At 62.5% G+C, this 109,517-nt stretch carries 124 protein-coding genes and 2 tRNA genes (1 of these 126 running past the window's edge); 78 read left to right on the top strand and 48 right to left on the bottom strand.

Annotation, left to right across the window (positions count from 1 at the left end; genetic code table 11):
- From mltG to gmk, 3 genes are all read left to right on the top strand, one after another.
- Positions 1-411 carry the 3' end of an endolytic transglycosylase MltG gene (gene mltG, locus AC1DZU_RS19085; RefSeq protein WP_477287275.1) on the top strand. Its footprint begins 849 nt before the window's first position, so 411 of the gene's 1,260 nt are visible here — the last part of the coding sequence; the start codon falls outside the window, past its left edge; it ends in the stop codon at positions 409-411.
- Between the two features lie 158 nt (positions 412-569).
- Positions 570-1,460, top strand: coding sequence for a YicC/YloC family endoribonuclease (locus tag AC1DZU_RS19080; protein WP_477287273.1), 891 nt, complete (start codon positions 570-572; stop codon positions 1,458-1,460).
- 3 nt (positions 1,461-1,463) lie between these two features.
- Positions 1,464-2,120: a guanylate kinase gene (gene gmk, locus AC1DZU_RS19075; protein WP_095086392.1), complete on the top strand. Its 657-nt coding sequence runs from the start codon at positions 1,464-1,466 to the stop codon at positions 2,118-2,120.
- Positions 2,121-2,157: 37 nt separating this feature from the next.
- Here the strand turns inward: gmk and rsmA are convergent, their stop codons facing one another.
- The 6 genes from rsmA to lptF form a co-directional block, all read right to left on the bottom strand.
- On the bottom strand, positions 2,158-2,991 hold the full coding sequence (rsmA, locus tag AC1DZU_RS19070) for a 16S rRNA (adenine(1518)-N(6)/adenine(1519)-N(6))-dimethyltransferase RsmA (protein WP_477287271.1): 834 nt from the start codon (positions 2,989-2,991) through the stop codon (positions 2,158-2,160).
- Between the two features lie 25 nt (positions 2,992-3,016).
- The gene (pdxA, locus tag AC1DZU_RS19065) at positions 3,017-4,045 is read right to left on the bottom strand and encodes a 4-hydroxythreonine-4-phosphate dehydrogenase PdxA (protein WP_477287269.1); all 1,029 of its coding nucleotides are present in this window, start codon (positions 4,043-4,045) and stop codon (positions 3,017-3,019) included.
- Between the two features lies 1 nt (position 4,046).
- A complete protein-coding gene (locus tag AC1DZU_RS19060) occupies positions 4,047-4,985 on the bottom strand; it encodes a SurA N-terminal domain-containing protein (RefSeq protein ID WP_477287267.1) in 939 nt (312 codons plus the stop codon).
- 90 nt (positions 4,986-5,075) lie between these two features.
- Entirely contained in the window at positions 5,076-7,511 is a 2,436-nt protein-coding gene (locus tag AC1DZU_RS19055; protein WP_477287265.1) for an LPS-assembly protein LptD, read from the bottom strand.
- Positions 7,511-8,596 (bottom strand): LPS export ABC transporter permease LptG, encoded by a 1,086-nt coding sequence (gene lptG, locus AC1DZU_RS19050; RefSeq protein ID WP_477287417.1) that lies wholly within the window; start codon positions 8,594-8,596, stop codon positions 7,511-7,513. The genes AC1DZU_RS19055 and lptG overlap by 1 nt, the downstream gene beginning before the upstream one ends.
- A complete protein-coding gene (gene lptF, locus AC1DZU_RS19045; protein WP_477287263.1) occupies positions 8,593-9,795 on the bottom strand; it encodes an LPS export ABC transporter permease LptF in 1,203 nt (400 codons plus the stop codon). Before lptF ends, lptG begins: the two co-directional genes overlap by 4 nt.
- Between lptF and AC1DZU_RS19040 the strand changes: the two genes are divergently transcribed.
- Genes AC1DZU_RS19040 through AC1DZU_RS19030 form a run of 3 tightly spaced genes read left to right on the top strand, consistent with a single transcriptional unit; the run spans position 9,785 to position 12,115 of the window.
- Complete coding sequence (locus AC1DZU_RS19040; RefSeq protein ID WP_477287261.1) at positions 9,785-10,147, top strand: hypothetical protein; 363 nt, start codon at positions 9,785-9,787, stop codon at positions 10,145-10,147. The genes lptF and AC1DZU_RS19040 overlap by 11 nt on opposite strands.
- Positions 10,147-11,637 (top strand): leucyl aminopeptidase, encoded by a 1,491-nt coding sequence (locus tag AC1DZU_RS19035; protein WP_477287259.1) that lies wholly within the window; start codon positions 10,147-10,149, stop codon positions 11,635-11,637. The genes AC1DZU_RS19040 and AC1DZU_RS19035 overlap by 1 nt, the downstream gene beginning before the upstream one ends.
- 28 nt (positions 11,638-11,665) lie before the next feature.
- Positions 11,666-12,115: a DNA polymerase III subunit chi gene (locus tag AC1DZU_RS19030; protein WP_477287257.1), complete on the top strand. Its 450-nt coding sequence runs from the start codon at positions 11,666-11,668 to the stop codon at positions 12,113-12,115.
- A 28-nt stretch (positions 12,116-12,143) separates the two neighbouring features.
- Here the strand turns inward: AC1DZU_RS19030 and AC1DZU_RS19025 are convergent, their stop codons facing one another.
- Positions 12,144-12,662: a DUF995 domain-containing protein gene (locus AC1DZU_RS19025; protein ID WP_477287255.1), complete on the bottom strand. Its 519-nt coding sequence runs from the start codon at positions 12,660-12,662 to the stop codon at positions 12,144-12,146.
- Positions 12,663-12,722: 60 nt separating this feature from the next.
- Complete coding sequence (locus AC1DZU_RS19020) at positions 12,723-13,646, bottom strand: glycoside hydrolase family 26 protein (protein WP_477287253.1); 924 nt, start codon at positions 13,644-13,646, stop codon at positions 12,723-12,725.
- A 626-nt stretch (positions 13,647-14,272) separates the two neighbouring features.
- Here AC1DZU_RS19020 and AC1DZU_RS19015 point away from each other — a divergent pair.
- From AC1DZU_RS19015 to AC1DZU_RS19005, 3 genes are all read left to right on the top strand, one after another.
- A complete protein-coding gene (locus tag AC1DZU_RS19015; protein WP_477287251.1) occupies positions 14,273-16,150 on the top strand; it encodes a glycosyltransferase family 2 protein in 1,878 nt (625 codons plus the stop codon).
- Between the two features lie 75 nt (positions 16,151-16,225).
- Positions 16,226-16,777, top strand: coding sequence for a DUF995 domain-containing protein (locus tag AC1DZU_RS19010; protein ID WP_477287249.1), 552 nt, complete (start codon positions 16,226-16,228; stop codon positions 16,775-16,777).
- Positions 16,778-17,170: 393 nt separating this feature from the next.
- A complete protein-coding gene (locus AC1DZU_RS19005; RefSeq protein ID WP_477287247.1) occupies positions 17,171-17,581 on the top strand; it encodes a hypothetical protein in 411 nt (136 codons plus the stop codon).
- Here AC1DZU_RS19005 and galE read toward each other — a convergent pair.
- The 4 genes from galE to AC1DZU_RS18985 form a co-directional block, all read right to left on the bottom strand.
- Complete coding sequence (galE, locus tag AC1DZU_RS19000) at positions 17,535-18,614, bottom strand: UDP-glucose 4-epimerase GalE (RefSeq protein ID WP_477287245.1); 1,080 nt, start codon at positions 18,612-18,614, stop codon at positions 17,535-17,537. The genes AC1DZU_RS19005 and galE overlap by 47 nt on opposite strands.
- Positions 18,611-19,651 (bottom strand): UDP-glucuronic acid decarboxylase family protein, encoded by a 1,041-nt coding sequence (locus AC1DZU_RS18995; RefSeq protein WP_477287243.1) that lies wholly within the window; start codon positions 19,649-19,651, stop codon positions 18,611-18,613. The genes galE and AC1DZU_RS18995 overlap by 4 nt, the downstream gene beginning before the upstream one ends.
- Before the next feature lie 562 nt (positions 19,652-20,213).
- A complete protein-coding gene (locus AC1DZU_RS18990) occupies positions 20,214-20,498 on the bottom strand; it encodes a hypothetical protein (protein WP_477287241.1) in 285 nt (94 codons plus the stop codon).
- 246 nt (positions 20,499-20,744) lie between these two features.
- A complete protein-coding gene (locus AC1DZU_RS18985; RefSeq protein WP_477287239.1) occupies positions 20,745-21,215 on the bottom strand; it encodes a carboxymuconolactone decarboxylase family protein in 471 nt (156 codons plus the stop codon).
- Positions 21,216-21,300: 85 nt separating this feature from the next.
- Between AC1DZU_RS18985 and AC1DZU_RS18980 the strand changes: the two genes are divergently transcribed.
- The 7 genes from AC1DZU_RS18980 to AC1DZU_RS18950 all read left to right on the top strand — a co-directional run bounded on the left by AC1DZU_RS18980 (position 21,301) and on the right by AC1DZU_RS18950 (position 26,486).
- Positions 21,301-21,960: a TetR/AcrR family transcriptional regulator gene (locus tag AC1DZU_RS18980; RefSeq protein ID WP_477287237.1), complete on the top strand. Its 660-nt coding sequence runs from the start codon at positions 21,301-21,303 to the stop codon at positions 21,958-21,960.
- A 37-nt stretch (positions 21,961-21,997) separates the two neighbouring features.
- Positions 21,998-22,609, top strand: a complete 612-nt coding sequence (locus AC1DZU_RS18975) for a hypothetical protein (RefSeq protein ID WP_477287235.1) — start codon at positions 21,998-22,000, stop codon at positions 22,607-22,609.
- Positions 22,606-23,454 carry a 23S rRNA (adenine(2030)-N(6))-methyltransferase RlmJ gene (locus tag AC1DZU_RS18970; RefSeq protein WP_477287233.1) on the top strand — a complete coding sequence of 283 codons (849 nt, stop codon included), beginning with the start codon at positions 22,606-22,608 and terminating at the stop codon, positions 23,452-23,454. Before AC1DZU_RS18975 ends, AC1DZU_RS18970 begins: the two co-directional genes overlap by 4 nt.
- Positions 23,455-23,641: 187 nt before the next feature.
- Positions 23,642-24,094 (top strand): hypothetical protein, encoded by a 453-nt coding sequence (locus tag AC1DZU_RS18965; RefSeq protein WP_184871133.1) that lies wholly within the window; start codon positions 23,642-23,644, stop codon positions 24,092-24,094.
- 262 nt (positions 24,095-24,356) lie between these two features.
- A complete protein-coding gene (locus AC1DZU_RS18960) occupies positions 24,357-24,938 on the top strand; it encodes a TetR/AcrR family transcriptional regulator (protein WP_477287231.1) in 582 nt (193 codons plus the stop codon).
- The gene (locus AC1DZU_RS18955; RefSeq protein ID WP_477287229.1) at positions 24,935-25,768 is read left to right on the top strand and encodes an EamA family transporter; all 834 of its coding nucleotides are present in this window, start codon (positions 24,935-24,937) and stop codon (positions 25,766-25,768) included. The genes AC1DZU_RS18960 and AC1DZU_RS18955 overlap by 4 nt, the downstream gene beginning before the upstream one ends.
- Positions 25,769-25,871: 103 nt before the next feature.
- Positions 25,872-26,486, top strand: coding sequence for a LysE family translocator (locus AC1DZU_RS18950; RefSeq protein WP_477287227.1), 615 nt, complete (start codon positions 25,872-25,874; stop codon positions 26,484-26,486).
- 85 nt (positions 26,487-26,571) lie between these two features.
- On the opposite strand, the gene AC1DZU_RS18945 is transcribed toward AC1DZU_RS18950, so the two are convergent.
- Positions 26,572-26,883, bottom strand: coding sequence for a transcriptional regulator (locus tag AC1DZU_RS18945; RefSeq protein ID WP_477287225.1), 312 nt, complete (start codon positions 26,881-26,883; stop codon positions 26,572-26,574).
- A 636-nt stretch (positions 26,884-27,519) separates the two neighbouring features.
- Here AC1DZU_RS18945 and AC1DZU_RS18940 point away from each other — a divergent pair.
- Together AC1DZU_RS18940 and AC1DZU_RS18935 are read left to right on the top strand one after the other, a co-directional pair.
- Positions 27,520-27,915 carry a hypothetical protein gene (locus AC1DZU_RS18940; RefSeq protein ID WP_477287223.1) on the top strand — a complete coding sequence of 132 codons (396 nt, stop codon included), beginning with the start codon at positions 27,520-27,522 and terminating at the stop codon, positions 27,913-27,915.
- Between the two features lie 446 nt (positions 27,916-28,361).
- A complete protein-coding gene (locus AC1DZU_RS18935) occupies positions 28,362-28,958 on the top strand; it encodes a glutathione S-transferase family protein (protein WP_477226297.1) in 597 nt (198 codons plus the stop codon).
- 94 nt (positions 28,959-29,052) lie between these two features.
- Here the strand turns inward: AC1DZU_RS18935 and AC1DZU_RS18930 are convergent, their stop codons facing one another.
- Entirely contained in the window at positions 29,053-29,709 is a 657-nt protein-coding gene (locus tag AC1DZU_RS18930) for an outer membrane protein (RefSeq protein ID WP_477287221.1), read from the bottom strand.
- Between the two features lie 412 nt (positions 29,710-30,121).
- Here AC1DZU_RS18930 and AC1DZU_RS18925 point away from each other — a divergent pair, with 412 nt between their 5' ends.
- From AC1DZU_RS18925 to AC1DZU_RS18900, 6 genes are all read left to right on the top strand, one after another.
- Positions 30,122-30,886 (top strand): SDR family oxidoreductase, encoded by a 765-nt coding sequence (locus AC1DZU_RS18925; protein WP_477287219.1) that lies wholly within the window; start codon positions 30,122-30,124, stop codon positions 30,884-30,886.
- Positions 30,883-32,961, top strand: a complete 2,079-nt coding sequence (gene uvrC / locus AC1DZU_RS18920; RefSeq protein ID WP_477287217.1) for an excinuclease ABC subunit UvrC — start codon at positions 30,883-30,885, stop codon at positions 32,959-32,961. Before AC1DZU_RS18925 ends, uvrC begins: the two co-directional genes overlap by 4 nt.
- Positions 32,962-33,062: 101 nt before the next feature.
- The gene (pgsA, locus tag AC1DZU_RS18915; protein WP_354459578.1) at positions 33,063-33,659 is read left to right on the top strand and encodes a CDP-diacylglycerol--glycerol-3-phosphate 3-phosphatidyltransferase; all 597 of its coding nucleotides are present in this window, start codon (positions 33,063-33,065) and stop codon (positions 33,657-33,659) included.
- A 1-nt stretch (position 33,660) separates the two neighbouring features.
- On the top strand, positions 33,661-33,918 hold the full coding sequence (gene moaD, locus AC1DZU_RS18910) for a molybdopterin converting factor subunit 1 (protein WP_095086303.1): 258 nt from the start codon (positions 33,661-33,663) through the stop codon (positions 33,916-33,918).
- A gap of 3 nt (positions 33,919-33,921) precedes the next feature.
- Complete coding sequence (locus tag AC1DZU_RS18905; protein WP_477287215.1) at positions 33,922-34,398, top strand: molybdenum cofactor biosynthesis protein MoaE; 477 nt, start codon at positions 33,922-33,924, stop codon at positions 34,396-34,398.
- An 81-nt stretch (positions 34,399-34,479) separates the two neighbouring features.
- Entirely contained in the window at positions 34,480-35,244 is a 765-nt protein-coding gene (locus AC1DZU_RS18900; RefSeq protein ID WP_477287213.1) for a YbaY family lipoprotein, read from the top strand.
- Positions 35,245-35,350: 106 nt separating this feature from the next.
- On the opposite strand, the gene ndk is transcribed toward AC1DZU_RS18900, so the two are convergent.
- Positions 35,351-35,773 (bottom strand): nucleoside-diphosphate kinase, encoded by a 423-nt coding sequence (gene ndk, locus AC1DZU_RS18895; protein WP_027048827.1) that lies wholly within the window; start codon positions 35,771-35,773, stop codon positions 35,351-35,353.
- 313 nt (positions 35,774-36,086) lie between these two features.
- Between ndk and AC1DZU_RS18890 the strand changes: the two genes are divergently transcribed.
- A complete protein-coding gene (locus AC1DZU_RS18890) occupies positions 36,087-36,347 on the top strand; it encodes a DUF2934 domain-containing protein (protein ID WP_477287211.1) in 261 nt (86 codons plus the stop codon).
- A gap of 83 nt (positions 36,348-36,430) precedes the next feature.
- Here AC1DZU_RS18890 and AC1DZU_RS18885 read toward each other — a convergent pair whose 3' ends face one another.
- Complete coding sequence (locus AC1DZU_RS18885) at positions 36,431-37,120, bottom strand: glutathione S-transferase family protein (protein WP_477287209.1); 690 nt, start codon at positions 37,118-37,120, stop codon at positions 36,431-36,433.
- Between the two features lie 59 nt (positions 37,121-37,179).
- On the opposite strand from AC1DZU_RS18885, the gene AC1DZU_RS18880 reads away from it, so the two are divergent.
- A complete protein-coding gene (locus AC1DZU_RS18880; RefSeq protein ID WP_477287207.1) occupies positions 37,180-37,692 on the top strand; it encodes a DinB family protein in 513 nt (170 codons plus the stop codon).
- A 25-nt stretch (positions 37,693-37,717) separates the two neighbouring features.
- Here AC1DZU_RS18880 and AC1DZU_RS18875 read toward each other — a convergent pair whose 3' ends face one another.
- Positions 37,718-38,659 (bottom strand): LysR substrate-binding domain-containing protein, encoded by a 942-nt coding sequence (locus AC1DZU_RS18875; protein ID WP_477287205.1) that lies wholly within the window; start codon positions 38,657-38,659, stop codon positions 37,718-37,720.
- Between the two features lie 110 nt (positions 38,660-38,769).
- On the opposite strand from AC1DZU_RS18875, the gene AC1DZU_RS18870 reads away from it, so the two are divergent.
- The 6 genes from AC1DZU_RS18870 (at position 38,770) to AC1DZU_RS18845 (ending at position 45,746) form a co-directional block, all read left to right on the top strand.
- Positions 38,770-39,603: a hypothetical protein gene (locus tag AC1DZU_RS18870; protein WP_477287203.1), complete on the top strand. Its 834-nt coding sequence runs from the start codon at positions 38,770-38,772 to the stop codon at positions 39,601-39,603.
- Between the two features lie 45 nt (positions 39,604-39,648).
- The gene (locus AC1DZU_RS18865) at positions 39,649-40,575 is read left to right on the top strand and encodes a DMT family transporter (RefSeq protein ID WP_477287201.1); all 927 of its coding nucleotides are present in this window, start codon (positions 39,649-39,651) and stop codon (positions 40,573-40,575) included.
- A complete protein-coding gene (locus tag AC1DZU_RS18860; protein WP_095086282.1) occupies positions 40,568-40,771 on the top strand; it encodes a hypothetical protein in 204 nt (67 codons plus the stop codon). The genes AC1DZU_RS18865 and AC1DZU_RS18860 overlap by 8 nt, the downstream gene beginning before the upstream one ends.
- 161 nt (positions 40,772-40,932) lie before the next feature.
- The gene (locus tag AC1DZU_RS18855) at positions 40,933-41,382 is read left to right on the top strand and encodes a Ros/MucR family transcriptional regulator (RefSeq protein ID WP_477287198.1); all 450 of its coding nucleotides are present in this window, start codon (positions 40,933-40,935) and stop codon (positions 41,380-41,382) included.
- Positions 41,383-41,516: 134 nt separating this feature from the next.
- Positions 41,517-43,394 (top strand): ABC-F family ATP-binding cassette domain-containing protein, encoded by a 1,878-nt coding sequence (locus AC1DZU_RS18850; protein WP_477287196.1) that lies wholly within the window; start codon positions 41,517-41,519, stop codon positions 43,392-43,394.
- A gap of 243 nt (positions 43,395-43,637) precedes the next feature.
- A complete protein-coding gene (locus AC1DZU_RS18845; RefSeq protein ID WP_477287194.1) occupies positions 43,638-45,746 on the top strand; it encodes a molybdopterin-containing oxidoreductase family protein in 2,109 nt (702 codons plus the stop codon).
- Positions 45,747-45,779: 33 nt separating this feature from the next.
- Here the strand turns inward: AC1DZU_RS18845 and AC1DZU_RS18840 are convergent, their stop codons facing one another.
- A complete protein-coding gene (locus tag AC1DZU_RS18840; RefSeq protein ID WP_477287192.1) occupies positions 45,780-46,922 on the bottom strand; it encodes a flavin-containing monooxygenase in 1,143 nt (380 codons plus the stop codon).
- 75 nt (positions 46,923-46,997) lie between these two features.
- Positions 46,998-47,477, bottom strand: coding sequence for an Lrp/AsnC family transcriptional regulator (locus AC1DZU_RS18835; protein ID WP_477287190.1), 480 nt, complete (start codon positions 47,475-47,477; stop codon positions 46,998-47,000).
- Positions 47,478-47,580: 103 nt separating this feature from the next.
- Between AC1DZU_RS18835 and AC1DZU_RS18830 the strand changes: the two genes are divergently transcribed.
- The 10 genes from AC1DZU_RS18830 to AC1DZU_RS18785 all read left to right on the top strand — a co-directional run bounded on the left by AC1DZU_RS18830 (position 47,581) and on the right by AC1DZU_RS18785 (position 58,607).
- Positions 47,581-48,789 carry a diaminopropionate ammonia-lyase gene (locus AC1DZU_RS18830; RefSeq protein ID WP_477287188.1) on the top strand — a complete coding sequence of 403 codons (1,209 nt, stop codon included), beginning with the start codon at positions 47,581-47,583 and terminating at the stop codon, positions 48,787-48,789.
- Positions 48,786-50,012 carry an allantoate amidohydrolase gene (locus AC1DZU_RS18825; protein WP_477287186.1) on the top strand — a complete coding sequence of 409 codons (1,227 nt, stop codon included), beginning with the start codon at positions 48,786-48,788 and terminating at the stop codon, positions 50,010-50,012. The genes AC1DZU_RS18830 and AC1DZU_RS18825 overlap by 4 nt, the downstream gene beginning before the upstream one ends.
- 18 nt (positions 50,013-50,030) lie before the next feature.
- Positions 50,031-51,203 (top strand): M20 aminoacylase family protein, encoded by a 1,173-nt coding sequence (locus AC1DZU_RS18820; RefSeq protein ID WP_477287184.1) that lies wholly within the window; start codon positions 50,031-50,033, stop codon positions 51,201-51,203.
- A 108-nt stretch (positions 51,204-51,311) separates the two neighbouring features.
- Positions 51,312-52,109 (top strand): agmatinase family protein, encoded by a 798-nt coding sequence (locus AC1DZU_RS18815; RefSeq protein WP_477287182.1) that lies wholly within the window; start codon positions 51,312-51,314, stop codon positions 52,107-52,109.
- A gap of 273 nt (positions 52,110-52,382) precedes the next feature.
- Complete coding sequence (locus AC1DZU_RS18810; protein WP_477287180.1) at positions 52,383-52,556, top strand: hypothetical protein; 174 nt, start codon at positions 52,383-52,385, stop codon at positions 52,554-52,556.
- An 86-nt stretch (positions 52,557-52,642) separates the two neighbouring features.
- Positions 52,643-54,736 carry an ATP-dependent helicase gene (locus tag AC1DZU_RS18805; RefSeq protein WP_477287178.1) on the top strand — a complete coding sequence of 698 codons (2,094 nt, stop codon included), beginning with the start codon at positions 52,643-52,645 and terminating at the stop codon, positions 54,734-54,736.
- Between the two features lie 15 nt (positions 54,737-54,751).
- Positions 54,752-55,561, top strand: a complete 810-nt coding sequence (gene dapB, locus AC1DZU_RS18800) for a 4-hydroxy-tetrahydrodipicolinate reductase (protein ID WP_477287176.1) — start codon at positions 54,752-54,754, stop codon at positions 55,559-55,561.
- Between the two features lie 283 nt (positions 55,562-55,844).
- Positions 55,845-56,801, top strand: a complete 957-nt coding sequence (locus AC1DZU_RS18795; RefSeq protein WP_425492188.1) for an ABC transporter substrate-binding protein — start codon at positions 55,845-55,847, stop codon at positions 56,799-56,801.
- A 106-nt stretch (positions 56,802-56,907) separates the two neighbouring features.
- Positions 56,908-57,717, top strand: a complete 810-nt coding sequence (locus tag AC1DZU_RS18790; RefSeq protein ID WP_477287174.1) for an ABC transporter ATP-binding protein — start codon at positions 56,908-56,910, stop codon at positions 57,715-57,717.
- 11 nt (positions 57,718-57,728) lie between these two features.
- Complete coding sequence (locus tag AC1DZU_RS18785; RefSeq protein WP_477287172.1) at positions 57,729-58,607, top strand: ABC transporter permease; 879 nt, start codon at positions 57,729-57,731, stop codon at positions 58,605-58,607.
- A 13-nt stretch (positions 58,608-58,620) separates the two neighbouring features.
- Here the strand turns inward: AC1DZU_RS18785 and AC1DZU_RS18780 are convergent, their stop codons facing one another.
- Complete coding sequence (locus tag AC1DZU_RS18780; RefSeq protein ID WP_477287170.1) at positions 58,621-59,979, bottom strand: sensor histidine kinase; 1,359 nt, start codon at positions 59,977-59,979, stop codon at positions 58,621-58,623.
- Positions 59,969-60,637, bottom strand: coding sequence for a response regulator (locus tag AC1DZU_RS18775; RefSeq protein ID WP_184871099.1), 669 nt, complete (start codon positions 60,635-60,637; stop codon positions 59,969-59,971). The genes AC1DZU_RS18780 and AC1DZU_RS18775 overlap by 11 nt, the downstream gene beginning before the upstream one ends.
- Positions 60,638-61,175: 538 nt before the next feature.
- Here AC1DZU_RS18775 and AC1DZU_RS18770 point away from each other — a divergent pair.
- The 3 genes from AC1DZU_RS18770 (at position 61,176) to AC1DZU_RS18760 (ending at position 62,257) form a co-directional block, all read left to right on the top strand.
- Positions 61,176-61,409 carry a DUF680 domain-containing protein gene (locus AC1DZU_RS18770; protein WP_477287167.1) on the top strand — a complete coding sequence of 78 codons (234 nt, stop codon included), beginning with the start codon at positions 61,176-61,178 and terminating at the stop codon, positions 61,407-61,409.
- Between the two features lie 53 nt (positions 61,410-61,462).
- On the top strand, positions 61,463-61,690 hold the full coding sequence (locus AC1DZU_RS18765; RefSeq protein ID WP_477287165.1) for a DUF680 domain-containing protein: 228 nt from the start codon (positions 61,463-61,465) through the stop codon (positions 61,688-61,690).
- A gap of 327 nt (positions 61,691-62,017) precedes the next feature.
- Positions 62,018-62,257 carry a DUF680 domain-containing protein gene (locus AC1DZU_RS18760; protein WP_477287163.1) on the top strand — a complete coding sequence of 80 codons (240 nt, stop codon included), beginning with the start codon at positions 62,018-62,020 and terminating at the stop codon, positions 62,255-62,257.
- A gap of 49 nt (positions 62,258-62,306) precedes the next feature.
- On the opposite strand, the gene AC1DZU_RS18755 is transcribed toward AC1DZU_RS18760, so the two are convergent.
- The 6 genes from AC1DZU_RS18755 to purM are packed head-to-tail and all read right to left on the bottom strand — an operon-like array spanning position 62,307 to position 65,617.
- Positions 62,307-62,816 (bottom strand): SixA phosphatase family protein, encoded by a 510-nt coding sequence (locus AC1DZU_RS18755; RefSeq protein WP_477287161.1) that lies wholly within the window; start codon positions 62,814-62,816, stop codon positions 62,307-62,309.
- Between the two features lie 9 nt (positions 62,817-62,825).
- Positions 62,826-63,158 carry a hypothetical protein gene (locus AC1DZU_RS18750; protein ID WP_477287159.1) on the bottom strand — a complete coding sequence of 111 codons (333 nt, stop codon included), beginning with the start codon at positions 63,156-63,158 and terminating at the stop codon, positions 62,826-62,828.
- Between the two features lie 12 nt (positions 63,159-63,170).
- A complete protein-coding gene (locus AC1DZU_RS18745) occupies positions 63,171-63,464 on the bottom strand; it encodes a type II toxin-antitoxin system RelE/ParE family toxin (protein WP_477287157.1) in 294 nt (97 codons plus the stop codon).
- 4 nt (positions 63,465-63,468) lie between these two features.
- Entirely contained in the window at positions 63,469-63,744 is a 276-nt protein-coding gene (locus tag AC1DZU_RS18740) for a type II toxin-antitoxin system ParD family antitoxin (RefSeq protein WP_477287155.1), read from the bottom strand.
- 53 nt (positions 63,745-63,797) lie between these two features.
- Positions 63,798-64,511 carry a phosphoribosylglycinamide formyltransferase gene (gene purN / locus AC1DZU_RS18735; protein ID WP_477287153.1) on the bottom strand — a complete coding sequence of 238 codons (714 nt, stop codon included), beginning with the start codon at positions 64,509-64,511 and terminating at the stop codon, positions 63,798-63,800.
- The gene (purM, locus tag AC1DZU_RS18730) at positions 64,508-65,617 is read right to left on the bottom strand and encodes a phosphoribosylformylglycinamidine cyclo-ligase (RefSeq protein WP_477287151.1); all 1,110 of its coding nucleotides are present in this window, start codon (positions 65,615-65,617) and stop codon (positions 64,508-64,510) included. The genes purN and purM overlap by 4 nt, the downstream gene beginning before the upstream one ends.
- A 214-nt stretch (positions 65,618-65,831) precedes the next feature.
- Between purM and AC1DZU_RS18725 the strand changes: the two genes are divergently transcribed.
- Genes AC1DZU_RS18725 through hdaA form a run of 3 tightly spaced genes read left to right on the top strand, consistent with a single transcriptional unit; the run spans position 65,832 to position 68,318 of the window.
- A complete protein-coding gene (locus tag AC1DZU_RS18725; RefSeq protein ID WP_477287149.1) occupies positions 65,832-66,389 on the top strand; it encodes a CDP-alcohol phosphatidyltransferase family protein in 558 nt (185 codons plus the stop codon).
- On the top strand, positions 66,361-67,566 hold the full coding sequence (locus tag AC1DZU_RS18720; RefSeq protein ID WP_477287147.1) for an AI-2E family transporter: 1,206 nt from the start codon (positions 66,361-66,363) through the stop codon (positions 67,564-67,566). Before AC1DZU_RS18725 ends, AC1DZU_RS18720 begins: the two co-directional genes overlap by 29 nt.
- 47 nt (positions 67,567-67,613) lie before the next feature.
- A complete protein-coding gene (hdaA, locus tag AC1DZU_RS18715; protein WP_477287145.1) occupies positions 67,614-68,318 on the top strand; it encodes a DnaA regulatory inactivator HdaA in 705 nt (234 codons plus the stop codon).
- 91 nt (positions 68,319-68,409) lie between these two features.
- On the opposite strand, the gene AC1DZU_RS18710 is transcribed toward hdaA, so the two are convergent.
- A tRNA-Pro gene (locus AC1DZU_RS18710) sits at positions 68,410-68,486 on the bottom strand.
- Positions 68,487-68,609: 123 nt separating this feature from the next.
- Here AC1DZU_RS18710 and AC1DZU_RS18705 point away from each other — a divergent pair.
- From AC1DZU_RS18705 to AC1DZU_RS18680, 6 genes are all read left to right on the top strand, one after another.
- The gene (locus tag AC1DZU_RS18705) at positions 68,610-68,915 is read left to right on the top strand and encodes an ETC complex I subunit (RefSeq protein WP_095086744.1); all 306 of its coding nucleotides are present in this window, start codon (positions 68,610-68,612) and stop codon (positions 68,913-68,915) included.
- Between the two features lie 46 nt (positions 68,916-68,961).
- A tRNA-Arg gene (locus AC1DZU_RS18700) sits at positions 68,962-69,038 on the top strand.
- Between the two features lie 272 nt (positions 69,039-69,310).
- Entirely contained in the window at positions 69,311-69,535 is a 225-nt protein-coding gene (locus AC1DZU_RS18695) for a hypothetical protein (RefSeq protein ID WP_095086203.1), read from the top strand.
- 178 nt (positions 69,536-69,713) lie between these two features.
- Positions 69,714-70,496 carry a GGDEF domain-containing protein gene (locus tag AC1DZU_RS18690; RefSeq protein ID WP_477287142.1) on the top strand — a complete coding sequence of 261 codons (783 nt, stop codon included), beginning with the start codon at positions 69,714-69,716 and terminating at the stop codon, positions 70,494-70,496.
- Positions 70,497-70,689: 193 nt separating this feature from the next.
- Positions 70,690-71,703, top strand: coding sequence for a glycosyltransferase family 4 protein (locus AC1DZU_RS18685; protein WP_477287140.1), 1,014 nt, complete (start codon positions 70,690-70,692; stop codon positions 71,701-71,703).
- Between the two features lie 119 nt (positions 71,704-71,822).
- Positions 71,823-73,049 carry an anion transporter gene (locus AC1DZU_RS18680; protein ID WP_477287138.1) on the top strand — a complete coding sequence of 409 codons (1,227 nt, stop codon included), beginning with the start codon at positions 71,823-71,825 and terminating at the stop codon, positions 73,047-73,049.
- A 95-nt stretch (positions 73,050-73,144) separates the two neighbouring features.
- Here the strand turns inward: AC1DZU_RS18680 and AC1DZU_RS18675 are convergent, their stop codons facing one another.
- Positions 73,145-73,732, bottom strand: a complete 588-nt coding sequence (locus AC1DZU_RS18675; protein WP_477287136.1) for a TetR/AcrR family transcriptional regulator — start codon at positions 73,730-73,732, stop codon at positions 73,145-73,147.
- A gap of 87 nt (positions 73,733-73,819) precedes the next feature.
- On the opposite strand from AC1DZU_RS18675, the gene AC1DZU_RS18670 reads away from it, so the two are divergent.
- Positions 73,820-74,716 (top strand): crotonase/enoyl-CoA hydratase family protein, encoded by an 897-nt coding sequence (locus tag AC1DZU_RS18670; protein ID WP_477287135.1) that lies wholly within the window; start codon positions 73,820-73,822, stop codon positions 74,714-74,716.
- Here the strand turns inward: AC1DZU_RS18670 and AC1DZU_RS18665 are convergent.
- The 5 genes from AC1DZU_RS18665 to AC1DZU_RS18645 form a co-directional block, all read right to left on the bottom strand.
- Positions 74,662-74,970, bottom strand: a complete 309-nt coding sequence (locus tag AC1DZU_RS18665; protein WP_477287133.1) for a cupredoxin domain-containing protein — start codon at positions 74,968-74,970, stop codon at positions 74,662-74,664. The genes AC1DZU_RS18670 and AC1DZU_RS18665 overlap by 55 nt on opposite strands.
- 11 nt (positions 74,971-74,981) lie before the next feature.
- The gene (locus tag AC1DZU_RS18660; protein WP_477287131.1) at positions 74,982-75,506 is read right to left on the bottom strand and encodes a DUF4142 domain-containing protein; all 525 of its coding nucleotides are present in this window, start codon (positions 75,504-75,506) and stop codon (positions 74,982-74,984) included.
- A gap of 103 nt (positions 75,507-75,609) precedes the next feature.
- A complete protein-coding gene (locus AC1DZU_RS18655) occupies positions 75,610-76,284 on the bottom strand; it encodes an RNA polymerase sigma factor (RefSeq protein WP_477287129.1) in 675 nt (224 codons plus the stop codon).
- Between the two features lie 100 nt (positions 76,285-76,384).
- A complete protein-coding gene (locus AC1DZU_RS18650) occupies positions 76,385-77,470 on the bottom strand; it encodes an HPP family protein (protein WP_477287127.1) in 1,086 nt (361 codons plus the stop codon).
- A gap of 169 nt (positions 77,471-77,639) precedes the next feature.
- Positions 77,640-78,809 (bottom strand): cystathionine beta-lyase, encoded by a 1,170-nt coding sequence (locus AC1DZU_RS18645; RefSeq protein ID WP_477287125.1) that lies wholly within the window; start codon positions 78,807-78,809, stop codon positions 77,640-77,642.
- Positions 78,810-79,138: 329 nt separating this feature from the next.
- On the opposite strand from AC1DZU_RS18645, the gene AC1DZU_RS18640 reads away from it, so the two are divergent.
- The 7 genes from AC1DZU_RS18640 (at position 79,139) to AC1DZU_RS18610 (ending at position 86,174) form a co-directional block, all read left to right on the top strand.
- Positions 79,139-79,774 carry a DUF1326 domain-containing protein gene (locus tag AC1DZU_RS18640; protein WP_477287123.1) on the top strand — a complete coding sequence of 212 codons (636 nt, stop codon included), beginning with the start codon at positions 79,139-79,141 and terminating at the stop codon, positions 79,772-79,774.
- A gap of 9 nt (positions 79,775-79,783) precedes the next feature.
- Positions 79,784-80,689, top strand: coding sequence for a DUF2182 domain-containing protein (locus AC1DZU_RS18635; protein ID WP_477287121.1), 906 nt, complete (start codon positions 79,784-79,786; stop codon positions 80,687-80,689).
- A gap of 428 nt (positions 80,690-81,117) precedes the next feature.
- Positions 81,118-82,146 (top strand): amino acid ABC transporter substrate-binding protein, encoded by a 1,029-nt coding sequence (locus AC1DZU_RS18630; RefSeq protein ID WP_095086162.1) that lies wholly within the window; start codon positions 81,118-81,120, stop codon positions 82,144-82,146.
- 62 nt (positions 82,147-82,208) lie between these two features.
- The gene (locus tag AC1DZU_RS18625) at positions 82,209-83,396 is read left to right on the top strand and encodes an amino acid ABC transporter permease (protein WP_477287119.1); all 1,188 of its coding nucleotides are present in this window, start codon (positions 82,209-82,211) and stop codon (positions 83,394-83,396) included.
- Positions 83,397-83,400: 4 nt separating this feature from the next.
- On the top strand, positions 83,401-84,558 hold the full coding sequence (locus AC1DZU_RS18620; RefSeq protein ID WP_477287117.1) for an amino acid ABC transporter permease: 1,158 nt from the start codon (positions 83,401-83,403) through the stop codon (positions 84,556-84,558).
- 78 nt (positions 84,559-84,636) lie between these two features.
- Complete coding sequence (locus AC1DZU_RS18615; protein ID WP_184872215.1) at positions 84,637-85,386, top strand: amino acid ABC transporter ATP-binding protein; 750 nt, start codon at positions 84,637-84,639, stop codon at positions 85,384-85,386.
- A gap of 116 nt (positions 85,387-85,502) precedes the next feature.
- Complete coding sequence (locus tag AC1DZU_RS18610; RefSeq protein ID WP_477287115.1) at positions 85,503-86,174, top strand: TIGR02117 family protein; 672 nt, start codon at positions 85,503-85,505, stop codon at positions 86,172-86,174.
- A gap of 38 nt (positions 86,175-86,212) precedes the next feature.
- Here AC1DZU_RS18610 and AC1DZU_RS18605 read toward each other — a convergent pair whose 3' ends face one another.
- Both AC1DZU_RS18605 and AC1DZU_RS18600 read right to left on the bottom strand, forming a co-directional pair.
- Complete coding sequence (locus tag AC1DZU_RS18605) at positions 86,213-87,451, bottom strand: FAD-dependent monooxygenase (protein WP_477287112.1); 1,239 nt, start codon at positions 87,449-87,451, stop codon at positions 86,213-86,215.
- Positions 87,452-87,470: 19 nt separating this feature from the next.
- Positions 87,471-87,716: a zinc-finger domain-containing protein gene (locus tag AC1DZU_RS18600; protein WP_095086137.1), complete on the bottom strand. Its 246-nt coding sequence runs from the start codon at positions 87,714-87,716 to the stop codon at positions 87,471-87,473.
- 236 nt (positions 87,717-87,952) lie between these two features.
- On the opposite strand from AC1DZU_RS18600, the gene AC1DZU_RS18595 reads away from it, so the two are divergent.
- Together AC1DZU_RS18595 and ppx are read left to right on the top strand one after the other, a co-directional pair.
- Entirely contained in the window at positions 87,953-90,154 is a 2,202-nt protein-coding gene (locus AC1DZU_RS18595) for an RNA degradosome polyphosphate kinase (RefSeq protein ID WP_477287110.1), read from the top strand.
- Positions 90,154-91,689, top strand: coding sequence for an exopolyphosphatase (gene ppx, locus AC1DZU_RS18590; protein WP_477287108.1), 1,536 nt, complete (start codon positions 90,154-90,156; stop codon positions 91,687-91,689). Before AC1DZU_RS18595 ends, ppx begins: the two co-directional genes overlap by 1 nt.
- Positions 91,690-91,710: 21 nt before the next feature.
- On the opposite strand, the gene AC1DZU_RS18585 is transcribed toward ppx, so the two are convergent.
- The 5 genes from AC1DZU_RS18585 to betI all read right to left on the bottom strand — a co-directional run bounded on the left by AC1DZU_RS18585 (position 91,711) and on the right by betI (position 95,901).
- Positions 91,711-92,115: a DoxX family protein gene (locus AC1DZU_RS18585; protein WP_477287106.1), complete on the bottom strand. Its 405-nt coding sequence runs from the start codon at positions 92,113-92,115 to the stop codon at positions 91,711-91,713.
- A 176-nt stretch (positions 92,116-92,291) separates the two neighbouring features.
- Positions 92,292-92,711: a DoxX family protein gene (locus AC1DZU_RS18580; protein ID WP_184871071.1), complete on the bottom strand. Its 420-nt coding sequence runs from the start codon at positions 92,709-92,711 to the stop codon at positions 92,292-92,294.
- 180 nt (positions 92,712-92,891) lie between these two features.
- Positions 92,892-94,289 (bottom strand): class II fumarate hydratase, encoded by a 1,398-nt coding sequence (fumC, locus tag AC1DZU_RS18575; protein WP_477287103.1) that lies wholly within the window; start codon positions 94,287-94,289, stop codon positions 92,892-92,894.
- 126 nt (positions 94,290-94,415) lie between these two features.
- Positions 94,416-95,174, bottom strand: a complete 759-nt coding sequence (locus AC1DZU_RS18570) for an SDR family NAD(P)-dependent oxidoreductase (RefSeq protein WP_477287101.1) — start codon at positions 95,172-95,174, stop codon at positions 94,416-94,418.
- Positions 95,175-95,241: 67 nt separating this feature from the next.
- The gene (betI, locus tag AC1DZU_RS18565) at positions 95,242-95,901 is read right to left on the bottom strand and encodes a choline-binding transcriptional repressor BetI (RefSeq protein ID WP_477287099.1); all 660 of its coding nucleotides are present in this window, start codon (positions 95,899-95,901) and stop codon (positions 95,242-95,244) included.
- Positions 95,902-95,983: 82 nt separating this feature from the next.
- On the opposite strand from betI, the gene choX reads away from it, so the two are divergent.
- Together choX and AC1DZU_RS18555 are read left to right on the top strand one after the other, a co-directional pair.
- The gene (gene choX, locus AC1DZU_RS18560; protein ID WP_477287097.1) at positions 95,984-96,922 is read left to right on the top strand and encodes a choline ABC transporter substrate-binding protein; all 939 of its coding nucleotides are present in this window, start codon (positions 95,984-95,986) and stop codon (positions 96,920-96,922) included.
- Positions 96,919-97,758, top strand: coding sequence for an alpha/beta fold hydrolase (locus AC1DZU_RS18555; RefSeq protein WP_477287095.1), 840 nt, complete (start codon positions 96,919-96,921; stop codon positions 97,756-97,758). Before choX ends, AC1DZU_RS18555 begins: the two co-directional genes overlap by 4 nt.
- Before the next feature lie 63 nt (positions 97,759-97,821).
- Here the strand turns inward: AC1DZU_RS18555 and AC1DZU_RS18550 are convergent, their stop codons facing one another.
- Entirely contained in the window at positions 97,822-98,613 is a 792-nt protein-coding gene (locus AC1DZU_RS18550) for an NIPSNAP family protein (RefSeq protein ID WP_477287093.1), read from the bottom strand.
- A gap of 149 nt (positions 98,614-98,762) precedes the next feature.
- Here AC1DZU_RS18550 and AC1DZU_RS18545 point away from each other — a divergent pair, with 149 nt between their 5' ends.
- On the top strand, positions 98,763-99,323 hold the full coding sequence (locus AC1DZU_RS18545) for a TetR/AcrR family transcriptional regulator (RefSeq protein ID WP_477287091.1): 561 nt from the start codon (positions 98,763-98,765) through the stop codon (positions 99,321-99,323).
- Positions 99,324-99,418: 95 nt separating this feature from the next.
- Positions 99,419-100,552 carry a metallophosphoesterase gene (locus tag AC1DZU_RS18540; protein WP_477287089.1) on the top strand — a complete coding sequence of 378 codons (1,134 nt, stop codon included), beginning with the start codon at positions 99,419-99,421 and terminating at the stop codon, positions 100,550-100,552.
- A 54-nt stretch (positions 100,553-100,606) separates the two neighbouring features.
- On the opposite strand, the gene AC1DZU_RS18535 is transcribed toward AC1DZU_RS18540, so the two are convergent.
- Positions 100,607-100,795 (bottom strand): CsbD family protein, encoded by a 189-nt coding sequence (locus tag AC1DZU_RS18535; protein WP_477287088.1) that lies wholly within the window; start codon positions 100,793-100,795, stop codon positions 100,607-100,609.
- Between the two features lie 186 nt (positions 100,796-100,981).
- On the opposite strand from AC1DZU_RS18535, the gene AC1DZU_RS18530 reads away from it, so the two are divergent.
- Positions 100,982-101,641 carry a glutathione S-transferase family protein gene (locus tag AC1DZU_RS18530; RefSeq protein ID WP_477287086.1) on the top strand — a complete coding sequence of 220 codons (660 nt, stop codon included), beginning with the start codon at positions 100,982-100,984 and terminating at the stop codon, positions 101,639-101,641.
- A 41-nt stretch (positions 101,642-101,682) separates the two neighbouring features.
- Here the strand turns inward: AC1DZU_RS18530 and AC1DZU_RS18525 are convergent, their stop codons facing one another.
- Entirely contained in the window at positions 101,683-101,859 is a 177-nt protein-coding gene (locus AC1DZU_RS18525; protein WP_477287084.1) for a hypothetical protein, read from the bottom strand.
- A 77-nt stretch (positions 101,860-101,936) separates the two neighbouring features.
- Here AC1DZU_RS18525 and AC1DZU_RS18520 point away from each other — a divergent pair, with 77 nt between their 5' ends.
- From AC1DZU_RS18520 to AC1DZU_RS18485, 8 genes are all read left to right on the top strand, one after another.
- A complete protein-coding gene (locus AC1DZU_RS18520; RefSeq protein WP_095086102.1) occupies positions 101,937-102,257 on the top strand; it encodes an ArsR/SmtB family transcription factor in 321 nt (106 codons plus the stop codon).
- Positions 102,257-103,036, top strand: a complete 780-nt coding sequence (locus AC1DZU_RS18515) for an SRPBCC domain-containing protein (protein ID WP_477287081.1) — start codon at positions 102,257-102,259, stop codon at positions 103,034-103,036. Before AC1DZU_RS18520 ends, AC1DZU_RS18515 begins: the two co-directional genes overlap by 1 nt.
- A 395-nt stretch (positions 103,037-103,431) precedes the next feature.
- On the top strand, positions 103,432-103,641 hold the full coding sequence (locus tag AC1DZU_RS18510) for a cold-shock protein (RefSeq protein ID WP_010915421.1): 210 nt from the start codon (positions 103,432-103,434) through the stop codon (positions 103,639-103,641).
- A gap of 338 nt (positions 103,642-103,979) precedes the next feature.
- The gene (locus AC1DZU_RS18505; RefSeq protein ID WP_095086096.1) at positions 103,980-104,207 is read left to right on the top strand and encodes a hypothetical protein; all 228 of its coding nucleotides are present in this window, start codon (positions 103,980-103,982) and stop codon (positions 104,205-104,207) included.
- Entirely contained in the window at positions 104,207-104,614 is a 408-nt protein-coding gene (locus tag AC1DZU_RS18500; RefSeq protein WP_477287079.1) for a hypothetical protein, read from the top strand. Before AC1DZU_RS18505 ends, AC1DZU_RS18500 begins: the two co-directional genes overlap by 1 nt.
- Position 104,615: 1 nt before the next feature.
- Complete coding sequence (locus AC1DZU_RS18495; RefSeq protein WP_457150660.1) at positions 104,616-104,771, top strand: hypothetical protein; 156 nt, start codon at positions 104,616-104,618, stop codon at positions 104,769-104,771.
- Positions 104,772-104,775: 4 nt separating this feature from the next.
- Complete coding sequence (locus tag AC1DZU_RS18490; RefSeq protein WP_477287077.1) at positions 104,776-105,159, top strand: YkgJ family cysteine cluster protein; 384 nt, start codon at positions 104,776-104,778, stop codon at positions 105,157-105,159.
- Between the two features lie 138 nt (positions 105,160-105,297).
- The gene (locus tag AC1DZU_RS18485) at positions 105,298-105,909 is read left to right on the top strand and encodes a LysE family translocator (RefSeq protein ID WP_477287075.1); all 612 of its coding nucleotides are present in this window, start codon (positions 105,298-105,300) and stop codon (positions 105,907-105,909) included.
- Between the two features lie 19 nt (positions 105,910-105,928).
- On the opposite strand, the gene AC1DZU_RS18480 is transcribed toward AC1DZU_RS18485, so the two are convergent.
- From AC1DZU_RS18480 to AC1DZU_RS18470, 3 genes are read right to left on the bottom strand one after another with little or no spacing between them, the layout of a single operon-like run.
- On the bottom strand, positions 105,929-106,315 hold the full coding sequence (locus tag AC1DZU_RS18480) for a nuclear transport factor 2 family protein (protein WP_477287073.1): 387 nt from the start codon (positions 106,313-106,315) through the stop codon (positions 105,929-105,931).
- 15 nt (positions 106,316-106,330) lie between these two features.
- Positions 106,331-106,780, bottom strand: a complete 450-nt coding sequence (locus AC1DZU_RS18475; protein ID WP_477287072.1) for an OsmC family protein — start codon at positions 106,778-106,780, stop codon at positions 106,331-106,333.
- 35 nt (positions 106,781-106,815) lie between these two features.
- Positions 106,816-107,826: a zinc-dependent alcohol dehydrogenase family protein gene (locus AC1DZU_RS18470; protein WP_477287070.1), complete on the bottom strand. Its 1,011-nt coding sequence runs from the start codon at positions 107,824-107,826 to the stop codon at positions 106,816-106,818.
- 101 nt (positions 107,827-107,927) lie between these two features.
- Here AC1DZU_RS18470 and AC1DZU_RS18465 point away from each other — a divergent pair, with 101 nt between their 5' ends.
- Positions 107,928-108,536 (top strand): TetR/AcrR family transcriptional regulator, encoded by a 609-nt coding sequence (locus tag AC1DZU_RS18465; protein WP_477287068.1) that lies wholly within the window; start codon positions 107,928-107,930, stop codon positions 108,534-108,536.
- A 91-nt stretch (positions 108,537-108,627) separates the two neighbouring features.
- On the opposite strand, the gene groEL is transcribed toward AC1DZU_RS18465, so the two are convergent.
- Positions 108,628-109,517: chaperonin GroEL (groEL, locus tag AC1DZU_RS18460; RefSeq protein ID WP_477287066.1), on the bottom strand; the 890-nt coding region annotated here is incomplete at its 5' end.

Genomic DNA, 109,517 nt, shown 5'->3' with positions numbered 1-109,517 from the left:
GGTCTGTTCGGCGGCAAGGGCAAGCCGGCGGACCGGCCGATCTACCAGTCGGACATCCAGAAGCAGACGCCCTACAACACCTATGTGATCAACGGCCTGCCACCGACGCCGATCGCCAATCCGGGTCGGGCGGCGCTGGAGGCGGTGGCCAATCCGTCGAAGACCGACGATCTTTACTTCGTCGCCGATGGTACCGGCGGGCATGTCTTTGCCGCGACGCTGGAAGAGCACAATGAGAATGTCGCCCGCTATCGCGCGTTGCAGAAAAAGCAGGCCGACGACGCCGCCAAAGGCGACAACACCACCGGCGCCGGCGACAGCAATGCCGACAAGCCGGCTGACAGCAATGCTGACAAGCCGGCTGACGGAGGCGACGACAGCGGCGGCGGCGATGCGGGCGCTGCCCAGTAGGACGAAGAAGGGCGTTGCCACAAGGCGGCGCCCCTGACATTTGGAGCAGCGCCGCGCGTCCGATTTCGGCGTGCCTGCGGCGCAGTCATTTTTAAGCCGCACGTGCTCCCCTCCGGAAAACCGGTTTCGGAGCGATGTGCCAGGGACTTGTGGGCGATATGAATTTGCAGAGCATGACCGGTTTTGCACGTGCCGTCGCCGAGCATGAAGGCACCGCGATCGCCTGGGAGGTCAAGTCCGTCAACGGCAAGAGCGTCGAGGTGCGGCTGCGATTGCCGCAAGGCTTCGAACGGCTGGAACCGGCTGTCAGGCAGACGCTTCAGAAGCGCTTTGCGCGGGGTAATTTCCAGGCGACGCTGACCATTGGCCGTGCCGCCGGCGCGCAGGCGCAGCCCGTCGTCAACGAAGACTTTCTGAAGGACCTTGCGGGACTCGCCAAGCGGTTGCAGGAGCAGTTCGGTGTCGCCCCCGCGACATCAGACGGATTGCTTTCGCTGCGCGGCGTGCTCGATATTCCCGAGACTGTCGAAACCGAAGAGGTGCGCGCCGCGCTCGACATCGCGATCACGGCTGCGCTCGAGGTGGCCCTCAAAGGGCTGGAACAGGCGCGACAGGGTGAAGGTGCCGCACTGGCTCTGCTGCTGGCGGGCCACATCGACGCAATCGAGGCGCTGACGTTGCGGGCAGAGGCGGATCCGTCGCGCGAGACGGCGGCGATCCGCGAACGCCTCGCCGAGCAGGTCAGGCTGCTGATGGACGCGTCCGCCAATCTGGACGCCAGCCGGTTGCACATGGAGGCGGCTTTCCTGGCCACCAAAGCCGATATTCGCGAAGAGATCGACCGCCTGAAAACGCATGTCGCATCTGGTCGGGCACTGCTCGAGGGTGGCGGCGCGGTCGGCCGCAAGCTCGATTTTCTGGCACAGGAATTTAACCGCGAATCGAATACGCTGTGCTCGAAGTCGAACGCCGCTACGGTCACCGCGATCGGGCTGGAACTGAAGGCCGTGGTCGACCAGTTTCGTGAACAGATCCAGAATCTGGAGTAGCCGATGGTTGCCAAGGATTTAGGGTCCCGCATTCGCCGCCGGGGCCTGATGCTCGTCCTGTCGTCGCCATCCGGCGCCGGCAAGTCGACGATCGCGCGCAACCTTCTGGAAAGCGATTCCAGCCTCGAACTGTCGGTCTCGGTCACCACCAGACCGCGCCGCGGCAGCGAGATCGAAGGTGTTCACTACCATTTCCGGACAATGCGCGATTTCGAGCGGCTGCGCGATTCCGACGCCCTGCTGGAATGGGCCGAAGTGCACGGCAATTGCTACGCGACACCGCGCGAGCCGGCCGAACTGGCGCTGGCTGAAGGGCGCGACATGCTGTTCGACATCGACTGGCAAGGCGCACAGCAGCTCAAGGAGAAGATGCGCGCCGACATCGTCTCGATCTTCATCCTGCCGCCGTCGATGAAGGAATTGAAGGCGCGCCTGAAGCGTCGCGCCGAAGACCAGGAGGCGGTGATCGAGACGCGGCTGAAGAACGCCCGCAACGAGATCGAGCACTGGAAGGAATATGATTTCGTCATCGTCAATGACGACCTCGATCGCGCCTTCGCCGAAGTGCGCGGCATCGTCGTCGCCGAGCGGCTAAGGCGCGATCGCCGGCCCGGCCTATTCGATTTCGTCTCGGGACTGTTGGACGAGAAGACGGGCTGATGCTTCTTCCTTCTCCCTGTGAACGGGGAGAAGAAAGCTACACCGTGTTGGTCAGACGTACGAATTCCTCGACGCTGAGTGTTTCGGCGCGGCGTGTCGGATCGATGCCGGCGCGTTCGAGCAAGGCTTCACCGCCGAGGCTTTTCACGCTCTGCCGCAGCATCTTGCGGCGTTGGCCGAAGGCGGCTTCGGTGACGCGGCCGAGTTTTTTCACATCGGCGGGCAGGGGCGTCGCGCGCGGCTCCAGATGCACCACAGAAGAGGTGACCTTGGGCGGCGGCGTGAATGCCTGGGGCGGCACGTCGAAGGCGATCCTGGCCTGCGTGCGCCAGCCGGCCAGCACGCCAAGCCTGCCATAGGCATCGCTGCCGGGTGTGGCGACGATGCGCTGGGCCACCTCGCGCTGGAACATCAGGGTCATAGATGCATAGAAGGGCGGCCATTCGCCGACCGTCAACCAGCGCAGCAGCAGCTCCGTGCCGATATTGTACGGCAGGTTGGCGATGATCTTGACTGGGCCGCCGGCTCCCCTATCGGCAAGGGCTGCGAAGTCCGTCTTCAGCGCATCGCCGGATACAATCTCCAGCCGGCCGGGATAATGATCCGATATTTCGGCGAGCGCCGCCAGGCAGCGTTCGTCGCGCTCGATGGCAATGACGTGACGCGCCCCGTTGGCGAGCAATGCGCGGGTCAGCCCGCCGGGGCCGGGACCGACCTCGATCACGGTTGCATTGGACAAGTCGCCGGCGGTGCGGGCGATCTTGCCGGTGAGGTTGAGGTCGAACAGGAAATTCTGGCCGAGCGCCTTCTTTGCCTGCAGCCCATGACGCTCGATCACCTCGCGCAGCGGCGGCAGCCCATCGATGCTCATGCGCGCAGGCTCAGGCAGGAAGCGCTCATACTGCGGCGGCCCTCGTGCCGCTGTCGGCCAATCGCCTGGCGAGCTTCAGCGCCGCCATCAGGCTGTCAGGCCGCGCCACGCCCTTGCCGGCGATATCGAAGGCGGTACCGTGGTCGGGCGAGGTGCGAATAAAGGGCAGGCCGAGCGTGACATTGACCGCCTCGTCGAAGGCCAGTGCCTTGGCCGGAATCAGCGCCTGGTCGTGATACATGCACAGGGCCGCGTCGTAGCCGGCCCGGGCCCGGGCGTGGAACAATGTGTCGGCGGGCAGGGGGCCGAAAGCGTCGATGCCTTCGGCTCGCAGGATGTCGACCGCCGGGCGCACGATGCGCTCGTCCTCGATGCCCATGGCACCGCCTTCACCCGCATGCGGATTGAGCCCGGCAACGGCCAGCCGCGGCCTGGCGATGCCGAAGCGGCCGATGAGGTCGGCAGCGGTGATGCGCGCGGTCGCGACGATCAATTCGGTGGTCAGCGCCTTGGGCACCTCCGCCAGCGCGATGTGGATGGTGACGGGGACGGTGCGCAGCTCGGGGCCGACGAGCATCATCACCGGCATCGCCTCGACGCCGGTGTGTCGGGCCGACAGATGCGCCAGATATTCGGTGTGGCCGGGAAAGCCAAAGCCGGCATCGTAGAGCGGCTTCTTGGCGATCGGGCACGTGACGACGGCGGCGGCGTCGCCGGCAAGGCAATTGGCGACGGCGCGGTCGATGGCTTCGATGGTGGCGGCCGCATTGGCTGGGTCCGGCCGGCCGGGGCTGTCGATGCAGCCAGCAGCCAGCGGCACGATCGGCAGGGCGCGGCCAAACTCTTGCGCCGCTTGCGCGGGTGTCGTTTCAACGATCGGCAACGAAATGCCGAGGAGGCAGGCCCGGGAGGCGATCAGCGCCGGATCGGCGAGCAGATAGAAGGGAGGCAAGGCAGCGGCCTCGCGCGCCATGAACGCGGCAATCGCGATCTCCGGCCCGATGCCGGACGGATCGCCGGCGCTCAAGGCGAGCGCAATCACTGTGCTGCCCACGTCAGCGCTTGACGATGCGGGCTTTCGCCTTCAACTCGTCGACATATTTCTTGCTGAGCTCATCGGCGTTCTTGTCACCACCCGAGCCTTCGCTCTGGAACACCATCTGGGCAACCTTGTCGTCGGACACTTCGCGCGACGAGCAGATGCCGATGAATTCGACGCCGCGTTCGGTCTCGCGCGTGACGGTTGCGCCACCGACCTTGGTAGCCTTGATCTGTTCGGCCCAGTCCGACGGCAGTTGCGGCGCCAGCACTCGGCCCAGGTCACGAACGGTGACGTCGATCAGGCCCTTGGCGAACTCGTGCGTCGTGCCGCAGCCGTTGAAGCGGGCGCGCATGGCGTCGGCCTCACGCTTGCGTTTGGCCAGCGTCGCGCTGCGCTCCGCTGCCGGCACCACGAAGATGACCTGCTGAAGCATGTACTCGGTAGCGCTCGGCTTGGAGCCGCCTTTTTCGAGCATCTTCCTGACAAGGTCTTGCTCGCTGACGGCGCCGGTGCCATCGCCGGAACGGTAACGCGCGCTCAAGGCCTGGTTCCAGGCCATCTGGGCGCGGATGAATTCCTTGAAGTGGCCCTTGGTGACGCCTGATTTCTCCATGACGCCGTCGAGTTGGCTGAGCTGCATCTTGTTGTTCGAGGCAAAGCGCTGGTAGGCAGCCTCGACCTGCGCATCGCTGATGCGGATACCAAGCCGCTTGGCCTCGGCCAGTCGCAGCGTCTGGTCGATCATTTCCTGGGCGGCATCGCCCTTCTTGCGCTGCAGCTTCAAGAAGGCGGCGCGATGCGCGATGTCACCGGAGGTGACCGGAACGTCGTTGACGACGTATTTGATCTCGCTGGCGAAAGCCGGCGGCGTCATCACGGTGACCGACACGGACGTCACCGCCAAAAGCAGCGCGAACCCTGCTGAAAACAGATATTTCCTCATCGTTGGCATCCCAATTCTATCCCGGTTCCGCCCAATTCATGCGTTCCGGGTGCACGAAATCCGTGCCAGCCCTATGCGGCGAAACGATGTCGCCGACTGTTATTGGATCGAGTCGATGGCGCTGCTCGACGAGCCGAAATCGCCGAGGGTACGGAACGACAGGTTGAAGCCGATGGTCTGCGACACCTCCCTGGTGTTCAGGTCGCGCGACTGCGAGTACGTCATCAGATAGGTGAAGCAGGAGTCGTTGTAGGCGAAGCCGACGCCGTCCCTGACCAGCAGGCTTTCCTGCAAATCGTAGGTTCCGGTCCCGAAGACGCGCCAGTTCTCGGCGAGATGCGTCGATGCACCAAGCGTGACTTCGTGGCGGTCGGTCGTGAAACCGTAAAGCGGCTGTGCCTGGATGAAGGCGTATTTGGCCGTCAGCGATACCGGCAGGCCGGTATAGGCGGCCTTTAGCTCGCCGCGGCGCATTTCAAAAGTCTGTTCGTCGAACCGGCCGCTAACCGAGGCAGCAAAGCCATTGGGGCTGTTGACGCCAAACAGGCCGACATAGTCCGACTTGGTGTTGTCGAGGCCCGAAAAGGCGCCGACATTGACCAGATCCGGCGCGGCGAAGGAATTCTCGCCACCAATCTGATAGGATTGGCCAAAAATGGCATTGGTGCCCCAGCCATTGTTGTAGGAGCCGGAATAGCGCAGGCCGACATTGGCGCGCGAACCGCCTTCGGCACGGTCGTAGCCGGAGAACTTGTCGCGTTCGAACAACGTGGTCGCGTCGAAGACCATGCTTTGCGCGTCTTCATTGGGAACCGCAAGCCCGCCGACATATTGCTCGTTCGGGCGCATGAAGACCTGTGCCATCGGCTCGACCAGATGGCTCGAATTGGCAGCCGAAAACAGCACCGGCCAGCGCATTTCGAGCCCGGCGGTCGCCATGAAACGAGCAAACGAGGAACGCATATCGTCCTGCTGGCCCAAATTCGTTGCCATCTGGTTGACTGCGGCAAGCGAAGCCGATGACGCGTTGACGTAGTCGACATCGCCCTGCAGCGCGAGCAATGGCGTCAGCACCAGCCCATTATCGGTGACGAAGGACCGCTTCCACTCGGCCTCGGTGGTGAGACGTCCGGATTCGCCTTCGATGCCGCGGACACGCTGGACACCCGACGCCGGTGTGTAGGGGGTGAAGTAGGTCTGATCGAGATCGTCGCGGCGGATGACGCGCGCGTTGGCATTGAGTGACAACTGACCGCCGGCCGGCGACATGTCGGGAATATAGGCGTAGTCGAGCGTCGGCAGCACCCAGGGCTGTTGATTGCTGCGTGCGGAGATATTGCTGTTGGGCGTATCTTCCTGCACCTCGAAGTGCATGGCGCGCAGGTCGAAATAGTTGCGGCCGTTGAGACCCGTCAGGTAGACCGACGACTGGTGGACGCTGCTGCCGTACTTGTCGATGCCGTAGGTGTTCGAGAAGTTCTTGTCGGTCTGCAGCAGCACATCCCAGCCGAAATTCCAGCGCGGATTGATGGCGAACTGCCCCTGGGTGCCCATCATGCCGCGGAATTTGTTCGGATCGCCAACTTCACCCGAATTGATGTTGTGGCCAGCAGTGGCTGGGAATGCATCCGTGTCCAGGAAGGCATCAGGATCCCGCTGCTGAATTCCGGCAATCTTCAAACTGTACTGACCATTGTTGAAGCGCTGGCGCCACTCGGCCTCACCGAGGAAGCCTTGCTTGGTGTAGCCGGTGCCGGTGACGGTCAGGTCGTAGGTCGGTGACAAGGCGAAATAATAGGGAACCTTTACGCCGACGCCGAGATCGCTCTTGTAGACGATGCTGGGGATCAGGAAGCCGCTCTTGCGCTTCACTGTCGGGTCGGCAATCTCAAACGCGGGCAGGTAGGCAAGCGGGAAGCCGAAGAACTCGAAATTCGCATTCTCGAAGCGAACCGTCTTCTTCTCGCCGTTCCAGATGATTTTCCTGGCCTTGACGCGCCATGTCGGCGCCTTGTTGGGCTTGTCCTCGCACGGTTCGCAGGCGGTGTAGACGCCATTGTGGAACGTGGTCAGCACACCGCCCATGCGCTCGGCGCTTTCGGCGGCAAAATAGGCCTTATCGATCGTTTCGACGCGCAAAGCGTTGACGAAGCCGTCGGCAAAATCATCGGTGATGTCGATATGTTCCGAATTGATCTTGGTGCCGTCGCTGTTGACGACCTCGACATTGCCGCTGGCGACCATCCGCTTGGTGTTGCGGTTGTATTCGACCCGCTGGGCGACAAGGCGATTGCCGCCGTAGTCAATCTGCACGCCACCGACGGCGGTCACCGTCTGGTTGTCGTTGTTGTAGACCAGCGTGTCGGCCGCCAGCAGCATCTGCGAGCCGGACGGAACCGTGGCCGCCATGTCGCTGACGTCCTGCGCAAGCGCGGTCATCGGCACGGCGCAGGCAAGCAGGCACGCCAAGGCGCTAGCCGCATAGAGGCGCGCCAAACCGGCCTGCCTGTTGCTGGGCAAAAACGCCTCCCTCACTAGCCGTCTTCCTTGTATAGCAGGAAAGTTACCCCGAAGAACATAGCCACCACGACCGGGACCCAGGCGGCTACGACAGTCGGCACAAATCCCGCCACGCCGAATGCCTTCACCAGAACCGAAACGACATAAAGCAGAAAGCCGGCGACGATGCCACCCAGAATCATCGTCGCTGACTGTCCCATCCTAGCAAATCGCATTGAAACCGTTGCCGCAATCAGCGTCATGGCGACGAGAAGGAACGGCAACGCCACCAGCGAATCAAACTGCATGGCAAAGGCATTTGCCTTGAGGCCGAAGGAGCGGGCAACCTCGATCTTTCCGGGCAGATCATAAAAAGGAATGGTTTCGGGGCGCGCCAGCCGCTCCTGCACGAATTCGGGCTTCAGATTGGTCGGCACGCGATCGTTTGTCGCTGCCTGGATCGTGCCGTTCTGGAACGTCCTGACGTCCTGCAATTCCCAATAGCCGTCGCGCAGGAAGGCGCGCGCGGCATCCTTGCGCTCGACAATGTTGCCTTGCGGGTCGAGAATGAAAAAGACGACATCGGCCATCTCGAGGCCTTGGTTGAGGATCGCTCGCGCGCCGATGATGGTGTCCCCGGAGCTGGTTTTCTGCCGGATCCAGGGTGCGGCATCGGCCGAAACCGTGTTCGATTTGCCGGAGCGGAGCTCGGTTTCGATCTGCTCTGACCAGGAAAAGGCGTGCGCGGCGAGTGGATTGATGACGCCGACCGACAGGACGCCGAACAGCAACGCTCCGATGCAGCACGGCAACAGGAATTGCCAGGCCGAAACGCCGGCGGAACGCGCGATGACCAGTTCGTAGCGCCGGTTGAGCGACACCAGTGTCGCCATCGCCGAGAAGAGGCCGACAAACGGGACCGTCTGCAGCATGATCATCGGCATCCGCAGCCCGGAAATGGCCACCGCCGTCCCGTAGGTGAAGCCGGGCAGGCCGGTGGTGCGGCCGGAAAGCTCGGTGAAATCGATCAGGAACACCAGCGCCAGGAGGCCGATGAAGAACCAGACGGTGATCGTCACGTAACGGAAGAAGAAATATCGGCCCAGCGTCCAGCCCATCAGCTGACCCCTTGCCCTGAAGTGCCGCGCCCGGACATGCGCAGTTTCAGCGCGTTCCAGCTGTCACCGATGCGGGTGGCGAAGTTGGTCATCCAGTCCGCCCAGGCTATCGGCAGTTCCAAGGTCCGATTTGAGACGATGAACCAGATCGCCACCGCCGAAGCCACGATGGGCACGCCGTAGACCATGTAGGCATATTGCGGAACCTCATCGGCCTTGCTGGCGGCAAAGAAGCCCAGCCAGCGCACGAACAGCGATACTGAAATCGCCGTGATCAGTGGATTGACGCGTGCCTCGCGGTGCGAGCGCGCGTCCCCGGCGACCGCGAGCGCGATCAGTGCGAAGACGATGGAATAGGTCCATTCCGAAAACCGCTGGTTGAGCTCGGCCCGGTATTCAAGCGGGATTTGCTGGTAGTTCTTGTCGTTGGGGTTTGGATTGAGCAGGTACTGCGTCGTCTGGTCCTTCGGCAGCAGCGTCACCTCCGAGGCGGCCGCCATGAAGGCCGACATGTCGAAGGCGTAGGATGTGAAGCGGATGACCGAAAGGTCGCCGGTCAGTGTTTTGCGATGGATGACGCCATCATTCATCATCAGCACCTTTTCGCCGCCGCGTTCGATGATGCTGCCGGTCTTGGCGTAGTAGACGAGGTTGACCCCTTCTTCGCGCGAATCCGCGACGAAGATGCCGCCCAGACGATTGTCGGGAAGCCGCTCGCCGATCTGCAGGAACAGCCCATCCTCGATCTTGCGGAAGGTGCCTTCCTGGATGATCAGCGACAACAGATCCGCGTGCGACGCCGCCACCAAGGCCCGGTTCTTCTGCCGTGCATAAGGGTCGATGCCATTGTCGACGGCAAAGGAAAAGACGCTGGCCGCGAGTGCCAGAAGCATGATCGGCCGCACGATCGTCCAGCGCGAGGCGCCCGCGGCGTTGACGACGGCGAGCTCGGAATCCGAATTCATGACGCTGAGTGTCTGTGCCACCGCCACCACCACGGCAAAGGGCACGACGATCGGGATGATGGAGGGGAGGATGAGAGCGGCCACCTCGAAGAAGGTCAGCGACGACTGGCCGCTGTCGGTGACCAGGTCGATCTTGGCCAGCACCTGCGTCGTCCAAACGATGGCCAGCGTCCACACCAGCGCAGCCAGGAAGACCACGAGAGCGCGGCGCATGATGTAGCGTTCAATGACCTTCATGAAGGCTTTTCTCGATTTTCTCGAACGGCATCATGCCACCGCACAAGGTAGCTGTCCGGCGGCGCCTGCACAACTGGCTCCATGGATGGTCGATCCGGTTCCGTCCCACATTGCGCGCGCCCCGGCGGTCGGAGTGTCGGCGGCAATGGATAAGAAAGGGAAAACATCGATGGTTAACAACAAGTTGCGGCAAAAAGCGGGGCCGTGCCGCGAAGAATCACCATCGATTCCGTTGGTCATATGGGGTGCGAATTTGGCAAAGTCTTGCCAAATGCGGGAAAACGACCAAATGTCGCGCATCGCTTCGAACCACTTCCCCAAAAGCTACGCATTTTTCGAAAGCAGGACATGATGAGCCAAAGACCGTCGATCGCCTTCGCCAAATTTTCCGCGCCCAAGAATGGCACGGTCTTCGTGCTGTCGGCGGATGAGGGCGGCCTGAGCGATGCCGCCAAGGCTTGCGATCCGGGCAAGACATTGGAGCGGGCCTTTCCGGTCGCCGAATTCACGGGCAAGTACGCCAGCACCGTCGAAGTTCTGGCGCCCGAAGGAGCGTCGCTCGACAGGCTGGTGGCGATCGGCGCCGGCAAGGTGTCGGGGCTCGACGAATATGCGTGGCTGAAGCTTGGCGGCACCATTGTCGGGTCGCTGCGCAAGGCGACCGACGTGGCCGTGGTGCTTGAAATGGTCGGCGCCTCGCCGAGCGGCAAGGAGGCGGCAAGCCTCGCTGCAGGCATTCTTCTGCGCAGCTATGCCTTCGACAAGTACAAGACCAGGAAGGACAAGGACGAGACCGAGCCGAAAAGGCCGGTCAAGGTCACCATCCACACCGCCGCTCCGGCCGCTGCGAAGAAGGCCTTCGCTGACGCCGAGGCAGTGATGGACGGCGTGCTTCTGGCGCGTGACCTAGTCAACGAACCGGCAAACGTGCTTGGGCCCGTCGAGTTCGCCGCCCGCGCCAAGGAACTCGAGGCGCTCGGCGTCAAGGTGGAGATCCTGACCGAGAAGGAGATGAAGAAGCTCGGCATGGGCTCGCTGCTCGGTGTCGCGCAGGGCTCGCCGCGCGGCGCCCGCATGGCGATCATGCAGTGGAACGGCGGCAAGCCAAAGGACAGCCCGGTTGCGTTCGTCGGCAAGGGCGTCACGTTCGACACCGGCGGCAATTCAATGAAGCCGGCCTCCGGCATGGAGGACATGAAGGGCGACATGGGCGGTGCCGCCGCCGTCACCGGCCTGATGCATGCGCTGGCCGCGCGCAAGGCGAAGGCCAATGTCGTCGGCGTCATCGGCCTTGTCGAGAACGCCGTCGACGGCCATGCCCAGCGCCCCGGCGACATCGTCACTTCGATGTCAGGGCAAACCATCGAGGTGCTCAACACTGACGCCGAAGGCCGCCTCGTGCTGGCCGACGCGCTGTGGTACTGCAACGACCGGTTCCAGCCGAAATTCATGGTCAATCTGGCGACGCTGACCGGCGCCATCATGGTGGCGCTCGGCCAGCACTATGCCGGGCTGTTTTCCAACAATGACGAATTGGCGCAAAGGCTGACGGCAGCGGGGCAGGCGACGCAGGAGCGGCTGTGGCGCATGCCGCTCGGCGCCGAATACGACAAGCTGATCGATTCCAAGAATGCCGACATGAAGAACATTGGCGGCCGCTATGGCGGTGCCATCATCGCCGCGCAATTCCTGCAGCGTTTCGTCAAGGAGACCCCCTGGGCGCATCTCGACATCGCCGGCACGGCGATGGGCTCGCCATCGAACGAGATCAACCAGTCCTGGGGTTCCGGTTTCGGCGTCAGGCTGCTCGATCGGCTGGTGCGAGACAATTATGAGCAGTAAGCGGGTTCATCCGGTATAGGCTGAGGCGATGGCCGACGTCCTGTTCTACCACCTGACCGAATCGACGCTGGAGGATGCGCTGCCTGGCCTCCTGGAGCGCAGCATCGACCGTGGCTGGCGCGCCGTGGTCCAGACCGGCACCGAGGAACGCCGCGATGCGCTTGACCAGCATCTTTGGACTTTTCGCGACGATTCGTTCCTCGCCCATGCAACCGATCGTGAGGCCTATCCCGGTGAACAGCCGATCCTGTTGACCACCGGCGACGGCAATCCCAACGAGGCAAAAATCCGCTTCCTGGTCGACGGCGCCATGCCGCCCGAACTCGGCGGCTACGAGCGTGCGGTGTTCCTGTTCGACGGCCACGATGCCGCCCAGGTCGAGGCGGCCCGGGGGCACTGGAAGACGATGAAGGACGCCGGCCACGCCGTCACCTACTGGCAGCAGACGCCGGACCGGCGCTGGGAGCGCAAGGCGTAGGCCAGCGGCTTGTCGCGCGTGACCCTGTCTACGGCTTTGCCTTGATCCGGTTTTGTTTCCAGGTGGCGTAGTCGCCGTATTTTACTTTCATGAACTCGTCCGCCATGTTGCGATCGGAGCTCCTGAAAACGTACCAGTCGCCATCCGGAATCTTGCGCTGGTAAACCACCCTGCCGGCCTGGCGATGCTCGAAACAGGTGAGGGCATCGGAGTCACCTCCTGCTCCGTGCCATTTTGCGCGGAAGCAGAGCTTGCCTCCTCCAGGGAGGAACCAGATGCCGTCGCCGTAGCCCAGTTTGCCTTTGTCCGAGGTCCAGGCGCTGAATTGACGGCGCTGCACGGCAAAAAATCCAGCGCCGTTTTGACCCCAGAGCCACGAACGGTTCTGGTACATCCGGTAGATACCCTCATCGGGCACCGCCTCCGCTTGGCTGGCCAGTTCGGCGACTTGCGCTGCTGTCGCCGCTGCCGCGGGAAGCTGGAAAGCAAAAACACCAATGGAACAGGCAAGCGCCGTTCCGATACAATTCCCCAACACACGTTTCACGACCCTACCCCACTATTTTACGCCACGCCCAGTTTTGCACCACACCCGGTACAGCACCCCCTAGGGCAAGATATGCTGGGTAACCCTCCAATCGGGCAGTCCATAGTCCCCCAGCCACGGCCACACTTCCTTCTGGTTGAAGTAGACGACCGAGGTCAGGGCTGGAAATTCCGAATAGGACTTGCGGGAATCGATTTCCCATTTCGAGACATATTCCTGCTTCCCGACATAGCCGAGCTCCGCCACCACGACCGGCTTGTTGAAGCCCGCGACGCGGTCGTAGCCGGGCTTGAGCGCCTCGGCGAACGTCCGGTCGTGGCCGGTCTCGTTGTTGTCCTTCTTCTGCAGGCCGAACACCGACAGGCCGATCACGTCGACGTAGTCGTCGCCGGGATAGTATTTTTCCAGACCCTCTTCGCCCTTGGGTGACCACATGTATTTGGCGGCGGGGGCAGCCTTGCGGCAGATATCGACCTCGCGCTTGTAAGCGGCGATCCAGTCCTTGGGAGCCCAGTTGGCCCAGGTAAAGCGGCCGTTCTTGTCCTCCATTTCCTGCGCCCAGCGAATGGTTACCGGGCTCTTCATGGCGCCCACCAGGTTGCAGATCGCCTGCATGTTGGCGTCATATTTTCCGCTCAATATGCCGTTGCGCAGTTCGGGCGGGGTGATGCGCCAGTCCTTCGACCAGGTCCACGGCTCGATGGTGATCAACAGCGACCGGTTTCGCTGAAGGGCATAGGCGTCGGCCAGGGGAAGGCTCGCCAGGTCGACGTCTTCCCAGGGCAAGAACAACTCTTCGATGCTGGCGCTCTTGTCGGCGCTGAAGTCACCGTAGGGATCATAGGATCCGAACGCCGATGCGGCGCTGCTCGTCTGAACGGGGTCCGTCGTGGCTGCTGAGCCGGCGCCTCCCGCAGTGGGGAACGCGGCGCTTGCACCCAATACAAGCGCGATCGCAAGTGCATTTGCTGTTGTGTGTTTCATGTTTGATACTCCCATAGCTTCAACATCCTGCGGAAGTTGAAGCCTCGCCCGTGCGCGCCGATGCTTGATCGACACGACTACCCAACCGATCGGCAATACTGGTGGAATCCGCGGGATTTCTGAGCGACCATAGGCGGGCGTGCGAACCTTCGCAGAGAGCCCACCAAACGATTATCTATCTCTCAAGGCGCCGACATCGACGAGTTACTGAGAGAAGGTTCGCCGCGATACTCACAAATTCGCGCCAATATCCCGATATATCATCCCTGGCTAAATTAAGAGCCGCTCGCGACCGAGAGTCAAGCGCAATTAACGGTTGCTTAACCCTGTCTTTCACAACATGGTTAACGCTGCTCTCGAGCCTGATCGCGACCGAAAAGCCTCGACCTCGTCAGCGAATTTCCGACACAAGAAAACTTTGCCGGCTCGACATCTCGGGGGCTGCGTCGGTTGCGGTTATTCCCTTCCCGATTCAAGGTGTTAGGTTAACCAGATCGCAAGAATCATGGTTAACGAACGCTTAATTTAGTTGACTCTAACAAAGCGCGGACTGATTCTGTCGCCGGGATTTGAGAGCTTTCAGCCATTCTGTCGGCGGAGAGCCCAAAGTGGCGGCGGGTAAGTGTATGAGTGCTTCCGTTCAGGCAGGCATTGTCGACCATGCAAGCAGGCGGGCACGGCGACCTAAGACGGCTCTCGCCACTGCGCGGAAGGGCCCTTTTCTGGTGCCCGTGCTGTCGGCCATCCAGCAATGGATCTTGAGACTGGCCCTGGCCTTCTGGTTCGTCACGCTCGGATTCTTCTGGTTCTGGTGGCTGAAGCCCGAGCACGTCGAGCATGTCGGGCCATACGCATTCGCGACGCTCATTCTGGTATGGCTCACGCTCATGCCGTTGTACTTCCTCCTGAATGTGCATGCGTCGAAAAAGCCGTCGAAGCTTCACGCAATCCCTGAGCATTCGCGGGTCGCGATGGTGGTCACCAAGGCGCCGTCCGAGCCTTTTGCCGTGGTCGCACGCACGCTCGAAGCGATGCTGGTGCAGGATTATCCGCACGATACCTGGCTGGCAGACGAGGACCCATCCGAGGAGACGATCGCCTGGTGCGAGGCCCACAATGTCATGATTTCGACCCGACGTGGTCGGGAAGAATATCATCGCAAGGTGTGGCCGCGCCGGACGCGCTGCAAAGAGGGGAACCTGGCATTTTTCTACGATCATTATGGCTACGAGCGCTATGATTTCGTCGCTCAGTTGGATGCGGACCACGTGCCGACGCCAACCTATCTGAGGGAAATCCTGTTTCCCTTCGCAGATCCCGCGGTTGGCTATGTCTCGGCGCCGAGCATTTGCGACAACAATGCCGCCGAGAGCTGGTCGGCGCGCGGCAGGCTGTTTCCGGAAGGGATGTTTCACGGTCCCTTGCAGTCCGGCCATACGGGCGGCGGGGCTCCGCTCTGCATCGGCTCGCACTATGCCGTGCGAACTGTCGCGCTGAGGCAAGCGGGTGGTCTCGGCCCGGAACTGGCCGAGGACCATTCGACGTCGATGCTGATCAATGCGGCCGGATGGCGCGGCGTGCATGCCATCGACGCGATCGCGCATGGCGATGGCCCGCAGACCTTTGCCGATCTTGTCACGCAGGAATTCCAGTGGTCGCGGAGCCTGATGACGATCTTGCTCGAATACTCGCCCAGCTACCTTCCCAAGCTGCCGCCGCGCTTGAAATTTCAGTTCCTGTTTTGCCAGCTGTGGTATCCGCTGTTCGCCACATTTGCGCTTCTGATGTACGTCATGCCCATATACGCGCTCTGTTCGGGCCAGAACTTCGCCAACGTGATGTATGTCGACTTCCTGTTCTACTATGCGCCGAACTCGATTGCCCTCATCGTCCTCGTGATGATGTTGAAGGCGTTCGGGCTTTCGCGCCCGATCACCGCCAAGACACTCAGCTGGGAAGGGACGCTGTTCCTGTTCTTCGCTCGTTGGCCATGGGTGCTCGCCGGAACGCTGTCGTCGATCCGCGACTATCTGACCAAATCCTTCGTCGATTTCCGCGTTACTCCCAAGGGCAGCGGCCCCAAGGACCTTCTGCCGGCGCGCGTCATCGTTCCTTATGTGGTGCTTGCGATTGGTGCGTCCTTGCCGGTTCTTCTGGTGGATCATCCTTCGAATTCCACCGGCTTCTACTGGTTCGCAGCATTCAATGCGCTGATCTACGGGCTGCTTGTGGTTGTGATCGTCACCAGGCACCTCGTCGAGAACAGGATTTCGCTGCGCGCCAATGGTGTGAAACTCGCCTGGCAGGCATCGCTCGCCTGTGTTGCGCTCTCGGTTCCGGCGGCGGGATTTTACGACCGCGGACTGGAAGGCATCTATGGGCTGCAGCAAGGCGCCGGCAGCGTTCGCATCGTCAGGATCGCCTACGTGGTTTCAGGCGCTGGCCGCGGCGAGACCGGCGACCGCAACTTCTACTTCGATCCTGGCTGGAACGAGAAGCGGTGACAGACAGAAGCGACAGATGGTACGCTGGCGCGCCCTGTCTCACCCTCAGCCGTTGTCATTTGGAGGATCACTTCTGTGGTTGGTATCCTGTCGATCCGCTGCTTCCTGTTGGCGATGATTGTTGCGCCGCCGCTGTTGGTCAGCGGCCTAAACGCCGCGTCGGCCGAAGAGGTTGATTTGTCGGCGGTCGCCGCGGCTGAGCCGCTCACCCCGGCGGAACTGTTTCCCCTCTATGCCGACCGCACATGGGTCTGGGAAAACGGTGCTGCCTATTTTGCCAAGGATGGGCGCCAACTTCGCGCCTGGACCGGCGGCGCGAACGCGTCGATCGGCCAGGGCAGGTGGCTGGTCACCAAGAATGGCAAAATATGCATGGATGCAAAATGGAAGACGCTTGCTGGTAGCTCGCAGGGGCGAACCTGCTTCAGCCATCACCGATTGGGCGGCACGATATACCAGATGAAGGATCCCAGCGGTTCCTGGTATGTTTTCCAGGCGTCGCCGGCGCAGCCCGGGCAGGAGTACGACAAGTTCAAATCCGGCGACACGACCGCTGCGACTTTCGACAAGATGCGTCAGATGATCAGCCCTGATCAGAAGCCAGCGCCGGTCAAAAGCGGCGGTTGAGCGGAACTGCCACCTGGCACGAGCCATGACACACCCAGTGATTTTCGCAACCCCGCGCCGGCACTCATCCTGACCGGTCGAGAAAACAATCCAGATCCGTCTCTGTGTCGAGAGCACGATGCTCCGGTCAGTGCCTGTCAAGGCGTTGCCGAATCGCTTATCGTGGAGCTTCAAGCAGTACGGCCAGTGCCGTTGGCGGGCCGACTGCCGATTGATCGCATTTTAATAAAATCCGACAGAACGACCAGACGGTAAGCTCACCATTCGGTTTTCATGAATTTTAATAAGTGAAGTCTAATGTTCCTGCGTATGTGGTAGCGAGCAGTCGCTTACGCGGCGTGAAAGCGACGAAAGCAAAGTATGTCGCAACGCGCCTTTGGCAGGGGACACCTAATGAAAAATTCCGCAATGGGCGCGTTTCGCTCGGGCAAGAACAGTGCATTTATGATTGTGGCTGCGGTGGCGATCGCGATGGTTTCGGGTTGCCAGAGCGTCGATGCAACCAAGACCAATTCGGTCCTCGTCAAGCCTATGGTCCACTCGCTTAGCAGTAAACCCGCGGTCCAGCCGTTCATCGCTCATTCGTCCAGAAGCGAGCCTCTCGTCTATATGACGAGCGCGGTGCGGACCATTGAAAGAGCCTACGCTTTTGCATCGCCGCAGCGGATCAAGGTCCGCACGCCGGCCCCGGTGAAGGCCTCTTACAATCCGGGCAACGGTGGCACGTTCCTGGGGAATTCGCCGTATATCTGCAGCCCTAGCGGATTTGGCCAGCGCGCGAGCTGCCGCCCCCGCTATTCCTGAGCCAGCGAGCGGCGACAGGCGCTGCCGTCTTGGTTGGCGGCAGTCTCGTCCGTTTCGCCTTCAGGCCAAAGAATGGGGCGGCCGTCCTGACGATCGTGTCGATGTCGGAAAGCTCCGGCACAAAGCCGAGATGTTCGCGTGCGCTTCCCGGATCGGCGTAGAGCTCCGCCGGGTCTCCCGGGCGCCGGGTCCTGAAGACGGCCGGAACCGATCTTGCCGTCACTCGGCTGACCGCCTGGACAATCTCCTTGATGGACACGCCCCGGCCAGTGCCGAGGTTGACCGCCAGGCTTTGTCCGCCGCCCTCGAGATGCATGAGAGCTTTCAGATGGGCGCGGGCCAGATCGCTGACGTGAATATAGTCCCTTACGCACGTGCCGTCCGACGTGTCGTAGTCCGTGCCGAAAACCTCGATCTCGTCGATGATGCCTGATGCGGCCATGAGCACTCTGGGAATCAGGTGCGTCTCGGGCGAATGCCACTCACCAAGCTCACCGTCGGGGTCGGCGCCGCAAGCGTTGAAATAGCGCAGGATGGCAAATTTCATTCCGTATGCGGACGCATAGTCGCCGATGATCTGTTCGCCCATCAGCTTGGTGCGCCCGTAAGGGCTGATCGGATTTTGCGAGGACGTTTCGCGAACAGGCAACGCTTCCGGCACGCCGTAGGTTGCGCAGCTGCTGGAGAAGATGATGTTGTCGATGGCGTTTGCGCGCGCCGCATCGAGCACGGCGATGGTGCCAGTCACATTGGTCGAATAGTAATCAGCCGGCTCGTGAACGGACTCGCCGACATAGGCCAGCGCCGCAAAGTGGATGACCGCTGTCGGCCGGTACGTCGTCATCGCCCGCTGCAACGCATCCCGGTCCCGGATATCGCCGACGACAAGCGGGCCCCAGGCGACGGATTTCTCGTTGCCGCGGCTCAGATTGTCGAAAACCACCGGCAAATAGCCGGCGCCGGCCAACTGTTTGCAGGTGTGGCTGCCGATGAACCCGGCACCACCCGTCACCAGGATTGGCCGGCGAGTCATGACGCCGCGGCTCCTTTGACCAGTTTGCTTCCGTAGAGCAGGGTGTCAAAATAGTCGACGGTCTGCGCGAGCCCTTGGCTCAGGCTGATTTTCGGCTCCCAACCGAGATTGGCCCTGGCAAAGGAAATGTCCGGCTTGCGCTGTCTGGGATCGTCGACCGGCAGAGGCCGATGCACGATCTTCGATCGGGAGTTGGTATAGCTGATGACCAGCGTCGCCAGTTCCATGATGGTGAACTCGCCGGGGTTGCCAAGGTTGACCGGATGCGCGGGCGCAATCGGCGCATTCATCAGCCGGACAAAGCCCTCGATCAGGTCGTCGGCATAGCAGAAGGAACGCGTCTGCATGCCGCTGCCATAGACGGTCAGGTCTTGGCCGCGCAGCGCCTGGACGATGAAGTTCGAAACCACGCGCCCGTCATCGGGCTGCATTCGGCGGCCATAGGTGTTGAAAATGCGGGCGACGCGGATATCGAGGCCGTATGTTCTCGAATAGTCGAAGAACAGGGTTTCGGCCGAGCGCTTGCCCTCGTCATAGCAGGACCGCGGTCCGTGCGTATTGACGTTGCCGAAGTAGCTCTCGGGCTGTGGGTGAACGAAAGGGTCGCCATAGACTTCGGACGTCGAGGCCTGGAATATCTTGGCGTTGTTCTGTCGCGCCAGTTCCAGAAGGTTCAGTGAACCAAGCACGCTCGTCTTGAAGGTATGGATCGGGTCTTCCTGGTAATGCGGCGGAGAGGCTGGGCAGGCGAGATTGTAGATCTCATCGAACTGAAGACCCAAGGGCAGCGCATTGACGATGTCGTGCTCGATGCAGGTGAATCTCGGATTACGCAGAAGGGCATTGAGATTGTATCTCTTGCCGGTGTGGAAATTGTCCAGCGCGACAACGTCATATCCGTCCCGCAAAAGACGTTCACACAGATGCGATCCTAAAAATCCCGCACCTCCGGCGACCAGGGCGCGGCTTCGGTTTTGATTGGCGCTCCTTTGACTGCTCCCGGACTCCAGTTTCAGAACCTTTATGAGCTTACTCATGCTTTCCTCTCACGCACCGACGCACGCTACCGGCCGGGCCGGGACAAAAGCATTGCCCGGCCACGTCCTTCAGAACGTGGCAAACCTCCGCATCTGCGGAACCGCCATCATTGATGTGCGCTAATGTTCTTGGGCTCGCGGAGCTTGTGCTGCTACACGATCTGTATGCTGCCGTTCAGCATTTCTCTGCGCCCCGAAATCGCGATCACACGCCCAGTGTCATCATCGTCGATTGCTCGCCCAAATTGCACATCCCAACGCATTGAAAATATACCTGTGGAAATCCTAGTCAACTAAATTAGAGAATCCTTAACCATCTCTGTTCGCGAATGGTTAATCATGAGCCGGTCGGACCCGCGCTATTCCGGAAGCGGATCCTCGTTGTGAATCAATGTATTGGTTCGCTGCCGAAAAACCCGTCGACAGGCCTGGCAAGCCGTTTTCAGGTGATGTCGAAGCCCTGACGGCGAGGAAATGCCGGGATCGGCACCCATGGTCCAATTCAGCGTATAGTCCAGGAAACATACAAATGAAAATAGACTTAAGCGATCTGGAGCGATCGTCAGACCTTCAGCGTACAATGGGATTGTTGCCCAAAACCGCTCGGGCTACAAATATAAAGATTTTGATGTCCATATTTCATCAATGCAGCTTGATAAAAAGATGACGCGTCACAGCCTGCTATTACAGAAAGAAAACAAAAAGCCAAAAAGCGATAAAAAAATTGCTGAGCGGCGGTGAAGTTGGCTCTCGCGCTTTTTCCAGGTTTTGCTTGTAATCCTCGTGCATCAGGCCACCTCTTCGCCAAGGCCGTGTCAATGGTCTCATTTTGTGGCGATGCGCGCATAGGTATACATTTCACAGGGGAGTATCGGTCATTTTAGCATGGCTTTTGAGCGCACAGGAAGAGTGTCGTATCCACGGTTTGCTCGACCGGGCACTGGGCGGAACGACACCCGGGCGCGACTGGGTGCCTGAGACAGTGATGGCCGCATCCCGCGGGCCATCACCGTCAGGAATTAGCGACGGAACAAGGCGACCAGCTATCCCGGATCGGTCCGGAATCGCTGCCCGTTTCGAGGGTCGGGATATGCTACTGCCCGCCCATTTCCTTCTTGAACGTGTCGAAATCGACCTGCATTCCGTTGAAGATGGTGCTCCAGTGGCGGGTCAGCGCAGCCATTGTCACGGCTTCCTGGATCTCTTCGTCGGTGGCGCCGGCGCGCTTGGCGTCCTGGGTGTCCGACCAGATGCAGTAGTTGCAAGGTATCTGCGCCGCCACCGCCAGCGAGATCAGCGACTTGATCTTTGGTGGCAGCGCTGTCTTGTCGCTGAGTTGGATGGCCTTGACCTCGGCCCAGGCCCCAGGCAGGCCGGCTTTGGGGAACTGCTTCACAAAGCTGGGAACACCGCCCATGGTCGACTGGATGTCCTTGATGGTTGCATCGTATTCATCGGAATGGGCCGGAGCCGCGCCGAGCGACAGGACGCAGGCTGCGGCGGTGAGCAGGAACGCACGGCGGATGGACGACTGCACGGATTTGGAAATGCGACGCTTCGACATGGTTTTCTCCTCTGGTCTTTATTAGCCTTACTGTGTAAGGTGATGTCGAAAATGAACCTTACAGTGTAAGTTGTCAAGCGACGCCATGGACTCATCGATCAAGAAAAAGAGAGTGCGCGGTCGGCTGTCTCGCGAGATGATCGAGGACGCGGCCTTCCAGGTGATCGAGCGTGAGGGGCTTGCCGGCTTTTCGATGCGCAAGCTGGCGGCCGCGCTCGGCTGCGAGGCGATGAGCATCTATCATCACTTCCCCTCGCAGGCGCATCTCTACGAGGCGCTGGTCGATCGGCAGATCAGCGCGATAGTTATCCCCGACGCCGGCGTGCCCTGGCGCGAAAGGATCCGCATCGGCATGCAGGAATACCGTCGCGTCGCGACCGAGTATCCGGCCTTCGCGCCGTTTGTTGTCGTCTACCGCATGAATTCGCCGCCATGTCTTGCCAAGCTGGAAAGTGTCATCGGCCTGTTCGAAGCAGGCGGCTTCGGTCCGGAACTGAGCGCACGGCTGTTCCGCGCCGCGAGCTACTACCTTATGGGTGCGATCCTCGACGAGACCGCGGGTTACGCCAAGGGTCCTTCGGCGGTGACCACGGTCAGCGACGAACAGCTAGCGCGGGATTTTCCCAGCGTGATGACAGCCGGGACCTATTTTGGTAGGGCCGGTTTCGACAAGACGTTCGAACTCGGCCTTGAGATGCTGCTGGATGAAATGGAACGCCTTCGCGACCGCACCAATGCGAGCTAGTTGTCCGGCAAGGTACGATTACAAGGTGGCTGTTTGAATGCGCTTTCTGTTTGTCCTGATCTTGCTCGCCGGCATCGGCAGCGGTTTCATCTATCCCTGGGCGATGAGCAATTTCTCCGGCCACGAGATCGGCACCTGGCGCGTCTACGAGCAGGGCCGCTTCAAGCCGCTGACGGTGCCGCTCAGCAGCCGCGACGCACCGGTGCGGGTGCTGGTCGACCTGACCGCGAGGGCCGAGCGCATCGTCTCGCAGCAGCGCACGGTGTTGACGCTGACATCGGCCACCAATGGCCGAACGGTGCTTGCCTCGACGCTGCAGTTCAACCATTCGGACAACCCACGCCAGGCCAGCCCGCAACTGCCCGACAAAATTTTTCGCGATGAGGCCGGCGTTATCGCGAGCGTCAGCCCGGGTCCGTACGTCTTCACCGTCGGTCCGGGCGATGCCGATGACATTCCGATGCGCGCGGTCGATCTGATCCTTCGCTCCGGTGCCGGCGAGATCGACAGCCGCGCGCGGCCGGTCGGCTACGCGCTGATGGCGGTCGGCCTGATCGGGTTTTTGTTCTCCCTGCGCAGTCGTGGCGGCCGGCGGGAAAATCCGAATTCGCAGCCGCCACCGCCACGCTGGGGCAGGGGCTCCAAGTGAACTACCGCCACGCCTACCACGCCGGAAATTTCGCCGATGTCGTCAAGCATGTCGTGCTGACGCGGTTGCTCGACTATCTGAAGCAGAAGGACAAGGCGTTTCGTGTCATCGACACCCATGCCGGCATCGGCCGCTACGATCTGTCCTCGGTCGAAGCGCAGAAGACCGGAGAGTGGCAAGGCGGCATCGGCCGGCTGATCGATGCCTCGTTCGCCGCGCCGGTGACGGCACTGCTCGCGCCCTATCTGGAGACCGTGCGGTCGCTCAATCCCGAGGGCGGCATCCAGAAATATCCGGGCTCGCCGCTGATCGCGCGTCATCTCCTGCGCAAGCAGGATCGGCTGTCGGCGATCGAGCTGCATCCCAAGGATGTCGCCAAGCTGAGAACCCTCTTTGCCGGCGATTTCCAGACCCGTGTCATCGAGCTCGATGGCTGGCTGGCGCTCGGCGCGCATCTGCCGCCGAAGGAAAAGCGTGGCCTGGTGCTCATCGATCCGCCGTTCGAGGAAGCGGGTGAGTTCGAGCGCCTCGTCGACGGGCTCATAAGGGCGCACAAGCGCTGGCCTGGCGGCATCTACGCGCTGTGGTATCCGATCAAGGACCGCAAGGCGATCATCGCTTTCCGCAAGGCGCTGAAGCAATCCGGCATTCCGAAGCTGCTTGACATAGAATTCGAGATCAGGCCCGCCTCTTCGCAACCCAGTCTCGACGGCAGCGGCCTGCTGGTGGTCAACCCGCCGTTCACGCTGGGGGGCGAACTGCGGACACTGCTGCCGGCTTTGCACAGGGTGCTCGCCGTGGAAAAGCCGGCGCACTGGTCGCTGGAATGGCTGGCCGGCGAGTAGAGAGGCGCGGGGGGCCTCGAGCTCTCTTTTGCGTCCGGGTCTCCACGTGCCGGAGCTATTCCGGTTTCCATGCAAGGTCCGGCTTTGGCCAATGCCGTTCCGAACTGGGAAACCATTGTTTCCGCAACCGCTTGACCGCCGCCAAGCGAATCCGCAGAGTGTGCGCAATCGACCTTGAGAGGCTGCCATGACTCGCTTCGCCAAATCCGCACTTGCTGCCCTGATTTCGCTCTGCACTCCGCTTGCCGTGCCTCTCGGCGTTACCCAGGCCGTGCAGGCGGCCGACCTTGGCGTCTATTCCGACGACGATGGCGGCGTCTGCGGCGAAGCCTGGGTGTTGAACAAGATCACCAGCCGCTTTTCCCATCAGGTGCATCACGTGCCGCATCTGCCCAACGTGCAGATCACCGATTTCCGGCGCATCCACCAGCATCGTTATCTGGCGGCCAACGAGACCTGGCCGATCGGCCGCCGCTATTGCGGCGCCACCGTCAGCCTGTCCGACGGCCGCGATCGCACCATCTGGTACCTGATCGAGGAAGGCCAGGGCTTCGCCTCGATCGGCGACAATGTCGAATTCTGCGTCTCGGGCTTCGACCGCTGGATGGTCTACAACGGCCGCTGCCGCATCCTGCGCTAGAGCAATTCCAGGAAAAGTGTGAAACGGTTTTCCTGGGAAAAGCGCATAGCGCTTTCCCTTGGGAATTGCGTCAAAACAAAGAGGTAGGGAGGTTCGGCGTTTCCGTGAAACGGTGAACCTCTAGAGCGCGGATCTTCCGTTCCGATTCCTTTTCGCGCCTGCGGCTCTACCCGCTGCAGGCGCTCTTTTTGTGCTGTGTTGACAGAAGAGGCGATCCGTCGCATAAATATGAGACAGACCTGTCTCATCACTGGTAAACACCATGACATCGTCGCCTGCTTCCGACAAACGCCAGCACGTCGTCGAAACGGCCTACGGGCTGTTCAAGCGCGCCGGTTTCCATGCCACCGGCATCGACCGGATCATCGCCGAGGCCGATGTGGCCAAGATGACGATGTACCGTCACTTTCCCAGCAAGGACGAACTGATCGTCGAGGTGCTCGACTATCGCGCCCTGCGTTTTGCACGCCAGTTGGACCGCCTCGCCGAGGAGGTCGCGACGCCCGGGAAGAAAATTGCAAAGATCTTCGACTGGCACGATCGCTGGTTCCGCAGCCCGGATTTCCATGGCTGCCTGTTCGCGCATGCGCTGGCCGAGTTCGGCGATCCGGAACATCCGGTGTTCAAGGCTGTCGCCAGGCAGAAGAACGGCCTCAAGAAGCGCATGCAGTTGATCCTCGAAGAAGAGATGCCGCGCGGTCGCGCCGAAAGCGTGGCTGCGGTCCTGCTGATGCTGATCGAAGGTGCGACCCTGCTGGCGCAGATGGGGCAGGCGGACGCCGCCATTCGCGCCGCCCGCAAGACGGCCCTGGACATCATCGCCGCTTCGCGCAGGCCGCGATGAGCCCGCTTGTCATCGGGCTCGCGCTGTTTGCCGCGATCTTGCACGCCACCTGGAACGCCTTCCTGCGAACCGGGGGCGACAGGTTGTGGACCGTCACCGTCATGAGTTTTTCCAGTACGGCGCTCGCCATCCCCTTCGCCGTCTTCCTTACTCTTCCGGCCGCGCCGGCCTGGCCCTATGTCGTGCTCTCGGCCTGCCTTCAGGTCGGCTACAGCGTGTTCCTGGTGGCCGCCTACCGATATGGCGAACTGGGACAGGTCTATCCGATTGTTCGCGGCAGCGTGCCGCTGCTTGTCGCGCTCGGCGGCTTCTTCCTGGCCAACCAGCAGCTCACCCAACCGCAGACCGTCGGCGTCGCGTTGGTCGCCGGCGGCATCATGGGCCTTTCGCTCGGGAGAGGCAGAGCCGCCACGACATCGATACTCTATGCCTTGGCAACGGGAGCGATCATCGCCGCCTATGCGACGATCGACGCGATCGGTGTTCGCGCGGCGGGAAATGCCGGCGCCTACACCGCGTGGGTTCTCGTGATCTACGGCGCATTGCTGCCGGCGACCTTCCTTGCCTGTCGTGGCCGGCTCATCGTCGACCTGCGGGCGCCGGAAACCTGGAAGGCGCTGGGCGGCGGCCTGTTCGCGCTTTTGGCCTATGGTGTCGTGGTCGCGGCCTTCGCGCTCGGACCGGCCGCTCCTATCACCGCGATCCGCGAAACCAGCGTCGTCTTCGCCGCTTTCATCGGACGTCTGTTTCTCGGCGAGTTACTGACGCCGCGGCGGATCGGCGCCTGCGCCATCGTCGCCCTCGGCGCCATCTGCCTCGGCTATCAATGACGAAAATGCGCGTCGTGCGGAGCCCGATAATTCCTGATGTTGCCGACAGGCAAATCGGCTAGTCTGAACGCCCGAGAGCAACAGATCACTTTCGGGAGTCCACATGGACCTTGCCATCATCCTTGCCTTCACGGCTGCCTTCTTCGTGTTCGCTGCCAGTCCCGGTCCGGACAACATGACGATCGTCGCCCGCACGATCTCCAGCGGTGCCGCGTCGGGCATTGCCTATGGCGCAGGCACGGTGGTCGGCATTCTCATCTTCCTGGTCCTCGCCGTCGTCGGTCTGTCTTTCATCGCCGTCAAGATGGCGATCGCCATGACGGTGCTTCGTTATGGCGGAGCGATCTATCTGATTTGGATGGGCATCAGGTTGTGGACCGCCGTGCCCGTGGTGCCGGACCTGCAACCCATCTCTGGACGGCGCGGGCTGCTGGCGATCTTCGCCACGGGTATTGCGCTCAACCTCGGCAATCCGAAAATGCCGCTGTTCTACGTGGCACTGCTGCCGAACGTGGTTGGCGCGTCGCTCGACGCTGGTCATCTTGGTGTGTTGACGATGGTGATCCTGGCTATCGAGGTCGTGGTGATCGGCGGCCATGTCATCCTGGCCGGCCGCGCCCGCAGCCTGTTGCGCACGCCGAAGATCGTGCGCCGGGTCAACCGCGCGGCGGGCGGTGCGATGATCGGCGCCGGCTTCGCCGTGGTCGCCACGCGTTAGAGCAATTCCAGGAAAAGTGTGAAACGGTTTTCCGTCCGGAATTGCGTCAAAACAAGAGATACAGAGATGTCATGCAATCGCGGCGCTATTTTCTGCGCTGCGCCGCCTCGGCCCGATCAAGCATTTTGCGCAGGTAGGCGACGTGACCGCGGAACGCGCGCCGCCCGCTCGTCGTTGCCTTGACGCGTGTCTGCGGCCGGCGGCCGACGAACAGCTTTTCGATATCGACATAACCGGCCCTGGCCAGCGTATCGAGATGCGCGCCGAGATTGCCGTCGGTGGCGCCAACGATGGCCTTCAGCCGGGTGAACTCCAGCATTTCCCGCCTTTCCAGCGTGTTCAGGGTGGCCATGATCCTGAGCCGCGTGCTCTGGTGGATGATTTCGTCGGCGCTCATCGAGCGGCTCCGGTGCGGCCAAGCCAGACACTGCGATCGACGCGGCCAATGCCATGGCGCGCCGTCTCGACGATTCCGGAAAGCGCCGCCTGCTCTTGTGCGATCGACATCGAAGCAATCCTGCATCTCATGTAGAATACTCTGCGGTCTAGAGTTATCTGTCAACTCACTTACAAGCGCGGCGCGATCATGCTTGACAAGGTGATGCAGCTGTCGGTCGTGGCATTGCTCGCGTGATCCGTGTAGATCGCACGCGTGCACGAGATGATCGCACCGATCAAGCAGCAGGTGAGGATGTTCGCGGCCGAAGATCAATGCACAGAACAGCTCGCTCACCTTCGGAGCTTCGCGGCGCGATCGGTCTAGCAGGGTGCGGAGAATGTCGGCGGTGAACTGCTGGCAATGATTGAAGATCAGCAGCGGATTTTTGTGATGATCCGCATGGTCGTGTGCCATCGGTAACCAAAATTTAAGCTGCGAAATTCAGTCTATTGCTTCGCTGGCTAGAGAGCCGCGAGTCAGATATGCATTGCCCGTCGAGGTCATTCACGGCCGTCGGCGTAACGCAAGGGGCATGACATGGCGAAGCAGTCGTCTAAGGCGCCGGCATCCAAGACACCGGCAAAGAAAGCACCTGTGAAAGCAGTAACGGCCAAGGTCGCGGCAGCAGTGAAGAAAGCAGCACCCGCGGCCAAGCCGAAGGCAGCACCGGCAAAGGCAAAAGCAGCACCGGCCAAGAAGCCGGCAGCGGCCAAGGCCGTGGCAAAACCGGCAGTGAAGAAGGCAGCGCCTGCGAAGGCCGCGGCAAAGCCGGCCGCCAAGGCAGCACCGGCCAAGAAGCCGGCAGCCAAGGCGGCGGCGAAACCCGCAGCCAAGAAGGCAGCGCCCGCGAAGGCCGCGGCCAAGCCCGCCGCCAAGGCAGCACCGGCCAAGAAAGCGGCAGCGGCAGCGACAAAGCCCGCTGTGAAGAAAGCCGCGGCTCCCAAGGCCAAGGCAGCGCCGGCAAAGGCGAAGGCGCCGGCCAAGAAGTAGACCAGGTCTGGTTGGAGCACTGCGTGTCCTGCTGGATGCGCGGAGAACGCTCTGACACTTGCGATCGGCGCATGATCATTCCGGAAACCGCAACTGGTTTTCGGGCCGTGCGCAAGACCGTCGGCGAAGGGGGCCAGGGCAGCAAAGCGAAGCGCCGGACAGGCTGCTTCGCTTGCTCGCGCGGTTTGGTCTTCTTTCACACCTGGCCATGAAACGAATGCCCCGCCGCGAAACCGGGGTTGCGGAGGATTGAAAAGCAGATCGGATCTTCCGCTCTGCTGTGGTCTTCTTGCTCGATGTGGATCGCGTATCCGTCTGTAGCCATGTCACGATGGTCATGGCAGGAAACCATCACCGGTTTTCTGGCAGTTGGTTTTTTGTTGCCTGGCCATTGCCGGGCAGCCGCTCCCGGTCAAAAGTGCCGGTCGGCAAACAGGAACCCGATCATGCCCAGACTGCTCTACGCTTCCACTTCTCCCTACAGTTCCAAGGTGCGTATGGCCGCGGCCTATGCAGGCATCGCCATCGATGCGGTGCCGGTCAAGACTGAGGACAAACCGGCGGTCCTGATCGAGGCCAACCCGCTCGGCAAGATCCCGGTGTTGGTGCTCGACGACGGCCGCTCGATCCATGACAGTCGCGCCATTACCCAGCACCTCAACCGTGTTTCGAAGAACGCACTGTTTCCGCGAAATCCCGACAAGCGTCTCGAGGCCGAGGTGCTGGAGGCGTTGGCAGACGGCATTTGCGACTGCGCGCTGTCAATGGTCTATGAACGACGCACGCGACCTGAAGAGATGGTCTATCAGCCCTGGCTCGACCGGCAGTGGGCGAAGATCACGGCAGCGCTCGATCTGCTCAACGCCAACCCGCCAAAGCTGCCGAAGAAGATCACCGCCGGGCAGATCGCGTTGCGCGCCTGCCTTGGCTATCTCGCACTGCGCTTTGCCGGAAAGTGGGAAAAGGGCCGCGCCCGGCTGACGCGCTGGGCAGCGCGCTTCGACGAGAAGTTTCCGGAGCTGAAAGGCTGCATTCCCGGGTGATCATGATCACCCCGGGTGATCACCAAAGTGACCCATTGGACACAAAAAAAGCCGGGCGCGAGGCCCGGCTTTTTCGTGTCGTGGCTTGAACGACTTAGAACTTCATACCGACGCCGAAGGTGACGCGGTTGTCGGTGGCCTTGACCTTCCCGATACCATCGAAGTCCTTGCTGCCGAAGTCGGTGTAGCGGTACTCGACGCGGCCGAAGACATTGTCGGTCAGCTTGATGTCGGTGCCGAGACCGGCGGTCCAGCCGATCATGGTGGCGGTATCGCTTGCGCCCAGGACACTGTCTTCCACCTTCAGGCTTCTGCCGGCGAGACCGCCGGTGCCATAGAGCAGGATTTCCGGGGTCACGGCGTAACCAAGACGGGCACGCAGCGATCCTTCGAAGCCGGCCTTGGAGTCGATGCCGTTATCGTCACCCTTGACGCCGTTGTAGCCGAGCTCGGCTTCACCGCCGTACACAAAGTTCTCCTGCTGCCACTGATAGCCGCCGAAGACGCTGCCGATGAAACCCTTGGTATCGGTTTCAACGTCGAAGTCCTTTTCCTTGGTACGGCCGCTGAAGCCATAGCCGAGATTGATACCGGCATAGGGGCCGGCCCAGGACGCGACAGGCAATTCAGCAACCGGGGCAGGTGCCGGCGGCTCTTCCTGAACGACGTCCGCGGCATAGGCAGTTCCGCTGAGGGCGAAGAGCCCGAGTGCCACGGCCAGCGGCCGTGCGAATTTGAGATTGGCTTGCATTGTTCTTTACTCCTTAAGCCACAGGACACAGGCTTGTTTCTCACGATCGCCATCGACCCGTCCGGGGGGTGAAACGGGTCTGGCGTTCGTCGGTTCCAAATGTCGTGTCAAAATGCGGCTGAAGCGAACCTGAACTTGGGTCATTCCCCGGCGCGAATGAGGCTGAACCTTGACGTTGCATCTTCGCAACAGCGAAATGGCAGGAGCAGTGTCATGCTGCGCTGCACACCGCTTGGTGCAAGGAGTCCAGCGTCCTATATTGCGGTCGGGCTGCTCCAATCCAGGACGAGTCGGAATGCCCGATCGGTGGGTTCGCCACAATGCTGCCCAAGGTGCGAACGCCATTTAACGCATGCGGGGCCATATTTCGCCGGCATCGTGTTTTCGGGCCGAAATTGAGGATTGACACCATATGAGCAAAGCCACTGCCACGGCGCTGGTGACGGGCGGGGCGAAACGGATCGGCAGGGCGATCGTCGAGGATCTCGCCGCCCATGGTTTTGCCGTCGCCATACACTGCAATCGTTCGCGCGACGAAGCCGATGCAATGGCCGGGCTGATCAACCGGAGCGGTGGCCGCGCCGCAGTGGTCGCCGCCGATTTGACCGACATGGACGCCGCCGGTGACCTCGTAGGCCAGGCGGAAGCGGCGCTCGGACCGCTCTCACTGCTGGTCAACAATGCGTCGCTGTTCGAGGACGATTCGGTTCTGGACTTCGACTGGCGGGCCTGGGATCGGCATTTTGCCGTGCATGTGAAGACGCCGGCGCTGCTGGCGCAGACCTTCGCCCGGGCGTTGCCGCAGGGACAAGAGGGCCTGATCGTCAACATCATCGATCAGCGCGTCTGGAGGCCGACGCCGCGCTATTTCTCCTACGCACTGTCCAAGTCGACGCTGTGGACGGCCACGCAGATGATGGCGCAAGCGCTCGGTCCCCGCATCCGCGTCAATGCCATTGGCCCAGGGCCGACCCTGAAGAACGCCAGCCAGGACGACAGCGATTTTGCCGCGCAGGTCGAAGGTTTGATTCTCAAGCGCGGCCCGGAATTGCCGGAATTCGGGGCCACCATCCGCTATCTCTGGGAAGCGCGCTCAGTCACCGGCCAGATGATCGCGCTCGATGGCGGCCAGCATCTTGCATGGCAGACGCCCGATGTGACAGGCATGGCGGAATGAGTCCCGTAGATCAGAAAAGCAAGCCACGCAGTGGCGCCGCCGCCGACATGCCTCCCGAAGTCGAACTCGACCTTGAGGACGAGGCGGTGGAGGAGATCGTCGAACCTGCCGGGCCCGATATAGCCTTCACCGCCATCGACTGGACGCCGCATGCCGGCGACGCCGAAGGCATGGTGGGCGCCGAGGTGATCCAGACGCTGGTCAAGCGGCTGCCCAACGCGCCTGGCGTCTACCGCATGATGAACGCCGCCGGCGATGTGCTTTATGTCGGCAAGGCGCGCAGCCTGAAGAAGCGCGTCACCAACTACGCACAGGGCAGGTTCCACACCAGCCGCATCGGCCGCATGGTTCGCGAGACGTCGACGATGGAGTTCGTCGTCACCCGCACCGAGATCGAAGCGCTGCTGCTCGAAGCCAATCTTATCAAGCGCTTGCGGCCGCGATTCAATGTGCTGATGCGCGACGACAAGTCGTTTCCCTATATCCTCCTGACCGGCGATCACGTCTCGCCCGGCATCTACAAGCATCGCGGCGCGCGATCGCGCAAAGGTGACTATTTCGGCCCTTTCGCCTCCGCCGGGGCGGTCGGCCGCACCATCAATTCGCTGCAGCGCGCCTTCCTGCTGCGCAGTTGCACCAACTCCTTTTACGAGAACCGGACACGGCCGTGCCTGCTCTACCAGATCAAGCGTTGCGCCGGCCCCTGCACGGGAGAGGTTTCGCACGAGGACTATGCCGAGCTGGTCGGCGAGGCGAAGGACTTCTTGTCCGGCCGCAGCCAGAAGGTGAAGACGGAAATCTCGGCCGCCATGCAGCAGGCCTCGGAAGACCTCGATTTCGAGCGCGCCGCCATCTATCGCGACCGGCTGGCGGCGCTGTCGCATGTGCAGAGCCACCAGGGCATCAACCCGGCGACCGTCGACGAAGCCGATGTCTTCGCCATCCATCAGGAAGGCGGCCAGGTCTGCATCCAGGTGTTCTTCTTCCGCACCGGCCAGAACTGGGGCAACCGCGCCTATTTCCCCAAGGCCGACCCGGCGCTGGAGGGATCGGAAGTGCTGGGCTCGTTCCTGGCGCAATTCTATGATGACAAGCCGACGCCGCGCACCATTCTTCTGTCGCGCCCCGTCGAGGACCAGGAGCTGCTGGCCGAAGCGCTCTCCACTCGCGCCGGCCGCAAGGTCGCGATCTCGGTGCCGCAGCGCGGCGAGAAGAAGGACCTGACCGACAACGCCCTGCAGAACGCCCGCGAGGCGCTCGGCCGCAGGCTGGCCGAAACCTCGACGCAAGGCCGGTTGCTCGCCGGTTTTGCCGAGACCTTCGGCTTGCCGAAGCCTCCGGTGCGCATCGAGGTCTACGACAACTCGCACATCATGGGCACCAATGCCGTCGGCGCCATGGTCGTCGCCGGGCCGGAAGGCTTCGTCAAGAACCAGTATCGAAAGTTCAACATCCGCTCGACCGAGATCACGCCGGGCGACGATTTCGGCATGATGCGCGAGGTGATGGAGCGGCGTTTCTCGCGGCTGCTCAAGGAGCATGGCGATGTCGTCGTGACCGACGATGCCGCAGCAGGCGAGGCGGCCGATGATATCGAGGACGACATCTCTGGCAGTTTCCCGGCCTGGCCCGACGTCATCCTGATCGACGGCGGCCAGGGTCAGATGACGGCGGTGCGCAAGATCCTCTCGGATCTCGGCATCGAGGACCGCGTCGTGGCCATCGGCATCGCCAAGGGCCAGGACCGAGATGCCGGCCGCGAGCGCTTCTTCGTCAGGGGCAGGGACTCGTTTTCGCTGCCGGTTCGCGATCCCGTCCTCTACTTTGTCCAGCGGCTGCGCGACGAGGTCCACCGTTTCGCCATCGGCTCGCACCGTGCGCGCCGCAAGAAGGAGATGGTCAAGAGCCCGCTCGACGAGATCAACGGCATCGGCCCCGGCCGCAAGCGCGCCCTGCTCATGCATTTCGGCACCGCCAAGGCTGTCAGCCGTGCCGCCATCGAGGATTTGAGGAAAGTCGATGGCATTTCCGAACAGGTGGCGAAACTGGTCTACAATCATTTTCATGAGAGCTAGGGGATTTGGTACTTTTTCGGCTGGCTAATCGATTTTGGCCTGTTGACCCCCTACAACAGCTTCTGATTTGAGTAGGCAGGCAGAAAGAGTTCCCCAAAGATATGGCCAAGCGCGCGTTCAACCTGCCCAACATGCTCACCTACGCCCGCATCATCGCGGTGCCGCTGGTGGTGCTGTGTTTTTTTCTCGAGGGACATCTGAAGTCGAGCGACTTCGCCCGCTGGTCGGCGCTGGTCATCTTCCTACTCGCAAGCGTCACCGATTACCTGGACGGCTATCTGGCGCGCGCCTGGCAGCAGACCTCCAACATCGGCAAGATGCTCGACCCGATCGCCGACAAACTGCTGGTCGCCACCTGCCTGCTGCTGCTGGCGGCTGATACCGATCGCCATGCCGGCATCGCCGGCTGGTCGTTGTGGGCGGCGATCATCATCTTGTGCCGCGAAATCCTCGTTTCGGGCCTGCGCGAATATCTGGCGGCGCTCAAGGTCTCGGTGCCGGTGACGCAGCTGGCAAAATGGAAGACCGCGATCCAGATGGTCGCCATCGCCTTCCTGCTGGCTGGGCCTGCAGGCGACAAGATCTTCCCGCTGACCACCCAGACCGGGCTGGTGCTGCTGTGGATCGCAGCGCTGGTCACGCTCTACACCGGCTACGACTATTTCCGCGCCGGCCTCAAGCACATCATGGACGAGTGAGATGACGACCCGGCTCATCTATTTTGCCTGGGTGCGCGAGCGGATCGGCCTGCCTGAGGAAGACGTCGACTTGCCTGCCGGCATCGAGACGGTCGCCGACCTCCTGCGCTGGCTGAAATCGCGTGGCGAGGGCTACGAGCACGCGCTGCAATATCCCGACGTGATCCGCGTCGCCATCAATCAGGAACATGTCGAGCACCGCGAGAAGATATCAGGGGCTCGCGAGATTGCGCTGTTCCCGCCGATGACCGGGGGCTGATCCATGTCGGCCGCCTTGGTGCCGACGGTGCGGATCCAGCGCGAAGATTTCGACGTCGCTGCAGAGATCGCCAAGCTGACGCAAGGGCGCGCAGATATCGGCGCCGTGGTGACCTTCTCCGGCCTTTGCCGCGACGAGCAGGGTGCGCTGTCTGCACTCGAACTCGAGCATTATCCCGGCATGGCGGAAGCCGAGATCAGCCGCATCGCGGTTGAAGCGGCTCAGCGCTGGCCGCTGCAAGGCCTGACCGCCATCCACCGCCACGGCAAGATCGCGCCCGGCGACAACATCGTGCTGGTGGTGGCGGCATCGGCGCATCGCCAGGCAGCGTTCGAGGCAGCGAACTTTCTTATGGACTACCTGAAATCGCACGCGCCGTTCTGGAAGAAGGAGCATCGCGCTGACGGCTCCGAGGGCGGCTGGGTCGAGGCCAAGGAAGCCGACGCCAAGGCCGCACAGCGCTGGAAACCGTCCGAATAAAATCCTGTCGCAGCCATGCATTGACCGCAATCCTTTGGCCAATTGGTCACGGTTGGTCAGCTTGGGCGAGGGAAGATGGTCATGCTGGACAGGATCGCGGAGTTCTTCGTCTTCGGTTTCGTGCCTCTGGTCGTCGGCATATTGGCCGTGCCGGAATTGTCTGTTGCCGCCGAAAATACCGTGCGAGGCGAGGTGATCTATCGCGAGCGCATCGCCTTGCCGCCAAGTGCCGTGCTCTCCGTCCAGCTTGCCGATGTCTCGCTCGCCGACGCGCCGGCCACGATCATCGGCGAGCAGAACGTGAAGCCGGCCGGCCAGGTGCCGATCAGCTTCGAGATCAAATTCGATCCGTCCGTCATCCGGTCGCAGATGACCTACGCCTTGCAAGCCCGCATTACCGTCGACGGCAAGCTCCTGTTCATCTCCGATATGCGCCATCAGGTCGATCCTCTGACCGACGTGCCGCAGAGCATCATGCTGAAGATGGTCACGCCGAGCGCCGAGCAGACGGCTTCTGTCATTGGTCAGATCTGGCTGGTCGACTATGTCGACGGCATTGGCGCAATCGCCGCGCCGCAAGCCACGTTCAGGATCAGCGAGGCCGGCAAGGCGGGCGGCAGCGGTCCCTGCAACACCTATTTCGCCACCGCCAAGGTCGAAGGCCAGGCGATCGCGATCAGCGACATCGGCTCGACCTACAAGGCCTGCGCGCCCGAGGTTATGGCTGAGGAAAAGGCGCTGTTCGATGCGCTGGCCAAGGCGGCGTCATACAGCGTCGGCGACGGCAAGCTCGTCATATCAGACAAGGATGGCCGCGAGATCCTGCGCTTCAGCGCCGCAAGCTGATGCCCGGTCCGGCGTCACCCCGGCGCGGCGAGAGCCGATCGTTGCACCAATGAAAAAGGCCGGCGACGCCGGCCTTCTTACAGGGTCGAAGGTCTGGACTGTCGTGTCAGCCGACGATCTCGGTGTCCGAGAACCAGTACTTGATCTCTTCTGCTGCCGTCTCCGGCGCATCGGAGCCGTGCACCGAGTTCTCGCCGATCGACAGCGCATGCACCTTGCGGATGGTGCCTTCGGCGGCATTGGCCGGGTTGGTGGCGCCCATCACTTCACGGTTCCTGGCAATGGCGTTCTCGCCTTCCAGCACCTGCACGATGGTCGGTGCCGACGACATGAACTCGACCAGCTCGCCGAAGAACGGACGGTCCTTGTGGACGGCATAGAAGCCTTCCGCCTCACGACGGCTCATCCAGACCCGGCGCGAGGCGATGACGCGCAAGCCGGCCTCTTCCAGCATCCTGGTGATGGCGCCGGTGAGGTTGCGCCGGGTCGCGTCCGGCTTGATCATGGAAAAGGTGCGTTCGAGCGCCATGGGTTGTCCTTGTGATGAGATGGAATTGAGAGTGGCGGGCTCTATACAAGCCGCCCGTGCCATTGCCAAGGGGTGAGATCAAAGGGGCGAGGGACGGTCCGCGAAGCGGACGGAAAGCCAATTGACTGGCTTTCCGAGTAACCGACGCCCGCAGCGATGCGAAGGGCCGGAGCAGCTGTGCGTTTCTGTGTCAGGCCGGCGCCGATGAGGCCGACCAGCAGGCGAGATCGGATGGCTGTCATGCGATGCTTTGCTTGCTATAGTTGCGTGTCGGCGCCGCGCTGAAGTCGGCCCGAATGGAGACCACATGATCATGGCAGACGATCGTCAGGAACGCATTCGCAACCGCGCGCATCAGATCTGGCTGGAAGAGGGACAACCGGCTGGCCATCATGATCGCCATTGGCATCAGGCGGTAGCCGACATCGACCAGGAGGATGCCGGGGGCAAGTCGGCAGCCAAAAAGGCAACTGGTGCCGGCAAGGCAAAAGCCGCTCCCAAGGCCAAAGCCGCCCCTAGGGAGGCGAAGGCTGCCACAAAGACCAGCAAGCCAAAAAAGGCGGCAGCCAAGTAGGCTTGGCTATATCGCTGCTGGCCCTTCTCGCAGGGATTGACGGCCCTCGTGCCTGCTCAGCACCAAGGTGAGGCGCTGCGGCGTCACGCCGCCGCCACCTTTCGCGCCAGCCCGCCGTGCAGGTCGAGGCAGCGGGCGAACCATTGCGCCACCACGTCGCTGTCTTCGAGCAGCCGGTAGGGCGAGGCTATGCGCGCCCATTGCAGGGCGCCGAAGACGATGTAGTCGGCGAACAGCGGCGACGCGCCGCCAATGTAGAGCTGGTAGCCGAGCATTGAGCGCAGCGGCTCCAATGCAGTGCGGAATGTTGCCAGTCCGGCGTCGCGCGCGGTGACTATATCCTCCAGCTTCCTGCCAAGGCGTTGCTCGCGGCTCTGGCGGAAATAAGCGGCGTTCTCCTCGTCCTGCATGGCGTGAAGGTCGATGATCGCCGCGGTGGTGACATAGGGATGGATGGTCAGTTGCGACCAGCGTTCGATGAAGCGCGCCATCGCCTTGCCGCCTTCGCCGCCAAACAGCGTCGGCCGATCCGGATAGGCTTCGTCGAGATAGAGCGCGATGGCGAAGGAATCGGCGACGACTGTCTCGCCGTCGCGGATCACCGGAACGGTTTTCGAAACGCCGCCCTCGACAGCGGGCACCTCGAGAAAGCGCGTCGGTGCGGTCGAAATGTCGAGCCCCTTGTGCGCAAGCGCCATCGCCACCTTCCAGCAATGCGGGCTAAACGGACGGCCAGCGTCGCGTCCGACGAGGTCATAGAGCAGAATGGTCATTGGCGTTGGGCCCCTCGCGGGTTAGGTAGGCCCCGCATCGATGCGAGCCGAGGGAAGCCATGAGACAGCATTTCATGATGTTTGCGGCCTATAATCAATGGGCCAACAACCGCATCTATGATGCCGCGGCCGAACTCGACGACGAGGAATTCAACCGCAATGTCGGCGCCTTCTTCGGCTCGATGATGGGGACGCTCAACCACCTGCTGACAGCCGACCGCATCTGGATGAAGCGCTTCACCGGCGAGGGCGACGCTCCGACGACGCTGGATGCCGTCCTGCACCGGGGCTTGCCCGGCCTGCGGATGGCGCGTGAAGCCGAGGACAGGAGGATCATCGACTGGGTCGGCGGCCTCAGCGACAAGGCTTTGACTGGCCGCTTCACCTATATGACGGTCTCGGATATGCGCACGGTCTCGCAGAGGCTGGCGCCGGCGCTGGATCATGTCTTCAACCACCAGACACATCACCGCGGCCAGGGGCACACGATCCTGACCATCCTGGGACGGCCAAGCCTGGGTCTGGACCTGATGCTCTTCCAGCGCACCGAGGAGGGCAGGGCTTTCGCCTGATCCCCGGTTGGGGGCTGATCGAAGTTCAGCCGGCGGTCTCGCTGTCCAACTGGTTCTGCGTCAGTGCGGCTTCGGCTGCGATCCACTGCTTGAACAGCGATACCTTGCGAGCGTGTAGCGCCTTGTCGGGGCAGACGAAATACCACCCCGCGGTATTCGGGTGGTGCACCTTGAATGGAGCCACCAGCCTTTCGGCCCGGATATCGCTGGCCATATAGGCTCGATTGGCCACGGCAAATCCCAATCCGGCGTTGGCTGCCTCGTAGGACATCATGCAGGAATCGAAATAGATGCTCTTGGTCTCCCGGAGCACGAAGCCGGCGCCGGCGAAGTCGAGCCATGATTGCCAGTTCTGGGTGCATGTGTCGGAATGCAGCAGCGTGAAGTGGCGCAGATCTTCGGGCTTCACCTTCGACAGTGGCTTTTCGCCCAGGATTTCGTGGAAGAGTTTCCTGCTGCACACCGGCGTCAGGTCTTCCCGGAACAGCAGATCGGATTGGAGCCCATGAAAGTGGCCGTCGCCATAGCGGATTTCGAGATCGAACTCGGAAGTCGTCAATTCATGCGTCGCGTAGGATGTCGAGACCCGCATCACAATATCGGGATGTTGCCGCTGGAACAGCGGCAGGCGCGGAAACAGCCAGCGTGCCGCAAAGGTCGGCAGCACCGATATCTTCAACACATGTTCCTGCGATTGCCCGGTCGCCTCCATGCTGGCGGCGACGATCCTCTCCAGCGCCTCGCGAACGCGCGAGACATAAGTCTCGCCCTCCGGCGTCAGCGACACTGCATTGCCGCCGCGCTGGAAAATCTTGAAACGCAGTTGATCCTCAAGGCTTTTGACGCGCTGGCTGACCGCTGACGCGGTGATAAACTGTTCTTCGCCGGCGCGCGTGAAATTCCCGTGCCTCGCAGCACTCTCCACGATTTTCAGCGAATTGAGGTTGACCTGACTGAGCAGACGCACGGTTTCGACCTTAAGCTGGGCTTACACTAGCACCAGCATTCCTAATTTTACAGGGGTGGGTGATCTAATCGACTGTTTCCCAAGTGTTGCCCCCGCCCCGGAGAAGTACAATGAACGCCCATACCATCCCCGAACTGCGTTATGCGATGAGCCGCGAAGCCATTATCGGTCACGAAACCGCCTGGAAGGTGTCGAGTTTCGGCGTCGCGCAATATCTGCACGGCTATGACCCGGCCCTGCTTGCAGCAGTTGAGGAAGCTGCTCTGAAGCTCAAGGCCAGCCATGCCGTGCACAAGCACCTTGACTTGACCTTCATCACCGGCGCCGACCGTTTCATCCCCGAGATCAAGGAGTTGCTGCATGACAAGCTGCGCCTGGAGCGGCTGTCCGACATGATGGGCACCAAGCTGGAGCCCTATCCGCTGTCGATCGTCGGCTCGACGGTGACCTTCATGAATCCCAAGGACGGCGCCGTTGAATGGCATTGCGATGGCGTTCCGGTCACCGAGCTCATTCCGCTGTCGATCAGCAATCCGCTGGTCGGCGGCCACCTCGAAATCTACTGCGACGACTCCGAAACCGGCCGCGCCATCCTCGAATCCGGCCGCGAGATTCCGCGCAACCGTGTCATGCGCATCGATCACAAGATGAACTACGCCACGCTTGGGCAGTTTCTCGGTGTCCTGCATCGCACCGCGCCGATCCGGTTCGGCGAACGCGTCACGCTGGTGCTCAACCAACGCTCGGTGGCCAAGCCCTATGTCGACGACAACCGCATGTTCTATCTCGCCGCCGACAACGACCATGACCGCGAATGGGTCAACGAGCTGGCCGAAGACGTCTGGAACAACCAGTTGCCGGCCTATCGCCGGTTCGAGCAAGAGCATCCCGTCCCGGCGTCGTCCGAGGCACCGGTTCCGGGCGGAGCCAGGGAATCATGGTAATCAGCCATGATCCCGGAACGTGGGAACCGGTTTTCGGACAGGATCATGGTCGAACACAGAGATAGAGGCCCACGCCAGTTCTTTCGGCATGGATCCGGCCCGGTAACCGCGCTGGTCTTTGCTGCCGGGGCGGTGGCGTTGTGGTCGACCAATGCGCTGGTCGGCAAATCGCTGCTGGCCAGCCATCCGGTGTCGCAGGTGCAATTCCTGCAGTTTACAGGAGCTGTACTCATCTTCGCCGCCATCCGGTTGATGAGCCGGGAAAGGGTCGCGCCAGTTTCGGCAGGGCCGGCGCTCGTCTCTCTCGCGGTCGGCTTCATCGGTCTGGTCGGCACCATGGTGCTGCAATACATCGCTTTCGCTTCGATGCCGGTGATCGAGGCCAATCTGGTGGCCTACACATGGCCGTTGATGGTCGCGGCGGCGGTCATCGCTCTGCAGAATCCGCGGCGCCCGGTGCTGCTGGGCCTCGCCGCGGTCGTGGGCTTCATCGGCGTTGCACTGGTGATTTCGGGAGGGCGTAACCAATCCTGGCTCCAGGGCGATCTCGTCGGCTATGTCGCCGCATTCGGGTCCGCACTGTGCATGGCCTTCTATTCGATCATGGTGGGACGGGTCGCCACCTCGCCGGATCGCCTGTTGCTGCCCTCGTCGCTGATCGGTGTCGCCTTGACGTTCTTGTGGTGCGCTCGCGACGGTTTCGCCTGGCCCGTCGGCACGGACCTGGCTCTCGGCCTCTATCTCGGCGCCGGTCCTATGGGGTTGGGTTACTACTTCTGGTCACGCGCCTTGAAGCTCGAAGGCAGCGGCAAGGTCGCGGTCGTCGCCTATCTCACGCCGATCGCCTCGACGCTGCTGCTGACGCTATCAGGCGAAAGGCTGACGATGACGGCCATTGTCGGAGCCGTCCTCGTCATCGGCAGTTGCGTCGCGGTCGGCGTGGAACGTTCGGAGGCCGAGAACCATGTTTGACGAAAACGAACGTCTGGCCAGGCAGGAAGCGCATTGGCTGATCAAGGAATTTGGCGCCGAGGCACCGCTATATGCCGCCATGAAGGCCGAAAAGGCTATAGAGCAAAAGGACTTCAGCCGTTGCGCCCGTTGGAAGCGTATTCTAGAGATATTGGCCGACGGTCATGCTGCTAAGTCTGCTAGTCCCAAGTATTAGATTTTCTAATTTGCGCGACGTCGATTTCCCATGAAAAGTATTTTTGCGAGTCTTGATTCCTTGTTGAGACTTGGCGGTCCGTTGGGGGGCGCGGCTAAAGAGATACAAAGACACAAGTCTTCACTGGGGTGGATGACTTTGTCGGAAATAGGGTGATAGAATTGTCAAATATCGATGATAAGACCGTTATCGAACTGACGGCCGATATTGTCTCGGCCTATATAGGCAACAATCCGCTTCCGGCTTCCGGTCTGCCTGAGTTGATTGCCAGCGTCAGCGCTTCGGTGCGCAAGCTGGCTGGTGCACCTGTCGTGGAAAGCCCAAGCCTGGTTCCGGCCGTGAACCCGAAGAAGTCGGTGTTTCCCGACTACATCATCTGTCTTGAGGACGGAAAGAAGTTCAAGTCGCTCAAGCGACACCTCAGGACCGATTATGGCCTGAGCCCGGACGACTACCGGGCCAAATGGAGCTTGCCGCCGGACTATCCGATGGTTGCGCCAAACTATTCGGCGACACGGTCGGCGCTGGCAAAGTCGACAGGACTTGGCCGCAAGCCGGCAGCAGCGCCGGCCGTCGCAGCCAAGGCGACGAAGCGCAAGGGGACTGCCTGAGCGCTGCCTGGCCGGGTAGGTAGGCAGATCGGCTGCCTTGACGACGCCTTTGCGGGCGTCGTTTTCAGGCCTTGTGCGGCCAACTGGCCCGCAAGGTCTTGCGAAGCGTTGATGTCCGGTGCAAAAGCGCGGCCATGCTGATCATCAACGACCTTTCGCTCCGCATGGCCGGACGCCTGCTTCTCGACCACGCCTCGCTGACCTTGCCGGCCGGCACCAAGGCCGGTCTTGTCGGTCGCAACGGCACCGGTAAGACGACGCTGTTCAAGGCCATCACCGGCGACCTCGCCTCCGAGACGGGCTCGATCAGCCTGCCCAAGAACACGCGCATCGGCCAGGTGGCGCAGGAAGCGCCCGGCACCGAGGACCCGCTGATCGAGATCGTGCTCAAGGCCGATCTCGAGCGAACGGCACTCCTTGAAGAGGAAAAGACCGCCTCCGATCCGCACCGCATCGCCGACATCCACATGCGGCTGGCCGACATCGACGCGCACTCAGCCGAGTCGCGCGCGGCCACCATTCTTGCCGGTCTCGGCTTCGATGATGCTGCGCAGCGCCGCCCGGCCTCGTCCTTCTCCGGCGGCTGGCGCATGCGCGTGGCGCTTGCGGCCGTACTGTTTGCCGAGCCCGACCTTTTGCTGCTTGACGAGCCGACCAACTATCTCGACCTCGAAGGCACGCTGTGGCTGGAAAACTATGTGTCGAAGTATCCGCACACCGTTCTTCTGATCTCGCATGATCGCGACCTGCTCAACCGCGCCGTCAATTCCATCGTTCATCTTGACCAGAAGAAGCTGACCTTCTGGCGTGGCGGCTACGATCAGTTCGAGCGTCAGTATACCGAGCAGAAGGAACTGCAGGAGAAGGGCAGGGTCAAGCAGGAAGCCGCCCGCAAGCATATGGAATCCTTCGTCGAGCGCTTCCGCGCCAAGGCCTCGAAGGCGAGACAGGCGCAGTCGCGCATCAAGGCGCTGGAGAGGATGAAGCCGATCGCCGCGATCGTCAACGATACGGTGCGGCCGTTCTCCTTCCCCGAGCCGGTGAAGACGGTGGCCTCGCCGATCGTGGCGCTGAACAACGTCAATGTCGGCTACACCGAGGGGCAGCCGATCCTCAAGAAGATGACCCTGCGCATCGATGCCGACGACCGCATCGCGCTGCTCGGCGCCAACGGCAACGGCAAGTCGACCTTCGCCAAATTGCTGTCCGGCCGGCTGAAGCAGGAGGCCGGCACCATGACGGTGGCGCCCGGGCTGAAGGTGGCGATCTTTGCCCAGCACCAGCTCGACGATCTCCGGCCTGAGGAAAACGCCTATGAGCATGTTCGCCGGCTGATGCCGGAGGCGCCGGAATCGAAGGTGCGCGGACGCGTCGCCCAGTTCGGCCTCACCACCGAGAAGATGAACACCGCCGCCAAGGACCTATCTGGCGGCGAGAAGGCGCGGCTGTTGATGGGTCTGTCGGCCTTCGAGGGCCCGAACCTGTTCATCCTTGACGAGCCGACCAACCATCTCGACATCGACAGCCGTGAATCGCTGATCCATGCGCTGAACGAATTTCCCGGTGCGGTGATCCTGATCTCGCATGATCGCCATCTGCTGGAGGCGACCGCCGACCGGCTCTGGCTGGTCAAGGACGGCGCGGTCAATCCGTATGACGGCGACCTCGAAGACTACAAGACGCTGGTCACCGGTGTGTCGGGCGACCGCCGTGGCAAGCGCGAGGCAGACAAGGCGTCAAAGGCCGACCGCCGCCGCGATGCGGCAGCGCGTCGCGCCGCCTTTGAGCCGCTGGCCAAGGAAATCCGCGCCACCGAAGCGCTGATGGACCGCATCCGCAAGCGCATCGACGGCATCGAGGACGAACTGTCCAATCCGGCCGTCTACGAGAAGGATCCCTCGACGGCGACCCGGCTGGCCAAGGAGCGCTCGCAGCTGGCCCAGACACTGGCCGGCCACGAGGAAAAATGGCTGACCATGTCGGCCGAGTACGAGGAAGGCACGGCGGAATAGGGCATGTCGAAGGAATCTTGGATTGGGGCTGCGAAGGTTTTGGCGATCAATCCAGGGGCTGTCGTAAAATGCCCTGAATGCGGAGAAGGCAATCTGGTTGTCGTCGACGCCGGGGCAGGAGCCGCGCATGTCGAGCGCCATATGCATTGCCCAAAATGCGGCGCCTACAATGCGCTCTTTAAGCGAACCGACGGCGTGTAACTGGCCCTACACGCCGCGCCCGAAAGCCGTTAGACAAGTGCCATGAACCAGCACGCCAAGCTCAGAATCGGCCATTCGGCCTGTCCACATGATTGCCCCTCGACCTGCGCGCTCGAGGTCGAGTTGCTTGATGGCAACCGCATCGGCCGCGTCCATGGCGCCAAGGCCAACAGCTATACGGCAGGCGTCATCTGCGCCAAGGTCGCGCGCTATGCCGACCGCGTCCATCATCCCGACCGTTTGCTGAAACCGCTGGTGCGGGCCGGCGCCAAGGGCGACGGCGCGTGGAAGGAGGCGAGCTGGGAGGCTGCGCTCGACCTCGTCGCCGAAAAATTCATCGCGGCCGAGGAGAAATACGGCTCGGAGACGGTCTGGCCCTATTACTATGCCGGCACGATGGGACTGGTGCAGCGCGACGGTATCGACCGGCTGCGCCACGCCAAGAAGTACTCCGGCTTTTTCGGCTCGATCTGCACCAATCTGGCCTGGACCGGCTGGATGATGGGGGCCGGCGCCTTGCGCGGACCCGATCCGCGCGAGATGGCGAAATCCGATTGCGTGGTGATCTGGGGCACCAATGCCGTGGTCACGCAGGTCAACGTCATGACCCACGCCATCAAGGCGCGCAAGGAGCGCGGCGCCAGGATCGTCGTCATCGACGTCTATGAGAACGCGACGATGAAGCAGGCCGACCTCGGCCTGGTGCTGAAGCCCGGCACCGATGGCGCGCTAGCCTGCGCGGTCATGCATGTGCTGTTCAGGGAAGGCATGGCCGACCGCGCCTATCTCGAAAAATACACCGACGACCCAAAGGGACTGGAAGAGCATCTGCGGACGCGCACACCGGAGTGGGCAGCGGGCATTACCGGTCTGACGGTCGCCGAGATCGAGGCTTTCGCTCGGCTCGTCGGCACGACGAAGAAAACCTATTTCCGTCTCGGCTATGGTTTTGCGCGCCAGCGCAACGGCTCGGTCAACATGCACGCGGCCGCCTCCATCGCCGCTGTCACCGGCTGCTGGCAATATGAGGGCGGCGGCGCCTTCCATTCCAATTCCGGCATCTTCAAGCTCAACCAGGATGTGCTGGAAGGTACGAAGATGCGCGATCCCTCGATCCGCTATCTCGATCATTCGCGCATCGGCCCGGTGCTGACCGGGGCGAAGGATGCGCTCTATGGCGGCCCGCCGGTGACGGCCATGCTGATCCAGAACACCAACCCGGTGAATGTCGCGCCCGAACAGCGGCTGGTGAAGCAGGGTTTTCTGCGCGACGACCTGTTCACCTGCGTCCACGAGCAGTTCATGACCGACACGGCCAAGCTTGCCGATGTCGTGCTGCCGGCGACGATGTTCCTCGAGCACGACGACGTCTATAAGGGCGGTGGCAACCAGCACATCACCCTCGGCCCCAAGCTGATCGACCCGCCGGAAGGGCCACGCACCAACCATTTCGTCATCGAGGAACTGGCTGAGCGCCTCGGCGTCGCCGACCGTCCGGGCTTCGGCCTGACCGAACAGCAGCATATCGACATCATCCTGGGCAAGCGCGGGCTGGGCAGCTTCGACAGCTTGAAGGAAGACAAGTGGGTCGACCTGCAGCCGGATTTCGACACCGCGCATTTCATCAAGGGTTTCGGCCACGCGGATGGGAAATTCCGCTTCCGCGCCGACTGGACCGGGCAGGCGGCGCCCAACCGGCCGCCGAAGAGCATGGGTCTGTTCGGACCGGTGGAGCGGCTGCCGGAATTCCCCGACCATGTCGACCTGATCGAGGTCGCCGATGAGGCGCATCCGTTCCGGCTGGCGACATCGCCGGCACGCAATTTCCTCAACTCGACATTTTCGGAGACACCGGTGTCGAAGGCCAAGGAAGTGCGGCCGGAACTGCTTCTGCATCCCGACGATGCGGCGGCCCATGGGCTTGCCGACGGCGACCGCGTCGAGGTCGGCAACGAGCGCGGCGAAGTGGTGCTGCACGCAAGACTGTTCGGCGGCATCAAGCGCGGCGTCGTCATCGCCGAAGGCATCTGGCCAAACAGCGCGCATGAGCGCGGCGAGGGCATCAACGTGCTGACCGGCGCCGATGCGCCGGCACCCTATGGTGGCGCTGCCTTCCACGACAACAAGGTGTGGCTACGCGCGGCAGGCTGAGGCCGAAGAGAGCTCCGCTTCTCTCGCGCCAAATCATACCGGCAGGAATTCAGCCGCCTTCTTTCGGTCTCGCCGCAGCCGGATGTCGTCGGCGATCTGCCCTGCCTCGATCGAGATTTCGCGTAGCAATCCGGTGACCGGGTTGTGAAAGCCAATGAGATAGAGGCCGAGCTCCGAAGCGCGTGCGTTGACGCCGCTGCGGCCCGGTTGGATGCCAGGCTGCAGCAACCTGGCGTAGCCCGGCCGGAAGCCGGTGGCGAAGATGATCGCATCGAACTCGCCATGCTTGCCGTCGGCAAAATGGGCGCCTTGCTCGGTGATCTCGGCAATGTCGGGTGCGACCTTGATCGCGCCTTCGCGGATCTTGCCGACCGTGCCGACATCGATCACCGGGATGCGCGCCGCCACCGCGATCTGCTGCAACATCCCTTGGCTCGGTCGCTTGAGCCCGTATTTCTCCAGCCTGCCCAGTGCCAGATCGAGGATGACAGGGAACAAGGCATCATTGATGCGTTGCGGCATCAGGCGAGCCGCCATGCCGACCATCTGGATGGGCACACCAAGCAACTCGCGCGGCACGATATGAACGCCGCCGCGCACCGAAATCGTCGGCCACGCACCGCCTTCCACCAGATCGAGCGCGATCTCGGCGCCGGTGTTGCCCATACCGACGATCAGCACCGACTGGCCGGCGAAAGGCGTGGCGTTGCGGTAGTCGGCGCTATGCAGCCTTTGACCCCTGAAGGCTTCGGCGCCGGCAAATCCGGGCATCAGCGGCTCGGCGTTGTAGCCCGACGCGATCACCACGTGGGAGGCATGCAGGGCGCCGGATGTCGCTTCGACATGCCAGCCTCTGCCTTGCCGGGTGATCATCCGCACTGTCTGTCCAAAGCGGGGCCGCAGGTCGAAGCGTTGCGCGTAGGCATCGAGATAGTCGGCGAAGAGATCGCGCGGCACATAGCGCGGATAATCCTTGGGAAAGGGCACGAAAGGCAGCGAGGAATAGCGTTTGGTTGTGTGCAGGTGGACGCGCTCATAGTGGCGTCGCCACGCGGGTGCGGCCTGCGCCTCTTTTTCGAGAAGAACGAAGTCGACCCCGGCCTGCCGCAGGCATGCGGCAACGGCCAGACCCGCTGGCCCGGCACCGATGATTGCAACTGGGGTGGTGTCGTCCAAGCGCGCCTCCGCCAATAAATTCGCGTTCGGAGAATGTCAAAAGCATGGCAGCCGGGTCTGGCTGCCAGCAAATTCTCAACCGGGCAAGGGCACCGTCAGCCCGACCTTGACGCGGTCCATGGCGACGAAAGTGCGGAACTTCCGCACATTGTTGCTGTCGAAGAACAGTTTTCGCGTCAGCGCCTCATAGGCGCCCATGTCGGCCACGGTGATGACCAGGATGAAATCGGCCTCGCCGGTGACGTAGTAGCATTGCTGCACTTCCGGCGCGGCCGAGAATTGCCGCTTGGCCGCGTCGATGAGTTCGGTGCGTTCGCTCTCGAGTTCCACCTCGACGAAGATGGTGATGGGCTGGCCGACCGCCGCCGGCTCGACCAGGGCAACATTGGCGGCAATGACGCCGGTCTGTTCCATGCGCTTGATGCGGCGTTGCACTGCGGGCGCCGAAAGGTTGACGGCTTCGCCGATCAGCCGCTGCGGCGTCGTGTTGTCGCGCTGCAGGATCGCAAGGATGGCGAGATCGAAACTGTCGAGTGGAGGTGGCAATGCAGGCAATGGAGATCCTGACGAAACAAACTTGCATTTCGAGGGTCGTATTACAGCGCTCTTTGCGCCGGTCCTGCAATATGTTCTCGCTGAACTGCCAAGGAGGCCGCCAGTGTTCCTGCCCAACCGCAATGCCTTGCACCGCCAGCCGCTCGACCCGGCCGATACCGAAACGCTCGGGGTCGCCGGGGCCGACACAGTCGAGCGTTTTCTTGCCCATCGCGACAATCACCGGATAACGCCGCTGCAAGCGTTGCCCGCGCTGGCGACTGAACTCGGCCTCGGGTCGTTGCATGTCAAGGATGAAGGCTTTCGCCTCGGCCTTGGCAGCTTCAAGGCGCTGGGCGGCGCCTATGCTGTCTTCAGCCTGGTGCTGGAAGAGGCAAGTCGGTCGCTTGGTCGACCCGTCGATGTGGCCGATCTTAGTCAGCCGGATGTTCGGGCGGTTGCCGCGACGATGACGGTTGCCTGCGCCACCGATGGCAATCACGGCCGGTCGGTCGCGCAAGGTGCGCAACTCGTCGGGGCGCGTGCGGCGATCTTCGTCCACGCCGGTGTCAGCGAAGAGCGTATCGCCGCCATCGCGCGCTATGACGCAGAGATGATCCGCGTCGACGGCAATTATGACGACTCGGTCAGGCAAGCTGCCCAAGTTTCGGCCGAAAAGGGCTGGACCGTTGTCTCCGACACCTCGTGGCCGGGTTATGAGCGCATTCCCGGCCTCGTCATGCAGGGCTATACGGCGATCGTGCGCGAAGCATTGCGCCAACTCCGGGAGCCACCGACCCATGTCTTTGTGCAGGCCGGTGTCGGCGGCATTGCCGCCGCGGTCGCCGGCTATCTTGCCATTGTGCTCGGCGATGCGAGGCCGACCTTCATCGTGGTCGAACCCGCGCGTGCCGCGTGCGTTGTCGCGGCCGCCCAGGCGGGGCGCGTGGTGAAGGTTGCGCATGGCCAGCCGACGGTCATGGCGATGCTGGAATGCTACGAGGCCTCTCCGGTCGCCTGGCGGGTGTTGGCGCGTGCCGCCGACGCCTTCATGACGGTGGATGAGGACGAGGCCATAGCGGTGATGCGGCGGTTGGCGCGGCCACGTGCCGGCGATCCTGTGATCGTCGCCGGCGAAAGCGGCGGCGTCGGCCTTGCAGGGCTGATCCGGGCTGTGGCCGACCGCCAGGCCGACCTTGGGCTCGACGGCAGATCCCGGGTGCTGGTGATCAACACTGAAGGTGCCACCGACCCGCATCGCTATGCCGAACTGGTCGGCGTGAGCCCGGCCGATGTGCTGGCCGGCAAGATGCTTGCGGGAGCAGATTTGTGATCGCAGTCGACGCGCAGCGCCTGCTTGGCCGTATCGGCGAACTCGGCGCCGTCGGTCGTGACAGTGAGGGCAGGCTGATCCGATTGGCCGCCTCCGACACGGACAGGCTGGGCCGCGACCTCTTCGTTGGCTGGCTGCGGCAGGCCGGGCTCGATGTCGCCATAGACCGGGTCGGCAACATTTTCGGCATCTGGCAAAGCCCTGGCAATGCCGGACAAGCGCCACTGCTCATCGGCTCGCATATCGACACGGTCATCGATGCCGGCATCTATGACGGCTGCTACGGTGTGCTTGCCGGGCTGGAGGTGATCGAGACCCTCAAGGCATCGGGCTTTTCGCCGCCGCGCCCGGTCGCGGTCGCCGCTTTCACCAACGAGGAGGGCGTGCGCTATACCCCGGATATGATGGGCTCGCTGGTGCATGCCGGCGGCATCGGCTTCGAGACGGTGCTGGCGGCTGTCGGCACCGACGGCAGCGTGCTCGGGCAGGAGCTTGCCCGCATCGGCTATGCCGGTGACGAGGAGCCCGGCTTCCTCAAGCCGCACGCCTATCTGGAACTGCATATCGAGCAGGGGCCAGTGCTGGAGCGCGAAGGCGTGCCGATCGGCGCAGTGGAGAATCTGCAAGGCATCTCCTGGCAACGCATCACCATCGACGGCGTCGCCAACCATGCCGGCACCACGCCGATGTCGATGCGCAGCGACGCCGGCCACGCCGCCGCGCGGGTCATCACCTTCCTGCACGAAAGGGCCAAGGCCTCGAACACGCCGACGGTCGCCACCGTCGGCACGATGCGCTTCGAGCCGAATGCCATCAACGTCATTCCCTCCCAGGCCGTCTTCACCGTCGATCTGCGCGACCCCGATGAGCAGCGCTTACAGGCGGAGGAGGCCGCACTTGCTGCCTGTCTCGAACAGCTTGCCGACACCGAAGGCGTGACGATCTCGGTCGAGCGGCTGGCCCGCTTCGAGCCGGTGATCTTCGACATCCGCATTGTCGAACTGATCGAGGCTGCCGCGAAGAACCGCGGCCTCGGCGTCAAACGCATGACATCAGGCGCCGGCCACGATGCACAGATGATGGCGCGCATCGCGCCCACAGCGATGATTTTCGTGCCGAGCGCCGGCGGCATCAGCCACAATCCGCGCGAGCACACTGAGGATGCCGACCTTGTTGCCGGCGCCAACATCCTGCTTGATGTTGTCACAGAACTTGCGAAGTAGGTCAGGGGGACAGAAGAAATGTCCGAATTCGATCGTGACGCGCTGAGGCAGGAGATGATTGTCTGGCGGCGCGATTTGCACGCGCATCCCGAGTTCGGCTTCGAGGAAAGGCGCACCGCGGCCTTCGTTGCCGCCAAGCTGCGTGAATTTGGCCTCGACGATGTCACCGAGGGTGTCGGCGGCACCGGTGTCGTCGGCACGCTGAAGCGCGGCAGCGGCAACCGGGCGATTGCGCTCAGGGCCGACATGGATGCGCTGCGCATCACCGAGCAGTCCGCTGCGCCCTACCGTTCCGGCAATCCCGGCATCATGCATGCCTGCGGCCATGACGGCCACACCACCATGCTGCTCGGTGCGGCAAAGCTGCTGGCCGAAGAGGGTGGTTTCGACGGTACCGTGCGTTTCGTCTTCCAGCCGGCCGAGGAATGGGGCAAAGGCGCGCTGGCCATGCTCGACGACGGCCTGATGCAGCGCTTTCCCTTCGACGAGATCTTTGGCTTGCACAACATGCCCGGCCTGCCCATCGGGCATTTCGAGACGCGCGCCGGCCCGATCATGTCGGCCGAGGACAATTTCGAGATCGTGCTGAAAGGGCTCGGCGGCCACGCCGCGCGACCGCATTCGGGCAACGAGACACTGGTCGCCGCCTGCGCGCTGGTCACCAACCTGCAGACCATCGTCTCGCGCCGGCTGAGTCCGGCTGACATATCGGTGGTTTCGGTGACCGAGCTGATCACCGACGGCACCCGCAACGCACTGCCTGGTCTTGCCCGCATTCTCGGCGATGCGCGCAGCTTCCGCCCAGAGGTCAGCGCCGAAATCGAGCGGCAGACGCGCGTCATCGCCGAGGGCACCGCCGCCGCCTACAATGTTACCGCCGAGGTCAATTACAGCCGCGAATTCGTGCCGCTACGCAACGATGCCGAACTGGTCGATGCGGCATTTGCTGCCGCAAGAAGCGTCTTCGAGCCCGGCAACATTTCCGTCGCCCGCGAGCCGATGACCGCCTCCGAGGATTTCGCCCGCTTCCTCGACCATGTGCCGGGCTGCTTCGTCTTCCTCGGCAATGGCGAGACGTCGGCGCCGCTGCACAATTCGAGCTACGATTTCAATGATGACGGGCTGCTGTTCGGCACGAATTTCCATGTCGCCATGGTCAGGCAAAGACTGGGCGGAGAAGCCGGGAGTTGATTGCGGTTTGATTGCCGGGGCGCGCGCGCCGCTGGCCCAAACACCATCACTATCGTCAGCCAGCTCCCGCGTTTACTGAAATTTCCTGTTGACGGAGATCGGACGCCGATGATCAGGATTGCGCTTCTGGGAATTCCCCACGACGACAATTCGTCCTGCTTCAAGGGGCCGGCGCAAGCACCTGCCCATATCCGTCCTGAATTGTTCTCCGACGCCTACAGCATGTGGAGCGAAACCGGTTTCGATCTGACCGACAGGCTTCTCGATCATGGCGACATCCGCTTCGACGCAGGCGTCGATCCATGGGACCTGATCGAAAGCGAGGTCGGGCGGGTGCTGGAGCCGGGCGATCCGCTGATCTGCCTCGGCGGTGACCATGCCATTTCCTGGCCGATACTGCGCGCGGTGCGCCGCCAGCACCCCAGCCTGACCATTCTGCACATCGACGCGCACCCCGATATGTACGATGCCTATCAGGGCAATCCGCGCTCCCACACCTCGCCCTTTGCCCGCATCATGGAAGAGCGGCTTGCCGACCGCCTCATCCAGGTCGGCCTGCGGACCGTCAACGACCATCATCGCGACCAGTTCAAGCGGTTCGGTGTCGAGGTGATCGAGGCGGCGCGGTTTGGCGACGGTCTGCAACTCGATCTCAAGACGCCGGTCTACATCTCGATGGACCTCGACGGGCTCGACCCGGCCTTTGCGCCAGGCGTCTCGCACCGCGAACCCGGCGGTCTGACTAGTCGTCAGGTCATCAACCTGATTCAATCGGTCAACCAGCCGATCGTGGCGGCTGATATCGTTGAACTAAACCCGCTTCGCGACATCGCCAACCTGACCGCCATCGTGGCGGCGAAACTCCTCAAGGAAATTGCCGGGATGATGGTCAAGACGCGCGTGTGATGCTGCGACGTGCAGGTTGTGCGGGTGGTACGCATTTGACGAAAACAATCACCCGGTGACGCAGGGGAAAGACTCAGCTAGCTTATTGTTTGCGGCGGACCTGATTTATCCGCTTGGCCGGCGCTCCCTTCTTCCTCCCAAGCGGCGCCGGCCTTCTTCTCCAAGAAGCTCTATTCGCCGCGCCTCGATCGTCTACTATGCGGTCAAGACGGTCGGCAGGGGAACCAAATGCCGTTTCCCCGGTTGGTCCTGCTCCAATGGAGTGTTGCAACCATGTTCCGTCTGCTTGTCACCGGCGCTTTGGCCTATGTCACCTACCGTATCGCCAGGAAGATGGTCGAGGACGTGCCCGATACGGTCGACCCGCTGCTGCTGCCGCCATCGCAACATGATCGTGAGACCTTGCGCCGCCAGTCGGCTGCGATGGGGATCGCCCCCCAGCTCTAGGCAAGGCTGTCACGCTTCGGCTGCAGGGCCGGCTGACATTCTCGCATCGGCGTTGCGAACAAAGCAGAAACGATGCTTGATGGGCGATGAACCTCGCCACGCCTGATTCGACCTTTCGGGAACAGACCGCCCAGCCTGCTTATCTTGCCCGGCTGAACGACGCCCAGCGGCAGGCCGTCGAGCACGGCGACGGCCAGATTGCCGGACCGCTGCTGGTCATTGCCGGCGCCGGTTCAGGCAAGACCAACACGCTGGCGCACCGCGTCGCGCATCTGATCGTCAAGGGGGCCGACCCGCGCCGCATCCTGCTGATGACTTTTTCGCGCCGCGCCGCGTCCGAAATGGCCAGGCGCGTCGAGCGCATCGCCGGCGAGGTGCTCGGCCGCGACGCCGCGGTGATCACCGATGCGCTGACCTGGGCCGGCACCTTTCACGGCATAGGCGCCAGGTTGCTGCGCGACTATGCGCTGGAGATTGGCCTCGATCCGGCCTTTACCATCCACGACCGCGAGGATTCAGCCGACCTGATGAATCTGATCCGGCATGAGCTGGGGTTCTCGAAGACGGAAGCGCGCTTTCCGACCAAGGGCACCTGCCTTGCCATCTATTCGCGTGCCGTCAACGCGCAGGCGCCGCTGGGCGAAGTGCTGGGGTCCGCCTTTCCCTGGTGCGCCGGTTGGGCGGAGCAGCTGAAGCAATTGTTCGCCGGATATGTCGAGGCCAAGCAGGCGCAGAACGTGCTCGATTACGACGACCTGCTGCTCTACTGGGCGCAGATGGCGGCCGAGCCTGAAATAGCCGCGCATCTGGGTGGGCGTTTCGACCATGTGCTGGTCGACGAATACCAGGATACCAACCGGCTGCAGGCCTCGATCCTGATGGCGATCAAACCCAACGGCGCCGGGCTGACGGTGGTCGGCGACGATGCGCAGTCGATCTATTCGTTCCGTGCCGCCGAGGTGCGCAACATCCTCGATTTCCCCCGGCAGTTCGCGCAGGCCGCCGATGTGGTGATGCTGGAGCGCAATTACCGCTCGACCGAGACCATCCTGGCCGCCGCCAATGCGGTGATCGGCGAGGCCTCGGAGCGCTTCACCAAGAACCTGTGGTCGGAGCGCAAATCCACCGACAAGCCGAGATTGGTGAGCGTGCGCGACGAGGTCGAGCAGGCCAATTTCGTCTGCGATACCATTTTGGCCGAGCGAGAAGCTGGCACGGCGCTGAAATCGCAGGCGGTGTTGTTTCGCGCCTCGCACCACAGCGGCCCGCTGGAGATCGAGCTGACGCGGCGCAACATTCCTTTCGTCAAGTTCGGCGGCCTGAAATTCCTTGATGCCGCTCACGTCAAGGACGTGCTGGCGGTGCTGCGCTTTGCCGAAAACCCGCGCGACCGCGTTGCCGGCTTCCGTGTGCTGCAACTGATGCCGGGCATCGGTCCTTCGGCCGCCGCGCAGATCGTCGAGACCATGACCACGGCTCTGGATGAGGCCATGGGCCTCGCCGGCTGGCGCCCGCCGCAGCGCGCAGCCGATGATTGGCCGGGCTTCGTCGCGCTCTATTCCGGCCTGCGGGCCGGCGCCAAATGGCCGGCCGATCTCGAACAGGTCAGGCTCTGGTACGAGCCGCATCTGGAGCGCATCCACGAGGATGCGATCACGCGCCGCGCCGACCTGTTGCAGCTCGAGCAGATCGGCTCGGGCTATGCCTCACGCGAACGCTTCCTCACGGAGCTGACGCTCGACCCGCCGGACGCCACCAGCGACCAGGCCGGACCGCCGCACCGCGACAAGGACTATCTGATCCTGTCGACCATCCACTCGGCCAAGGGCCAGGAGTGGAAGAACGTCTTCGTGCTCAACTCGGTCGACGGCTGCATTCCTGCCGATCTTGGGGTCGGCACCAAAGAGGACATCGAGGAGGAGCGCCGGCTGCTCTACGTGGCGATGACCAGGGCCAAGGACAATCTCAGCCTGGTCATGCCGCAGCGCTTCTTTCCGCACGGCCAGGCGGCGCGCGGCGACCGCCATCTCTATGCCTCGCGCACCCGTTTCATCCCGGCCTCGATCCTTGCTGCCTTCCAGCAGGTCTCGTGGCCGAGCGCGCAAGCGGCACAGGGCAGGGCGCCCCGGCGGGAGGTGCGCGTCGACATTGGCGCGCGCATGCGCAGCATGTGGAAATAGTCGCGGGATAGCGCCATGTCGCAACCACCGGTCAGGGTCGCCATCGCGGGTGCGCTGGGCCGCATGGGCCGCCAGATGGCGGATGCCGTGCAGGCCGATGCGCGGCTGGCGCTCGCCGGTCGCTTCCACCGACCGGGCATTGTCGGCGAAGGGCTGGTGAGCCGCGACGAGGCATTTGCCGTGGCCGATGTGGTGATCGATTTCACCACGCCGGCGGCCTCGGCTGATCTGGCCGGGTTTTGCGCCGACCGTGGCGGGCCAGCCCTTGTCATTGGATCGACAGGTTTCGATGCCGCCGAGTTGGCGACCATCGCTGATGCCGCGAAGAGCATCGCCATCGTCCGGTCCGGCAGCTTTTCGCTTGGGCTGAACATGCTGGTCGGACTGGTCGAGCAGGCGGCCCGAGCGCTAAATCCCGACGACTGGGATGTCGAGATTGTCGAGGCGCATCATCGCCACAAGATCGATGCGCCGTCCGGGACGGCGCTGATGCTGGGACAAGCCGCCGCCAGCGGACGCGGCATCGAACTGGACACGGTCCCAAGGCGTGTCCGCGACGGGATCACCGGCCCGCGGCCGGCCGGCGAGATCGGCTTTGCAGTGATGCGCGGCGGCAGCATCGTCGGCGAGCACAGCGTCAGCTTCTGCGCCGAGGGCGAGACCGTGACCCTCTCGCATTCGGCCGGCGACCGCATCATGTTCGCCCGTGGCGCCATCGCCGCCGCGCTCTGGGTGGCGGGGCGACCGCCCGGTGAATATGACATGCGCGACGTGCTGGGATTGAGCGTTCGAGCGAGGCGAACGGTCCGCGACGGGATCTCGTGATTAGCCAAACGAACTGCTTCTGATCCCCGTTTTGGCAACTGGCTCTATCCAGATCATGATCGGGTCAGCATCGGCTTACCGATCCGTAAGGTTTGCGGTGACTTTCGGCACGGCCTTGAAAGGTGAATGAAAGGTTGGTGCCGTAAGTGTTGGGCGCGCGCCCCGTATTTGTCGCGGAAAGCGATGGGAGAGAGAGGGCGCGGGAAACGAACAAAGGGAAGAGGCCATGTCGCTCGCGCGAATACTGCTTGATTCAGCCGCCACAACCGCACTCGTCGCCACCATGGCCTTGTCCGCGCCGTCCGCGCGCGCCGACGAAAAGGTTTCCATCATGGTCGGCGGTTATGAGAAACAGATCTATCTGCCCGCCAAGCTGACCGAGGCGCTCGGTTACTTCAAGGACGAGGGTCTCGATGTCGAGTTGCTGAATGAGCCGGCCGGCGTCGATGCCGAAAACGAGATGCTCGCCGGTGCCGTGCAAGGGGTTGTCGGCTTCTACGATCATTGCATCGATCTGCAGGCAAAGGGCAAATTCGTCGAATCCATCGTCCAGTTCAGCCAGGCGCCGGGCGAGGTCGAGCTTGTTTCGGCGAAACACCCCGAGATCAAATCGCCTGCCGACTTCAAGGGAATGAGCTTGGGCGTGACCGGTCTTGGCTCATCGACGAATTTTCTTACGGAGTATCTCGCCGTCAAGAACGGTTTGAAGCTGGGTGACTTCACCTCGGTTCCGGTCGGCGCCGGCACCACCTTTATCGCTGCTATGCAGCAGGACAAGATCCAGGCAGGCATGACGACCGAGCCGACGATCACGCGACTACTGAAGACCGGCGAAGCGTCCGTCCTCATCGACATGCGCACGATGGAAGGCACCAAGGCTGCTCTCGGCGGCACCTACCCGGCCGCCTCCCTCTATATGCAGACCGATTGGGTCGAAGCGCATAAGGACACCGTGCAGAAGCTGGCCAATGCCTTCGTCAAGACGCAGAAATTCATCAACACCCATACGGGCGCCGAAATCGCCGACAAGATGCCGAAGGACTATTATGTCGGCGACAAGGAAGGCTATGTGAAGGCCCTCGATGCAGGCAAGGCGATGTTCACCCCCGACGGGATCATGCCCGAAGGTGGCCCGGAGACGGTGCTGACGGTTCTTTCAGCCTTCAAGAAGGAACTGCAGGGCAAGCAGATCGACCTTTCCAAGACCTACACCTCGGAATTCGTCAAGAACGCCAAGTAGCAGATAGTGCCGGCGCGATGAACGACATCGCGCCGGTACCATCAGTTTTGACGTCCGGCGGCCTAGGGCCGACGGCGGGCGTTTGCTCGTACCCAGGAGTTCCACCATGGCCATTGAAAAAAATGCACCAGCGATCGAGCTGATCAACGTCAGCCGGCGTTTCCTTTCACCCACCGGCAAATCGCTGACAGCGTTACGCGATTTCACCATGACCGTTGAACGCGGCGAATTTGTCGCCGTTGTCGGCCCGACCGGTTGCGGAAAATCCACCACCCTCAACCTTGTCACGGGGTTGGCGAGCCCAAGTGCCGGCGAGGTTCGCGTCATGGGCGCGCCGGTCACGGGAATAGACCCGCGCATTGGTTTTGTTTTCCAAAGTGACGCCTTGTTTCCTTGGCGAACGGTGATCGAAAACGTGATGGCTGGTCCACTCTTTCGCGGTAGAGCGAAGCCGGACGCTGCGGCCGCAGCGCGCGACTGGCTGGCGCGTGTCGGCTTGTCGCGTTTCGAGCAGCACTATCCGCATCAGCTTTCCGGCGGCATGCGCAAACGTGTGGCGTTGGCCCAGACTTTCATAAACGGACCCGAGATTCTTCTCATGGACGAGCCGTTTTCGGCGCTCGACGTGCAGACACGCGTGCTGATGCACGAGGAACTGCTGCGCCTGTGGTCTGAGGCGAAGGCTTCGGTGGTCTTCGTCACGCATGATCTCGAAGAGGCGATTGCGCTCGCCGACAAGGTCTATGTCCTGACCGCCGGACCGGCCACGGTCAAGTCGGTCTACACCATCGATCTGCCGCGCCCGCGCGTGGTCGCCGATATCCGCTACGAGCAGAGCTTCATCAATTACTCGCGCACGATCTGGGCGGACCTCAAGGAAGAGGTCGAAACCAGCTATGCGCGCTCCGCAGCCTGAGGAGGAAAGCCATGACCGATGCCGCCATTGACATCAACGCAGGAGCTTTCAGGCCCGGCACTTCGGATGCGGAAATCGAGGCAGCCGCCGCGAAGGCGGCACGGCACCGCCGCCGCACCGTGATATTCTGGCGGGTCGCCATTCTGATCGCCTTTCTCGGCCTGTGGGAAATCGCGGCGCGCCAAGCTTGGATCGATCCGTTCTTCTACGCAATGCCGAGCGCGATCGCGCAGCGGCTGTACGAATGGACGACGGAAGGAACGTCGGAGGGGCCTCTGTGGTACCACCTCTATGTCACAATGGAGGAATCGGTCATCGGCTTTGTGACCGGCTCGGTTGCCGGGATCATCATCGGCGTCGCGCTCGGCCGCAACCGGATGGCCGCCGATATCTTCTCCATCTACATCAAGGTGATCAACTCCATTCCGCGCGTGGTCCTGGCGCCGATCTTCATCATGATTCTCGGCCTCGGCCTCGCTTCGAAAGTGGCACTTGCCTTCGTGATGGTTTTCTTCGTCGTGTTCCACAATGCCTTCCAGGGCGTCCGGGAAGCCGACAGGGCGATGATCGCCAATGCGCGTATCCTGGGTGCATCCAACTGGCAGTTGACCCGCTCGGTGATCGTCCCTTCAGCGATGAGTTGGATTTTCGCTAGCCTGCATGTCAGCTTCGGCTTTGCCATCATCGGCGCTATCGTTGGCGAGTTCGTTGGCTCGCGTTACGGCATCGGCCTGCTGATCAACATCGCCAAGGGATCCTTCGACGCCGCCGGCATGTATGCCGCGATCGTCATCGTCATGGTGGTGGCGCTCGGTGCCGAATATCTGATGACCATGGTCGAGAATCGCCTGGCGAAATGGCGTCCTCAGCCACTGCATGAGACGCAGTGAGCGGCGACATAACCTAGCTGCTCGCTAGTGGCAGTCTGACCTCAACCACCAGGCCGCCGGTCGCGCCATCCCCGAGGGTGACGCGGCCGCTGGCATTTTCGACGACCTCGCGCACGATCGCGAGGCCAAGCCCGCTGCCTTCCTCGGTCGATCCGGCAACGCGGTAGAAGCGCTCGAAAACATGGTCTCGCTCGTCCACTGGGATGCCGGGCCCGTCGTCGGTGACCGTCAGCACGGCTTCGTCGTCGACGGCCGCCAGCTTCACCGTGACGCTGCCGCCGGCCGGCGAGTAGCGCAGCGCGTTGTCGACAAGGTTGACGATCATCTCGCGCAACATGGTGCCGTCGCCGATGACCGGCACGGGTCCAGCCTCCTCGAGGCCGAGATCGATGTGGCGACCGATTGCCGTCGGCGCCTGCGTTTCCAGCACGTGGCGGGCGGCTTCGGTCAGGTCGACGCGGTCGGCGCGTGGCCGCCGGCTGCCCGGCTCGGCACGCGACAGGGTCAGAAGCTGTTCGGCCAGCCGCGCCAGTCTGCCGGAGCTAGCCTGCAGCGCCACCAGCGCTTCCTGGCGCGCCTCGGCGGCGCTTTCGCGAAGCGCGTAGCTCGCCTGCGTCGACAGCAACGCCAACGGCGTGCGCAGCTGGTGCGCCGCATTGGCGATGAAGCGGCGCTGCGCCGCCATCTGCGCCCGCACCCGCTCCATATAGGCGTTCAGCGCATCGATCAGCGGGCGGATCTCGCTTTGCGCGCCTGGTACTTCCACGGGATCGAGATCGCTGCGGCTTGGCGACCGCACGGCGTCGCGCAGCCTGATCAGCGGTGCCAGGCCGCGACGCAGGCCGAGCAGCACGAAGATGCCGGCAATAGCCACCAGCGCCAGTTGCTGGGCGAAAGCGTTGAACCACAAATGCCGCACCATCGCATCGTGCCCGGCAAGCGTGACGCCAACGGTGACGGATATCGGCGAGTCGTCTCCGGCGCCGACCACGGTGTGGCTGAAAGTAAGCAGCCGCAGCCGGTGATCGCGATAGGTTTCCTCGACGCTGGGTTGCTTCGGCGCCTCCGGCAGGTCGGGATAGCCGGTCAGCAGCCGCCCCCTGGCAGTCTTGACATGGTAGTAGACACTGTCTCGATCGCCGGTATCGAACATCTCGATCGCCGCCGGTGGAATCGAGGTATCGAGCACGCCGTCGGCCATGGCGACCTGTTCAGCGATGGTTCGTGCCGAAGCCAGCAGCATCCGGTCGGTGACCAGATCGGCGGTGGCCAGGGCGTTGCCATGGCTGGTCCACAGATTGATGGTGGCGAGCCCGGCGAGCGGCAGCACCACCCAGGCCAGCAACTGCAGGCGGAGGCTGCTACTCCTCATGACGCAAGAGATAGCCGAGGCCACGCAAGGTGGCGATCTGGACGCGCGACCCTTCAAGCTTCTTGCGCACACGGTGCACATAGATTTCGATGGCACTGGGATCGGCATCGGTCTCGAAATCGTAGATCGCCGCCGACAGTGCCGCCTTGCTCACCGTGCGTCCGGCCTTGACCATCAGTTGTTCGAGCACCGCATGCTCGCGCGGTGTCAGCGCCAGCGTTTCGCCGGCCAGCGAAAACAGCCGCGTGTTGGTGTCGAAAACGAGATCGCCGCAGGCAACCACCGGCGCGGTGCGGTCGTTGGCGCGGCGCAGTTGCGCGCGGATGCGCGCCTCCAGTTCCTCGATCTGGAACGGCTTGGCCAGATAGTCGTCGGCGCCTTCATTGAGGCCCTTGACCCGGCCGTCGAGACTGGCGTTGGCGGTCAGCACGATCACCGGCACCCGGTTGCCGCGCGCTCGCAGCATGCGCAGCACTTCCAGGCCGCCCATGCGCGGCAATGCCAGGTCGAGGATGACAAGTGCGTGGCCGCCGGCGGCCAGCGCGTGCTCGACATCCTCGCCGTCATGGACGACGTCGACGACATAGTTCGCCTGGCGCAGGGTCTTGCCCAGCCAGTCGGCCAGTTCGAGATTGTCTTCGACAAGCAGCAGTCGCATTTCTATCGCTGTCTCACCATCCGCCGCCTTCAGTCTTTCACCGCCTCGGGCCTGATCAGCCGCGGCGTCCGACATTGCCGACTGAAATGAGCGACAGTATCGATTTCAACGCAAGGTAAATGCGGTCTTGCGGCTGATGACATTGGGTTTTTTGCAGGCTGGGCCGCGCGCTAGCCACCGGATCTCTTGTACCTACGGCGCATATCCGGGCTTGTGGCCGCAAGTGCCGACTGTCGATCGAACCAGTCGGTTCAATTTATGTTGACGGACCGTGATGAGATGGTGAACGCCGGCTCGGCGGACGACCGTACGGTTCGCCAACTGCGACTGATAACCATCTGATATTGATAAAGAAAATTTTGACCACTTCAACTCCCGGCCCCGTTTCAAGGTCTGGATTCGGAGCGCGGAGGAACATCTTCGTGATTGGAAGTCGGCGAACGGAAAACCCACTTCGGTGTGGTCCGAGCGACGCGAAATTCCTCCCAAGGGCACGCCACTAGACGGACTGAACTGAGAACTACTGGAAGTTAAGAAAATGACTAAGATCGCTCTTACCGCCGCCGCCATCCTCGTTGCCACGGGCACCGCTTTTGCCAGCAGCGACCACTATGGTTCCGACAATGTCAACCAGCCGGCCGTGACCGCCCCCGTTGGTAGAATCGACCACAGCTTCACGGCTTCGATCCGTAGGCCGGTCGAGCATCAGGGCTTCAGGCTGACCCCCGATTCGAACCAGCCGGAATCCGGCCAGGGCATCTGGGGCCGGTAAGCCGGCGTTTGTCCCAAACAAGAACCACCAATCCTCGATCAGGAGTATTTGAAATGACCAAGATAGCGCTCACCGCCGCCGCCATCCTCGTTGCCACGGGCACCGCCTTCGCCAGCAGCGACAACTATGGCTCAAGCAACGTCAACCAGCCGGTTGCCAGCCACTCGGTTTCCAACATCGACACCATGCACACCGGCTCGATCCTGAAGTCCGAAAAGGCACAGGCTGACGCCAATGCCAACGTGCCGCCTCAGTCTGGCCAGGGCATTTGGGGCCGCTGATCCACGACGCAGACCTTCACTACAAAGAGCGGTGGGCCTGGCCCGCTGCTCTTGTTTTTTGCGCACAAGGGATAGCCGTCAGCTAGTGCATGTCGCCCAAAAGTGGCCCGGTTTTGGGGCAACGACATGCATAAAAACAAAGACTTAAGCGCGCCGCCTGAATCCGTTTCAACGCGACGCGCTTTAGGCCCGGGCTGGGCCAACCGACCTTCGCAGTCGGCAAAAAAGTTCAGCCTCAAGGAATAAAACCGCACTGCCTGGGGTCTTGTCCTTAGCGGAACCGTCCTCCCAAGACGCCGCCCAACCCAAGAACCAGGAGACTTGAAAATGAACAGGATTGCCCTCGCCGCCACCGCCATCGTCGTTGCCACCGGCAGCGCTTTCGCCGCCAGCGACCACTATGGATCCGACAATGCCAACCAGACGGTGGCCCCGGTTGCCAGCGTCGACCATGCCGTCACCGGAGCGGTTAACAACGCGGATATGGCCGGGTACAAGGCTGCCGATACCAAGATGAAGACCACCACGGACTGGCCGGAATCCGGCCAGGGCATCTGGGGCAACTGATGTCTCGAGCAGGGTGGACGGCAGGTTGCCTGTCACACCTGTCTTGCACCTAGCCTAAATCTCTCGGCCGCAGATTATGCGTCAGCCGGGCCGAGGACAGGCCGGACCAATCTCCCTCGAAGACGAAGCGCGCAAGGGATGCAGTCGGGAACTTTTCCTCGAGCCTCTTGCGCGCCTTGGCCTCCGACCCCGGCGCGGCAAGCTGGTTCGCCAGATATTCCAGGCCCGGATTGTGGCCAACCACCAGCAAGCTGTCGCTTGAAGGGTCGGTCTGACGTATCTGGCCCAAAATATCCGCTGCCGACGCATCATAGAGCGCATCGGCGAACGTGACCCGCGTGTGCGCAGGCAACTCCGCCGCAACCAGCCGCCACGTGTCGCGGGTTCGCAGCGCCGTCGACACCAGTGCCAGGTCCGGCAGCCAGTCGCGCGCCGCAAGTTCGCGCCCCATCAGCATGGCGGCCTTCAAACCGCGCCCGGCGAGCGGCCGGTCGAAATCAGCGAGCTTGGGGTCTTCCCAGCTCGATTTGGCGTGGCGCAGGAGAAGCAGTTGTCGCATCGGCATCGTTCAGGACCAAGGAATCTCGGCATTAAAATCCTTGCCATCTCGGCTACCATGCTTTGTGCCTCTTACGACATCAAAAGCCGCCGCCAGCCTGCCGAAGACGAACAGGCCTACACGCTGCTCGTCCCGATCCCATTTGACCGCGACATCGGCCTTGGTGATCGCCCAGCCCCCTGATCGAATGTGGATTGCCTCGACGACCGGCCCGACTGTTTCGCCGCTCATTTCGTACAGGTAAAAATACGCCGTGGCATTTTGTGGCCCGTCAGTCTCCTCATACTCGAAGACACCGGCCAGATCGCCTTTTGTTCGGGCCGCGCTATCGAAAACATTCATGGCTCTCGGACCCTAGAACAACGTTGAGACATCACGTGCGCCATGCACGATACGTACGATTTCGATCCGTCCTTCGGCGAGACGATAAAGAACTAGATAGTCGCCGATGGTCAGCGCTCGCGTATCGGCGCCGACGTCGGGTCTTCGCGGTCCGGATTCGGGGAAGGCGGCAAGCTGCAGGATGCGCTCGGCGATGGCATTCAGAAAATGATCGGCGGCACGCGGGCTGTGCTCGGCGATGGCGAGCCAGATATCGATAAGATCATTTTCCGCCGCCGGGCTGCGAATGATCTGCACGCCTGCCATCGGCCTATTTCTTGACGGCGTCGACAAACCGGCTTCGGGCTTTGGACTTGATGTCCTCGATGTCGAAAGCAGCGAACGGGCCGCTCTCTAGTCCCTCTGTCCAAGCCTTGCGCAATCGCTCCACCTCGGCCTCGCGAAGCGGCTGGCGTAATCGCCACTCGCGTAGCGCCTCACGTATCACTTCGCTTGCAGACCCATAGCGACCGCTGTTGACGGCGTCCTTGACCAGCTCCAGGAGCTCCGGGGAAAGCGCCACGCTGACTTTTTCGACTGTCGCCATTGAACTGTCTCCTTGGTCAGAAGGTAGCAATATTTGCTACCACCCTCAAGAATTCAAGGCGTGATGCGCGCCAATTGCTCGAGGTCGGCTTCCTCGCGCAGTGGGTCGGGCGCCATCACCACCGAGGTGGCATTGTCGGCATCGTCGGCAAAGTGGGCAAGCACGGTACGGCCGGCTGCCATGCGCGCCTTGCCCTCTGCGACCAGCCCAAGCGCCAGCGGATAGAGCTGGTGCTCGGCCTTTAGCACACGGGCGGCCAGTGCATCCGCATTGTCACCGACCATCACTGGCACGGCCGCCTGCGCGATGATCGGGCCGTCATCCATCTCGGACGTGACGAAATGCACCGTGCAGCCATGGATGCGCATGCCGGCGGCCAGCGCGCGCGCATGGGTGTCGAGCCCCTTGAACGCCGGCAGCAGGGCAGGGTGGATGTTGATCATGCGGCCCTGCCATTTCTGGACGAAACCGGGCGTGAGGATGCGCATGTAGCCGGCCAGCGCGACGATCTCGGCATTGAATGCTGCAAGTGCCGCATCGATCGCCGCGTCATGCGCCTGCTTGCTGCCATGGTTGGCGCGGGGAATGATCTGTGTGGCGATACCGCGCGCCTTGGCGACACCAAGGCCGGCGGCGTCGGCCTTGTCGGAAATCACGCCGACGATCTCGGCAGGAAAAGCCGGGTCGCTGGCCGCCGCGATCAGCGCGGTCATGTTGGAGCCGCGCCCCGAGATCAGGACAACGGTGCGTTTCCTCTGCGCGCTCATAGGCCGATCGAGCCCCGGTAGATGACGCCGGCATCGCGGCGCGGCACGATGCGGCCGATCGGCGTCACCGTCTCACCGGCTTCCTGCAAGACGGCGGCAACCTGCGCCGCCTGGCCGGAAGCGACCGCCAAAATCATGCCGATGCCGCAATTGAAGGTGCGCATCATCTCTTCCGGCGCAACACCGCCGGTCTTGGCCAGCCACGAGAACACCGCGGGGACGTCGATCGCCTCGAGGTCGAGCTCGGCCGAAAAATCCTTGGGCAGCACGCGCGGAATGTTTTCGGGGAAGCCGCCGCCGGTGATGTGGGCCAGCGCTTTGATGCCATGCGTGCCGCGTATGGCCTTGAGAATCGACTTGACGTAGATGCGGGTCGGCTCGAGCAGCGCCTCGGCCAACGTCGCCTCATAGTTGAACGGCGCCGGATCGCTCCAGGCGAGCCCGCTGACGGCGACGATGCGGCGCACCAGCGAAAATCCGTTCGAATGCAGGCCCGAGGAGGCGAGCCCAAGCAGCACATCGCCTTCGACGATGTCGTCGGTCGGCAAGAGCTGGCCGCGTTCGGCCGCGCCCACCGCAAAGCCGGCTAGGTCGTAGTCGTTGCCGTGATACATGCCGGGCATTTCCGCCGTCTCGCCGCCGATCAGCGCGCAGCCCGCCTGACGGCAGCCCGCGGCAATGCCGCCGACGATCGCGGCACCCTGGTCGGGATCGAGCTTGCCGGTGGCGAAATAGTCGAGGAAGAACAGAGGTTCGGCACCTTGCACGACGAGGTCGTTGACGCACATGGCGACGAGATCGATGCCGATCGTGTCGTGCTTGCCGGCATCGATGGCGATCTTGAGCTTGGTGCCGACGCCGTCATTGGCGGCGACCAGCACCGGATCGGTGAAGCCGGCCGCCTTGAGGTCGAACAGGCCACCAAAGCCGCCAATCTCGCCGTCGGCGCCCGGCCTGCGTGTGGCGCGCACCAGCGGCTTGATCTTCTCGACCATCAGATTGCCGGCATCGATATCGACGCCAGCCTCGGCATAGGTGAGCCCGTTCTTGCGCTTGCCCGTTTTGTGCTGGCCCATTTTGGGCTGGCTTGTGTCGCGCTTGCTCATCGCAATTTTCCTGCTCGTTTGCGGGCTCTTCGCATGAACGGTTTCGGTCCGCAAGGATAACGGACGGGATGCCGTAGTTTTGCCCCCTGATAAAAGCGTGGGAGGCAGGCGCCAAAACTGCCAATCTTCCGCTCGTGGAGAGATCGGCAGCTTCTCCCTTGCGCCCACCCTGCGTCTCCATCATGTATCTGCCAGCAACCCGACAGGCACGCATTTGACCATCCCCAACCTGATCACCATCCTGCGCCTGGTTCTGGTGCCAGCGGTGGTGTTGGCGATGCTGCAGGCAAGCTGGGACTGGGCCTTTGCCGGTTTCCTCGTGGCCGGCATTTCCGACGGCGTCGACGGCTTCATCGCCCGTCGTTTCAACCAGCAGTCCAGGCTCGGCGCCTATCTCGATCCGATGGCCGACAAGCTGCTGCTGGTTTCGGTCTTCGTCGTCCTGGGCTTCATCGGGCAATTGCCGCTGTGGCTGGTCGTCACCATGGTGTCGCGCGACGCGCTGATCGTCTGCGCCGTTGTGTTGTCGTCGGTCATGGCCCATCCAGTCGAGATGAAGCCGCTTTTCGTGTCGAAGGCCAACACCGCCATCCAGATCGTGCTGGCGGCGGTTGTGCTGGGCGAACTCACCCTTGCCGTTCATCTCGACCCGCTGCGGCCGGCCCTCATATTGCTGTCCGGGGTCTTGACCGTGGCTTCGGCCGCGGCCTATCTCGTGGCTTGGCTGAGGCATATGAGCGGCTATGGCGAAGGCTCCAATCCGGACATCTGAGAGAGAAGCGGCGGTTGAGAGAGAAGCGGCGGTGATCGAGGCTGCGGCTGCCGATCTCGCCGCATCCTCCACCTTCCGCCGGCAGATATTCTTCTGGCTGGCCGGCGCGGCGGTGCTCGCGCTCTTTCTCTATGTTTTCAGTGCCATCCTGTTGCCCTTCGTCGCGGGCATGGTGCTTGCCTATTTCCTCGATCCGGTCGCCGACCGGTTGCAGCGGCTTGGCCTGTCCCGCTTCATGGCGACGGTGGTCATCCTCATCACCTTCCTCATCGTGCTGGTGCTGGCCTTCGTCATCCTTATCCCGGTGCTGGCGACGCAGATGGCCGATTTCGCCGGCAAATTGCCGGAATATCTGACCCGGCTGCAAAGCCTGATCACGTCGTATGATCCGAAATGGCTGGAACAGAAATTCGGCGTCAACGCCAATAGCTTGCGCGACGGGCTGAATTCGCTGCTGACCTCCGGCTTCGGCCTGCTCACCACAGTCTTCACCTCGATCTGGAGTTCCGGCGTGGCGCTGGTCTCGGTGGTCAGCCTGTTCGTGGTGACGCCGGTGGTTGCCTTCTACATGCTGCTCGACTGGGACCGCATGGTTGCGGTCATCGACAGCTGGGTGCCGCGCGACAATGTCGCGACGGTGCGCGCCATCGCCAAGGACATCAACACCGCAACAGCCGGCTTCGTGCGTGGCCAAGGCACGCTGTGTCTGGTGCTGGGCGCCATGTACGCCACGGGGCTGACGCTGACCGGGCTGAATTTCGGCATCCTGATCGGCCTGTTCGCCGGACTGATCTCCTTCATCCCCTACGTCGGCTCGCTCACCGGGCTGGTGCTTGCGGTCGGCGTCGCTTTCGTCCAGTTCTGGCCGGACTGGACGATGATCGTCGCCGTCGCTGTGGTGTTTTTCATCGGCCAGTTCATCGAAGGCAACATCCTGCAGCCACGGCTGGTCGGCAAGAGCGTCGGGCTGCATCCGGTGTGGCTGATGTTCTCGCTGTTTGCCTTCGGCGCGCTGTTCGGCTTCGTCGGCCTGCTGATTGCCGTGCCGGCTTCGGCGGCAGTTGCCGTGCTGGTGCGGTTTGCCATCGCCCGCTATCTCGAATCGCCGCTCTACAAGGGCCACGGCAGCACGGCGCCGGAGCTCCCGGCCGATCGGCGCAAGGCCGCCAAGCCATGATCCGGCCGGTGACCAGGTTCCTTGCCGAGCCGCATGGCTGAGCCCGTATGAGCGAGCAGAAAAATGACCCGCCGCGCCAGTTGCCGCTCGATCTCGGCCACGGCACCGGCTATTCGCGCGACGACCTCGTCGTCTCCGGCACCAATGCGCAAGCGGTGGCTTTGGTCGACCGCTGGCCGGACTGGCCCTCGCCGGTGGTGGTGCTGGCCGGTCCCGCTGGCTCCGGCAAGACGCATCTGGCCTCGATCTGGCGCGCGCGCGCCAGCGCGGTGGCGGTCGACGCCAGGGGTATCGGTGACAGCATCGCCAATCTCGGCGCCCGGCCGGCACTAATCGACGATTTCGATACCGGGGCGGTGGACGAGCAAGGCCTGTTCCATCTGATCAATGCGGTGCGTGGTGCGGGCTCAACGCTGTTGTTGACGGCGCGCCGCTTTCCATCGGTTTGGGGTGTTGCGCTGCCTGATCTGGCCTCGCGGCTGAAGGCGGCGGCGACGGTCGAGATCCATGAGCCCGACGACGTCCTGCTCGCCGGCGTCATCACCAAGCTGTTCGCCGACCGCCAGGTCGAGGTCGAACCGCATGTCGTGCAGTATCTGGTCCGCCGCATCGAGCGCTCGCTGGCGACCGCGATGCGTGTGGTTGAACGGCTGGACCGCACAGCGCTCGAACGCAAGACGCCGATCACGCGGGCGTTGGCGGCCGAAACCGTCAGCGCCATGGACGAGGGGCAGGGCGAGTTCGAGATCTAGGATTTCTCAGCAGGACAAGGCCCGAAACAGGAATCGGCGCAACGTGCCATCCGTCGCGCCAGTGGCGCCGACATTGCATTCCGGGAGAGGATGGTCGGAGTGGAGAGATTCGAACTCCCGACCCTCTGGTCCCAAACCAGATGCGCTACCAGGCTGCGCTACACTCCGAACGGTCTGTTGCCTATTCATTTCGGTGTTGCATGGCAAGTGCAAAAACCTTGCCGTGGTGCGCATTGCGCAGTAATGACGACGCAGGGTGGCGATGCTGCCTTGCACAATAACGAGGTGGCCATGTCCGCGCGCATTTTCAGCCCAGCCAAAACCGCGATGCAGTCCGGCAAGGCCAAGACCGGCCATTGGGTGCTGGAATTCGACCCCGAGATGCGCAAGAAGATCGACCCCTTGATGGGCTACACCACGTCGGGAGACATGAGGAGCCAGATCAGGCTCACCTTCGATACGAGGGAAGAAGCGGTGGCCTACGCGGAAAAGGAAGGGTTCGCCTTCCGCGTCGAGGAGCCGAAAGAGACCAAACGCCGCCAGATTTCCTATGCGGAGAATTTCCGCTATGACCGCAGGACGCCCTGGACGCATTGACCGGCGGCCAGCGTCAAGTATTCAGCCGGCCCGGCGGCCGGCCAGCGGTCCCGTAGCTCAGCTGGATAGAGCACCGGCCTTCTAAGCCGATGGTCACAGGTTCGAATCCTGTCGGGATCGCCAATAATTTCAAAGGTTTGTGCCAGTTAACCTGATCAGGGCCGCTAAATCTGCCATCTCGCGACTGCCAGCGCCACCACCTTGTGCAACAGGGAGTTGAGCCTGGGTTCGGCGCAGCGACCCGGAATTATTTCGTGATCCAGCGGGGTTGGAACCATAGCTCCCACCACGCGTTCGGGGCCTTGTATTCGTGGTGCCTCATAAAAAAGCAATGTGCGGGCCGACGAATGGGGTGGGGTAAAACAAGCGCGGGTTGGGGGAGGAGAAGCCAGGTTATGTCGAAACGTGAGATTGGAACGTCCCCTGCGTTGGGGCGGCGTATCGCTGAACTCAAGGCCAGAATGCAGGATGCCGAAATTTCCGACCATGAGATGAAAACGTTTCACAAGGTCGCCGCTATCATGGGGGCAGGCGACGGCTCCCTACGACTAGACGCCGACGACTTGATCGCAGCATCGTTCGTTGCCGAGGCGCTGGGGGGACCCGCGCCCAACCGCTGACATTCAGGCTGCATCGGCCCGAAGTCCAGCAAAGCGACGGTCTCACCGCGGTAGCGAGCACGGCTGCCGTCGGTGGCCGTTGTTTGTCGTGTCTGCCGATATCGAATTGGAAGGAAAGTCTTATCAATTTGTTTGCGTTGCTGCGTCATTGTAGCGGCGGCTAACGGAGTGGAACGCGATGAGGATCGATCTGTCGCCGACGAGCTGGGGCAGGGTGATCGCTGTCACGGCAGCCGGTACGGCATTCTTCATCGCCGTGGCGTTCTTCGTCGATTCCTTCAATTTCCCCTATCTTTCACCCGAGGCACTGTGGCGGGCGCAACTGACCGATCTGATGTTGCCCTTGGTGCTGGGCGGCTCATTTCTGTTTTTCCTGATGTGGAAGATCCGCCAGCTGGCCATCGCCCAGCGTGATCTCAGCATCGTTGCCGCGACCGACAGCCTGACGGCAGTGCTGAACCGCGGCGCCTTCTCGATGCTGGTCGAAGCCTATCTCGAGCAGACCCGCAAGCAGGAGCAGGTTCATTCGGGGGCGCTGCTGATCATCGACGCCGACCATTTCAAGTCGATCAACGACCGGCACGGACATGACTGCGGAGACCAAGCGCTCAAGCTGATCGCGCAGGCGATCAAAGGGCAGCTGCGCGGCGGCGACATCGTTGGCCGCATCGGCGGCGAGGAGTTCGGCGTGTTTCTGCCTGGCGTCGATCCCTCGCATTCATGGGTGGTTGCCGAAAGCATTCGCCGGCGCATCCGTGAGATGGACTTCTCCCCGGGCGGGCGGCCATGCCCATTATCCGTCAGCATTGGCGGCACGAGCTTTACCGGGCCGACCACTTTCGAAGAGATTTTCGTGGCGGCCGACAGGCGGCTTTATGCGGCCAAATCGAACGGGCGCGATCAAGTCAGCTTCGATCCGTCAGGGGCCTCTCTAGTGCCCAGCAACGCCATCGTGCATTGACAATGGTCGTCGCAAACTAGAACCGTCGCGTCCTGTCACGGTTGGGCACGAAAACCTCCGGCACAGCACGCTCAATTGAGCAAGCTGTCGCGTTGACGATGTTTTCGCTTTGCTGACATTGCGCTAAAAAACGTTACTGCTTTCCTGAGTTCCCCAAGCGTCCGGGCCGGGGGTCCAGTCACGGCCTCTCTCAATGCCGGCGAACGAATGGCGGGACGGTTCAGGCAAGATCAGCGCGGCAACTATGATTCATCTGTTCAATGGCTTTCTGAACCCCTTTGGCGGCAGTGATCTCGAAACCCTGGAACTGTACCGGCTGCTGAGCGCTGACTCCGAGGTGCGTCTGTGGGCAACGTCCTCCAGGGTGTCCGGCGAGTTGATGCGGCAATTTCCGATTCGCCGCATCTCGCTGCCAAAGTGGAATGTGCCGGACGGCGGTACCTACGTCTTCGTCGGCGCGCATTGGAGCAACAAAATGTGGCCCTACCTGATTCCGCGGCCGCGCCGGCTGATCTATGTCTTCAATACCTTTCACCCGAAAGTCATCGCGCTGACGACGGGCATGCCCCGTATGCTGAACTGGCCCGACGCCGAACTGGTGCTGATTTCCGATTTTCAAAAACGCTTGTTGCAGGTCGATGGCGTCGTGCATCCGTCGCCGATCGATATCGAACGTTTTTCACCAAAACCGGTCAAGCCCGGTCGTCCGTTCACGCTGGGACGATTGAGCCGCGACACCCCTGACAAACATCATGCGGACGATGTGCCGCTTTACGAAGCATTGCTGGCGGATGGTGTCGCGTTGCGGATTCAGGGCGGGATGCTGCTTGAGGACAGGCTCAAACCGCATCCGCAACTCGAACTCCTTCCGCAAGGCCGCTTTGCGGCCGAAGAGTTCCTGCCCACGCTCGACGTGTTCTACTATCGCACCGGCTCTCATGTGGAGACGTTCGGCCGGGTGGTGTTCGAAGCGATGGCCTGTGGTTTGCCTGTGGTCTGCCATTCGCATGGCGGCTATGCCGACCATATCAGGCATGGCGAAAATGGCTTTCTGTTCGAGACCACGCAACAGGCGCGGCAGATCCTGGCCGACCTCAAAGCCGATCCGGAACTGCGGGCGACAGCGGGTCGTGAGGCGCGGCGGACCGTTGAGCAGCTGTTTTCTTCGCAGGCACTTCGACGGCGGCTGGATTTCTATCTGCATTAGCGGCACATCGTCCCCTGGGCTTTGCTGACACCCTCGGCATCGCGCTAAAGCTCGCATGCAAACGAACCATCGGGCGGATAGGCAGCGGCGCACCACAGACTGAGCAGGACTTCTTACCGATGACATTGATGGGCGCGGCGGCACTGCTGATCCTGATCCTGACTTACGCCGGTGTCGCCATTGGCCGCGTTCCGGGCCTGCGCCTCGACCGGGCAGGGATCGCACTGCTCGGCGGGGCCGCGATGATCGCCATAGGCGCGCTCAGCATGGAGGATGCCTACCGCGCGATCAATTTCGACACCATCACGCTGCTGCTCGGCATGATGATCGTGGTGGCGCACCTGAAGGTTTCCGGTGCCTTTCGGGGTCTTGGCGCCGTCGCCATCGAGCATGCGCACGCGCCCTTCATGCTCCTGGTCATGGTGACGCTGCTGACCGGCGTGCTGTCTGCCTTCCTGGTCAACGATGCCATCTGTCTGGTCATGGCACCGATCGTCGTCCACGTCACCCGCGTCATCAAGCGCAACCCCATCCCCTATCTGATCGCCACCGCCACCGCGTCGAATTGCGGCAGCGTCGCCACCATCACCGGCAATCCGCAAAACATGGTGATCGGGGCGCTGTCGGGCATTTCCTATCCTGCCTTTTCGGCAGCCCTTGCTCCGGTCGCCCTGTTCGGCCTGGTCGCGGTCATTGTCATCGTCCGCATCGTCTACCGGGCCGAATTCGCCCGCACGGGCCAATTGACCCCAGAAGTCTCGCGTGGGCGCATGCACAAGGGGCAGGTGCTGAAGGCAGTGGTCGTCTGCATCGGATTGGCCATCGCCTTCTTCGCCGGCGTGCCCGTCGCCAAGGCGGCACTCATTGGCGGTGCCATCCTCTTGCTCACCCGTGCCATCAAACCGGAACGCATCTACCGCGAGATCGACGGACCGCTGCTGTTCATGTTCGCTGGTCTGTTCGTGGTCGTTGCCGGCGCGGAAAAGACGCTGCTGACGCCAGACATGATCGCCTCGGCAAAGAACCTTGGGCTGGACGATGTCTGGCGCCTGTCCGGCTTCACCGCGGTGCTCTCCAACATCATGAGCAATGTCCCGGCCGTGCTGGCGCTGCGGCCCTTCATACCCGGCCTCGAAAACCCCGAACGCGCCTGGCTGGTGGTCGCGATGAGCTCGACGCTGGCCGGCAATTTCACGCTGCTCGGCTCGGTCGCCAACCTGATTGTCGCCGAGCAGGCAAGGACCGCCGGCACGCAGCTGTCGTTCGGCGCCTTCTTCAAGGTCGGCTTGCCGCTGACATTGATAACGCTGGTGGTCGGCACGGCATGGCTGGCGTTTGGATTTTAATGCATGTCGCCCAAAAGTGGCCCCGGTTTTGGGAGAACGACATGCATGAAAAGACCTAAAGCGCGTTGCCTGGATCCGTTCAAACGCGACGCGCTTTAGACCTCGTCGCTTGAAATTCGGGCCCGGACAAGCGTCGCCGCGGCGCGGCCGGCTGCCTCGATATAATCGGGGTTGCGGTGGATCAGCATGATCGAAAAGGAGCCATCTATCAGCAAAACGATCTCGCGGGCCAAGGCTTTCGGCTCCTCGACGCCCCGGTCGGACAACTCGCCAGCCAGCCACGTTTCAAAATTTGACTTGTGTCGCGACCCGACCTTGATCGCCGGATGTCCCGGCATCGAGGCCAGCTCCGCGGCCGTGCGCAGGAAGCCGCATCCTTTCCATTTCGGATGGTGAGCGGCCTTTGCCAGATTGGTGAAGATCGCCTCGACCTTGCGATCCACTCCGCCTTCGGCGGCATCGAACCAACCGGCCATCCGCTTCAGATTGGGTTGGTCGCGGCCATCGAGATAGGCGGCGATCAGGTCGTCCTTGCTCTTGAAGTGGTAATAAAGCGTCCGCTTGGTGAGCCCGGCTTCCTCGGCAACGGCATCAACGCTGACCCTGCCAATTCCTTCAGCGTAAAACAGTCTTGTCGCGGCATCGACAATGCGTTTGCGGGTGGGGCTTTGCGCTTCAGGCATCCGCCAATGTATACCGACTAGTGAATATACACAAGCTGCAAAGGGCGTAACCTTCCAGCCCATGAGCATACTGGGGAAGGAAGCCAAATGACCGATCTTGTCCATAACGAAACCCGGGATGGGATTGCCATCCTCACCCTCAACCGGCCGGAGAAACTGAACGCGTTGAACTATGCCTTGATCGATCGCCTGCTCGCGGTCCTCGACGACATTGAAGTCGATGCCGGCGTTCGGGCGGTCATTCTTACCGGAGCAGGGGAGCGGGCGTTTTCGGCGGGTGGCGACATCCATGAATTCTCGGCCAGTGTGGCGCTTGGCGTCGATGTCGCGATGCGTGACTTTGTCATGCGCGGGCAGCGGCTGACCGCAAGGCTGGAAGCATTCCGCAAACCCGTCATTGCCGCCGTCAACGGCATTGCCTTTGGAGGCGGCTGCGAAATCACAGAGGCCGTGCCGCTGGCCATCGCCAGCGAACGCGCCCTGTTCGCCAAGCCGGAAATCAATCTTGCGATGCCGCCGACCTTTGGCGGAACGCAGCGCTTGCCAAGGCTCGCCGGGCGCAAACGGGCGCTCGAACTGCTTTTGACCGGCGATTGGTTTCCGCCGCAGCGCGCCCTTGAACTTGGCCTCGTCAACCAGGTGGTGCCGCATGGCGATTTGATGCCGGCCGCAATTGGCCTCGCCAAGCGTATCCTGCGGCACTCCGATCTGACGATCGCGGGCATCCTCACCGCGGTGGCGCGCGGCCTCGACCTGAGCATCGCGGAAGGCCTGCTGGTCGAAGCCGAGCAGTTTGCCCGCATGGCTCCGACCGCCGACCTGCGCGAAGGGCTGGATGCCTGGCTGACGCGCCGCGCGCCGCGCTATGACGGCTCATGGACGCACATCGCGCGGCCTGACGAGGCCAGGCGGGCCTCGTTGGCGCTGGATCAGGGCGTCACCACCAAACGGCCTTTCATGTTGGGGTGGAAACGGCAGAAATAGTCGACCGTCTCTGCCTTCTGCAGGGTGAGGCTCGCGGACTTTTTCGGCGGGATCATCACCTCCCAGCCGCCCTTGACGGTCGCCGTGTGGGCGAACACGTCCTTGTTCACCCACTCGATCGTGTCACCGGCCTTGGCCTCGACAGTGGCTGGCGAGAACACAAGCTTGTCGATGGTGACCTGGATGGTTTCAGCCTGCGCCGGAACGATGCCGATAGCCAGCGTCAGCGCGATCCACAGATGGCGTTTCGACATGCTGCCTGTCCTTACTTCAGCATGCCTGCGACGTGTTCGGCATGCTGCTCGTGGCCCTGGAAGATCTTCAGGCCGGTCTCCAGCAGGCTCTTCAGTTCGGCATTGCTGGCCGACGGGATGAGCAGCGTTTCGAGAGCGCCGTTGACCTGCTTATGGTAGGCGACCTCGTTGTCGACATAGGCCTTGTCGAAGGCAGCACCCTCGAGCTTGGCAAGCTTGGCCCTTTCATCGGCGGCTGCCTTGCTCAGCGCCTGGCTGGTGGCGTTGTCTTCCGGCGTCACCTTGAGCTTCTTGACTAGGTCGAGCGCCTGCACGTTTACGGCTTCGTGGTCGCGCACCATGTCGTTGGCGAAATCCACGACGTCCTTGTTCTTCGATTTCTCGATCGCCAGCTTGGCGGCTTCAACGTCGATGACCCCGGCCGTGTAGGCGATGTGGGCGATCTGTGGGTCGGTCGGCTTGTCGGCCGCTTGGGCGAACGGGGCAGTGCCAAGCAGCAGCATGGCGGCCAGGGCAGCGGTGTGTCGGATAAGCATGGCATCTCCTTCGCCGGACGCAGGACACGCGCCGGACTGTGTTTCTTGGTTGACGGTCATTGGATGCCGGGCCGCGGCAAACGTTCCCACGAATCGGCGAAAGTCAGCTTTCCAGGCCGAGCCGCCGCATCACGGCGTTGGTCAGCCTTTCGCAACGTCGGCCGGCGAAGGGGAACGCATCGAGCAGCACCGGCCCGATCTGGTCGTCCAGCGCCTTGCGCACCAGGGTGCGGGCGCGGTGCAGCCTCGTCTTGACGGTTTGTGGCCGCACGCCGAGAAGATCGGCGGTCTCTTCGATGCTCAGCCCCTCGATCACCCGCGCCACGAACACCGTCCGGTAGACATCGGGAAGGCTGTCGGTGGCCTGTTCGACCAGCTGGAGGATTTGCCGTTGCGCCATCGTCCGTTCCGGATCGTCGCTGGGGTTGAGCGGGAACCGGATGATCTCGGCTTGCGGATTTTCCGGCATTGCCACCGTTCTGCGCCTTTTGCGCAGGCGGCCGAGCGCCTCGTTGATGACGATACGCGACAGCCATGTGGCGAGCGAGGAATCGCCACGAAACGCATCGAGATGGGCGAAGGCCCTGACATAGGCCTCCTGCACGATGTCCTCGGCCTCGCTGTCGTTGCGCACCACGCCGCGGGCGATGCGGTAGAGCCGCTGGTTGTGCATCTTGATGATGGTGCGGAAAGCGTCGCCCTCGCGCGCCAAGGCGCGGCGCACGAGTTGCATGTCGCCCGAAGCGACAGAAGGCATGGCCGTCAAGACAGCAGGCATGGCCAGTTCCTCAACCCAATCCCGGACAGCAACCCGATTGAGAGATTGGATGGCATTGCCGGCAAAAGGTTCCCGGCCATTTTTACCGGGTCCGGCGTGGCTACCGTACCGCTTCCGGCGAGGACTTGTCAGCAGCCTGCAGACGCGCCGTGGCTGCCAGCAGATCGGTCTGTGTGATCAGTCCGAGAATGCGCTTGTCGTCGTCCACGACGATGACCGCATGGCTGCGGCCGTCGGTGAGTACGGGCAGCAGACCCATGGCGGCGAAATCGGCGGCGGCTGTCGCTGCCGGCGATATCACGGATCCGACTGTTCCCGAGGCCAACGCCAGTTCCCGCAATCCCACGGTGCCTGCCAGCCTTGCCCCTGCGTTGACGACCGGCAAGGTACGGATGTTGTGGTCAAGCAGCAAATGGCGCGCTGCCTCGGTGGACGTGTGTTCGTCGACCGAGATCACATCGCGCGACATGATATCCTCACACAACAGGCCCTTGTGCGCTCGTACCAAGGCCTGCAATTCGACTTGCCGCAGCAGCCGGTCGAGATCGTTGCGATCGATATCGAACGTCTCGTCGAGCGCGCCAAGCGCTGCATCGATGTCCTCGGGCTGGAAGCCGACACGCAACTGCGCCGGCGGATCGACGGTGCCATGGCTGTTCGTCGGGGGAATCGGCACGTGCGGGTAATTGCGCCGGGCCAGCTTGTGGAAGCCGTAGCCCAGCACCACCAGGAGAACCGAGTTCAGCGCCACCGGCACGAACGGAAACAGGAAGCCGGCGCTGATGACGGCCGGCCCTCCCAACACCGCGGTCAGGGCGGCCGCCCCGCCCGGCGGATGCAGGCAGCGCGTGAACGACATGGCGGCGATGGCCAGTGCCACCGCGATGCCGGTGGCAAGGGCGGTTTCGTGGATAGAATGCGCTACGATCACGCCGACCAGGGCCGATATCGTGTTGCCGCCGATGATTGACCATGGCTGCGCCAACGGGCTGGCCGGCACCGCGAACAGGAGCACGGCCGAGGCTCCCATCGGCGCCACCAGCAGCGGCACGTGCGGGCCGTTGCCGAGCACCAGGCCGCCGATCGCGCCGGTCAGTGCAATGCCGATCGTCGCCCCGATGCAGGCGATGATACGCTCGCGCAGCGTCGCGCCGGCAAGAATCGGAACAAAAAGGCGAAAGGCCATGGGAGTCGGAAAACTCTGCCGGTGTTCCAGAGGAAAGTCGAAACTTAATGATCGCACCGCAATGACGCGGCATTGTCGAAGTTGAAAGCCAAATTGATCCGCGAAAGTGCGGTTTTGAGAAATAGAATTCCGTGATCTGCTGAATCGGTTTGGCTGGTGGCCTGAACGCTCAGGCAGAAGCCGCGGCGGTCAGGCCGCGCAGGATGTCGGCCTTGAGGTCTTCGACATCCTCGAGGCCGATCTGCAGGCGGATCAACGGGCCTTCATACGGGCCCTTTGCGACAACCCGGTCGCCGAGCCAGACCGGCACCGCAAGGCTCTCATAGCCGCCCCAGGAATAGCCGAGGCCGAAGATCTGCAGCGCGTCGAGGAAGGCGTGCTGCTGCTTCTGGCCGCCGCCGGCAAACACCATGGAAAAGATGCCGCTCGAGCCGGAGAAATCACGCTTCCACAGGCCGTGGTCCGGATGGCTGGGAAGGGCAGGGTGGAGCACGCGCGCGACGCCCTTCTGGCCCTCGAGCCAGGAGGCGATGGCGAGCGCGCTGCGCTGATGGTGCTCGAGGCGCACGCCCATGGTGCGCAGGCCGCGCAGCACCTGGTAGACATCGTCGGGTCCGGCGCAGCAGCCAAGCGTGCAGAAGCTTTCGTAAAGATGCTTCCAGCAACCTTCGTTGGCCGAGACCGTCCCAAGCAGCACGTCGGAATGGCCTGCCGGATATTTCGTCGCCGCGTGGATCGAGATGTCGACACCGTGGTCGAGCGGGCGGAAATACAGCGGCGTCGCCCAGGTATTGTCCATCATGACGATGGCGCCTGTGGCGTGCGCCGCCTTGACGATGGCCGGGATGTCTTGCAGCTCGAACGTGTTGGACGCCGGCGATTCCGTGAACACCACCTTGGTGTTGGGCTTAATCAACGCCGCGATGCCGGCGCCGACATGGGGGGCGTAGTATTCGACCTCGACGCCCAGCCGCTTCAGCATCGTGTCGGCGAAGTTGCGCGTCGGGTGATAGACGGAATCGACGATCAGCAGGTGGTCGCCCGCCGAAACGAACGCGAGCAGCGGCACGGTCACCGCTGCAAGGCCCGAAGGCACCACGATCGTGCCGGCCGACCCTTCCAGTGCATCTATGGCGTGGGCAAGAGCATCGGTCGTCGGCGTGCCGCGCGTGCCGTAGGTGTATTTCTGGCTGCGTGCCGCCATCGACGCCGCGTCGGGATAAAGCACGGTCGAGGCATGCACCACCGGTGGATTGACGAAGCCGAAATAGTCATGCGGATTGTTACCCGAATGGGCCAGCCGCGTGTTGATACCCAGTCCGTCGCCGTCTTTCGCCATTCTTCTTCGCCTTGTTCGACAAGGCGCTAGCCATAGTGCCGCGGCTTTGGCCGTGCAACCGGCCTGCACCCGCCAGGGAACCGACTTCGGATGTACCAAGTCGAGTCCTGATGAAGGGGCGCACAGTCTTGCCCGGTCCGAACGCATTGCGCTCTTGGCCGATCGTCTATTGAAGACGGCCGGGAAAGATATATGATTGATTTTTAATATTTTCCCCGGATTGCCTCGATCAGACGCTGCCGGATGATCCTTCCCGGTTGACCTCCTGATCCCCTGCGATCCGGGCATCTCGCTTGCCGAGCAATGAATGCAGCCAGGGGAGGTATGGCATGACCGACGTCAAGTGGATGATCAAGGCGCGCGAGTTCGTCAACTGCAACTGCGCCTATGGCTGCCCGTGCCAATTCAACGCCTTGCCGACTGGTGGATCCTGCCGGGCGGTGGTCGGCGTGGAAATCGAAAACGGCTATCATGGCGACACCAAGCTCGATGGCTTGCGCTTTGCCGGTGTCTTCCGCTGGCCTGGCGCAATTCACCAAGGCAGGGGCGAGGCGGCAGTGGTCATTGACGAGCGGGCGACCGAGGCGCAGCGCGGAGCGCTGCTTCGCATTCTCAGCGGCGAAGACACCGAACCCGGCGCGACCATATTCCAGGTCTTTTCGACGACGCTTGAGACGGTCCACGATCCGATCTTCGCGGCAATAGACTTCGAAGTCGACATCGACGCCCGAGCGGCTCGCCTGCACGTGCCAGGCGTAACCTCGGGCCACGGCGAGCCGATCAAGAATCCCGTCACCGGTGCGGAGCATCGGGCGCGCATCGACCTCACCCATGGTTTCGAATATTCGCTGGCCGAGGTCGGGCGTGGCTGGACCAAGGCAACCGGCCCGATCAAGTTCGAATTGGCGGACTCGCACAGCCATTTCGCCAATTTGCACCTCTCGCAAAGCGGCATCGTGCATTGATCTGATCCAATGAGCGACACGGCTCTCGAGGCGGTGCTGCGGCGCGACCGCACAGTCGTGACGGCCGCGCTCGTCGTCATTGCCGTGCTCGCATGGGCCTATGTGCTGTGGCTCGCCGCCGACATGACCATACAGGATGCTGCCACGCCGAGCGCCGCAAGTGGCGACATGGCTGGCATGGACATGTCAGGTGCCGATACGGGCGGTATGGACATGCCGGGCATGGAGATGCCGGGTATGGACAGGGGTAGCATGGACATGGGCGCCACGATGGCGCCCGGTTTCCGCCCATGGGCGCCAGCCGACTTCGCTTTCATCTTCGCCATGTGGGCCGTCATGATGGTTGGCATGATGACGCCCTCGGTCGCGCCAATGGTGCTGCTTTATGCCGGGGTCGGTCGCAAGGCGCGAACGGGTGGGCGGCCCATCGCATCGACTGCATGGTTTTTCGCCGGCTATCTGCTCGTCTGGGTTGGCTTCAGCGTGGCCGCGACCGGCGCGCAATGGCTGCTGGCCAGTCAGGCTTTGCTGAGCCCGATGATGGCAACCAACAGTACGGTTCTCGGCGGCCTCGTCCTGATCGCGTCCGGCCTCTATCAATGGACGCCGATGAAGGGCGTCTGCCTGCAGCAATGCCAGGCGCCGATCGCATTTCTGGCCAGTCATGGCGGGTTCCGTTCCGATCCGCTCGGTGCGCTTCGATTCGGGATCGTTCATGGCGCCTATTGCCTCGGCTGTTGCTGGGCGCTGATGGCGCTCCTGTTCGTCGGCGGCGTCATGAACGTGCTGTGGATCGCCGGCATCGCCATCCTCGTTCTCTTGGAAAAGACCGTTGCGACCGGGCAGCTGATCCCGCGCATCTCCGGCACGCTGATGGCGGCAGTCGGCGCCTGGCTGCTCGTCCAAGCGTCCTGAGCTTGCGCTCCTCCCGGTTCCGGGCGGCATGGCCATGCGACCCGGTTGCTCGCCATGTGACAGTCTTTGTATACGCGAATTCATCCCGGGATGTTCAGGAGCGCGCAGTAAATCCGTGGGATGGATTTCGCTGGCATAGTCCAGATCCGCGGCCGACCGGACTTTGCCGATTTTGTTTGCGCGGCTTGCTAATTTCATGACGCTCTTGGCTGCAATTCAGGCATTTGCGGCCGTTGGTTTTCAAACTCTTTCGAATTCGGTCATTTCCCTTGACCTCACAGGAATTATCGCCTTCGATGCCATTCGTGAATGGGAGGCGGCGCGTCGGTTACGATGCGGGGTTCCGGGCATCGGCCGGAATGGGAGCTGCGTTCACACGGGAAAAGATCAGGGTTTGCCTGAAAAACAGAGAAAAGGGTCTGTGGGTCATGAAACATATTGCTATCAGCATTCTTGGCGCCGCCACGCTTGGGTTGATGGCGTCCGCCGCCTCGGCAACGACGCTCGACACCGTCAAGGCGAAAGGCTTCATCCAGTGCGGTGTCTCGACCGGTCTGGCTGGCTTCTCGGCGCCGGACGACAAGGGTGACTGGCAAGGCATCGACGCGGATTTCTGCCGCGCTGTCGCGGCCGCCGTCTTTGGTGACGGTACCAAGGTCAAGTTCACACCGCTCAGCGCCAAGGAGCGGTTCACCGCACTGCAGTCCGGCGAGGTCGACATCCTGTCGCGCAACACCACCTGGACCATCAATCGCGACACGGCGCTTGGCCTGAACTTCGTCGGCACCACCTACTATGACGGCCAGGGCTTCATGATCAACGCCAAGAAGCTGCCCGGCGTCAATTCCGCGCTGCAGCTTTCCGGCGCCGCCGTCTGCGTTCAGAGCGGCACGACCACCGAGCTCAATCTCGCCGACTACTTCAAAGCCAACAAGATGGAGTACAACCCGGTCGTCTTCGAGAAGCTGGAAGAGGTCAACGCCGCCTATGATGCCGGCCGTTGCGACGTCTACACCACCGATCAGTCGGGTCTGTACGGCATTCGCCTGACGCTGGGCGCGCCGGCCGACCATGTCGTGCTGCCCGAGATCATCTCGAAAGAGCCGCTCGGGCCGGCCGTGCGCCAGGGCGACGACCAGTGGTACCACATCGTCAAGTGGACCTATTTCGCGCTGCTCGACGCCGAGGAGCTCGGCATCACCAAGGCCAATGTCGACGAAATGAAGAACTCCGCCAGCCCGGAGATCAAGCGCGTGCTCGGCCAGGAGGCCGACACCAAGATCGGCACCGATCTTGGAGTCTCCAATGACTGGGTCGTCAACATCGTCAAGGCCACCGGCAACTACGGCGAGATGTTCGACCGCAATGTCGGCTCGGGAAGCCCGCTGAAGATCGCCCGCGGCATCAACGCGCTATGGACCAAGGGCGGCCTGCAATACGCTCCGCCGATCCGCTGATCGAAATGTGATCCGGAAGGCAGATCGTCTGCCTTCCGGTTTCTCTTTCAGGGGACGGTCGAATGGCATCGCAGGAAGTTCTTCGCGAGGAGCCAAGTCGCGCTTCTCTCATAAATGATCCAAAAGTCCGCAGCATTTTCTATCAATGCCTGGTCGTCGCCTTGCTGGTGTCTGGTGTCTGGTGGATCGTTCACAACACGATCGTGAACCTGACGAACCTGCATATTGCATCCGGCTTCGCCTTTCTGAGAGGCCGCGCCGGCTTCGACATCTCCGACACGGCGATCGCCTATACGTCGGACTCCACTTATGGCCGTGCCATCATCGTCGGCTTGATCAACACATTGATCGTCGCGTTTGTCGGCATCATCACCGCCACCATCATCGGTTTCATTGTCGGCATTGGTCGGCTGTCGAAAAACTGGCTGATCCAGAAGATCTGCACCGTGTATGTCGAGGTGTTCCGCAACATTCCGCCGCTGCTGGTCATCTTCTTCTGGTATTCCGGCGTGCTGGCCGTGCTGCCGGCGCCGCGCGATAGCATCAACCTGCCGTTCGGATCCTTCCTCAACCAGCGCGGCTTCTATTTTCCGCGCGCCGTGTGGGGCGACGGCTCCTGGCTGATCCCGTTGGGGTTGCTTGTCGGCATCGCCATGGCTTGGTTCGTCGCCCGCAAGGCGCACCAGCGGCAGATGGCGACCGGGCAGCAATTCCCGGTGTTCTGGACCTCGCTGGCGCTGATTATCGGGCTCCCGCTGCTCGCTTATGTGCTGAGCGGTTTCCCGGTGACCTTTGATTTTCCTAAGCAATCGACTTTCAACCTGACTGGCGGCTTCGTCGTCAAGCCGGAATTCCTGTCACTCTATCTGGCGCTGTCGTTCTATACCGCCGCCTTCATCGCCGAGATCGTGCGCGCCGGCATTCGCGGTGTTGCCAAGGGCCAGAGCGAGGCCTCGTCAGCGCTTGGCCTTCGTGCCGGCCAGGCGTTGCGGCTGGTGGTTGTGCCGCAGGCCATGCGCATCGTCATTCCGCCGCTGGCCAGCCAATATCTCAACCTGACCAAGAACTCCTCACTCGCCATCGCCATCGGCTATCCCGACCTGACGGCAACGACCGGCACGGTGCTCAACCAGACCGGCCAGGCGGTCGAATGCGTGGTCATCATGATGGTGATCTATCTGGCCATCAGCCTTCTGACCTCGCTATTCATGAACTGGTTCAACGCCAAAATGGCGCTGGTGGAGAGGTAAGGACATGCAAGAACATGATATGTCCTGGGTTCGCACCGAAATGGCACTGGCGCAGCCGGCGCCCGCCGGCGTCACAGGCTTCAGCGCCTGGGTGCGCAAGAACCTGATTGCGTCGACGGGCGACACCATTTTGACCATCATCGGTTTCGCGCTGGTGGTGATGATCCTGCCGCAGATCATCAACTGGGCCTTCATCAACGCCGTGTGGACGGGACCTAACCGGACCGTATGCGCCACGGTGGCGCAGGGCGGTATCCAGCCGGATGGCTGGTCCGGCGCCTGCTGGGCCTTCGTCAACGCCAAGTTCGGCCAGATCATGTTCGGTACCTATCCGGTCGAGGAGCGCTGGCGGCCGATCCTGGTTGGCATATTGCTGGTCGTGCTCATGGTGCCGATGTTGATGCCGAGCGTGCCGCGCAAGGGTCTCAACGCCCTGCTGCTGATCGTCGGTCTCCCCTTTGTGTCGTTCTTCCTGCTGGTCGGTGGCGCGTTCGGTCTGGAACATGTCGAAACGGCGCGCTGGGGCGGCTTGCTGGTGACGCTTTCGCTGTCTTTCGTGGCCATCGTCGTGTCGTTGCCGCTTGGCATCATGCTGGCGCTTGGCCGTCGCTCCAGGATGCCGATCGTCAAGATGCTGTGCGTCATCTTCATCGAGGCCGTGCGCGGCATTCCGCTGATCACCGTTCTGTTCATGGCCAGCGTCATGCTGCCGCTGTTCCTGCCGCCGGGCGTCACCTTCGACAAGTACCTGCGCGCGCTGATTGGCGTGTCGCTGTTTGCCGCCGCCTATATGGCTGAAGTGGTGCGCGGCGGCCTGCAGGCGATCCCCAAGGGCCAGTATGAAGGTGCCGATTCGCTTGGCCTCGGCTATTGGCAGAAGATGTATTTCATCGTCATGCCGCAGGCACTGAAGCTGGTCATCCCAGGCATCGTCAACACCTTCATCGGCATGTTCAAGGACACCAGCCTGGTCACGATCATTTCGATGTTCGACCTGCTCGGCATCGTCAAGCAGAACTTCTCCGACGCCAACTGGGCGACGGCGCAGACCGCCAAGTCGGGTCTGATCTTCGCCGCCTTTGTCTTCTGGCTGTTCTGCTTCGGCATGTCGCGCTATTCAATGTACACGGAACGCCGACTCGACACCGGCCACAAACGCTAAACAAAAGAACAAGGGGACCCTGTCATGGCCACCGAAAATGCCGTCAGCGCGGAAGAGATCAAGGTCAACGCCGCCAAGATGCACATCTCCGACACCGATGTCGCCATCGACATCGTTGCCATGCACAAATGGTATGGTGAGTTCCATGTGCTGAAGGACATCAACCTGAGAGTGATGCGCGGCGAGCGCATTGTCATCTGCGGGCCGTCGGGCTCCGGCAAGTCGACGATGATCCGCTGCATCAACCGTCTGGAAGAGCACCAGAAGGGCAAGATCATCGTCGACGGCAAGGAACTGACCAACGATCTGAAGAAGATCGACGAGGTGCGCCGCGAGGTCGGGATGGTGTTCCAGCACTTCAACCTGTTCCCGCATCTGACCATCCTGGAGAACTGCACGCTGGCGCCGATCTGGGTGCGCAAGACGCCCAAGAAGCAGGCCGAGGAAATCGCCATGCATTTCCTCAAGCGCGTGAAGATCCCGGAACAGGCCAACAAATATCCCGGCCAGCTGTCCGGTGGCCAGCAGCAGCGCGTGGCGATCGCCCGCTCGCTGTGCATGAACCCGCGCATCATGCTGTTCGACGAGCCGACCTCGGCGCTCGACCCGGAGATGATCAAGGAAGTGCTGGAGACGATGGTCGGCCTTGCCGAGGAAGGCATGACCATGCTGTGCGTCACCCACGAGATGGGCTTTGCCCGCAAGGTCGCCAACCGGGTGATCTTCATGGACCAGGGCCAGATCGTCGAGCAGAACACGCCGGCCGAGTTCTTCGACCACCCGCGCCATGAGCGCACAAAGCTGTTCCTGTCGCAGATCCTGCACTAGGCCTTCGGTAACCAGGAAGAGCCCGGCTGAAACAGTGCCGGGCTCTTTTGCGTATGGATGAGCAGGAGGCGGGCGGTCTGTGTCGCGCCAGGGTGCGTTTTGCAAGGCCGCCATTCATGAAAAAGCTGGGACGTTTTCTAGGCCTGCTGTTGATCGTCGTTGCGCTCGCTGTGATGCTGGGCACTCTCGTGCCGCGGCCGACATGGCGGGCGGCGGCCGCCGCCAATCCCGCCACCACGCGCCACATCCTGGTGCTGAACAACCCGATCCACACCGACATCGCCATCCCGGTCGACGACAGGGTGCGCCAGCGGTTCCATTTCCTGGTTGACGCCGGGATCCCGGTCGATAGCCCGGAGGTTCGCTACATCGTCGTCGGTTGGGGTGGTCGCTCCTTCTACCTGGAGACGCCGACCTGGTCCGAACTCAAGGCGGTTCCGGTGATGAAGGCACTGACCCTCGACGCGTCGGTCATGCATGTCGATGTCGCCGGCGCCATCGTCGAACCGCATCCGGATGTTGCAGGCTTCGACATCGGCGAGGATCGTTTTGCGGCGCTGCTCGATTTCATCGATGCGAGTTTCCAGCGGGGGCCGCAAGGCCCGCTTCTTGTTCCGGGCGCGGCCTATTCCAGCTTCGACCGCTTCTATGAAGCCAACGGCCATTTCAACGCGCTGGTCGGCTGCAACACCTGGACGGCGGCAGCCTTGCGCACTGCCGGCTTGCGAACCGGCTGGTGGAACCCGCTGCCGGCTTCGCTCGGTCTGTCGCTGCGGCTTTATAACTAACTCCGTCCTACGGGCTGGTATCCGGGCATGCCCAGATTTCAGCGCCGGATGATTTTCTGCGGCTGCCAGCCATAAAGCCAGTCCAGATCGGCGGCGAGCTTTTCGGACGAGCGCATTTTCAGGAACAGATTGCGCGCGATGGAGACGGGTCCCGAAGCATGCCAGGCGAGGCGGTTGAGGGCGCCACGACGGGCGACCCTGGCAACGCGCGGCCGTCGTAGGTTCTCCCAGATTTGAAGGCTTTGTGCCGGATCGGCGGGCAAGTCTGCAACGACATCTGCAAGCATCGCCGCATCCTCGATCGCCATGGCGGCCCCTTGCGCCGCGGACGGCGTCATCGCATGCGCCGCATCGCCGATCAGCGCCATGCTGTCGCTTGTCCAGGGCTGTTTGCTGTCGACCGTATGGATCGGCCACGCCATCCATGCGCCGACTTCCTCGATCAGACGGGCAAGTGCTGCTGCAGTTCCGCGCATGGCACCGGTCAAGATCCTGGTGTCGGCGTTCCCGGACCAGCCCTCGGCCATGCGTTCGCCTTTGGTGAAGGCGACAAGATTGAAGGCAGCACCTTTGCTGACGGGATAGGCGACCATGTGGAAGCCGGGATGCAGGAAGGTGGTGACGCAATTGGTGGCGCCGATCGCGGCAAAGGCTTGTCCGGCAGCGCTGTCGGAGGGAATGGTTGCACGCCAGGCCAGTTCGCCCGAAAAGTGACTTCTCGGCGAGGCCGCGCCCTTGGCTGTATCGACAAGCCCGCGCACGAACGACCAGACGCCATCGGCGCCGACCAGCAGCAAGCCCTCGGCCTCGACGGTCTCGCCGGCCATCTCGGCAGCCACGGTGACGCCATGGCTGCCTTTGGCAACGCCGCTGACATGTGCGCCGGGAGAAAGAACAATGCTCGGCATCTCGGCAACGCGCGCAGTCAATGCACTCTGCAGGTCAGCCCTGTGTGCAACGAGATAGGGTGCCTGCCAGCGGGCCTCGGCGGCTTGTCCCAGCGGCACGCGGGCCAGTTCGCGCAACGTCGCGGCGTCCTTCAACACCACCGCTTCCGGCCGCACCGCTGCCGGCAGCAGCCGGTCGAGCACGCCGAGCTGGCGAAGAATGCGTGTCGCGTTGGGAGAAAGCTGGATGCCGGCGCCAGCCGCTTCCAGGCGCTGCGCTTGTTCGAACACCTGCACGGGGTAGCCGCGTTCGGCGAACGCCAGCGCGGCGGTCAGCCCGGCGACGCCCGCCCCGGCGATGACGATTTGCCGGGACCGCGTGTCGTCCATCGGGCTTGCCGCGAAGGAATCAGGCGGCTTGGTCGATGTAGATACAGCCGGCAGGCAGCGTTTCCGTCGCCTTCAGCTTGGACGAATAGCGATAGAGCGTCGAGCAATAGGGGCAGACTTTTTCGTTGTCGTCGCCCATGTCGAGAAACACATGCGGGTGGTCGAAAGGCGGGTTGGCGCCCGTGCACATGAATTCCTTGACGCCGATGTCGATCGCCGGGTGGCCCGCATCGTTCTGAAAATGGGGAATGGAACCGCCTGCCATCGTCGTCTCCTTAACGCAGTCTCTTCTGCATCTGGATCATAACCGGCCTCTTTGCAAGTTCGATGAAATCAAACTGTCGCAAAAGCCTGTCAGAGGATAAGTTAAGCCGGTTAAGGCAATGACCCCGAAAACGGAATCGGTTTACGGAGAGGGTCAGGCCTCGCTTCAGGGCACCTGCGGCGCATCCGAGAAGGTTGCGTCACTCGGCGGCGGAGCGTGAGGGAAGAGCAGGAAAAATGAACGAACTGAAGCCGGTGCAGAGCGAATTCGTGAATGTCGAGGTGGCTCGTCCGGAGGGCGGCAACCCGGATCGCTTCGTCAACCGGGAGTTTTCCTGGCTGCAGTTCAACCGGCGCGTTCTCGAGGAGTCGCTGAACCTCAATCACCCGCTGTTGGAGCGCGTTCGCTTCTTGTCGATCTCGGCGGCCAATCTCGACGAGTTCTTCATGGTCCGCGTCGCCGGTCTTGCCGGCCAGGTGCGCGAGGGCATCACGCTGAAGAGCCCTGACGGCCGCACCCCCGAACAACAGCTCGAACAATTGCTGCGGGAGGTCGAACGGCTGCAGGAAGACCAGCAGAAGAGCCTTTCGGCGCTCATCGTGCTGCTCAACAAGGAAGGCATCGAGAGCATCACGCGTGACGCACTGACCAAGGACGAAAAGATCTGGCTGGAAGACCATTTCCAGGAGCAGGTGTTTCCGGTGCTGACCCCGCTGTCGATCGACCCGGCGCATCCGTTCCCGTTCATCCCCAATCTCGGTTTCTCGATGGCGCTGCAATTGCGCCATCGCAAGAACGGCGAAGAGATGAGCGCGCTTCTGCGCCTGCCGGTGGCGCTGAAGCGCTTCATCCGTCTGCCGGACCGCAAGCACCATGTCCGCTTCATCCCTCTGGAAGAGGCGGTCGGCCTTTACATCGGCAAGCTGTTCCCGGGCTACGAGGTCAAGGGCTCCGGCACGTTCCGCATCATCCGCGACAGTGATATCGAGGTCGAGGAGGAGTCCGAGGATCTGGTGCGCCTGTTCGAGACGGCGCTGAAGCGCCGTCGCCGCGGGTCGGTGATCCGCATCGAATTCGACGTATTGATGCCCGCCGAACTGCGCGATTTCGTTGCCGGCGAGCTAGGCGTATCGTCGAGCCGCATCAGCGTTCTGACCGGTCCGCTGGCACTCAGCCAGATTTCCGAGATCGTCGCCGTACCGCGCGACGACCTCAAGTTCACACCCTACAATCCGCGCTTTCCCGAGCGCATCCGCGAGCATGGCGGCGACTGCTTCGCCGCCATCCGCGAGAAGGACATCGTCGTCCATCACCCCTACGAATCCTTCGATGTGGTGGTGCAGTTCCTGCGCCAGGCGATGGCCGATCCGGAAGTGGTGGCGATCAAGCAGACGCTTTACCGCACTTCCAACGACAGCCCGATCGTGCGCGCGCTGGTTGATGCCGCCGAGGCCGGCAAATCGGTGACCGCGCTGGTCGAGCTCAAGGCGCGTTTCGACGAGGAAGCCAACATCCGCTGGGCGCGCGACCTGGAGCGCGCCGGTGTACAAGTCGTGTTCGGCTTCCTCGAGCTGAAAACCCATGCGAAAATGTCGCTGGTGGTGCGGCGCGAGGACGGCAAGCTGCGCAACTATGTGCATCTCGGCACCGGCAACTACCATCCGGTCACCGCGCGCATCTACACCGATCTGTCTTTCTTCACCACCGACCCGACGATTGCCCGCGATGTCGCCCAGCTCTTCAATTTCATCACCGGCTACGCCGAGCCGACGGATGAAATGCGGTTGGCGATCTCGCCGTTCACGTTGAGAAGCCGCATCTTGAAGCATGTTGCCGACGAGATTGCTCATGCGGTGGAGGGGAGGCCGGCGCGCATCTGGATGAAGATGAACGCGCTTGTCGATCCGATCATCATCGATGCGCTCTATGACGCCAGCCGTGCCGGCGTCGAGATCGACCTCGTCGTGCGCGGCATCTGCTGCCTGCGGCCGCAGGTGCCGGGCCTGTCGGAAAATATCAGGGTCAAGTCGATCGTCGGCCGCTTCCTGGAACACAGCCGCATCTATTGCTTCGGCAATGGCCATGGGCTGCCATCGGACGAGGCGATCGTCTACATCTCGTCGGCCGACCTCATGCCGCGCAATCTCGACCGCCGCGTCGAAACAATGGTGCCGATCACCAATCCAACTGTGCATGAACAGATCCTGGGCCAGATCATGCTGGGCAACATCATGGACAATCAGCAAAGTTTCGACGTATTGGCTGATGGAACCTCCCGGCGCGTCGTGCTGGAGGAGGGCGAGGAACCGTTCAACGCGCAGGAATATTTCATGACCAATCCGAGCCTGTCGGGACGGGGTGACGCGCTGAAGTCGCATGCGCCCAAGCGCATCGCGCAGTTCAAGCGCCGCAAGAAGAACGCCGCAGCGTCCACCTGATGCTGTCTGATTCCCAGGGCCGGTTACAGGACCGCCGACCGCTATCCATCATCGACATCGGGTCGAATTCGATCCGTCTCGTCGTCTATGAGGGGCTGGCGCGCTCGCCGACCATGCTGTTCAACGAAAAGATGCTGGCCGGCCTCGGCCGCGGCATCGTTTCCACCGGCAAGCTCGACCCCGAAGCGGTGACGCGCTCGATGGAAGAGTTCCGCCGCTTTCGCGCGCTCTCCGACCAGGCCGGCGCCGAGCACATGTATGTTCTGGCCACCGCCGCGGCCCGCGAGGCGATCAACGGTCCCGATTTCATCCTTCGCGCCGAGGACGTGCTCAAAACCGAGATACGTGTGATCAGTGGCCGCCAGGAAGCCTATTATTCGGCGCTCGGCGTCATTTCGGGCTTCCACCCGGCCAATGGCATCGCCGGCGATCTGGGCGGCGGCAGTCTGGAACTGGTCGACGTCAACGGCGAGGCGATCGGCGACGGCATAACGCTGCCGCTGGGCGGCCTGCGCCTGCAGGACATGGCGAAGAACTCGCTGACCCAGGCGGCCAAGATCACGCGTGACGAACTGTCGAGAGCCAAGCTGTTGAAAGGCGGGCAGGGCAGGCCTTTCTACGCGGTCGGCGGCACCTGGCGAAATCTCGCCCGGCTGCACATGGAAATGACCAATTACCCACTTGGCGTCATGCACCATTACGAGATCAGCGCCGAAAGTGCGACGAACTTCCTCAAGCAGGTGGCCAAGGCCGAGATCGAGAAGGTCAAGGGCATCGAAGGCGTTTCGAAGAACCGCCGTTCTCTGCTGCCTTATGGCGCCATCGTGCTGCAGGAGATCATGGCGGCGATGCAGCCGTCGAAGATCATCGTCTCGGCGCTCGGCGTGCGCGAGGGCTTTCTCTATTCGCTGCTCGACCAGGCCGAGCAGAAGGCCGATCCATTGATTTCGGCGTCGGAGGAACTCGCCCGGCTGCGCTCACGCTCCGTCACCCATGCGCATGAACTTGTCGACTGGACCGCCAGGACCTTTGCCGCCTTCGGCATCGACGAGACCGAGGACGAGGCGCGCTATCGCCACGCCGCCGCATTGCTGGCCGACATCGGCTGGCGCGCGCATCCCGAATATCGCGGCAAGCAGTCGCTCAACATCATCGCTCATGCGTCCTTCTTCGGCGTCGACCATCCCGGCCGTGCCTTCCTGGCACTGGCCAACGCCTATCGTCACGACGGCATCTTCAACGAAGCGATCGCGCCCGAAATCAAGGCGCTTGCTTCGCCGCGTTACCTGGAGCGGGCACGCGTGCTGGCGGCGATGATGCGCGTCGTCTACCTGCTCACGGCGTCGATGCCCGGCATCATGCCCCGGCTGAAATGGGAACAGCGCGGCAACGGCGTGCTGGCGCTGGTCCTGCCTGCATCGCTGGCCGACCTCTATGGCGAACGGCCGGCCGGCCGCCTGGCGCAACTGGCAAGGATAACCAACCGCCGGCTGGTGCTGGCCGTCGAGGGCGGCCCGAGCGTTTCGGTGAAATAGAGCGTATCGGTCAAGTAGGCCTTACGCCGAACCGCGCCCGTCGGCCGACCAGGCACCCGCGCCGGCCATCGCCAGCGCCAGGGAGCCGCCCGATATGGCGATGTCCTTCATCAGCATCTGCGAATGCAGGAAGGCGAGCATTGCGTCGTCGCCGCCCTGGCCGTAGTGGCCGATGAAACCAGCGACGATGCAGAAGGCGGCGAGCAGCAGCGCGGTGATCCGGGTCTGGAAACCGGCCAGGATGAGCAGCCCGGCGATCAGTTCGAACAAGCCGGTGCCCCAGGCTGCAAGGGTCGGCAGCGGCAGGCCGAGGCTGGCGAAATAGCCCGTCGTGCCGGCAATGTCGGAAAGCGCGTGGAAGCCGGAGGGTACGAACAGGGCGGCAAGCAGCAGCCGGGAAAGCAGAAGCAGTGCGTTTCGTGGCATGCTTACCTCCGTTGTCGGTCGAGCCGGCTGGTCCTGTTGCGTATCCGACGGTCGATCCTACCAGCAATGCGCGCGCAAATCCGGCTGGCAAATGCGGACATGGACTTGTGCACCGATAACGAAAAAGCGGCGCGGAAAAGTCCGCGCCGCTTTTGTTTTCGAATTCTGGCTGTGGATCAGCCGCGCTTGGCGTCGATCGAATAGGCGCCGGCGCCCGAGGTGGCCAGCACGATGAAGCCGCCGGCAATCCCCAGATTCTTGAGGAAGTTGATCATCTGCATCTGATCGGCCCAACCGGTGTGGGCGACCAGCGCGGTGGCGACGGTGAAGATAGCGAGCACCCAGGCGGCAATCCGGGTCTGGAAGCCGACAAGGATGGCGGCGCCGCCGAGAAGCTCGATCAGGCCGACGATGATGGCCGTCGCGGTCGGCACGGGCAGGCCGAGGCTGCCGAAATAGGCGGCTGTGCCGGCAATCGTAGTGAGCTTGCCGAAACCTGAAAGCAGGAAGATGACGGCAAGCAAGACGCGGCCGAGGAGGATGGTGGCTGAGGCATTGGAAGCGCCGGAACCGGCGACTGAAGTGTTGATGGACATGGTGGCTCTCTCTGGGAAGGGTTCAATACAGCCCAAATAGAGCAAGCCGACTGTTCACCAAAGCCGCCAGACTGGCGACACATTGTTCACAGTACTTACGTTTCCGTGATCGGGCGACTTACGCAAAATTCGCGTCGAGTGAGGCCGCGACGCGAGTAATTTTTCCCGTCGCCAAATCTCTTACCCCGGATGCGTCATGTCCTCCGGCCGCACCAGCCGGTCGTAGTCGGCTTCGCTGACCAGCCCGGTGGCCAGCGCTTCCTCGCGCAAGGTGGTGCCCTTCTTGTGCGCGGTCTTGGCGATCTTGGCGGCATTGTCATAGCCGATGGTCGGCGCCAGCGCCGTCACCAGCATCAGCGAACGGTCGAGTGCCGCCTTGATGTTGTCCTCCCGCGCCTCGATCCCGACCACGCAATTGTCGGTAAAGGAGACCGAAGCGTCGCACAGCAACTGTACCGACTGCAGGAAGTTGTAGGCCATCAGCGGGTTGTAGACGTTGAGCTCGAAATGGCCTTGGCTGCCGGCGAAGGTGAGTGCGGCATTGTTGCCGAACACCTGCACGCAGACCTGCGTCATTGCCTCGCACTGGGTTGGATTGACCTTGCCCGGCATGATCGACGAGCCGGGCTCGTTTTCCGGCAGCGACAGTTCGCCGAGGCCCGAACGCGGGCCGGACCCGAGGAAGCGGATGTCGTTGGCGATCTTGAACAGCGCGGCGGCGCAGGCATTGATGGCGCCGTGCGAGAACACCATGGAATCGTGGGCTGCCAGCGCCTCGAACTTGTTCGGCGCGGTGACGAAGGCGATGCCGGTGATGGCGGCGATACGGTCCGCTACCCTTTCGGCGAAGCCGACCGGCGCATTGAGGCCAGTGCCGACGGCGGTGCCGCCCTGCGCCAGTTCCTGCAGGCCGGGCAGCGTCAGCTCGATGCGCTTGATCGACGAGGCGACCTGTGCGGCATAGCCCGAGAATTCCTGGCCGAGGGTGAGGGGGGTGGCATCCTGCGTGTGCGTGCGGCCGATCTTGATGATGTGGGCGAATGCCCGGCTCTTGGCGTCGAGCGCCTTGTGCAGGTGCTTCAGCGCCGGCAGCAGGTCATGCACGATGCGCTCGGCGCAAGCGATGTGCATCGCCGTCGGATAGGTGTCGTTCGACGACTGGCTCATATTGACGTGGTCGTTGGGATGCACGGGCTTCTTCGAGCCCATGACCCCGCCCAGCATCTCGATCGCCCGGTTGGAGATCACTTCGTTGGCGTTCATGTTGGACTGCGTGCCCGAACCGGTCTGCCAGACGACCAGCGGGAAATGATCGTTGAGCTTGCCGTCGATCACCTCTTGCGCCGCCTCGATGATCGCCTTGCCGATTGCCGGGTCGAGCCGCTTCAGTTCCATGTTGGCTTCCGCCGCCGCCCGCTTGACGACGCCGAGCGCGCGCACGATCGATGCAGGCTGCTTTTCCCAGCCGATCTTGAAATTGCCAAGCGAACGCTGTGCCTGCGCGCCCCAATAGCGATCGGCGGCGACTTCGATGGGGCCGAACGTGTCGGTTTCGGTTCTGGTCTTTGCAGCAGTCACGGGTCTCTCCTTGTCGAAGTCGGCAACGGCGTATCGCGTTGCACAAACGGCTTCAAGCGGAGATTGCGGGCGGGACGGATGCAAATCGGTTGAAGCCTTCACCCCTCGACGGGAGAGCGGGGGCACTCACCCAGCCGTGTAGCCGCCGTCGATCGCAAAGATGCCGCCGCTGGTCCAGGCGGCCTCGTCGCTTGCCAGATACACCGCGATTCCGGCCAGATCGTCGGGGCGGCCGATGCGGCCGAGCGGATAGCTGCGCTCGACATAGGCGCTTAGCTCCACCTTTGCCTCGGCCGGCAGGGTGTCGACCGTCCTGCGCCGCATGGCGGTGTCGACAGTGCCGGGCGCGATGGCATTGACGCGGATGCCGCGCGGGCCGAGTTCGAAGGCCAGCGATTTGGTCAGCGAGTTCACCGCGCCCTTCGACAGGGAATAGAGGCTCGACGGCCGCTTCGGGATCATCTTGTTGGCGAAGTAGGACGAGATGTTGATCACCGACGCGCCGGCTGCCAGATGCGGCAGCAGAGCCTGGGTCAGGAAGAACACCGCCGTCACATTGAGCGCGAAGGATTGCTGGAACTGCTCCTCGCTGACGGTCTCGAACGGCACCAGGAAAGCCACCCCGGCATTGTTGACGAGGATATCGAGCGGCCGACCGGAGTTTTTCACGTGCCCGGCCACGGCTTCGATGCCAGCGCTGGTGGCAAGATCGGCCGACAGCGTCTCGACATTGCCGCCGAGCTGCCTGGCGGCGGCGTTGAGCTTTTTGGTATCGCGGCCGACGATCAGGACGTCCGCACCCTCACGTGAAAAGGCCTCGGCAATCGCAAGGCCGATGCCGTCCGATCCGCCCGTAACCAGCGCGTGCTTGTCGTGAAGTCTCATTCTACGCTCCGAGGCAGCTTGGCCATCGAGAGCACCGCATATAAGCGGTTGCGGTCAAGCCATCGACCTATCCGACGGTATGAACTTCGACCGCCGGCTCTCGCACGGGCGCCCGAATGGCAAGCCGCCCTGCGACAAAATTCTTGACTTGGCGGACCGCCTGTTCGCGCGAGACGCTGCCCGGCTGCAGGCCGAGCCGCAGCCAAAGCCCGTCGATCAGCGCGGTGACGCCAAGCGCGATGTCGTCGGCATCCGCCGGCGAGGCAAGGCCACGCAGGCCGGACAACAGGTTCGAGCGCATGCGCGCGTGGATCACTCTCTGGATACGCGCCATCTTCTCGTCGCGCGGCACCTCGGCGCAGAGCGAAAGCCAGGCATGGCAGAGAGGAGGCTGAAAAAGATGCGGTTCGAAATTACCCTCGATCACGGCATCCATGCGCTCCATCGGGGTGATCGCCCGGCGCAGTCGCGCGATCACCGCCTGGCACAGGACGGCGTTGGCTTCGCGCATCGCGTGCTCGAACAATTCCTGCTTGTTGCGGAAATAGTGCAGCACGATTCCCTTCGAGGCGCCGGCCTGGGCTGCCACCTTTTCCAACGTCGCGCCGGCAATGCCCTCGCGCTCCAGCACCGCGAACGCCGCCTGCCGCAGTTCCTTGCGGCGTATCTCGCTGAGACGCTTGAGTTTCAAGGGATTGATCCATGCATTGCGATTCCACATTGACATTTTCGTCCGTCCAGATCAACAATTGACCAATGGGACAATAAAAAGACCAATAGGTCAATTTTTGAAAATGAGGAGAACCGAAATGTTCCGCATCCTTGCGAATGGCGTCTGTCTCGCTGCCCTGGCGTTGGCCTGTCATGCGGCTGAAGCGGCCGAGGCCGAACAGTGCAGGGCGGTCCGTATGGCCGAACCCGGCTGGAACGATCTGGCCTTCACCACCGGCGTTGCCAATGTTCTGCTGGGTGCACTCGGCTACCAGCCGCAGAGCTCGGTGCTAGGCATCAACGTCATCTATGAAGGCATGAAGAACAACGATCTCGACCTGTTCCTCGGCTATTGGAATCCGGCGATGGTCACCTACTACGAGCCCTACAAGAAGGATGGCTCGGTCGAAGACGTGCGCGTCAATCTGGAAGGTGCCAAATACACCTTTGCCGTGCCGACCTACGTCTGGGACGCCGGCGTCAAGGATTTTGTCGACCTGCACAAGTTCGCCGACAAGTTCGGCAAGAAAATGTACGGCATCGAACCTGGGTCGAACCAGCTGATGATGGATGCCATTGCCGATCCCTCGCTTGGCCTAGACGGCTGGCAGGTGGTCGAGTCGAGCGAAGCCGGCATGCTGTCGGAGGTCGGCTATGAGATCAAGGAAAAGCAGTTCATCGTCTTCCAGGGCTGGGCGCCGCATCCGATGAACACGATGTATGATTTCAAATATCTCACCGGCGGCGACAAATTTTATGGCCCCAACCTCGGTGCCGCGACGGTGACCACACAGGTGCGCAAGGGTTATCTGCAACAGTGCCCGAATGCCGGGCAATTGTTGAAAAACCTCGCCTTTGACATCGATTTTGAGAATGTCGGCATGGGCTACCTGATCAATGACGGCATGAAGCCGGAAGAGGCGGGGCTGAAGGCGATCAAGCTGAACAAGGATCGTCTGGACACCTGGCTTGCCGGCGTCACCACATTCGACGGCAAGCCCGGCCTTGCGGCGGTCAAGGAAAAGCTTGGCCTGTGAGACCGGCAGCATTTGACGCCTTGCCGAATGCATGGGCCGAACAGGACGGCTGGGCTGGCCGCAAGCAATTCGTCAACAGAGGCGACCTCGACATCGCCTATGTCGAGGTCGCCGGCGCCGAGCCGGCGCTGCTGTTGGTGCACGGCTTCACCGACACCAGCCGCAGCTTTTCGCTCCTGGCGCCGCATCTGGCCGGCCGTCGGCTGGTTATGCCGGATCTGCGCGGCCATGGCGGCTCGCAAACTGGCAAGCGCTTTGGCATTGCTGATTTCGCAAGTGACATTGCCGGATTGATCGTCCACTTGCGGCTTGACCGGCCGGTGGTCGTCGGCCATTCGCTGGGCGCCATGGTGGCTATCGCGTTGGCTGCGCGGCATGAAGAGCTCATCGGCGGGCTGGTGCTGTTGGCCGGCACATTGAAGCCCGACCTGACGCAGAACCATCCACTGGTCATGGGCGTTCAGGCTCTGCGCGACCCGATATCGCCGGACGACCCGTTCTATGCCTGGTGGCATGCCTGCCGGCCTGGCGTGCCCCGGGCCTTTCTCGCTGGCCTGGCGAAAGACGCCTCGGAGATGCCGGCATCACGCTGGCAAGCGACCCTGAAGGAAATTCTCCGCGCCGATCTGAGCGGGGCTGCGCGAGCCGTGCAGGCTCGAACGCTGATCATCGCCGGCGCGCACGACCCGCTGTTCGGCGAGGCGCATCAGCAGGCGCTGTTGGATACCCTTGCTGGGGCAAGCCTCGTGCACGCCGAGGAGTGTGGCCACAATCCTCATTGGGAGGATCCGGCCTTTGTTGCCAACGCCATCGGTAAGAGTTTCGGGTTCGATTAGCGCCCGAACAACGCGCGTGCCGGTGGCACGTCCTGCCGGGCTTCGGCACCGTCTCCATCCTGATCAAGCGAACTTTTGTCCAAGTCGCGAACGCGAGGTCGGGGACAGACGCAATGTCTCGGTTGGTCGGGTCAGATCCTGCCGGGCAGCTTGCCAAAACGCCTTCCAAGCATGCGAACCGGCAAATTTGGCCTCATGGCCGGCGTGTGTTTGCGGGCTGTCAAATCCCATGACGCTGATGAAGACGTTTTCGCTGGCCCGTACCGGCAGGCGCGGAAAGCTGTTTTCGGCATGCTCGGTGATGAACGCGGCGAGCAGGCGCGCGCCGGGCGCGGTCATCAGCGGCACCATTTCGGTCTCGAAGCGATTGGCGAAAATGGCCTCGGCGCCGGGCCGCAAATGATGAATCTGGATCACAACAATGGCCGACAGGGGCTTGTTCCGGTTTGATTTTTTGTCAGCGGTCAAGCCTGCCCGTGGTGTGCCCGAGAGGTCGAAACCGGCGCCTGGCCATGCCGGCTTGAGGAGCAACACATCGTCGGAATCGATCATTGTCGCATTGGCCGCATTGCTGTGCGCCGCCCAGACCGGCCCGCCATAAAAGGCGGTCAGTGCATGCTTGCGCGCGTCCATGCCGTCGAAACCGCGCATCCAGACGAACATGTCCGGACGATCGAGATCCCGGAACTGGCCAATGATGGTCATCCCGGCATCCTCCTGGCCCTCGATCAGTCTGCCGTCGAAGATGTCGATGAGCGTGTCACGCTTGCCGGGCTTCAGCGTGTATTGCCGCAGCTCGACCACAGGCGAGGCGAGCACCGCGGGTTGCGGCGTGGCATTCAGGGGCAGGTTCATCCGTCAGTCTCCAAAAACAGGGCGGTTGTCCTGTTCATAAACAGACCGGTTGTCCTGTTTTGTCAACATGCTATTGTTCGGCAATGTTAGCAGAGATCACAACGCGACCGAGGCTTCGGTCGCGAAAACGCGTCAACGACCCCGAAGGCATGCGCAGCAAGGTGCTCGATGTCGCGGAGGCGGCGTTTCAGGCGCGCGGCTATCATGCCTCCAGCCTCGGCGACCTGATGGCGGCGGCAGGTGTCAGCGGCGGCGCGCTGCATCACCATTTCCCGACCAAGAAGGCGCTGGCACTGGCGGTGATCGACGAGCGTGTGGCCGCAGCGGTCGAAGTGACATGGATCGCGCCGGTGCGGGCGGCGGCCTCGGCACGCGAGGGTGTGCGCGCGGTGTTCGAGGCCGTGGCGGCGGAACTGGAACAGCAGGGTTTCGTGCGCGGCTGCCCGCTCAACAATCTGGCGCATGAACTGTCGCTCGCCGATCCCGATTTCCGGACGGCACTTGCCACAATCTTTTCGGCGTGGCGCCAGGCGATCGCCGACAAGATCAGGGACGACCAGCAGGCGGGCAAGGAGCAAGGCACCGATCCCCAGCGCTTTGCAGCACTTGCCGTAGCCACATATTCCGGCGCCATGTCGATGGCCAAGACGGCGCAGGATGCGGGTGTGCTGCGCGACTGCCTGCCGGCGCAGGGCGAGGCTTGGAAATGATCCCGAAACGTGATCGAGCAGTTCTGTCACGCTGTTGTCGCGATGTCACGCGTTGAACTGGACGGCCGGCCGCTCTCCATGCTGAAATTCACCTCATGATGAATCGCCGCTCGCCTGTTTTGTTTTCTCGACGCAGCTTTCTGGCCCAGGCCGCGGGATTTGCCGCGGCCGGCGCGTTGTCGTGCCCGGCACGCAGCCAGACCGGGCAGCGGGTCCAGCCGATCGACGCCACCTTCCTGTTCATCGCAGATGTCCATGCCTGTCGCATGGCGAGCGGCTTGAGCCCCAACTGCCAAAAGGAAGGCAAGACCGACGCCGCGCTGCTGCGCAACATCGCCGCGCTGAACGGCCTCGGCGACAAGGATTGGCCGGCCGAGATCAACGGCGTCGCCACCGGCCTGCGTTCCGCCGGCAGCCGTATCGGCACGCCGCTTGGCCTCGTCGTCGGCGGCGACATCACGGACGATGGCGGCGGCCAGATCACCCAGCCGAGCGAGGGCACCCAACTGCTCCAATTCAGCCAGCGCTACCAGCAAGGCGTCGGTTCCGATCGCGTGCATGTGCCTGTCTATGTCGGGCTCGGCAACCACGATCTCGACCAGAACGGCCCGCCGCACCATGTCGACTGGTACCGGCGCGAAATGCGCGACTATGTCGAGGTCAATCACCGCGCCGGCGTGTTCTTCAAGCCGCCGGTGCCGGCCACCGACTACGACGTCGACACCGATTGCTATTCCTGGGACTGGGGCGGCCTGCATCTCGTGCAGACGCATCGTTTCGCCGGCGACACCGGCCACGGCGCCGACAGCAGCCTGCCATGGCTGAAGCAGGATCTGGCGACCTACGCGGCGGATGGCCGCCCGGTCATCCTGTTCCAGCACTATGGCTGGGACACCTTCTCGATAGAACGGTGGGATGCCGCCAAAAGGACGTATGACGATGACGGTGCCGGCGCGCCGCACTGGTGGAGCGAGGCCGACCGGCAGGCCCTGCTGGCGGCGCTGAAGGGCTACAATGTCGTCGCCATCTTCCACGGCCACAAGCACGACACACCGCTGATCTACCGCGGCGACGGGCTCGACCTCATCAAGCCGAAGGCCGCTTATATGGGTGGCTTCGCGCTGGCCAGGGTGACCAGCGACGCCATGGACGTGGTGCTGGGCGAGGCGACCGGTGATCATGGCGAGATTGCCTTCACCGACGCCTTCAGCAAGGACTGGAGTACATGAAAAAGGCGGCTCTGATGGCCGCCTTCCCAGACAAAAGCGATACCCGGTGCGGGATCAGAACGCCTTCTTGACCTTGTCCTTCACGTCGCCATAGGCCTTCTGCACCTTGCCGGCGATCTTGTCGGCCGTGCCTTCGGCCTGGGTCTGCCTGTTGCCGGTCGCCTTGCCGGCAGCTTCCTTGACCGAGCCTTTGACCTGCTTGGCCATGCCCGCGACCTGATCCTTGTTCACCATTTTCCGCATCTCCTGGGAGTTTGAATTCGGGAATTCGTCCGCGGAGGCTAACGAGCCGGCGTCGGTTAGGTTCCAAGCTTCCCCAGCCGCGGATCAAAGTTGCGCAACCGCTTTCGGCGGTAAGGCTGGCAGGCTAGGCTGCAATGACGCGCACGCCAAAAGGACTTCAGGACAATCGTGCGCGCGGGGAGAAAAATGGCTGAGTTCACACTCTATATCGGCAACAAGTGCTTCTCCTCATGGTCGCTTCGGCCCTGGGTGGCGATGAAGCATCTGGAGATTCCGTTCGAGGAGGGGTTCGTGCGGCTGCGCACGGCCGAGACCGCTGCCAATCTCGGCAAGATTTCGCCGACCGGGCTGGTGCCGGTCTTGAATCACAATGGCAGGATCATCTGGGAAACCCTTGCCATCCTTGAATATCTTGCCGACCTGTTTCCCGAGAAGAATCTCTGGCCGGCCGATATCGGCGCCCGCGCGCTGGCGCGCTCCGTTGCGACCGAGATGCATTCCGGTTTTCGCGAGGTCCGCTATGGCTGGCCGATGAATTTGCGTCGCCCGAAAGGCCACAAGCCGCTCGACGCCGAGGGCGAGGCGCAGCGGGAGCGCATCGAGACGCTGTGGCGCGAGTGCCGGGAAAAACATGGCAGGGGCGGCCCGTTCCTATTTGGCCATTTCACCGCGGCCGACGCCATGTATGCGCCCATCGTCACCCGCTTCGACACCTATGGCGGTACCCTGGCGCCAGATATCAGAGCCTATGTCGATGCGGTGCTTTCAACGCCTGCAATGCGTCACTGGTACGCGGAAGCCGCCAAGGAAACCTGGCCCGAGCCCGGTCCGCACGAACAGGATTGACCTGGCTTGCGGCTTCGAGCCTCGCAACCGCAAATATGGTTTCAGGCGATGCGGCTGAGGGGCGCCTGTCGGTCCGGCCAGTGCTGGTCGAGGAAGTCGGCCACCCCTTCCGCGATTGTCTCCCAACCCGGCTCTTCCAGCAGCCAGCGGGTATGACCCTCGCGGATGTCGGCGGCAACGCCAGGCGTGTTTGGCTTGGATCGAGGCAGGCTCCACACTCACCCGGAGTCGGCCGCGAGCGGGAATTGACCGGAGAGGCAATACGGCATAATACGTAACCAAATGGATACGTATCATGCCGCAGGCTGACCCCGACCGTTCCGTTTTCCGCGCAATTGCCGATCCGACGCGGCGCGCGATCCTCGACCGCTTGCGGCAGGGGCCGGCGCCTGTCAACGAACTCGCCTCGGCCTTTTCGCAGAGCCGGCCAGCGATCTCCAAGCATCTCAGGGTCCTGCGCGAGCTGCGGGTCGTCTCCGAACAGAAGTATGGCCGCGAGCGGCTCTACCGGCTGGAGCCGGCTGAGTTGAAGGACGTGGCCGACTGGATCTTGCCCTATCGCGATTTCTGGCAAGCGAGCCTCGGCAACCTGAAATCCTACCTGGAGAATGAATGATGGCCAACAACGACAGACCGCGCGCCATCGCCGATGTGTCGGCGGGCACGATTCTCGCCACGGTGACGATCGCGGTGCCGCCCGAGCGAGTGTTTCGCGCGTTGACGGCGGACGACCAGATACCGCTCTGGTGGGGGGCGGACGAACTTTACCGGACGACGAAACACACCGCCGACTTGCGGCCGGGCGGGGCGTGGCGATCAGAAGGCAAGGGGGCCGACGGCCAGGACTTTCATGTCCAGGGCGAGTATCTCAAGGTCGAGCCGCCGCACCTTCTGGTGCTGACGTGGAAAGCGCCGTGGGACGGCGACAACGTCACCACCGTGACCTACATGCTCGAGGCGGTGGATGCCGGAACGCGGCTGACCTTACGCCATGAAGGGTTTGGCGTCCGCCAAGGCGCATGTCGCGATCACGGCTCCGGCTGGGAGCGCGTGCTCGGCTGGCTGACCACTTTCCTCACCGATGAAGCCGGCAGCAAGCCGCAAGGCGTGTTCCACTGCCGGCTGATCCCGCCTCGGCCCGACTTTGCCTTCACCCTGACCGATGCAGAAAAAACACTGATGAAGCAGCACTCGGACTTTTTGCGCGGCAAATTGGGTGAGGGGGGTGTCATCCTGTTTGGGCCGGTCGCCGATCCTGCCGGTCCCTGGGGGCTCGGTATCGTGCGTGCCGTCGATGAGGCCGCCGTCCGGGCGCTGACCGAGGCGGACCCGACGGTTCGTTCCGGGTTGGGCTTTCGATACGAGATCCTGCCGATGATGACCGCCGTGATGTGAGGGCAAAAACAAAAACGCCCCTCGCGCCTTTTATCGCGCGGGAGGCGTCTTTTGCCGTCAACCTTTCCTTCGATTGCTCTCATGAACTGCTGACGACACAGCTAAAATGCACCGGCGCCGATCTGGTTCCCGGCAGGTTGCGTTTTTTTGGAGCGGCGGCGTTTCGTTTCCTTCTCGCCGGACAACTTTGCGCCTGATCTCGATGGCGGCTAAACCAGAAATTGACACGGCGCAAAAAGAAGCCTACAAGAATTTCGTCGATATTTGTTTGACCGACTTTTGTTATCCGCGCACACATGCGCGCCTTTGACGAACTTCCCCATCAAAAATCGAGACAAAAATCGTTGTGCATTCGCACCGCGATTAACGAATATTTGCCATGGAAAGGGTTCGTCATGAGCACCGGCACAGTTAAATGGTTCAACGCCACCAAGGGTTTTGGTTTTATTCAGCCTGACGACGGCTCGGCCGACGTTTTTGTCCACATCTCGGCCGTAGAACGCGCCGGCATGCGCGACATCGTCGAGGGCCAGAAGCTCGGCTACGAGATGGTCCGCGACAACAAGTCGGGCAAGATGTCCGCCGACCAGTTGAAGGCGGCCTGAAAACAGAATTCAGCCTTCCCGGTGACCACGGATGTACTGGCACCGGTGAATGGCGAATTCGGGCGCATGGCCGCGGAGACTTGAGTTTCTACGGCATGCGCATGTGAAGGGCGTTGCCTTGCATCCATTGGATGCGCGGCGCTCTCATGGGGAGGTCAGGCGGTGCCTGGCCTTTTTCATTTTGCGCGTCTTGCCGCCGAAAGTGCACTGCGCGTCGGCCTGAACGTGCTAAGGGACGCTCCAGCAATTTGAATCTGCTGCCGTATTGCTTTGTGCGTGGTCCTGACCGAAGACCCGGTCTCGCCATGTCTGCACCAGCTCCTGACAGGAGAAAGATTTTGACCGCCAATTCGAAGACAGCCCCTGATCAGGCCGTGTCCCTGTTCAGCAAGACGCAGACCCAGTCGATGTCACTCAACCGAATCATTTCCGAGCGCGATGCCGTCAGCGAGGCGCGGGAAGCCAAGACCGCGCGGCTGCGCGAACAGCGCCTGGAGAAGGAGGCCGATGAGATGGCCGCGGCCGCGGCTCTCGCCGCTTTGCCGAAACGAGTCGGAAAACGCTGATGGCCACCAAGCGCGTCCCGCCTACGCCGATCGCGACCGATGCGACCATTGCCGACATGGTCGAAGGCCTCGACAAGCCGGTCGAATATGTCCGGCGCGTGCTGGAAAAACTCGAACGCTGCAAGCGTGCCCATGGCGACGCCCAGGTGCGCGTCGGCGTGCGTGGCCGGGCTGAGTGCCCGAACTACCTGATCGAATATGTCCGCGAAGACACCAAGACGCATGAGCGGGTGACTTATCAGGATGCCGCCTACAGCGGCAGCACGCATCGCGAACTGGCGCCCCACCACATCGAGGCGGTGAAGAACTGGTCGCCCGAGGAAATGAACATCACGGCGGTTTCGGCGCTGATCGGCCGCTTGCGCAATCCGCGCGCTCCATCATCGCGTTTCGCCGACGAGGACTGACATGGCCATAAAATTCTCCGCCAAGGACCAGCCTGCAACGCCAGCTGCTGCAAAACCGGCCAAGCCGGTTGCGGCGCCGAAAGCCGGCGAAGCCGCGACCGATCTGTTCAAGTCGCCGGTGGATGCGCCAAAGGGCAAGACAGGCAAGAAGAAATAACACCTTGCCGCAAGACGCCGATCACAACCCTGCCGAGCCGGGACTGTTCGCCTTGGTGGCCGCTGCAAGTCTTTCGTCGTCGCAACGCAGCACCGGCCCTGTCTTCGACTGCCAGAGCTGCGGCGCCTGCTGTTCCTATTCGGCGGAGTGGCCGCGCTTTTCCACCGAGGATGACGCCCAGCTCGACCGCATCCCGGAAAAATATGTGGCGGCCAACTTGTCCGGCATGCGCTGCGATGGCGTGCGCTGCTCGGCGCTCTCCGGCGAGATCGGCAAGTCGACCGCTTGCGGCATCTATGAAGTCCGCCCGGATGTCTGCCGCGCCTGCATGCCGGGCGACGACGATTGCCTGATGGCGCGCCGCGCGCACGGATTACCGACGTCTTAAAGTCTTTTTTTCGCGCAGGTTGTCGCAAAACCGCTGCGCACTCTTGGACGACACGCACCGGCGCCGACTTCCGGCGGCTTGTGTGTAACCTCCTTGCTGGCTACGCTGCGACAGGGCAGGGCGCCGGAGGAAACCACCGTGAGCATCGAATTTCTGTTGACGTCGCTGATCGTCGTGGCTTCGCCCGGCACCGGCGTTCTCTATACGCTGAGCGCCGGCCTTTCGCGCGGCGCGCGCGCCTCGATCATCGCCGCGTTAGGCTGCACGCTGGGTATCATTCCGCACATGGCGGCCGCCATCACCGGTCTTGCGGCGCTGCTGCACACCAGCGCGGTTGCCTTCGAGACGCTGAAATACCTCGGCGTCGCCTATCTGCTATACATGGCCTGGAACACACTGAAGGAGAAGGGTGGCCTGAGCGTCGAGCAGGATGTGACGCCGCGCTCCGCCGGCAAGGTGATTGCCACCGGCATCCTCGTCAACGTGCTCAATCCGAAACTGTCGATCTTCTTCTTCGCCTTCCTGCCGCAATTCGTCAGCACCACCGAACCCAATGCGCTGTCGAAGATGCTGGAGCTCAGCTCCGTTTTCATGCTTTTGACCTTCGTGGTTTTCGTCGGCTACGGCATCTTCGCCGCCTCGATCCGCAGCCATGTCGTGTCGCGGCCGATGGTGCTGACCTGGATGCGCCGGACCTTCGCCGGCGCCTTTGTCATGCTCGGCGCAAAACTGGCGTTGGCAGACCGGTAGCGGCGACCGGGCGAGGCGACTATCCCTTGACGTATCCCATCGCTTCGACGATCAGCCCGTCCTCGACGCGCATCAGATTGATGCCGCGGATGGAGTTGCCGTCGGCGAGCCAGTAGCGCCAACGGATCGTCGCCCGTTCGCCCGCAACGAATGTCTCTTCAAGGTCGAATCGCGTGCCGGGCTGGGTGGCGATCGCCGACCACAGCTGGACGCATGCCTCCCGACCGACATGACGGGCGCCGTCCGGTGCCGGCACGGTGTTTTCGATCACGCAGTGTTCGGCGACCAGGCCGGGGAGTGCCGACGGGTCATGCAGCTGGAACACGTCGTTGAAGCGCTGCATGATTTCAGCTGTCTGCCTGGACTGTTCGTCCGGATGAACGGTCACGATGCTGTCCTGTTTCATCTCATCCTCCTGATTTCATTGTTGCGTAGCGGCGGTCGCGACGAGCTCGGCTTTCAGCGTGATGGTTGCCACGCCGGCCAGGGCGCGCGACACAAGGCATGCCGCTTTCGCCGTTTCCGCTAGGTTCTGGAACTCGTCCGGGGCAATGCCGGGGATCTCGGCTTGGGTCTCAATTTCGATGCGGGTGATCGTCGGCCCGGCAGCGGTTGCGCCGAGATGCACCTTGGCGATCGTGCTGATGCTTGTCGGGATGTACTTGGCGCCGCCCAGTGTGGCGCTCAAAGCCATCGAGAAGCAGCCGGCATGCGCTGCCGCAATCAATTCCTCCGGGTTCGTGCCGGGACCGTTTTCGAACCGCGACGGGAAGGAATAGGCGCCTTCGAACGCGCCGCTGCCGAGCCGTAGCCGGCCTGAACCTTCCTTCAGCGTGCCTTGCCACTCGGCCGAGGCTTCACGAATTGTCATTGTCTGCACTCCTTTGGTTGTGAGAAATGGATGGGTCAGGCGCAGTCGACGACCACTTTCCCGAAGACGTCGCCCTGCTGGAAATAGCGGTACGCAGCGCCGGCCTCTGTGAAGGCAAAGACCTTGTCGATGATGGGCCGCAGCTTATGCTGTGAGACAGCGCGCAGCATGGCTTCGAGATTGGACCGGCTGCCGACGAAAAGGCGGCTGATGGTAGCGAGGCTGCGCTGGTAGAGCGCTGCCGGCATCTCGATTGACCTGCCTTGCTGGTCCTGCAACGTCAGCAGCACGATGTGCCCGTAGAGCGTGCTGGCGATCAGCGATTGCGCGAATGTCGCCGGGCCGCCGGTCTCGATGACGAGGTCGATGCCGCCGGTTTGGTCGCGGACAGCCGCACCCCATTCGGGCATCTCCGATGTCGAGATCACAAGGTCGGCGCCCAGCGCCCGCAGCCTGTCGGCCTTCTCGCGGCGAGAGGTGACGGCGACGACGCTACAGCCGAGCAGCTTGGCGAACTGCAGCGCAAACAGCGAGACGCCGCCCGAGCCGATGACCAGAACCCACTGCCCAGGCTTCGGAATTCCGGCGCCTGTCACCGCATTCCAGGCGGTCAGGCCGGCGCAGGTCAGCGTTGCCGCCTCATGCCAGTCGAGATGATCCGGCAAGCGCACCGCCCATTGTTCGTCAAGAACGGCATATTCGGCCAGCATGCCATCCAGCGTGCAGCCGAGCTGATCGATGAGCCCGGCGTTGATACGGCCGTCGACCCAGCGGGCGAAATAGCTACCGGTCACACGATCGCCAACGGCAAAGCGGGTCACGGCATCGCCGATGGTGACGATCTCGCCAGCTCCGTCGCTGAGGGGAACGACGCCCTGGCGCGGCGTCAGCGGATAGGTGCCGTTGAGGATCATCGTGTCGCGCCGGTTGAGCGAGGTGGCGCGAACGCGCACCACGATCTCATGCGGTTTCGGCTCCGGCCGCACCTCGTTGCGCATCACCAGGCACTCTGTCCCGCTGGATCCTTCAAGACGATAGGCGTGCATGTCGGCCTCTCCCATAATATGTAGACTGATCTACATATTATGTAGACCGATTGTCATATTCGATACAAGACCTATAATGATGCCTGCTGACAGAGGTTGACATGGCCAACGACACCCGCACCCGCATACTCGAGACGACTGCGCTGCTGCTCAGGCAGCGCGGCTATCACGGCACGTCGCTCAACGACATATTGAGCGCCAGCGGTGCGCCGCGCGGCTCGCTCTACTTCCATTTTCCCGGCGGCAAGGACCAGCTGGTCATCGAGGTGACGCGTGACAGCGTCGACAAGGTGACGCAAAGGCTGGGCGAGGCGCTGGCCGCCGAGCAGGATCCGGCAGTGGCCGTCCACCATATCTACCAGGAGGTCGGACACATGCTCGAGGAGAACCAATTTACGCTCGGCTGCCCGATCGCACCCGTGGTGTTGGATTCGCCGACGGATGTGCCGGAGCTGGCCGAATTGTGCCGGTCGGCCTTCGAGCAATGGATCGGATTGCTGCGAGAGGCTTTCGTCAGGGCAGGGGTGCCCGAGCGCCGCGCGCATGCCTTGGCGTTGCTGGTCGAATCGTCGCTGGAAGGGCTGATGGTGATCGCGCGCGCCACCCGCGACCGCGCCCCGTTGCAGGCGGTCGCGGACGAAGTCGCGGCACTGATTGAAGGCGCGGTGCTGGCTGGAGAGGCACGGCGACGCGCGGATGCCGCCGTCTGAGGCCGATCGAGGCACTGCAATCAAGGCGGGATGCCAAACAAAAAGGGCGCCTTTCGGCGCCCTTTCCATAAGCTTAGCCAGATTGGCTGGATTAGAAGTCCATTCCACCCATGCCGCCCATGCCGCCGCCGCCCATGCCGCCAGGCATGCCGCCGCCAGCCGACTCCTTCTTCGGAGCCTCCGCGATCATGGCTTCGGTGGTGACGAGCAGGCCGGCGACCGAGGCCGCGTCCTGGAGAGCCGTGCGCACGACCTTGACCGGATCGACGATACCCATGGCGATCATGTCGCCATACTCGCCGGTCTGGGCGTTGTAACCGAAGGTCGCGCCCTTGTTCTCAAGGATCTTGCCGGCAACGATCGATGCTTCCGCACCGGCGTTGGCCGCGATCTGGCGGGCCGGAGCCTGCAGTGCACGACGAACGATGTTGATGCCAGCGGCCTGGTCGGCATTGGCGCCGGTGGCCTTGATGTTGGCCGAAGCGCGCAGCAGTGCGACGCCGCCGCCTGCAACGATGCCTTCTTCCACGGCCGCGCGGGTCGCGTTGAGGGCGTCATCGACGCGGTCCTTCTTTTCCTTGACTTCGACTTCCGTCGCGCCGCCGACGCGGATCACCGCAACGCCGCCCGCGAGCTTCGCGAGACGTTCCTGCAGCTTCTCCTTGTCGTAGTCTGAGGTGGTCTCTTCGATCTGCTGCTTGATCTGGGCGACACGGCCCTGGATCTCGGCCTTCTTGCCGGCGCCGTCGACGATGGTGGTGTTCTCCTTGGAGATCGACACCTTCTTGGCGCGGCCGAGCATGTTGAGGCCGACGTTCTCGAGCTTGATGCCGAGGTCTTCCGAAATGACCTGGCCACCGGTAAGGATGGCGATGTCTTCCAGCATGGCCTTGCGGCGATCACCGAAGCCCGGCGCCTTGACGGCGGCGATCTTCAGGCCGCCACGCAGCTTGTTGACGACCAGCGTGGCCAGAGCCTCGC

The organism is Mesorhizobium sp. P2_A12 (assembly GCF_056405075.1).
The sequence above is the reverse complement of the archived record's forward strand: the minus strand, read 5'-3'. Positions and strand labels throughout refer to the sequence as shown.

Coding starts and splice junctions, on each gene's coding strand:
- AC1DZU_RS18850 (WP_477287196.1), top strand. CDS start 41,517: ATGCTGATCATCAACGACCTTTCGCTCCGCATGGCCGGACGCCTGCTT.
- AC1DZU_RS18820 (WP_477287184.1), top strand. CDS start 50,031: ATGTCCGAATTCGATCGTGACGCGCTGAGGCAGGAGATGATTGTCTGG.
- AC1DZU_RS18980 (WP_477287237.1), top strand. CDS start 21,301: ATGGACTCATCGATCAAGAAAAAGAGAGTGCGCGGTCGGCTGTCTCGC.
- AC1DZU_RS18550 (WP_477287093.1), bottom strand. CDS start 98,613: ATGAACCTGCCCCTGAATGCCACGCCGCAACCCGCGGTGCTCGCCTCG.
- AC1DZU_RS19080 (WP_477287273.1), top strand. CDS start 570: ATGAATTTGCAGAGCATGACCGGTTTTGCACGTGCCGTCGCCGAGCAT.
- AC1DZU_RS18985 (WP_477287239.1), bottom strand. CDS start 21,215: ATGTCGAAGCGTCGCATTTCCAAATCCGTGCAGTCGTCCATCCGCCGT.
- AC1DZU_RS18620 (WP_477287117.1), top strand. CDS start 83,401: ATGCAAGAACATGATATGTCCTGGGTTCGCACCGAAATGGCACTGGCG.
- ndk (WP_027048827.1), bottom strand. CDS start 35,773: ATGGCGCTCGAACGCACCTTTTCCATGATCAAGCCGGACGCGACCCGG.
- AC1DZU_RS18530 (WP_477287086.1), top strand. CDS start 100,982: ATGGCTGAGTTCACACTCTATATCGGCAACAAGTGCTTCTCCTCATGG.
- uvrC (WP_477287217.1), top strand. CDS start 30,883: ATGAGTCCCGTAGATCAGAAAAGCAAGCCACGCAGTGGCGCCGCCGCC.
- AC1DZU_RS18660 (WP_477287131.1), bottom strand. CDS start 75,506: ATGCTTATCCGACACACCGCTGCCCTGGCCGCCATGCTGCTGCTTGGC.
- AC1DZU_RS18775 (WP_184871099.1), bottom strand. CDS start 60,637: ATGCGACTGCTGCTTGTCGAAGACAATCTCGAACTGGCCGACTGGCTG.
- AC1DZU_RS18610 (WP_477287115.1), top strand. CDS start 85,503: ATGAAAAAGCTGGGACGTTTTCTAGGCCTGCTGTTGATCGTCGTTGCG.
- AC1DZU_RS18470 (WP_477287070.1), bottom strand. CDS start 107,826: ATGCACGCCTATCGTCTTGAAGGATCCAGCGGGACAGAGTGCCTGGTG.
- AC1DZU_RS18810 (WP_477287180.1), top strand. CDS start 52,383: ATGTTCCGTCTGCTTGTCACCGGCGCTTTGGCCTATGTCACCTACCGT.
- dapB (WP_477287176.1), top strand. CDS start 54,752: ATGTCGCAACCACCGGTCAGGGTCGCCATCGCGGGTGCGCTGGGCCGC.
- AC1DZU_RS18790 (WP_477287174.1), top strand. CDS start 56,908: ATGGCCATTGAAAAAAATGCACCAGCGATCGAGCTGATCAACGTCAGC.
- AC1DZU_RS19015 (WP_477287251.1), top strand. CDS start 14,273: ATGAGTGCTTCCGTTCAGGCAGGCATTGTCGACCATGCAAGCAGGCGG.
- purM (WP_477287151.1), bottom strand. CDS start 65,617: ATGAGCAAGCGCGACACAAGCCAGCCCAAAATGGGCCAGCACAAAACG.
- AC1DZU_RS18765 (WP_477287165.1), top strand. CDS start 61,463: ATGACCAAGATAGCGCTCACCGCCGCCGCCATCCTCGTTGCCACGGGC.
- AC1DZU_RS18795 (WP_425492188.1), top strand. CDS start 55,845: ATGGCCTTGTCCGCGCCGTCCGCGCGCGCCGACGAAAAGGTTTCCATC.
- AC1DZU_RS18935 (WP_477226297.1), top strand. CDS start 28,362: ATGCCCAGACTGCTCTACGCTTCCACTTCTCCCTACAGTTCCAAGGTG.
- AC1DZU_RS18635 (WP_477287121.1), top strand. CDS start 79,784: ATGAGCGACACGGCTCTCGAGGCGGTGCTGCGGCGCGACCGCACAGTC.
- AC1DZU_RS18650 (WP_477287127.1), bottom strand. CDS start 77,470: ATGGCCTTTCGCCTTTTTGTTCCGATTCTTGCCGGCGCGACGCTGCGC.
- AC1DZU_RS18740 (WP_477287155.1), bottom strand. CDS start 63,744: ATGGCGACAGTCGAAAAAGTCAGCGTGGCGCTTTCCCCGGAGCTCCTG.
- AC1DZU_RS18960 (WP_477287231.1), top strand. CDS start 24,357: ATGACATCGTCGCCTGCTTCCGACAAACGCCAGCACGTCGTCGAAACG.
- AC1DZU_RS18595 (WP_477287110.1), top strand. CDS start 87,953: ATGAACGAACTGAAGCCGGTGCAGAGCGAATTCGTGAATGTCGAGGTG.
- AC1DZU_RS18900 (WP_477287213.1), top strand. CDS start 34,480: ATGCTGGACAGGATCGCGGAGTTCTTCGTCTTCGGTTTCGTGCCTCTG.
- rsmA (WP_477287271.1), bottom strand. CDS start 2,991: ATGAGCATCGATGGGCTGCCGCCGCTGCGCGAGGTGATCGAGCGTCAT.
- moaD (WP_095086303.1), top strand. CDS start 33,661: ATGACGACCCGGCTCATCTATTTTGCCTGGGTGCGCGAGCGGATCGGC.
- AC1DZU_RS18930 (WP_477287221.1), bottom strand. CDS start 29,709: ATGCAAGCCAATCTCAAATTCGCACGGCCGCTGGCCGTGGCACTCGGG.
- AC1DZU_RS18755 (WP_477287161.1), bottom strand. CDS start 62,816: ATGCGACAACTGCTTCTCCTGCGCCACGCCAAATCGAGCTGGGAAGAC.
- AC1DZU_RS19005 (WP_477287247.1), top strand. CDS start 17,171: ATGAAAAATTCCGCAATGGGCGCGTTTCGCTCGGGCAAGAACAGTGCA.
- AC1DZU_RS18480 (WP_477287073.1), bottom strand. CDS start 106,315: ATGAAACAGGACAGCATCGTGACCGTTCATCCGGACGAACAGTCCAGG.
- AC1DZU_RS18975 (WP_477287235.1), top strand. CDS start 21,998: ATGCGCTTTCTGTTTGTCCTGATCTTGCTCGCCGGCATCGGCAGCGGT.
- AC1DZU_RS18890 (WP_477287211.1), top strand. CDS start 36,087: ATGGCAGACGATCGTCAGGAACGCATTCGCAACCGCGCGCATCAGATC.
- lptF (WP_477287263.1), bottom strand. CDS start 9,795: ATGAAGGTCATTGAACGCTACATCATGCGCCGCGCTCTCGTGGTCTTC.
- purN (WP_477287153.1), bottom strand. CDS start 64,511: ATGAGCGCGCAGAGGAAACGCACCGTTGTCCTGATCTCGGGGCGCGGC.
- AC1DZU_RS18545 (WP_477287091.1), top strand. CDS start 98,763: ATGCGCAGCAAGGTGCTCGATGTCGCGGAGGCGGCGTTTCAGGCGCGC.
- AC1DZU_RS18495 (WP_457150660.1), top strand. CDS start 104,616: ATGGCCATAAAATTCTCCGCCAAGGACCAGCCTGCAACGCCAGCTGCT.
- AC1DZU_RS18465 (WP_477287068.1), top strand. CDS start 107,928: ATGGCCAACGACACCCGCACCCGCATACTCGAGACGACTGCGCTGCTG.
- AC1DZU_RS18745 (WP_477287157.1), bottom strand. CDS start 63,464: ATGGCAGGCGTGCAGATCATTCGCAGCCCGGCGGCGGAAAATGATCTT.
- AC1DZU_RS18615 (WP_184872215.1), top strand. CDS start 84,637: ATGCACATCTCCGACACCGATGTCGCCATCGACATCGTTGCCATGCAC.
- AC1DZU_RS18690 (WP_477287142.1), top strand. CDS start 69,714: ATGAGGATCGATCTGTCGCCGACGAGCTGGGGCAGGGTGATCGCTGTC.
- AC1DZU_RS18870 (WP_477287203.1), top strand. CDS start 38,770: ATGAACGCCCATACCATCCCCGAACTGCGTTATGCGATGAGCCGCGAA.
- AC1DZU_RS18640 (WP_477287123.1), top strand. CDS start 79,139: ATGACCGACGTCAAGTGGATGATCAAGGCGCGCGAGTTCGTCAACTGC.
- AC1DZU_RS18720 (WP_477287147.1), top strand. CDS start 66,361: ATGGCGAAGGCTCCAATCCGGACATCTGAGAGAGAAGCGGCGGTTGAG.
- AC1DZU_RS18990 (WP_477287241.1), bottom strand. CDS start 20,498: ATGCGCGCATCGCCACAAAATGAGACCATTGACACGGCCTTGGCGAAG.
- gmk (WP_095086392.1), top strand. CDS start 1,464: ATGGTTGCCAAGGATTTAGGGTCCCGCATTCGCCGCCGGGGCCTGATG.
- AC1DZU_RS18605 (WP_477287112.1), bottom strand. CDS start 87,451: ATGGACGACACGCGGTCCCGGCAAATCGTCATCGCCGGGGCGGGCGTC.
- hdaA (WP_477287145.1), top strand. CDS start 67,614: ATGAGCGAGCAGAAAAATGACCCGCCGCGCCAGTTGCCGCTCGATCTC.
- AC1DZU_RS18510 (WP_010915421.1), top strand. CDS start 103,432: ATGAGCACCGGCACAGTTAAATGGTTCAACGCCACCAAGGGTTTTGGT.
- betI (WP_477287099.1), bottom strand. CDS start 95,901: ATGTCAATGTGGAATCGCAATGCATGGATCAATCCCTTGAAACTCAAG.
- AC1DZU_RS18585 (WP_477287106.1), bottom strand. CDS start 92,115: ATGCCACGAAACGCACTGCTTCTGCTTTCCCGGCTGCTGCTTGCCGCC.
- AC1DZU_RS18600 (WP_095086137.1), bottom strand. CDS start 87,716: ATGGCAGGCGGTTCCATTCCCCATTTTCAGAACGATGCGGGCCACCCG.
- AC1DZU_RS18955 (WP_477287229.1), top strand. CDS start 24,935: ATGAGCCCGCTTGTCATCGGGCTCGCGCTGTTTGCCGCGATCTTGCAC.
- AC1DZU_RS18580 (WP_184871071.1), bottom strand. CDS start 92,711: ATGTCCATCAACACTTCAGTCGCCGGTTCCGGCGCTTCCAATGCCTCA.
- pgsA (WP_354459578.1), top strand. CDS start 33,063: ATGGCCAAGCGCGCGTTCAACCTGCCCAACATGCTCACCTACGCCCGC.
- AC1DZU_RS18675 (WP_477287136.1), bottom strand. CDS start 73,732: ATGCCTGAAGCGCAAAGCCCCACCCGCAAACGCATTGTCGATGCCGCG.
- AC1DZU_RS19030 (WP_477287257.1), top strand. CDS start 11,666: ATGGCCGACGTCCTGTTCTACCACCTGACCGAATCGACGCTGGAGGAT.
- AC1DZU_RS18945 (WP_477287225.1), bottom strand. CDS start 26,883: ATGAGCGCCGACGAAATCATCCACCAGAGCACGCGGCTCAGGATCATG.
- AC1DZU_RS18685 (WP_477287140.1), top strand. CDS start 70,690: ATGCCGGCGAACGAATGGCGGGACGGTTCAGGCAAGATCAGCGCGGCA.
- AC1DZU_RS18515 (WP_477287081.1), top strand. CDS start 102,257: ATGGCCAACAACGACAGACCGCGCGCCATCGCCGATGTGTCGGCGGGC.
- AC1DZU_RS18750 (WP_477287159.1), bottom strand. CDS start 63,158: ATGAATGTTTTCGATAGCGCGGCCCGAACAAAAGGCGATCTGGCCGGT.
- AC1DZU_RS18630 (WP_095086162.1), top strand. CDS start 81,118: ATGAAACATATTGCTATCAGCATTCTTGGCGCCGCCACGCTTGGGTTG.
- AC1DZU_RS18535 (WP_477287088.1), bottom strand. CDS start 100,795: ATGCGGAAAATGGTGAACAAGGATCAGGTCGCGGGCATGGCCAAGCAG.
- AC1DZU_RS18540 (WP_477287089.1), top strand. CDS start 99,419: ATGATGAATCGCCGCTCGCCTGTTTTGTTTTCTCGACGCAGCTTTCTG.
- AC1DZU_RS19020 (WP_477287253.1), bottom strand. CDS start 13,646: ATGAAACACACAACAGCAAATGCACTTGCGATCGCGCTTGTATTGGGT.
- AC1DZU_RS18815 (WP_477287182.1), top strand. CDS start 51,312: ATGATCAGGATTGCGCTTCTGGGAATTCCCCACGACGACAATTCGTCC.
- AC1DZU_RS18655 (WP_477287129.1), bottom strand. CDS start 76,284: ATGCCTGCTGTCTTGACGGCCATGCCTTCTGTCGCTTCGGGCGACATG.
- AC1DZU_RS18845 (WP_477287194.1), top strand. CDS start 43,638: ATGAACCAGCACGCCAAGCTCAGAATCGGCCATTCGGCCTGTCCACAT.
- AC1DZU_RS18995 (WP_477287243.1), bottom strand. CDS start 19,651: ATGAGTAAGCTCATAAAGGTTCTGAAACTGGAGTCCGGGAGCAGTCAA.
- AC1DZU_RS18885 (WP_477287209.1), bottom strand. CDS start 37,120: ATGACCATTCTGCTCTATGACCTCGTCGGACGCGACGCTGGCCGTCCG.
- AC1DZU_RS19060 (WP_477287267.1), bottom strand. CDS start 4,985: ATGCCAACGATGAGGAAATATCTGTTTTCAGCAGGGTTCGCGCTGCTT.
- AC1DZU_RS18780 (WP_477287170.1), bottom strand. CDS start 59,979: ATGAGGAGTAGCAGCCTCCGCCTGCAGTTGCTGGCCTGGGTGGTGCTG.
- AC1DZU_RS18925 (WP_477287219.1), top strand. CDS start 30,122: ATGAGCAAAGCCACTGCCACGGCGCTGGTGACGGGCGGGGCGAAACGG.
- AC1DZU_RS18805 (WP_477287178.1), top strand. CDS start 52,643: ATGAACCTCGCCACGCCTGATTCGACCTTTCGGGAACAGACCGCCCAG.
- AC1DZU_RS18705 (WP_095086744.1), top strand. CDS start 68,610: ATGTCCGCGCGCATTTTCAGCCCAGCCAAAACCGCGATGCAGTCCGGC.
- AC1DZU_RS18965 (WP_184871133.1), top strand. CDS start 23,642: ATGACTCGCTTCGCCAAATCCGCACTTGCTGCCCTGATTTCGCTCTGC.
- AC1DZU_RS18905 (WP_477287215.1), top strand. CDS start 33,922: ATGTCGGCCGCCTTGGTGCCGACGGTGCGGATCCAGCGCGAAGATTTC.
- AC1DZU_RS18665 (WP_477287133.1), bottom strand. CDS start 74,970: ATGTCGAAACGCCATCTGTGGATCGCGCTGACGCTGGCTATCGGCATC.
- AC1DZU_RS18670 (WP_477287135.1), top strand. CDS start 73,820: ATGACCGATCTTGTCCATAACGAAACCCGGGATGGGATTGCCATCCTC.
- AC1DZU_RS18950 (WP_477287227.1), top strand. CDS start 25,872: ATGGACCTTGCCATCATCCTTGCCTTCACGGCTGCCTTCTTCGTGTTC.
- AC1DZU_RS18570 (WP_477287101.1), bottom strand. CDS start 95,174: ATGAGACTTCACGACAAGCACGCGCTGGTTACGGGCGGATCGGACGGC.
- AC1DZU_RS18760 (WP_477287163.1), top strand. CDS start 62,018: ATGAACAGGATTGCCCTCGCCGCCACCGCCATCGTCGTTGCCACCGGC.
- AC1DZU_RS18625 (WP_477287119.1), top strand. CDS start 82,209: ATGGCATCGCAGGAAGTTCTTCGCGAGGAGCCAAGTCGCGCTTCTCTC.
- AC1DZU_RS18860 (WP_095086282.1), top strand. CDS start 40,568: ATGTTTGACGAAAACGAACGTCTGGCCAGGCAGGAAGCGCATTGGCTG.
- AC1DZU_RS18500 (WP_477287079.1), top strand. CDS start 104,207: ATGGCCACCAAGCGCGTCCCGCCTACGCCGATCGCGACCGATGCGACC.
- galE (WP_477287245.1), bottom strand. CDS start 18,614: ATGACTCGCCGGCCAATCCTGGTGACGGGTGGTGCCGGGTTCATCGGC.
- AC1DZU_RS19040 (WP_477287261.1), top strand. CDS start 9,785: ATGACCTTCATGAAGGCTTTTCTCGATTTTCTCGAACGGCATCATGCC.
- ppx (WP_477287108.1), top strand. CDS start 90,154: ATGCTGTCTGATTCCCAGGGCCGGTTACAGGACCGCCGACCGCTATCC.
- AC1DZU_RS18475 (WP_477287072.1), bottom strand. CDS start 106,780: ATGACAATTCGTGAAGCCTCGGCCGAGTGGCAAGGCACGCTGAAGGAA.
- AC1DZU_RS19035 (WP_477287259.1), top strand. CDS start 10,147: ATGAGCCAAAGACCGTCGATCGCCTTCGCCAAATTTTCCGCGCCCAAG.
- AC1DZU_RS18520 (WP_095086102.1), top strand. CDS start 101,937: ATGCCGCAGGCTGACCCCGACCGTTCCGTTTTCCGCGCAATTGCCGAT.
- AC1DZU_RS18770 (WP_477287167.1), top strand. CDS start 61,176: ATGACTAAGATCGCTCTTACCGCCGCCGCCATCCTCGTTGCCACGGGC.
- AC1DZU_RS18645 (WP_477287125.1), bottom strand. CDS start 78,809: ATGGCGAAAGACGGCGACGGACTGGGTATCAACACGCGGCTGGCCCAT.
- AC1DZU_RS18695 (WP_095086203.1), top strand. CDS start 69,311: ATGTCGAAACGTGAGATTGGAACGTCCCCTGCGTTGGGGCGGCGTATC.
- AC1DZU_RS18785 (WP_477287172.1), top strand. CDS start 57,729: ATGACCGATGCCGCCATTGACATCAACGCAGGAGCTTTCAGGCCCGGC.
- AC1DZU_RS18880 (WP_477287207.1), top strand. CDS start 37,180: ATGAGACAGCATTTCATGATGTTTGCGGCCTATAATCAATGGGCCAAC.
- choX (WP_477287097.1), top strand. CDS start 95,984: ATGTTCCGCATCCTTGCGAATGGCGTCTGTCTCGCTGCCCTGGCGTTG.
- AC1DZU_RS18865 (WP_477287201.1), top strand. CDS start 39,649: ATGGTCGAACACAGAGATAGAGGCCCACGCCAGTTCTTTCGGCATGGA.
- AC1DZU_RS18680 (WP_477287138.1), top strand. CDS start 71,823: ATGACATTGATGGGCGCGGCGGCACTGCTGATCCTGATCCTGACTTAC.